The sequence below is a fragment of the Halomonas saccharevitans genome (assembly GCF_900116405.1).
GTDB classification, from domain to species: Bacteria; Pseudomonadota; Gammaproteobacteria; order Pseudomonadales; family Halomonadaceae; genus Halomonas; species Halomonas saccharevitans.
The window spans coordinates 1-105981 of record NZ_FPAQ01000007.1; the positions used below are offsets into that span (position 1 = coordinate 1).

98 protein-coding genes, 9 tRNA genes, 1 pseudogene and 2 riboswitches are annotated in these 105981 nt (G+C 66.3%); of the genes and pseudogenes, 57 read left to right on the forward strand and 51 right to left on the reverse strand.

Annotation, left to right across the window (positions count from 1 at the left end):
- Positions 1-323: 323 nt before the first annotated feature.
- Entirely contained in the window at positions 324-527 is a 204-nt protein-coding gene (locus BM388_RS04815; RefSeq protein WP_089847775.1) for a cold-shock protein, read from the reverse strand.
- A 298-nt stretch (positions 528-825) separates the two neighbouring features.
- On the opposite strand from BM388_RS04815, the gene BM388_RS04820 reads away from it, so the two are divergent.
- From BM388_RS04820 to BM388_RS04830, 3 genes are all read left to right on the forward strand, one after another.
- Complete coding sequence (locus BM388_RS04820) at positions 826-1065, forward strand: hypothetical protein (RefSeq protein ID WP_089847777.1); 240 nt, start codon at positions 826-828, stop codon at positions 1063-1065.
- A 272-nt stretch (positions 1066-1337) separates the two neighbouring features.
- A complete protein-coding gene (locus BM388_RS04825; RefSeq protein ID WP_089847779.1) occupies positions 1338-1661 on the forward strand; it encodes a TraR/DksA family transcriptional regulator in 324 nt (107 codons plus the stop codon).
- Between the two features lie 61 nt (positions 1662-1722).
- A complete protein-coding gene (locus tag BM388_RS04830; RefSeq protein ID WP_089847782.1) occupies positions 1723-2319 on the forward strand; it encodes a hypothetical protein in 597 nt (198 codons plus the stop codon).
- A gap of 94 nt (positions 2320-2413) precedes the next feature.
- Here BM388_RS04830 and BM388_RS04835 read toward each other — a convergent pair whose 3' ends face one another.
- Complete coding sequence (locus BM388_RS04835; protein WP_089847785.1) at positions 2414-3001, reverse strand: helix-turn-helix domain-containing protein; 588 nt, start codon at positions 2999-3001, stop codon at positions 2414-2416.
- Positions 3002-3104: 103 nt separating this feature from the next.
- Positions 3105-3845, reverse strand: coding sequence for an SDR family NAD(P)-dependent oxidoreductase (locus BM388_RS04840; protein ID WP_089847787.1), 741 nt, complete (start codon positions 3843-3845; stop codon positions 3105-3107).
- A gap of 158 nt (positions 3846-4003) precedes the next feature.
- Here BM388_RS04840 and gltX point away from each other — a divergent pair, with 158 nt between their 5' ends.
- The 3 genes from gltX to BM388_RS04855 all read left to right on the forward strand — a co-directional run bounded on the left by gltX (position 4004) and on the right by BM388_RS04855 (position 5729).
- Positions 4004-5485, forward strand: a complete 1482-nt coding sequence (gene gltX / locus BM388_RS04845; RefSeq protein ID WP_089847789.1) for a glutamate--tRNA ligase — start codon at positions 4004-4006, stop codon at positions 5483-5485.
- Positions 5486-5542: 57 nt separating this feature from the next.
- Positions 5543-5618 (forward strand) — tRNA-Ala (locus tag BM388_RS04850).
- Between the two features lie 35 nt (positions 5619-5653).
- Positions 5654-5729 (forward strand) — tRNA-Glu (locus BM388_RS04855).
- Positions 5730-6509: 780 nt separating this feature from the next.
- On the opposite strand, the gene gltA is transcribed toward BM388_RS04855, so the two are convergent.
- Positions 6510-7796, reverse strand: a complete 1287-nt coding sequence (gltA, locus tag BM388_RS04860) for a citrate synthase (RefSeq protein ID WP_089847791.1) — start codon at positions 7794-7796, stop codon at positions 6510-6512.
- A 442-nt stretch (positions 7797-8238) separates the two neighbouring features.
- Here gltA and sdhC point away from each other — a divergent pair, with 442 nt between their 5' ends.
- The 9 genes from sdhC to sucD all read left to right on the forward strand — a co-directional run bounded on the left by sdhC (position 8239) and on the right by sucD (position 19772).
- On the forward strand, positions 8239-8616 hold the full coding sequence (sdhC, locus tag BM388_RS04865; protein ID WP_217641041.1) for a succinate dehydrogenase, cytochrome b556 subunit: 378 nt from the start codon (positions 8239-8241) through the stop codon (positions 8614-8616).
- On the forward strand, positions 8610-8957 hold the full coding sequence (gene sdhD / locus BM388_RS04870) for a succinate dehydrogenase, hydrophobic membrane anchor protein (RefSeq protein WP_089847795.1): 348 nt from the start codon (positions 8610-8612) through the stop codon (positions 8955-8957). The genes sdhC and sdhD overlap by 7 nt, the downstream gene beginning before the upstream one ends.
- A 3-nt stretch (positions 8958-8960) precedes the next feature.
- Positions 8961-10733, forward strand: coding sequence for a succinate dehydrogenase flavoprotein subunit (sdhA, locus tag BM388_RS04875; protein ID WP_089847797.1), 1773 nt, complete (start codon positions 8961-8963; stop codon positions 10731-10733).
- A gap of 12 nt (positions 10734-10745) precedes the next feature.
- Complete coding sequence (locus tag BM388_RS04880; protein WP_089847799.1) at positions 10746-11456, forward strand: succinate dehydrogenase iron-sulfur subunit; 711 nt, start codon at positions 10746-10748, stop codon at positions 11454-11456.
- Between the two features lie 222 nt (positions 11457-11678).
- Entirely contained in the window at positions 11679-14507 is a 2829-nt protein-coding gene (locus BM388_RS04885) for a 2-oxoglutarate dehydrogenase E1 component (RefSeq protein WP_089847800.1), read from the forward strand.
- Positions 14508-14549: 42 nt separating this feature from the next.
- Complete coding sequence (gene odhB / locus BM388_RS04890) at positions 14550-16106, forward strand: 2-oxoglutarate dehydrogenase complex dihydrolipoyllysine-residue succinyltransferase (protein WP_089847801.1); 1557 nt, start codon at positions 14550-14552, stop codon at positions 16104-16106.
- Between the two features lie 49 nt (positions 16107-16155).
- Positions 16156-17595 (forward strand): dihydrolipoyl dehydrogenase, encoded by a 1440-nt coding sequence (gene lpdA / locus BM388_RS04895; protein WP_089847803.1) that lies wholly within the window; start codon positions 16156-16158, stop codon positions 17593-17595.
- 138 nt (positions 17596-17733) lie between these two features.
- Positions 17734-18900, forward strand: coding sequence for an ADP-forming succinate--CoA ligase subunit beta (gene sucC, locus BM388_RS04900; RefSeq protein WP_089847805.1), 1167 nt, complete (start codon positions 17734-17736; stop codon positions 18898-18900).
- The gene (gene sucD, locus BM388_RS04905) at positions 18900-19772 is read left to right on the forward strand and encodes a succinate--CoA ligase subunit alpha (RefSeq protein WP_089847807.1); all 873 of its coding nucleotides are present in this window, start codon (positions 18900-18902) and stop codon (positions 19770-19772) included. The genes sucC and sucD overlap by 1 nt, the downstream gene beginning before the upstream one ends.
- Positions 19773-19976: 204 nt before the next feature.
- On the opposite strand, the gene BM388_RS04910 is transcribed toward sucD, so the two are convergent.
- From BM388_RS04910 to BM388_RS04930, 5 genes are all read right to left on the reverse strand, one after another.
- Complete coding sequence (locus tag BM388_RS04910) at positions 19977-21917, reverse strand: exoribonuclease II (protein ID WP_089847809.1); 1941 nt, start codon at positions 21915-21917, stop codon at positions 19977-19979.
- A gap of 144 nt (positions 21918-22061) precedes the next feature.
- Entirely contained in the window at positions 22062-22502 is a 441-nt protein-coding gene (locus BM388_RS04915) for a universal stress protein (protein WP_089847811.1), read from the reverse strand.
- 82 nt (positions 22503-22584) lie between these two features.
- Positions 22585-23658, reverse strand: a complete 1074-nt coding sequence (locus tag BM388_RS04920) for a TIGR01620 family protein (protein WP_245781459.1) — start codon at positions 23656-23658, stop codon at positions 22585-22587.
- A complete protein-coding gene (locus tag BM388_RS04925) occupies positions 23655-25049 on the reverse strand; it encodes a YcjX family GTP-binding protein (protein ID WP_089847813.1) in 1395 nt (464 codons plus the stop codon). The genes BM388_RS04920 and BM388_RS04925 overlap by 4 nt, the downstream gene beginning before the upstream one ends.
- A 142-nt stretch (positions 25050-25191) precedes the next feature.
- Positions 25192-25410 carry a hypothetical protein gene (locus BM388_RS04930; RefSeq protein WP_089847815.1) on the reverse strand — a complete coding sequence of 73 codons (219 nt, stop codon included), beginning with the start codon at positions 25408-25410 and terminating at the stop codon, positions 25192-25194.
- 82 nt (positions 25411-25492) lie between these two features.
- Here BM388_RS04930 and BM388_RS04935 point away from each other — a divergent pair, with 82 nt between their 5' ends.
- The 3 genes from BM388_RS04935 to BM388_RS04945 all read left to right on the forward strand — a co-directional run bounded on the left by BM388_RS04935 (position 25493) and on the right by BM388_RS04945 (position 27567).
- A complete protein-coding gene (locus tag BM388_RS04935; RefSeq protein WP_089847817.1) occupies positions 25493-26041 on the forward strand; it encodes a DUF924 family protein in 549 nt (182 codons plus the stop codon).
- A 120-nt stretch (positions 26042-26161) separates the two neighbouring features.
- Positions 26162-26404: a GlsB/YeaQ/YmgE family stress response membrane protein gene (locus BM388_RS04940; protein WP_089847820.1), complete on the forward strand. Its 243-nt coding sequence runs from the start codon at positions 26162-26164 to the stop codon at positions 26402-26404.
- A gap of 95 nt (positions 26405-26499) precedes the next feature.
- Positions 26500-27567 carry an ion channel gene (locus tag BM388_RS04945; RefSeq protein WP_175535033.1) on the forward strand — a complete coding sequence of 356 codons (1068 nt, stop codon included), beginning with the start codon at positions 26500-26502 and terminating at the stop codon, positions 27565-27567.
- Between the two features lie 99 nt (positions 27568-27666).
- Here the strand turns inward: BM388_RS04945 and BM388_RS04950 are convergent, their stop codons facing one another.
- Positions 27667-28281, reverse strand: coding sequence for a hypothetical protein (locus BM388_RS04950; RefSeq protein ID WP_089847824.1), 615 nt, complete (start codon positions 28279-28281; stop codon positions 27667-27669).
- Positions 28282-28476: 195 nt separating this feature from the next.
- On the reverse strand, positions 28477-29775 hold the full coding sequence (gene gabT, locus BM388_RS04955) for a 4-aminobutyrate--2-oxoglutarate transaminase (protein WP_089847826.1): 1299 nt from the start codon (positions 29773-29775) through the stop codon (positions 28477-28479).
- Between the two features lie 388 nt (positions 29776-30163).
- Between gabT and BM388_RS04960 the strand changes: the two genes are divergently transcribed.
- The 3 genes from BM388_RS04960 (at position 30164) to BM388_RS04970 (ending at position 34721) form a co-directional block, all read left to right on the forward strand.
- Complete coding sequence (locus tag BM388_RS04960) at positions 30164-32629, forward strand: DUF1266 domain-containing protein (RefSeq protein ID WP_089847828.1); 2466 nt, start codon at positions 30164-30166, stop codon at positions 32627-32629.
- Positions 32630-32870: 241 nt separating this feature from the next.
- Complete coding sequence (locus BM388_RS04965; protein ID WP_089847830.1) at positions 32871-33452, forward strand: C40 family peptidase; 582 nt, start codon at positions 32871-32873, stop codon at positions 33450-33452.
- A gap of 9 nt (positions 33453-33461) precedes the next feature.
- Positions 33462-34721, forward strand: a complete 1260-nt coding sequence (locus BM388_RS04970) for an MFS transporter (RefSeq protein WP_089847832.1) — start codon at positions 33462-33464, stop codon at positions 34719-34721.
- Here the strand turns inward: BM388_RS04970 and msrA are convergent.
- Positions 34643-35275, reverse strand: coding sequence for a peptide-methionine (S)-S-oxide reductase MsrA (gene msrA, locus BM388_RS04975; RefSeq protein WP_089847834.1), 633 nt, complete (start codon positions 35273-35275; stop codon positions 34643-34645). The two genes, BM388_RS04970 and msrA, sit on opposite strands and share 79 nt — an antisense overlap.
- A gap of 202 nt (positions 35276-35477) precedes the next feature.
- On the opposite strand from msrA, the gene BM388_RS04980 reads away from it, so the two are divergent.
- A complete protein-coding gene (locus BM388_RS04980; RefSeq protein WP_089847836.1) occupies positions 35478-37727 on the forward strand; it encodes an FAD-dependent oxidoreductase in 2250 nt (749 codons plus the stop codon).
- Positions 37727-38389 carry a CDP-alcohol phosphatidyltransferase family protein gene (locus BM388_RS04985; RefSeq protein ID WP_089847838.1) on the forward strand — a complete coding sequence of 221 codons (663 nt, stop codon included), beginning with the start codon at positions 37727-37729 and terminating at the stop codon, positions 38387-38389. The genes BM388_RS04980 and BM388_RS04985 overlap by 1 nt, the downstream gene beginning before the upstream one ends.
- A gap of 161 nt (positions 38390-38550) precedes the next feature.
- Here the strand turns inward: BM388_RS04985 and BM388_RS04990 are convergent, their stop codons facing one another.
- Entirely contained in the window at positions 38551-39033 is a 483-nt protein-coding gene (locus BM388_RS04990; protein ID WP_089847839.1) for an FKBP-type peptidyl-prolyl cis-trans isomerase, read from the reverse strand.
- Positions 39034-39273: 240 nt separating this feature from the next.
- Here BM388_RS04990 and BM388_RS04995 point away from each other — a divergent pair, with 240 nt between their 5' ends.
- Entirely contained in the window at positions 39274-39552 is a 279-nt protein-coding gene (locus BM388_RS04995; protein ID WP_089847841.1) for a hypothetical protein, read from the forward strand.
- Positions 39553-39738: 186 nt separating this feature from the next.
- Here the strand turns inward: BM388_RS04995 and BM388_RS05000 are convergent, their stop codons facing one another.
- The 10 genes from BM388_RS05000 to BM388_RS05045 form a co-directional block, all read right to left on the reverse strand.
- Positions 39739-40206: an outer membrane lipoprotein gene (locus BM388_RS05000; RefSeq protein ID WP_089847843.1), complete on the reverse strand. Its 468-nt coding sequence runs from the start codon at positions 40204-40206 to the stop codon at positions 39739-39741.
- Positions 40207-40572: 366 nt separating this feature from the next.
- Entirely contained in the window at positions 40573-42171 is a 1599-nt protein-coding gene (locus tag BM388_RS05005; RefSeq protein WP_089847845.1) for an isocitrate lyase, read from the reverse strand.
- Between the two features lie 397 nt (positions 42172-42568).
- Positions 42569-43003, reverse strand: a complete 435-nt coding sequence (locus BM388_RS05010) for a GNAT family N-acetyltransferase (protein WP_089847847.1) — start codon at positions 43001-43003, stop codon at positions 42569-42571.
- A gap of 63 nt (positions 43004-43066) precedes the next feature.
- Positions 43067-44257: a cupin domain-containing protein gene (locus tag BM388_RS05015; RefSeq protein ID WP_089847849.1), complete on the reverse strand. Its 1191-nt coding sequence runs from the start codon at positions 44255-44257 to the stop codon at positions 43067-43069.
- Positions 44258-44532: 275 nt separating this feature from the next.
- A complete protein-coding gene (purB, locus tag BM388_RS05020; protein WP_089847958.1) occupies positions 44533-45897 on the reverse strand; it encodes an adenylosuccinate lyase in 1365 nt (454 codons plus the stop codon).
- Positions 45898-45961: 64 nt separating this feature from the next.
- Positions 45962-46603 (reverse strand): high frequency lysogenization protein HflD, encoded by a 642-nt coding sequence (gene hflD, locus BM388_RS05025; RefSeq protein ID WP_089847851.1) that lies wholly within the window; start codon positions 46601-46603, stop codon positions 45962-45964.
- Positions 46600-47730, reverse strand: a complete 1131-nt coding sequence (mnmA, locus tag BM388_RS05030; RefSeq protein WP_089847853.1) for a tRNA 2-thiouridine(34) synthase MnmA — start codon at positions 47728-47730, stop codon at positions 46600-46602. Before mnmA ends, hflD begins: the two co-directional genes overlap by 4 nt.
- Before the next feature lie 289 nt (positions 47731-48019).
- Positions 48020-48469 (reverse strand): NUDIX domain-containing protein, encoded by a 450-nt coding sequence (locus BM388_RS05035; RefSeq protein WP_089847855.1) that lies wholly within the window; start codon positions 48467-48469, stop codon positions 48020-48022.
- Positions 48466-49068: a pseudouridine synthase gene (locus BM388_RS05040; protein WP_089847857.1), complete on the reverse strand. Its 603-nt coding sequence runs from the start codon at positions 49066-49068 to the stop codon at positions 48466-48468. Before BM388_RS05040 ends, BM388_RS05035 begins: the two co-directional genes overlap by 4 nt.
- A 139-nt stretch (positions 49069-49207) precedes the next feature.
- A complete protein-coding gene (locus BM388_RS05045) occupies positions 49208-51445 on the reverse strand; it encodes an NADP-dependent isocitrate dehydrogenase (RefSeq protein WP_089847859.1) in 2238 nt (745 codons plus the stop codon).
- Between the two features lie 176 nt (positions 51446-51621).
- Here BM388_RS05045 and icd point away from each other — a divergent pair, with 176 nt between their 5' ends.
- The 3 genes from icd (at position 51622) to clpA (ending at position 55888) form a co-directional block, all read left to right on the forward strand.
- The gene (gene icd, locus BM388_RS05050; RefSeq protein ID WP_089847861.1) at positions 51622-52878 is read left to right on the forward strand and encodes an NADP-dependent isocitrate dehydrogenase; all 1257 of its coding nucleotides are present in this window, start codon (positions 51622-51624) and stop codon (positions 52876-52878) included.
- A 208-nt stretch (positions 52879-53086) separates the two neighbouring features.
- Positions 53087-53473, forward strand: a complete 387-nt coding sequence (gene clpS / locus BM388_RS05055) for an ATP-dependent Clp protease adapter ClpS (protein WP_390882377.1) — start codon at positions 53087-53089, stop codon at positions 53471-53473.
- Between the two features lie 138 nt (positions 53474-53611).
- Positions 53612-55888 (forward strand): ATP-dependent Clp protease ATP-binding subunit ClpA, encoded by a 2277-nt coding sequence (clpA, locus tag BM388_RS05060; RefSeq protein WP_089847865.1) that lies wholly within the window; start codon positions 53612-53614, stop codon positions 55886-55888.
- A 158-nt stretch (positions 55889-56046) separates the two neighbouring features.
- Here clpA and infA read toward each other — a convergent pair whose 3' ends face one another.
- The 3 genes from infA to aat all read right to left on the reverse strand — a co-directional run bounded on the left by infA (position 56047) and on the right by aat (position 57922).
- Complete coding sequence (gene infA, locus BM388_RS05065) at positions 56047-56265, reverse strand: translation initiation factor IF-1 (RefSeq protein WP_089847867.1); 219 nt, start codon at positions 56263-56265, stop codon at positions 56047-56049.
- A 135-nt stretch (positions 56266-56400) separates the two neighbouring features.
- Positions 56401-57141: an arginyltransferase gene (locus BM388_RS05070; protein WP_089847870.1), complete on the reverse strand. Its 741-nt coding sequence runs from the start codon at positions 57139-57141 to the stop codon at positions 56401-56403.
- Positions 57142-57187: 46 nt separating this feature from the next.
- The gene (gene aat / locus BM388_RS05075) at positions 57188-57922 is read right to left on the reverse strand and encodes a leucyl/phenylalanyl-tRNA--protein transferase (protein WP_089847872.1); all 735 of its coding nucleotides are present in this window, start codon (positions 57920-57922) and stop codon (positions 57188-57190) included.
- 153 nt (positions 57923-58075) lie between these two features.
- On the opposite strand from aat, the gene BM388_RS05080 reads away from it, so the two are divergent.
- Complete coding sequence (locus BM388_RS05080; protein ID WP_245781460.1) at positions 58076-61381, forward strand: DNA translocase FtsK; 3306 nt, start codon at positions 58076-58078, stop codon at positions 61379-61381.
- A 115-nt stretch (positions 61382-61496) separates the two neighbouring features.
- Positions 61497-62126 (forward strand): outer membrane lipoprotein periplasmic chaperone LolA, encoded by a 630-nt coding sequence (gene lolA / locus BM388_RS05085; protein ID WP_089847875.1) that lies wholly within the window; start codon positions 61497-61499, stop codon positions 62124-62126.
- A 91-nt stretch (positions 62127-62217) separates the two neighbouring features.
- On the opposite strand, the gene BM388_RS05090 is transcribed toward lolA, so the two are convergent.
- Positions 62218-63558, reverse strand: coding sequence for a replication-associated recombination protein A (locus tag BM388_RS05090; protein WP_089847878.1), 1341 nt, complete (start codon positions 63556-63558; stop codon positions 62218-62220).
- A 250-nt stretch (positions 63559-63808) separates the two neighbouring features.
- Here BM388_RS05090 and BM388_RS05095 point away from each other — a divergent pair, with 250 nt between their 5' ends.
- The 4 genes from BM388_RS05095 to BM388_RS05110 all read left to right on the forward strand — a co-directional run bounded on the left by BM388_RS05095 (position 63809) and on the right by BM388_RS05110 (position 71628).
- Complete coding sequence (locus BM388_RS05095; protein WP_089847880.1) at positions 63809-64360, forward strand: hemerythrin domain-containing protein; 552 nt, start codon at positions 63809-63811, stop codon at positions 64358-64360.
- 250 nt (positions 64361-64610) lie between these two features.
- Positions 64611-65402 carry a glutamate racemase gene (gene murI / locus BM388_RS05100; protein WP_089847881.1) on the forward strand — a complete coding sequence of 264 codons (792 nt, stop codon included), beginning with the start codon at positions 64611-64613 and terminating at the stop codon, positions 65400-65402.
- Positions 65403-65478: 76 nt separating this feature from the next.
- Positions 65479-66600 (forward strand): tRNA (uridine(54)-C5)-methyltransferase TrmA, encoded by a 1122-nt coding sequence (trmA, locus tag BM388_RS05105; protein ID WP_089847883.1) that lies wholly within the window; start codon positions 65479-65481, stop codon positions 66598-66600.
- Positions 66601-66789: 189 nt separating this feature from the next.
- Positions 66790-71628, forward strand: coding sequence for an NAD-glutamate dehydrogenase (locus BM388_RS05110; RefSeq protein ID WP_089847886.1), 4839 nt, complete (start codon positions 66790-66792; stop codon positions 71626-71628).
- 123 nt (positions 71629-71751) lie between these two features.
- Here BM388_RS05110 and mgtE read toward each other — a convergent pair whose 3' ends face one another.
- Positions 71752-73104: a magnesium transporter gene (gene mgtE / locus BM388_RS05115; protein ID WP_089847888.1), complete on the reverse strand. Its 1353-nt coding sequence runs from the start codon at positions 73102-73104 to the stop codon at positions 71752-71754.
- 254 nt (positions 73105-73358) lie between these two features.
- On the opposite strand from mgtE, the gene BM388_RS05120 reads away from it, so the two are divergent.
- Complete coding sequence (locus BM388_RS05120) at positions 73359-74384, forward strand: quinone-dependent dihydroorotate dehydrogenase (protein WP_089847890.1); 1026 nt, start codon at positions 73359-73361, stop codon at positions 74382-74384.
- Between the two features lie 137 nt (positions 74385-74521).
- Here the strand turns inward: BM388_RS05120 and rmf are convergent, their stop codons facing one another.
- On the reverse strand, positions 74522-74728 hold the full coding sequence (gene rmf, locus BM388_RS05125; protein WP_089847892.1) for a ribosome modulation factor: 207 nt from the start codon (positions 74726-74728) through the stop codon (positions 74522-74524).
- Positions 74729-75020: 292 nt separating this feature from the next.
- Here rmf and rlmKL point away from each other — a divergent pair, with 292 nt between their 5' ends.
- Together rlmKL and BM388_RS05135 are read left to right on the forward strand one after the other, a co-directional pair.
- Positions 75021-77249 (forward strand): bifunctional 23S rRNA (guanine(2069)-N(7))-methyltransferase RlmK/23S rRNA (guanine(2445)-N(2))-methyltransferase RlmL, encoded by a 2229-nt coding sequence (gene rlmKL / locus BM388_RS05130; protein ID WP_089847894.1) that lies wholly within the window; start codon positions 75021-75023, stop codon positions 77247-77249.
- Entirely contained in the window at positions 77246-77605 is a 360-nt protein-coding gene (locus BM388_RS05135; protein ID WP_089847896.1) for a glutaredoxin family protein, read from the forward strand. The genes rlmKL and BM388_RS05135 overlap by 4 nt, the downstream gene beginning before the upstream one ends.
- 7 nt (positions 77606-77612) lie before the next feature.
- Here the strand turns inward: BM388_RS05135 and BM388_RS05140 are convergent, their stop codons facing one another.
- On the reverse strand, positions 77613-77894 hold the full coding sequence (locus BM388_RS05140; RefSeq protein ID WP_089847898.1) for a hypothetical protein: 282 nt from the start codon (positions 77892-77894) through the stop codon (positions 77613-77615).
- 116 nt (positions 77895-78010) lie between these two features.
- Between BM388_RS05140 and pdxB the strand changes: the two genes are divergently transcribed.
- Positions 78011-79201, forward strand: coding sequence for a 4-phosphoerythronate dehydrogenase PdxB (gene pdxB / locus BM388_RS05145; RefSeq protein WP_089847900.1), 1191 nt, complete (start codon positions 78011-78013; stop codon positions 79199-79201).
- Positions 79202-79326: 125 nt separating this feature from the next.
- Here the strand turns inward: pdxB and htpX are convergent, their stop codons facing one another.
- The 4 genes from htpX to msrB all read right to left on the reverse strand — a co-directional run bounded on the left by htpX (position 79327) and on the right by msrB (position 83162).
- Positions 79327-80232, reverse strand: a complete 906-nt coding sequence (htpX, locus tag BM388_RS05150) for a protease HtpX (RefSeq protein WP_089847902.1) — start codon at positions 80230-80232, stop codon at positions 79327-79329.
- Between the two features lie 125 nt (positions 80233-80357).
- Positions 80358-81587, reverse strand: coding sequence for a pyridoxal phosphate-dependent aminotransferase (locus tag BM388_RS05155; RefSeq protein ID WP_089847904.1), 1230 nt, complete (start codon positions 81585-81587; stop codon positions 80358-80360).
- 68 nt (positions 81588-81655) lie between these two features.
- A complete protein-coding gene (ylqF, locus tag BM388_RS05160) occupies positions 81656-82669 on the reverse strand; it encodes a ribosome biogenesis GTPase YlqF (RefSeq protein WP_089847906.1) in 1014 nt (337 codons plus the stop codon).
- Positions 82670-82760: 91 nt separating this feature from the next.
- Positions 82761-83162, reverse strand: coding sequence for a peptide-methionine (R)-S-oxide reductase MsrB (gene msrB / locus BM388_RS05165; protein ID WP_089847908.1), 402 nt, complete (start codon positions 83160-83162; stop codon positions 82761-82763).
- Between the two features lie 193 nt (positions 83163-83355).
- Between msrB and BM388_RS05170 the strand changes: the two genes are divergently transcribed.
- From BM388_RS05170 to BM388_RS05205, 8 genes are all read left to right on the forward strand, one after another.
- A tRNA-Glu gene (locus tag BM388_RS05170) sits at positions 83356-83431 on the forward strand.
- 24 nt (positions 83432-83455) lie between these two features.
- A tRNA-Gly gene (locus tag BM388_RS05175) sits at positions 83456-83530 on the forward strand.
- Between the two features lie 40 nt (positions 83531-83570).
- Positions 83571-83646: transfer RNA gene (locus tag BM388_RS05180), tRNA-Glu, on the forward strand.
- Between the two features lie 39 nt (positions 83647-83685).
- Positions 83686-83760: transfer RNA gene (locus tag BM388_RS05185), tRNA-Gly, on the forward strand.
- A gap of 94 nt (positions 83761-83854) precedes the next feature.
- A tRNA-Glu gene (locus BM388_RS05190) sits at positions 83855-83930 on the forward strand.
- A 27-nt stretch (positions 83931-83957) separates the two neighbouring features.
- Positions 83958-84032 (forward strand) — tRNA-Gly (locus tag BM388_RS05195).
- 182 nt (positions 84033-84214) lie between these two features.
- A riboswitch (TPP riboswitch) is annotated at positions 84215-84308 on the forward strand.
- Between the two features lie 33 nt (positions 84309-84341).
- A complete protein-coding gene (locus tag BM388_RS05200) occupies positions 84342-85118 on the forward strand; it encodes a 3-oxoacyl-ACP reductase (RefSeq protein ID WP_089847910.1) in 777 nt (258 codons plus the stop codon).
- Positions 85115-86437 (forward strand): LLM class flavin-dependent oxidoreductase, encoded by a 1323-nt coding sequence (locus BM388_RS05205; RefSeq protein WP_245781461.1) that lies wholly within the window; start codon positions 85115-85117, stop codon positions 86435-86437. The genes BM388_RS05200 and BM388_RS05205 overlap by 4 nt, the downstream gene beginning before the upstream one ends.
- A 64-nt stretch (positions 86438-86501) precedes the next feature.
- Here BM388_RS05205 and BM388_RS05210 read toward each other — a convergent pair whose 3' ends face one another.
- The gene (locus tag BM388_RS05210) at positions 86502-87944 is read right to left on the reverse strand and encodes a sodium:solute symporter family transporter (RefSeq protein WP_089847912.1); all 1443 of its coding nucleotides are present in this window, start codon (positions 87942-87944) and stop codon (positions 86502-86504) included.
- Positions 87945-88027: 83 nt separating this feature from the next.
- Positions 88028-88147, reverse strand: a riboswitch (TPP riboswitch).
- 454 nt (positions 88148-88601) lie between these two features.
- Between BM388_RS05210 and BM388_RS05215 the strand changes: the two genes are divergently transcribed.
- The 6 genes from BM388_RS05215 (at position 88602) to BM388_RS05240 (ending at position 92734) form a co-directional block, all read left to right on the forward strand.
- A complete protein-coding gene (locus tag BM388_RS05215; RefSeq protein ID WP_089847914.1) occupies positions 88602-89543 on the forward strand; it encodes an ABC transporter ATP-binding protein in 942 nt (313 codons plus the stop codon).
- The gene (locus BM388_RS05220) at positions 89540-90313 is read left to right on the forward strand and encodes an ABC transporter permease (RefSeq protein WP_089847916.1); all 774 of its coding nucleotides are present in this window, start codon (positions 89540-89542) and stop codon (positions 90311-90313) included. The genes BM388_RS05215 and BM388_RS05220 overlap by 4 nt, the downstream gene beginning before the upstream one ends.
- Before the next feature lie 5 nt (positions 90314-90318).
- Positions 90319-91155 carry an NADPH-dependent 7-cyano-7-deazaguanine reductase QueF gene (gene queF / locus BM388_RS05225; RefSeq protein WP_089847918.1) on the forward strand — a complete coding sequence of 279 codons (837 nt, stop codon included), beginning with the start codon at positions 90319-90321 and terminating at the stop codon, positions 91153-91155.
- Positions 91156-91455: 300 nt separating this feature from the next.
- Positions 91456-92016, forward strand: a complete 561-nt coding sequence (locus BM388_RS05230; RefSeq protein ID WP_089847920.1) for a nitroreductase family protein — start codon at positions 91456-91458, stop codon at positions 92014-92016.
- 4 nt (positions 92017-92020) lie between these two features.
- Entirely contained in the window at positions 92021-92524 is a 504-nt protein-coding gene (locus BM388_RS05235; protein WP_089847922.1) for a YiiD C-terminal domain-containing protein, read from the forward strand.
- A 122-nt stretch (positions 92525-92646) separates the two neighbouring features.
- Positions 92647-92734, forward strand: a tRNA-Ser gene (locus tag BM388_RS05240).
- A gap of 92 nt (positions 92735-92826) precedes the next feature.
- On the opposite strand, the gene BM388_RS05245 is transcribed toward BM388_RS05240, so the two are convergent.
- The 13 genes from BM388_RS05245 to BM388_RS05295 all read right to left on the reverse strand — a co-directional run bounded on the left by BM388_RS05245 (position 92827) and on the right by BM388_RS05295 (position 100341).
- Positions 92827-93993, reverse strand: a complete 1167-nt coding sequence (locus BM388_RS05245) for an Arm DNA-binding domain-containing protein (protein ID WP_089847924.1) — start codon at positions 93991-93993, stop codon at positions 92827-92829.
- Between the two features lie 138 nt (positions 93994-94131).
- The gene (locus BM388_RS17525) at positions 94132-94548 is read right to left on the reverse strand and encodes a hypothetical protein (RefSeq protein ID WP_139233893.1); all 417 of its coding nucleotides are present in this window, start codon (positions 94546-94548) and stop codon (positions 94132-94134) included.
- A gap of 91 nt (positions 94549-94639) precedes the next feature.
- Positions 94640-94951, reverse strand: coding sequence for a hypothetical protein (locus BM388_RS17530; protein WP_139233894.1), 312 nt, complete (start codon positions 94949-94951; stop codon positions 94640-94642).
- 75 nt (positions 94952-95026) lie between these two features.
- Positions 95027-95335, reverse strand: coding sequence for a hypothetical protein (locus tag BM388_RS05250; RefSeq protein ID WP_089847926.1), 309 nt, complete (start codon positions 95333-95335; stop codon positions 95027-95029).
- On the reverse strand, positions 95325-95540 hold the full coding sequence (locus BM388_RS05255; protein ID WP_089847928.1) for a TraR/DksA C4-type zinc finger protein: 216 nt from the start codon (positions 95538-95540) through the stop codon (positions 95325-95327). The genes BM388_RS05250 and BM388_RS05255 overlap by 11 nt, the downstream gene beginning before the upstream one ends.
- 3 nt (positions 95541-95543) lie before the next feature.
- A complete protein-coding gene (locus BM388_RS05260; RefSeq protein ID WP_089847930.1) occupies positions 95544-95933 on the reverse strand; it encodes a DUF7673 family protein in 390 nt (129 codons plus the stop codon).
- The gene (locus tag BM388_RS05265; RefSeq protein WP_089847932.1) at positions 95930-96271 is read right to left on the reverse strand and encodes a hypothetical protein; all 342 of its coding nucleotides are present in this window, start codon (positions 96269-96271) and stop codon (positions 95930-95932) included. Before BM388_RS05265 ends, BM388_RS05260 begins: the two co-directional genes overlap by 4 nt.
- A 17-nt stretch (positions 96272-96288) precedes the next feature.
- Positions 96289-98955: a toprim domain-containing protein gene (locus tag BM388_RS05270; RefSeq protein WP_089847934.1), complete on the reverse strand. Its 2667-nt coding sequence runs from the start codon at positions 98953-98955 to the stop codon at positions 96289-96291.
- 57 nt (positions 98956-99012) lie between these two features.
- The gene (locus BM388_RS05275) at positions 99013-99393 is read right to left on the reverse strand and encodes a hypothetical protein (RefSeq protein WP_089847936.1); all 381 of its coding nucleotides are present in this window, start codon (positions 99391-99393) and stop codon (positions 99013-99015) included.
- Positions 99394-99414: 21 nt separating this feature from the next.
- Positions 99415-99660, reverse strand: coding sequence for an ogr/Delta-like zinc finger family protein (locus BM388_RS05280; RefSeq protein WP_175535034.1), 246 nt, complete (start codon positions 99658-99660; stop codon positions 99415-99417).
- Positions 99657-99845: a hypothetical protein gene (locus tag BM388_RS05285; RefSeq protein ID WP_089847940.1), complete on the reverse strand. Its 189-nt coding sequence runs from the start codon at positions 99843-99845 to the stop codon at positions 99657-99659. The genes BM388_RS05280 and BM388_RS05285 overlap by 4 nt, the downstream gene beginning before the upstream one ends.
- A 37-nt stretch (positions 99846-99882) precedes the next feature.
- Positions 99883-100086, reverse strand: a complete 204-nt coding sequence (locus BM388_RS05290; protein WP_089847943.1) for a hypothetical protein — start codon at positions 100084-100086, stop codon at positions 99883-99885.
- Between the two features lie 39 nt (positions 100087-100125).
- Positions 100126-100341 carry a hypothetical protein gene (locus BM388_RS05295; RefSeq protein ID WP_089847945.1) on the reverse strand — a complete coding sequence of 72 codons (216 nt, stop codon included), beginning with the start codon at positions 100339-100341 and terminating at the stop codon, positions 100126-100128.
- Between the two features lie 338 nt (positions 100342-100679).
- On the opposite strand from BM388_RS05295, the gene BM388_RS17795 reads away from it, so the two are divergent.
- From BM388_RS17795 to BM388_RS17540, 5 genes are all read left to right on the forward strand, one after another.
- Complete coding sequence (locus BM388_RS17795) at positions 100680-101120, forward strand: S24 family peptidase (protein WP_175535035.1); 441 nt, start codon at positions 100680-100682, stop codon at positions 101118-101120.
- 27 nt (positions 101121-101147) lie between these two features.
- Positions 101148-101351 carry a hypothetical protein gene (locus tag BM388_RS05305; RefSeq protein WP_089847949.1) on the forward strand — a complete coding sequence of 68 codons (204 nt, stop codon included), beginning with the start codon at positions 101148-101150 and terminating at the stop codon, positions 101349-101351.
- Between the two features lie 74 nt (positions 101352-101425).
- Positions 101426-101773, forward strand: coding sequence for a hypothetical protein (locus tag BM388_RS05310; RefSeq protein ID WP_089847951.1), 348 nt, complete (start codon positions 101426-101428; stop codon positions 101771-101773).
- A 90-nt stretch (positions 101774-101863) separates the two neighbouring features.
- Entirely contained in the window at positions 101864-102616 is a 753-nt protein-coding gene (locus tag BM388_RS17535) for a hypothetical protein (RefSeq protein ID WP_139233895.1), read from the forward strand.
- Between the two features lie 2 nt (positions 102617-102618).
- Positions 102619-103482, forward strand: coding sequence for a hypothetical protein (locus BM388_RS17540; RefSeq protein ID WP_139233896.1), 864 nt, complete (start codon positions 102619-102621; stop codon positions 103480-103482).
- Positions 103483-103624: 142 nt separating this feature from the next.
- Here the strand turns inward: BM388_RS17540 and BM388_RS05315 are convergent, their stop codons facing one another.
- From BM388_RS05315 to BM388_RS05325, 3 genes and pseudogenes are all read right to left on the reverse strand, one after another.
- Positions 103625-104902, reverse strand: coding sequence for a Y-family DNA polymerase (locus tag BM388_RS05315; RefSeq protein ID WP_089847952.1), 1278 nt, complete (start codon positions 104900-104902; stop codon positions 103625-103627).
- Positions 104899-105339 carry a LexA family protein gene (locus BM388_RS05320; RefSeq protein ID WP_089847954.1) on the reverse strand — a complete coding sequence of 147 codons (441 nt, stop codon included), beginning with the start codon at positions 105337-105339 and terminating at the stop codon, positions 104899-104901. Before BM388_RS05320 ends, BM388_RS05315 begins: the two co-directional genes overlap by 4 nt.
- Before the next feature lie 35 nt (positions 105340-105374).
- Positions 105375-105641 (reverse strand): annotated as a pseudogene (locus BM388_RS05325) (IS1595 family transposase); the annotation flags it as partial.
- 68 nt (positions 105642-105709) lie between these two features.
- Between BM388_RS05325 and BM388_RS05330 the strand changes: the two are divergent.
- A partial coding sequence (locus tag BM388_RS05330; protein ID WP_175535036.1) for a transposase occupies positions 105710-105981 on the forward strand: 272 nt, incomplete at its 3' end.

A 105981-nucleotide genomic window follows, 5' to 3' on the forward strand; every position in this document is an offset into this window, starting at 1 on the left:
AGGTTCGCGAGGAGAAAAGGAAAAGTTGCTGGTAGAAATTTGGTACGTGATGGCAATGAATGCCGGAATGGCGGGGCTTAGTTCCTATCCATCATGGGGGCCACGGAGAAGGTGCGGTCGAGCGGTTGCATCGGCATCACGGGGTGTCGGTCGGAAGGGTGCATATTCTACCAGCCCCGGTCACTTTCTGCTCAATTCCCCGGGCGGTTCTGTCTCGTGCGAAGGGTGCGTCAGGAAACCGGACGCGCAGAAACACCAAGGCCCGCATCAGCGGGCCTTGGTGCTCGTAGCCTTACGGCTCGATAGGTCTGTCTGATCGGCGATCAGATGGCTTCGATGTTAGAAGCCTGCAGGCCTTTCTTGCCCTGAACCACGTCGAAAGAGACCTGCTGGCCGTCCTGGAGGGACTTGAAGCCTTCAGCCTTGATTTCGGAGAAGTGGGCAAAGAGGTCATCGCCACCGTCGGTCGGGGTGATGAAGCCAAAGCCTTTTGCGTCGTTGAACCACTTAACAGTGCCAGTAGCCATGTCATGACTCCTTTCTTTGGCGCAGTGCGCCGGATACGAAATTACCGGGTGTAGCCCCGAATGCTAGTGGGTAAAACAAGGGGATATAACCAGACAACCGAAAGGATTCGACTACTACTGACAATATGCGTCTTGCTAACCAACTGGACACACGGTGTCATGGTTGGCGTCCGGCGTCAACTCCTGTGATGAGTCGCGGCGCTTAGGGCAGGCCCCTGGCGCCACCTTGGCCCAGCGCCGCGCCCGTCGTCCATACTGGTGGTATGAGCATTCGACCAATGCAATGCAGGAGAAGCCGATGAGCATCGACCTCACCGAATACCAGAGAGAGCTGTTGGCCCGTGTGCTGCAGCACGGCGGTGTGCTGGCTGCGCCCTTCGGTCACCCCGGCGACGACACGCTTGAGGAGGCGCTGATGGAGGATGTCGACGCCCTGGAGGCCGAGGGGCTGATCATGGTCGAGCGCAGCCGGGGACACGAGGCGCCCGAGCGGCTCTCGCTGACTGAGGCGGGCTACGACGCCCTGGGCATGAGCTAGGGATCATTCGTTCGATGCGCGACGCGTCAGGGCGCGATCGTCGTAGCGTCCTGGCGAGAGGTGCCTGCTATAAAGAAAGACCATTGAGAACGGCCATTGAGAACGACTGCCCAGAAGGGCGATCAATAAGACAGATAAGGACGAACCATCCCGCCGCTGCGTATCGAGGGTAAAGCGTGATAATGGTCGAGGGTGGACCTTGAGGATAGAAGCCTGGCGGTGCCGAGCGAGAGGGTCGGGGCGCCCACGATGCGATGATAAGGAGAGCGACCATGGCGGATCGCAAGCAGGAACTGGAGAGGTTGCGTGAGGAGCTGATCGCGCGGTTCGATCGCTACCAGGCCCATAAGGAGCAGAAGGGCGGTCCGCTGGACAAGGACGCGGAGGATCAGTCGGCCGAGTTTGCCAATGACGAGGTCATCGAGGCCCTGAAGCAGGAAGCGGAAGACGAACTTCGCCAGGTGTTGCATGCGCTGAAGCGTATCGAGGCGGGGGAAGGTGATGCCTGTGAACGCTGCGGTGGGCCCATCGGCGACGGTCGCCTGCGGGCGCTGCCCTACACGACGCGCTGCCTCGACTGTGCGGAGCGCCAATGAGCATCCCCGCCGAGACCGAGGATGATAGTCTGGTGATATATCGACAAGGCGGGAGGCGTGCATGCAAGCGAGGTTTCGAGCGATTGGGATAGGCGTGGTGCTGATGTGGCTGGCGGGCTGCGGTGGCAGCGAGGAGGAGATGGCCAACGGGCCCGACGACCCGGCCCCGGTGGCCGAGATGGCGGAGGAGACGCCCGATCCCGCGCCGGAGCCGACCCCCGAGGTGGCCCCCTTCGATGAGCCGGTCACGATCGATCTGGCGTCGCGCCTGGGCAGCGACCGGCGCCTGACCGTCGAGGGCGAGACCAACTTGCCCGCCGACACACGCCTGCAGGTGCTGGTGGAGCGGGAGCTCAGCGGGGTGCGCTGGCGTGAGCGCGTGTCAGTGGCCGAGGGCGGCTTCGTTGCCGGGCCTTTCGGCCCCGGTAGCGGTCTGCCCGACGGCGACTATCTGGTGGTGGTCGAGGTGCAGGAGGGCAGTGTCCAGCCGGCCGAGGTGCGAGCCAGGCTGGGCGATGGCAACCAGCACCTGCAGGGGCCGCTGGTCGCGCAGTCGCGCCATGGCCTGGGTCAGGTAGCCCGCTACACCAAACGCTTCCTGATCGGCGACGAAACGCGCCGCACCCAGGATCGCGTCGATGTGATGGAGATCGAGTAGCTCCTGATCGAGTAGCTCCTGATCGGGTAGCGCCTGATCGGGTAGTGCTTGATCGGGTAGTGCTTGATCGGGTAGTGCTTGATCGGGTAGTGCCTTAGAGGGGCTGGGCACGCCAATGAGCCACCAGTTTGCCGACTAGCCGGCAACTGGGGGCGTAGGGGATGAGCTCGTCGCTGTCCTGGCGCTGGAATATCAGCTCCCCGGTGGGTCCCTGCGTGACCCGCCGGATAGCCAGCTCACCATCGTCTTCGATGAGGTAGAGGCCCGGCTGGCGGAAGATGTCGCTGGTGGCGATGGCCACCAGATCGCCCTCCATGAGGAAGTCGAACGCTTCGTCCGGCGCCGGCGTCACCAGGTGGCAGTCGCCGTCCCAGCGCTGCCCGGGCACCATGTCGATCGGCAGTTCGATGACGCGCTGCTTGCCATCCTGCCAGGGTAGCGGCAGTCGGCGGCGCAGGTAGAGAGGCGAGGCGTGAGATCCTTCGTCTTCCAGCAGCCGTGACAACGGGCAGTTGAGCGCCTGGGCCAGGGCGACCAGGCGTTCGTGACCAATCTGCTTGATGGCGCCCGATTCCCAGTAGGAGATCGTGACGTCTGACACCCCGACCCTGCGTGCCAGGGCCGCCTTGTTGAGCTTGGCCTCCAGCCGAAGTTTCTTGATGCGAGGGCCGAGTGTTTCCATTACGTCATCCTATTGTCACAAAGCGTCATATGAGTCTTCCAGGCTCGCTATTGCCCAGGCAACGGCGAGTATCAACGCTAATTCTGCCTTAAACCTCGGCGCGTCACCATGCCACCCGCTCTCCGGCCCAGTCCAGGAAGATGCCGCTCTGGTCGGGCGTGCAGGTCTCCAGCACGTTCAGCAGTGACTCGGCCACGAAGGAGGGGGTGAACAGCTTGCCTTCGGGCACACGGGATTGGAACGGCGCCGAGAGCGGCGTATCCGTGGTACCGGGGTGCAGACAGGCGATGGCCGCCTGGGGGTTGAGTCGGCGAAGTTCCACGGCGGCGGTCTTCATCAACATGTTATGGGCGGCCTTGCTGGCCCGGTAGGCGTACCAGCCGCCGAGTCGATTGTCGCCGATCGAGCCGACACGCGCCGAGAGGCTGGCGAACAGCGTCGGGTGGCGCCCCTTGAGGCTAGGCTGCAGCGCCTTGAGCAGCAGCGCCGGGATGATGGCATTGACGTGATAGAGCCGAGCCATGGCCTCGGCGTCCAGCTCATCGAGCTTCTTCTCCGGACCGATGCCACGGGCGTCGTCGTGGAGCATGCCGATGGCGTTGAACACCAGGTGCACGGGGGCGCCGTTCAGCGCCTGGGCGAGGGCTTCGTTGCCGTCCTCGGTGCCCAGGTCCAGGGCGAGGGATTCGACGCGGGGGTCCGGATGCGTTTGGTAGTGGCGGCTGACGGCGATCACCCGGGCGGGGCGGTCACTGGCGAGCAGGGCTTCGACCACGGCGCAGCCGATGCCGCCGGAGGCGCCGGTCACCACGGCGGTGAAGTCGTCGGGGAGTCGCGTGAGCATGGCATTCCTTATTTGCCGATGACGGGTTCAGCGTGGACCGCGCCGCCGGGGAATGATTCCCGACCACGGCTGCCCCGGCGCTGGCCAGGTGCGTATAATGCGGGCATTCGCCCGCTATGTCAGGGCGGCCTTCCTCCATCGACAGGACCAAGGACGACATGACCGTACGCACTCGTATCGCGCCGTCACCCACCGGCGATCCCCACGTGGGCACCGCCTATATCGCCCTGTTCAACCTCTGCTTCGCTCGCCAGCACGGCGGCCAGTTCATCCTGCGCATCGAGGACACCGACCGGGTGCGCTCGACCCCCGAGTCCGAGCAGATGATCCTCGACTCCCTGAGCTGGCTGGGGCTCGAGTGGGACGAAGGCCCCGACGTCGGCGGCCCCCACGGTCCCTATCGCCAGAGCGAGCGCGGCGACATCTACGGCGAGTACGCCCGGCAGCTGATCGAGTCCGGCCATGCCTTCAAGTGCTACCGCACCAGCGAGGAGCTCGACGAGCTGCGCGAGGCACGCAAGGCGGCCGGCATGCACCTGGCCTTGAAGCCCGCCGACCTGGCGCTGCCCGCCGAGGAACAGGCGCGTCGCGAGCAGGAGGGTTGGCCCTACGTGGTGCGCATGAGTGTGCCGGCCACCGGCACCTGCGTGGTCGAGGACATGCTGCGCGGCGTCATCGAGGTCGAGTGGGCCCAGGTGGACGCCCAGATTCTGCTCAAGTCGGACGGCATGCCCACCTATCATCTGGCCAACGTGGTCGACGATCACCTGATGGGCATCACCCACGTGCTGCGCGGCGAGGAGTGGATCAACTCGGCGCCCAAGCATCAGCTGCTGTATGAGTACTTCGGCTGGCAGATGCCGATGCTCTGCCACATGCCGCTTTTGCGCAACCCGGACAAGTCGAAGCTCTCCAAGCGCAAGAACCCGACCTCCATCAACTACTATCGGCGCATGGGCTTTTTGCCCCAGGCGGTGACCAACTACCTGGGACGCATGGGCTGGTCGATGCCCGACGAGCGCGAGAAGTTCAGCCTCGACGAGATGATGGCCCACTTCGATATCCAGCGGGTCTCGCTGGGTGGGCCGGTGTTCGACCTCGATAAGCTGACCTGGCTCAACGGGGTCTACATCCGCGAGGATCTGGACGATGCGGCGCTGCTCAAGGCGCTGATGGAGTGGGCCTTCAACGAGGAGTATGTCGGCCAGATCCTGCCCCAGGTCCGCCCGCGTGTGGAGACGCTCTCCCAGGTGGCGCCGTTGGCCGGGCACTTCTTCTCGGGCCTGCCGGTCATCGAGGAGGCCGATTTCGATGCGGTGAAGCTCTCCCGCGAGGAGCTGCTGAAGCTGCTGCAATTCCTGGTGTGGCGCTTCGAGCTGGTGCCGGCCTGGCACAAGGAGGCGCTGCTCGGTGAGGTCAAGGCGCTGGCGGGGCACTTCGACCTGAAGATGAAGGCCTTCCTGGCGCCGGTGTTCATCGCCGTCACCGGCTCGTCGTCGAGCACCTCGGTGATGGATGCCATGGCGATCCTCGGATCCGACGTGACCCGGGCGCGCCTGCGTCACGCCATCGAGGTGCTGGGCGGGGTCTCCAAGAAGCAGGCCAAGCGCTTCGAGAAGGAATTTCGCGACCTCGCGTGATTTCCTGTTGACGAAGGCGGGGCTTATCAGTAACATACGCCCCGTCTTCGAGAGATCGGGGCCTTAGCTCAGCTGGGAGAGCGCGACACTGGCAGTGTCGAGGTCAGCGGTTCGATCCCGCTAGGCTCCACCATCGCTTCAGATGGTAGCCATCTTTCAAGATATTGCGTCCCATTCGTCTAGTGGTCCAGGACACCGCCCTTTCACGGCGGTAACAGGGGTTCGAACCCCCTATGGGACGCCACCTCTTGCTTCACCTTCCCCGATATTTCCTCGTCAGCTGGCTATCTTGTCGGTCTGGCCGTATTGCTGTCTCCGTCTATCTCGGCTCTTCGTCCGGCGATGAATCGCGACGATTTCAGTGCAAAATACCCTTGACTTGTCCACTTTGCCTCCTTGGGGCCTCGCGACTGTGCATAGACGCCGCGGTGAGGCGCTTGGTTGCCGCCTTTCTTATATAAGTCTTTTATTTCAATGACTTACGATAGGTCAAAAAATGATCAATCTAAGGCGGTGCCGCTATTCATGGCGTTCCAGCGACCTTTTCGAGAGGTTGTGAACAGGGTTATCCACAGAATGTGTGGAAAACGGGCGACACCCACGGGAAGGCGCATGTCAGTAGGTAAGTCAACCGGAAGTGATGAGGATTCTAGTTCTCTGGTAGCAGGGGAATAGAGCGCTGCGCTGCGCGCACAAGGCCGGCCGGGCGGTGTGATGGATACCCACGGCCTGCTGAGGCGGGAGTGGCCCCTGGCGTCTCCAGGGGTATCTGGGTGTGCTCTTGAGGCAAGGGTGAGGCGAGGCGCCATCTCCCCGATGAGCGTCGGCAGGCATAAGCGCGCCGCGGACTTGGCGCCCGTTGGCTCGGCTGGGGCGGGGGCGTCGGCGGGCGAGGCTGGTGGCGTGCCTGAGCGGAGTGGGGCGTTGCCAGTAAGCCGGTATCCGGGGAGGCGGGGTGTCGGGATCGGCAAATGCAAAAAAGGCCGCCCGAGGGGCGGCCTTTTGGTATTGGCGCGAGTGCAGTTCAGCTCGCCGGATAGTCGCGCTTGTCGTGGCCCGTGTAGAGCTGGCGCGGTCGGCCGATCTTGTAGCTGTCGCTGAGCATCTCGTTCCAGTGGGAGATCCAGCCGATGGTGCGGGAAACGGCGAAGATCACGGTGAACATGTTCTTCGGGATACCCATGGCCTTGAGGATGATGCCGGAGTAGAAGTCGACGTTCGGGTAGAGCTTGCGCTCGATGAAGTACTCGTCTTCCAGGGCGATCTGCTCCAGGCGCTTGGCGATCTTCAGCTGCGGGTCGTCGGCCAGGCCCAGCTCGGCCAGCACCTCGTCGCAGGTCTCCTTCATCACCTTGGCGCGCGGATCGAAGTTGCGATAGACCCGGTGGCCGAAGCCCATCAGCTTGAAGGGGTCATCCTTATCCTTCGCCTTGTCGATGAAGCGCTGGATGTTCTCCTCGGAGTCGTCGCCGATCTCGTCGAGCATGTTCAGCACGGCCTCGTTGGCGCCGCCGTGTGCCGGGCCCCAGAGCGCGGCGATGCCGGCGCTGATGCAGGCGAAGGGGTTTGCCCCGGTGGAGCCTGCCAGACGCACCGTGGAGGTGGAGGCGTTCTGCTCGTGGTCGGCATGGAGCATGAAGATGCGGTCCATGGCCTTGGCGTAGACCGGGTTGATCCGGTACTCCTCGCACGGGTTGCTGAACATCATGTAGAGGAAGTTCTCTGCATAGGTCAGGTCGTTGCGGGGATAGTTGAACGGCTGGCCGACGTTGTATTTGTAGGACATCGCCGCAATGGTCGGCATCTTGGCGATCAGGCGGATCGCGCTGATCTCACGATCCTCCTGTTTGGAGGTGTCCAGGTGGTCGTGGTAGAAGGCGGCCAGGCCACCGACCACGCCGCACAGGATCGACATCGGGTGGGCGTCGCGGCGGAAGCCCTTGAAGAAGTTGATGATCTGGTCGTGGACCATGGTGTGGTTGGTCACGCGCGCCTTGAAGTCTTCGTATTGCGCGTCGTCGGGCAGCTCGCCGAACAGTAATAGATAGCAGGTCTCGACGAAGTCGGAGTGCTTGGCCAGCTGGTCGATCGGGTAGCCGCGGTGCAGCAGCACGCCGTTGCCGCCATCGATGTAGGTGATCGCCGACTGGCAGGAAGAGGTGGCCATGAAGCCGGGGTCGTAGGTGAAGAGGCCTTGGGCGCCGAGGCCGCGGACGTCGATGACCTCGGGGCCCAGGGAACCGGAATAGATCGGCAGGTCAATCGGGTCGTCCAGGCCGTCTACCGTCAATGTCGCTTTCCTGTCAGCCATGGCTGGCCTCCTCTCGAATTCATGGGGGCGATGTTGGGTGATTTCGCTGCAGTTGCCGGCGAAAAGGTTCGCCCACTATAGAAGCGTCCTCGAGATTGTCAATTCCACTATTGTGCGCCCATGGCTGTACAGTTGGTGATATTGTAGATAGTGTTTGTACAATAAATGGTGCCTTGCACCATTTCCAGGCGCGAGCGTTCCCGTCAATGCCTCGGATCCCGTGAAAGACCGCGCCAAGGCCGATAACTCGGCCTTCCACCATGGTCGACTGGGGCGCGTGTCCATTTGTCATGGAGGGGTGATGACCCTATAATCTCAGCGCGCGACTGGCAGGAGTCGGTGGTCGTGTCCAACTCGGCCATGACCGTGTCCCTTCCCGTAACCACCGCCCGCTCGGGCCTTGTCGGACGATGAAGAGCGGGCCAAGAGAGTGTGTAGAGCCGTGAATAGCAAACGACCCGTAAATCTGGATCTGTCCACGATACAGTTCCCCCTCCCCGCCCTGACGTCGATCGCTCACCGCATCACCGGCGTCATCCTCTTCATCGGCCTGATCTTCGCCTTCTGGGCGCTGGACGTGTCACTGTCCTCGCCGGCCGGCTTCGCCGCCGTGAGCGATGTCCTGGCCCACAACTTCCTGGCCAAGTTTGTTGCCTGGGGACTGCTCTCCGCGTTGGCCTTCCATTTCGTGGCCGGTATCAAGCACCTGCTGATGGACATGGATATCGGCGTGACCCTCGAGGGTGGCGTCAAGAAGGCACAGATCACCGTGGTGGTGAGTGCGGTCCTGATCATTCTGGCTGGAGTCTGGGTATGGTAACCAACATCACGAATTTCGGACGCAGTGGTCTCTCCGACTGGCTGCTGCAGCGCGTCTCTGCCGTCATCCTGGCGCTCCACTCTCTCTTTATCGTCGGTTTCCTGCTGTTCAGCTCGGGCCTCGATTACGCGGCCTGGAGCGGGCTGTTCGCCCAGACCTGGATGCGCATCTTCTCGCTGCTGGCCTTCATCTCGCTGTCCGCCCACGCCTGGGTCGGGCTGTGGACCGTGACCACCGACTATCTCAAGCCGACCGGTATTCGCATCGGTACGCAGCTCATCATCATCCTGGCCATCTTCGTGTTCCTGGTCTGGGGCATCACCGTTCTGTGGGGAGCCTGATTCATGTCCAACATGCGTAGCCTGTCTTTCGACGCCATCATCATCGGTGGCGGCGGCGCCGGCCTGAGGGCCGCCCTGGAGCTGGCCAAGTCCGGCAAGAAGACCGCCGTGCTGTCCAAGGTCTTCCCGACCCGCTCGCACACCGTCTCCGCCCAGGGCGGCATCACCTGTGCCATCGCCTCCGCCGATCCGAACGACGACTGGCGCTGGCACATGTACGACACCGTCAAGGGCGGCGACTACATCGCCGACCAGGACGCCTCCGAGTACATGTGCTCCGAGGGCCCCAAGGCTGTGTTCGAGCTCGAGCACATGGGCCTGCCGTTCTCCCGCTTCGATAACGGCCGCATCTACCAGCGTCCGTTCGGCGGTCAGTCCAAGGACTTCGGCAAGGGCGGCCAGGCGGCCCGCACCTGCGCCGCGGCCGACCGTACCGGTCACGCCCTGCTGCATACGCTTTATCAGAACAACCTGAAGAACAACACCACCTTCCTCAATGAGTGGTACGCCGTCGATCTGGTCAAGAACGCCAACGGCGACGTGGTGGGTTGCATCGCCATGGACATCGAGACCGGCGAAGTGGTGCACGTGAAGTCCAAGGCCACCGTCATGGCCACCGGCGGGGCGGGGCGCATCTTCGCCTCCACCACCAACGCCCTGATCAACACCGGTGACGGCATCGGCATGGCGCTGCGCGCCGGCTTCCCGATGCAGGACATGGAGATGTGGCAGTTCCACCCGACCGGCATCTACGGCGCGGGTACCCTGGTGACCGAGGGCTGCCGCGGCGAGGGTGGCTACCTGGTCAACAAGGATGGCGAGCGTTTCATGGAGCGCTACGCGCCCAACGCCAAGGACCTGGCCGGCCGCGACGTGGTCGCGCGCTCCATGGTCATGGAGATCCTCGAGGGCCGCGGCTGCGGCGAGAAGGGCGACCACGTCTTCTTGAAGCTGGATCACCTGGGCGAGGAAGTGCTCGGCAAGCGCCTGCCCGGCATCGTCGAACTGTCCAAGACCTTCGCTCACGCGGATCCGGCCAAGGAGCCGATCCCGGTGGTGCCGACCTGTCACTACATGATGGGCGGAATCCCGACCAACGTGCACGGTCAGGCGATCATGCAGGACGCCGAGGGTAACGACCAGATCGTCAACGGCCTGTTCGCCTGCGGCGAAGCGGCCTGCGTGTCGGTCCACGGCGCCAACCGCCTGGGCGGCAACTCGCTGCTCGACCTGGTGGTCTTCGGCCGCGCGGCCGGCATGTTCATCGAGGGGGCGCTCAACGAGGGCATCGAGTACCTCGATGCCTCCGAGTCCGACGTCGAGTCGGCGATGAAGCGCATCACCCGCTGGAATGAGTCCGAGGACGGCGAAACCGTGCCCGACCTCAAGCGCGAGCTGCAGGACATCATGCAGACCTCCTTCGGCGTGTTCCGCGAGGAGAAGAACATGGTCGAGGGCGTCAAGCGTCTGGAAGAGCTGCGCAGCCGCATCGACAATGCCTATCTGCCGGACAAGTCCAGCACCTTCAACACCGCGCGCGTCGAGGCGCTGGAGCTGGATAATCTGATGGAAGTGGCCGAAGCCACCGCCATCGCGGCCCTGGAGCGCAAGGAGAGCCGTGGCGCCCATTCCCGCTACGACTACCCGGACCGTGACGACGTCAACTGGCTGAAGCACTCGCTCTATTTCCCGGCCGAGAAGCGTCTGGGCAAGCGCGACGTGAACTTCGCGCCCAAGACCGTCGAGATGTTCGAGCCGAAAGTCCGTACCTACTAAGGGGGAGTCACGATGTCCACGCTTCAGGTATCCCTGTACCGCTATAACCCGGAAACCGACTCCGCGCCCTTCATGCAGGAGTTCCAGGTCGACACCCAGGGTCGCGACCTCATGGTGCTCGACGTCCTGCACCTGGCCAAGGAGCAGGATAACGGCCTGGCCTATCGCCGCAGCTGCCGCGAGGGCGTGTGTGGGTCCGACGGTATGAACATGAATGGCAAGAACGGCCTGGCCTGCATTACGCCGCTCTCCGAGGTGGTCAAGGGCAACAAGCTGACGCTGCGCCCGCTGCCGGGTCTGCCGGTCATCCGTGACCTGGTGGTCGACATGGGGCTGTTCTACAAGCAGTACGAGCGTATCCAGCCGTACCTGCAGAATGACGAGCCAGCCCCGGCCATCGAGCGCCTGCAGTCGCCGGAAGAGCGCGACAAGCTCGACGGCCTCTACGAGTGCATCCTGTGCGCCTGCTGTTCGACCTCCTGCCCGTCGTTCTGGTGGAACCCGGACAAGTTCGTCGGCCCGGCCGGCCTGCTGCAGGCCTACCGCTTCCTCGCCGATTCGCGTGATGGCGCGACCCGTGAGCGCTTGGCCGAGCTGGAGGATCCGTTCTCCGTGTTCCGCTGCCGCGGGATCATGAACTGCGTCGCGGTCTGCCCGAAGGGACTGAACCCGACGCGGGCGATCGGCAAGATTCGCGAGATGCTGCTGGCCGATGCCACTTAAATCGTGGCGTCCAGCTTGTTATCATGTTCTCCGCTCTCGGGCTGCGGCAAGGCGCCGCAGCCGAGTCCGGTGCGGAGCGTGATGTAAAGAGCCGGTGCCTTGGGCACCGGCTCTTGACCATGGAATTCATGATGCTCTTTCTCCGGCAGAGCATCAGCGATGTCGATGCGGTCGAGTCGTGTCGGCGCCGATACCACCCCATCAGTGCAGGGTGACCAAGAGATGCAACAAGGCATAATGGAGTTGATGTGGCGCTCCTCCCATGTGAGCGGCGGCAATGCCCACTATGTGGAAGCGCTCTACGAGCAGTACCTCGATGATCCCTCCGCCGTTCCCGACGAATGGCGCCAGTACTTCGATCAGCTGCCGCGGCCCGAGGGCGGGGCTAGCCAGGATGTTCCTCTCACCCCGATTCGCGACCAGTTCTATCAGCTGGGTCAGCAGCGTCGTACCGCGCACGTGGCGGCCGAGAGCGGGGAGAGCAAGAAGCAGGTCAAGGTACTCCAGCTGATCAACGCCTACCGCTTCCGCGGGCACCAGAAGGCCGACATCGATCCCCTCGGTCTGCGCAGCCCGACCCCGGTTCCCGATCTCGATCTCTCCTTCCATCAGCTCTCCAAGGCGGATCTGGACACCGAGTTCCAGACCGGTTCCTTCTTCATGGGGCTGGACAAGGCGCCGCTGAAGCAGATCGTCGAGGCGCTGGAGCAGACCTACTGTCGCTCCATCGGCTGCGAGGTCATGCACATCGTCGACACCGAAGAGAAGCGCTGGCTCCAGCAGCGCTTCGAGTCGGTGCGTAGCGCGCCGAACTTCAGTCCCGACGTGCGCAAGCACGTCCTCGAGCGTCTCACGGCCGCCGAGGGCCTGGAGAGCTACCTGGCCTCCAAGTACCCGGGCACCAAGCGTTTCGGTCTCGAGGGTGGCGAGTGCTTCATTCCGATGATGGACGAGCTGATCCAGCGCGCCGGCAGCTACGGCACCAAGGAAGTGGTGATCGGCATGGCCCACCGTGGGCGCCTCAACATGCTGGTCAACATCCTCGGCAAGAACCCCTCCGAGCTGATCGACGAGTTCGACGGCAAGAAGGTGGTGGAGCGGGGCTCGGGTGACGTGAAGTACCACCAGGGCTTCAGCTCGAACGTCATGACCCCGGGCGGCGAGGTCCACCTGGCGCTGTCGTTCAACCCCTCCCACCTGGAGATCGTCGCGCCAGTGGTCGAGGGCTCGGTGCGGGCCCGTCAGGATCGCCGCAACGACCCGGTCGGCGACAAGGTGCTGCCGATCAACGTCCATGGCGATGCGGCCTTCGCCGGCCAGGGTGTGGTCATGGAGACCTTCCAGATGTCGCAGACGCGTGCCTACCGCACCGGCGGCACCCTGCACATCGTGATCAACAACCAGGTCGGCTTCACCACCTCGCACCCGCTGGACTCACGCTCCACCGAGTACTGCACCGACATCGCCAAGATGGTTCAGGCGCCGATCTTCCACGTCAACGGCGACGATCCCGATGCCGTGCTGCACGCCACCCAGGTGGCGCTTGACTACCGTCAGCAGTTCAAGCGTGACGTGGTCATCGACCTGGTCTGCTACCGTCGCCGCGGCCACAACGAGGCCGACGAGCCGTCCGGCACCCAGCCGATGATGTACAGCAAGATCAAGGACCATCCGTCCTCGCGGACCCACTACGTCGAACGCCTGGTCAAGGAGGGGCTGCTCTCCGACGACGACGCCAAGGCCATGATGGAGAAATACCGCGACGATCTGCTGGCCGGCAATCACGTGGCCAACGCCCTGGTGCAGAAGCCTAATAAGTCGCTGTTCGTCGACTGGACTCCCTATCTGGGCCATGAGTGGACCGGCCATGCCGACACCCGGGTCGAGATGAAGCGCCTGCAGCGTCTCGCCGGCAAGATGTGCGAGGTGCCCGACGGCGTGACCGTGCAGCGTCAGGTGGCCAAGATCTACGATGATCGCCGCAAGATGCAGGCCGGTGGCATGGCCATCAACTGGGGCTTCGCCGAGACCCTGGCCTACGCCACGCTGCTCGATCAGGGCCACCCGATACGCCTCACCGGTCAGGACGTCGGCCGCGGCACCTTCTCCCACCGCCATGCGGTGGTGCACAACCAGCAGGACGGCAGTGCCTACGTGCCGCTGCAGCACATGGCCGACGGCCAGCCGCGCTTCACCATCCACGACTCCTTCCTCTCCGAGGAGGCGGTGCTGGCGTTCGAGTATGGCTACTCGACCACCGCGCCCAACGACCTGGTGATCTGGGAAGCCCAGTTCGGCGACTTCTTCAACGGCGCCCAGGTGGTGGTGGACCAGTTCATCTCCTCCGGCGAGACCAAGTGGGAGCGTCTCTGCGGCCTGACCATGCTGCTGCCTCACGGCTACGAGGGGCAGGGGCCCGAGCACTCCTCGGCGCGCCTGGAGCGCTTCCTGCAGATGTGCGCCGAGCACAACATGCAGGTCTGTGTGCCGACCACCCCGGCGCAGATCTTCCATCTGCTGCGTCGCCAGGTGATCCGTCCGCTGAGAAAGCCCTTGGTGGTGATGACGCCCAAGAGCCTGCTGCGCCACAAGTCGGCGACCTCGAGCCTCGACGAGCTGGCCGAGGGCAACTTCCAGATGGTGCTGCCCGACCAGGGCAACCTCGAGGCGCAGAAGGTCGAGCGCATCGTGCTGTGTGCCGGCAAGGTCTACTACGACCTGGCCAACTGGCGCGACGAGAATGCCCGCGACGACGTGGCCATCCTGCGCATCGAGCAGCTCTACCCCTTCCCCAAGGAGGAGCTGCTGGAGGCCATCAAGGACTACACCAACGTCGAAGATGTGGTCTGGTGTCAGGAAGAGCCGCTCAACCAGGGCGCCTGGTACTCGAGCCAGCACCACATGCGGGCGGTGGCCGACCTGCTGCGCGACGGCCTGGGCGGCAAGCTCAAGTTCGCCGGTCGCCCGGCATCGGCGGCACCCGCGGCGGGCTACATGTCCGTGCATACCGAACAGCAGCGCCAGCTGGTGGAAGACGCCTTCAATCTGTAAGGCGTCCCACCGGGACGAGAAAGAACATACAAGGGATACGACATGGCTACCGATATCAAGGCACCCACCTTTCCGGAATCCGTTGCCGAAGGCAGCGTCGCCGCCTGGCACAAGAAGCCCGGCGATAGCGTCGAGCGTGACGAGCTGATCGTCGAGATCGAGACCGACAAGGTGGTGCTCGAGGTCGTGGCTCCCGAGGCCGGCACTCTGTCCGAGGTGCTGGTGGAAGAGGGTGACACCGTGGAGTCCGAGCAGCTGCTGGGTCGCCTCGGCGCGGGCGAGGCCAAGGGCGAGGCGCCGGCCGACAAGCAGCAAGAGAAGCAGGACGAGCCGAAGGGCGAGGCCAAGGCCGAAGCGCCGGCCGGCGGTGGCCAGGCCCATGAGGTCAAGGCCCCGACCTTCCCCGAGTCCATCCAGGAAGGCACCGTAGCGAGCTGGGCCAAGCAGGTCGGCGACGCCGTCAAGCGTGACGAGGTGCTGGCCGAGATCGAGACCGACAAGGTGGTCCTCGAGGTCGTCGCTCCGGCCGACGGTGCGCTGACCGAGATCAAGGCCGAGGAGGGCAGCCAGGTGACCTCCGAGCAGGTGCTGGCCGTCTTCACCGAAGGTGCCGGCGGCGCCTCCACGCCGGCTACCAGCGGCGAAGAGAAGCCGGCGGCCTCCGCCGATGACGGTGCCAGCGACGAGAAGGTCGGCGACAAGATCCTCGCCCCGGCCGCGCGCAAGCTGGTCGCCGAGCACGACCTCGACGTCGCGAAGATCGAGGGCACCGGCAAGGGTGGCCGGGTCCTCAAGGAGGACGTGCAGCGCGCCGTGAACGACGGCAGCGCCAAGAAGTCTGCCAAGCCGGCCGGCGGCGCCCAGTCCGCCGCCGCGGCGGCTCCGGTGGTCGAAGGCGAGCGCCCTGAGAAGCGCGTGCCGATGAGCCGCCTGCGCCAGACCATCGCCAAGCGCCTGGTCCAGGCCCAGCAGACCGCCGCCATGCTCACCACCTACAACGAGGTGGACATGAGCGCGGTGATGGAGCTGCGCGGCCAGTACAAGGAGACCTTCCTCAAGGCTCACGACGTCAAGCTCGGCTTCATGGGCTTCTTCGTCAAGGCGGCCTCCGAGGCCCTCAAGCGCTTCCCGGACGTCAACGCTTCCATCGACGGCACCGACATCGTCTATCACGGCTATCAGGACATCGGCGTGGCGGTCTCCACCGACCGCGGTCTGGTCGTCCCGGTGCTGCGCGACACCGACAGCATGAAGATCGCCGACGTCGAGAAGGGCATCGTCGACTTCGGCAAGCGGGCCCGTGACGGCAAGCTCGGCATCGACGAGATGCAGGGCGGCACCTTTACCATCACCAACGGCGGCACCTTCGGTTCGCTGATGTCCACGCCGATCCTCAACCCGCCGCAGACTGCCATCCTGGGCATGCACAAGATTCAGGAGCGTCCCATGGCGGTGAACGGCAAGGTCGAGATCCGCCCGATGATGTACCTGGCGGTCTCCTATGACCACCGCATGATCGACGGCAAGGACGCGGTCCGCTTCCTGGTGACCATCAAGGAACTGCTCGAAGACCCGGCGCGTCTGCTGCTGGACATCTGATTCGCGAAGCCGGCAACGTCTTCCAGCAACAAGCCACAAAGGAGCCAACATGGCTGACAAGTTTGATGTGATCGTGATCGGCGCGGGCCCCGGCGGCTACGTGGCCGCCATTCGTGCCGCCCAGATGGGCCTGAAGACCGCCTGCGTCGAGAAGTGGATCGGCAAGGAAGGCAAGGTCGTGCACGGCGGCACCTGCCTCAACGTGGGCTGCATCCCGTCCAAGGCGCTGCTCGAGGCTTCCCACAAGTTCGTCGAGGCCAAGCACGACTTCGACGACCTGGGCATCCAGGCCGGTGACGTCAGCATGGACGTCAAGAAGATGATGGCCCGCAAGGACAAGATCGTGAAGAACCTGACCGGTGGCATCTCAGGGCTTTTCAAGGCCAATGGCGTCACCGCCATCGAGGGCACCGGTAAGGTGGCCTCCGCCAAGCAGGTCGAGGTCACCGACCAGGACGGCAAGGCGACCACCTATGAGGCCGACAGCATCGTCGTCGCCGCCGGCTCCGTGCCGGTGGAGATTCCGCCGACCCCGCTGCAGGAAGGCCTGGTGGTCGACTCCACCGGCGCCCTGGAATTCCAGGAGACCCCGAAGCGTCTGGGCGTGATCGGCGCCGGCATCATCGGCCTGGAGCTCGGCAGCGTGTGGAACCGCCTGGGCTCCGAGGTGACCGTGCTCGAGGCCATGGACAACTTCCTGCCGATGGTCGATGGGGCCGTCGCCAAGGAGACCCAGAAGCTGCTCAAGAAGCAGGGCCTGGACATCAAGCTCAATGCGCGCGTGACCGGCTCCGAGGTCAAGGGTGAGGAAGTCGTCGTCAAGTACGCCGATGCCGACGGCGACCAGGAGATGACCTTCGACAAGCTGATCGTCTGCGTCGGCCGCAAGCCCTACACCAAGGGCGTGATCGCCGACGGTGTGGGCGTCGACACCGACGAGCGCGGCTTCATCCACGTCGACGACCAGTGCCGCACCAGCGTGCCGGGCGTCTACGCCATCGGCGACTGCGTGCGCGGCCCGATGCTGGCGCACAAGGCCTCCGAAGAGGGCATCATGGTCGCCGACATCATCGCCGGCCATAAGGCCGAGATGAACTACGACGCCATTCCCAACGTCATCTACACCTTCCCGGAGGTGGCCTGGGTCGGCATGACCGAGCAGGACGCCAAGGCGGCCGGCATCGAGGTCAAGGTCGGCGCCTTCCCGTTCGCCGCCAGCGGCCGTGCCATGGCCAACAATGCGACCGAGGGCATGGCGCGCATCATCGCCGATGCCGAGACGGATCGCGTGCTGGGCGTGCACATCGTCGGTCAGCATGCCGGCGAGATGATCGCCCAGGGCGTCATCGCGCTCGAGTTCGGCTCCAGCGCCGAAGATCTGGCGCTGACCTGCTATGCGCACCCGACCATGTCGGAAGCGGTGCACGAGGCGGCGCTGGCCGTCGAGGGCCATGCCATCCACATGGCCAACCGCAAGAAGAAGAAGTAAGGACAACAAGCGCCACCGTCAGGTGGCGCATCGCTTCCGGCCATGTATCGGAAGCGAACGGTGGTGACACGACACCCGCCGCCCCGAGGCGGCGGCCGTGTCACCGTTCGAGTCACATGCAACCAATGGCATGAATCGATGAACCTTCACGAGTATCAGAGCAAGCAGCTGTTTGCCGATTACGGCCTGCCGGTATCCAAGGGCTTCGCCGTCGACACCCCCGAGGAGGCCGCGGAGGCCTGCAAGAAGATCGGTGGCGACATGTGGGTGGTCAAGGCCCAGGTCCACGCCGGCGGCCGCGGCAAGGCCGGTGGCGTCAAGCTGATCAAGGATCCGGAGGAGGCCAAGACCTTCGCCGAGTCCTGGCTGGGCAAGAATCTGGTGACCTTCCAGACCGACGAGAAGGGTCAGCCGGTCACCAAGATCCTGGTCGAGACCTGCACCGACATCGCCAACGAGCTCTACCTGGGCGCCGTGGTCGATCGCGGTACCCAGCGCGTGGTCTTCATGGCGTCCACCGAGGGTGGCGTGGAGATCGAGAAGGTCGCGGAAGAGACCCCCGAGAAGATCCTCAAGGCCGAGATCGATCCGCTGGTCGGCGCTCAGCCCTACCAGGCGCGTGAGCTGGCCTTCGCCCTGGGCCTCGAAGGCGCTCAGGTGAAGCAGTTCACCAAGATCTTCCTGGGCCTGTCCAAGCTGTTCCACGACAAGGACCTGGCGCTGCTCGAGATCAACCCGCTGGTGGTGACCGACGAGGGTAACCTCCACTGCCTCGACGCCAAGATCGGTCTGGACGGCAACGCCCTCTATCGCCATCCGGACCTGCAGGCGATGCGCGACCCGTCTCAGGAAGACGCGCGCGAAGCCGAGGCAGCGGCATGGGACCTCAACTACGTGGCCCTGGACGGCAACATCGGCTGCATGGTCAACGGCGCTGGCCTCGCCATGGGCACCATGGACATCGTCAACCTGAATGGCGGCAGCCCGGCCAACTTCCTCGACGTCGGCGGCGGTGCCACCAAGGAGCGCGTGGCGGAAGCGTTCAAGATCATCCTGTCCGACGACAACGTCAAGGCCGTGCTGGTCAACATCTTCGGCGGCATCGTGCGCTGCGACATGATCGCCGAGGGCATCATCGGTGCCGTCGAGCAGGTCGGTGTCAATGTGCCGGTCGTGGTGCGTCTGGAAGGTAACAACGCCGAGCTGGGTGCCGAGAAACTGGCCTCCAGCGGTCTGAACATCATCGCTGCTACCAGCCTGACCGATGCGGCTCAGCAGGTCGTCAAGGCAGCGGAGGGCAAGTAATGAGCATCCTGATCGACAAGAACACCAAGGTCATCTGCCAGGGCTTCACCGGCGGACAGGGGACCTTCCATTCCGAGCAGGCGATCGCCTACGGCACCCAGATGGTCGGCGGCGTGACCCCGGGCAAGGGCGGCCAGGAGCACCTGGGCCTGCCGGTGTTCAACACCGTCAAGGAAGCCGTCGAGCAGACCGGCGCCGAGGCCAGCGTGATCTACGTGCCGGCCCCCTTCTGCAAGGATTCCATCCTGGAAGCCGCCAACGCCGGCATCAAGCTGATCGTCTGCATCACCGAGGGCATTCCGACCCTCGACATGCTCGACGTCAAGGTGAAGTGCAACGAGCTGGGCGTGCGCCTGATCGGCCCGAACTGCCCCGGTGTCATCACTCCGGGCGAGTGCAAGATCGGCATCATGCCGGGCCACATCCACAAGCCCGGCAAGGTCGGTATCGTGTCGCGCTCTGGCACCCTGACCTATGAAGCCGTCAAGCAGACCACCGACCATGGCTTCGGCCAGTCCACCTGTGTGGGCATCGGCGGCGACCCGATCCCGGGCTCCAACTTCATCGACATCCTGGAGATGTTCGAGAAGGACCCGGCGACCGAGGCGATCGTGATGATCGGCGAGATCGGCGGCACCGCCGAGGAAGAGGCCGCGGCCTACATCAAGGAGCACGTCTCCAAGCCGGTCGTCTCCTACATCGCCGGCGTCACCGCCCCCCCGGGTAAGCGCATGGGCCATGCCGGTGCGATCATCGCTGGCGGCAAGGGCACTGCGGACGAGAAGTTCGGCGCTCTCGAGGCGGCGGGCGTCAAGACCGTGCGCTCCCTGGCCGAGATCGGCGATGCCCTGAAGGTCGCTACCGGCTGGTAAGCCGCGCGACGTCAAGCATCGACAAAGGGCACCCTCGGGTGCCCTTTCTTGTGCTCGGCTGTCGGCGAATAACCAACGACTGCCGGCGTCAACGACCGGGCGCCGGTGTCGAAACAGCAGTAACGTTGGCACGGCAGTAACGGCCCCCAACGCAAGACGGCGACCCGAGGGTCGCCGTCCTGTGCCGCGTGCCGCTGGTGGGGGTCAGACCGCGGGGCGGCCGACCAGCGAGCGGGTCTCTTCGCGTGCCTCGGTCAGCGTCACGCGGATGACGTCGCCGAGCTTGAAGCGCTCCTCGCCCTCGATCTGGATGCGCCCGTCCTTGTCGTCGATCGCCACCTTCTTGCGGTCGCTGTGCATCAGCGGGGCCGGGATGAAGGCGGTGGCGCCGTTGGCGGTCAGGCGTACCCGCATGCCGCCGCGGTTGACCGCGATGACCTCGGCCTCGAAGGTCTCACCGGCCTCGGCCGAGGGCGTCAGGTAGCGCACGTAGAGCCAGTCCTTGACGTCGCGCTCGGCCATGCGATTCAGCCGGCGACGCTCGGTGAGCTGCTCGGTGAGCGCCTGGCTGGCCTCGGCCGGGGCCTGCTCGCCCTTGAGCACGCGCTTGATCAAGCGGTGATTGACCATGTCGCCGTACTTGCGGATCGGCGAGGTCCAGGTGGCATAGGCGGCGAGGCCCAGGCCGAAGTGCGGACCGGGCTGCGCCGACATGCTGGTGAAGCCCTGGAAGCGGCGCAGGCGCGCGTCGAGCCAGGCGTCGTCGCGGCCCTCGAGCTCGCGCTTGAGCTCGGTGTAGCGGGAGAGCTCGGTGAGCTGCTCGTGCTCCACCTGGATGTCCTGCTCGGCCAGGAACTCCTGGGCGGCCTCGGCCTTCTCGGGCTCGAAGGCGCGGTGGACGTTGAAGATGCCGTGGCCGACGTGCTCGGCGAGCAGGTGCGCGCAGCAGGCGTTGGCGGCGATCATCGACTCTTCGATCATGCGGTTGGCGATGCGCCGATGCTCGGTGCGGATGTCCAGCACGTTGCCGGCGTCGTCTAGGTCGAAGACGAAGTCGGGGCGGTCCTTGAACACCAGGGCGTGAGCCGCGCGCCAGGCGCTGCGCGCCTCGGTCATGGCCGCCAGGGCCTTGAGCTGCTCACCGATCGCATCAACCGGCGCCCAGTCGCCCTGGCCCTCGAGCCAGTCGGAGACCCGATCGTAGGCGAGCTTGGCATGTGAGCGGGCGGTGGCGGCGAAGAAGCGGTAGTCGCCGAGGCTGCCGTCGGCGCCGATCTCCAGGGTGCAGGCCAGCACCGGGCGATCCTTGTTCTCCCACAGCGAGCATAGGTCGTCGGCCAGCTGCTCGGGCAGCATGGTGACGTTCTGGCCCGGCAGGTAGACGGTGAAGGCGCGGGTGCGTGCCTCCAGGTCGGCGGCGTGACCCTCTTCCACGTAGGCGGTGGGGTCGGCGATGGCCACCGTCAGCGACCAGCCGCCGTCTTCGCGGGTCTGGATGCGCAGGGCGTCATCCATATCGCGGGTCTTCTCGCCGTCGATGGTGAAGAACGGCTCGGCGGTCAGGTCCTCGCGCGTAAGGCCCTCGTCGCGCAGCGGCCAGTCGTCGCCGGCGTCCGGGCACTCCTGCTCGAGCGCGTGGCGCGCCAGGGTGACGCGCCACGGCACGGCGGGGTCGTCGGTCTTGGCCACCAGCTCGTCGATCTGGGTGAAGAAGGCGCGATCGTCGGGCTTGAGCGGGTGGCGTACCAGGCGGGCCACCACCCAGTCGCCGTCATTGATGCTCGCCTCGTCGAGGCTGCGCTTGATGCGCGCCTTCAGCGGGGTGTTCATGGTCGGGTGATCGGGAATCACCGCCAGGCGACCGTCGCGCTTCTGCACGCGGGCGATGAAGCGTGCCATGCCGGTCTCTATCAGGGTGTCGGGCTCCACCGACTTCTTGTCGCCCTCCTCATGGAGGACGGCCCCGACACGATCGCCATGCAGCACCTGCTTCATGGCGGGGGGCGGCACGAAATAGGAGTCACCGTCGTCGGTCTCGAGGAAACCGAAGCCCCGGTCGGTGGCCTTGATCACGCCCTCTACGCGAGGGGTGTTGTCGCGGATCTGTTGCTTGAGCTGAGCAAGCGCCGAATTGTTCTGCAGCATGGTCACGATCGGTTGGCGAGTAGGGGGGCCACTATACGGATTCGCGACCTCGCCGCCAAACGCCGTGGATGGCCCCTATGGGGAATCAATCGCTTGCAGTGACGACGCCGTTGCCTCGGCGCCGCCCGCTTCGCCAGGCGCCGCTCAGCGGACGGTGATTACGCTGCAGTCGGCGGCGTGGCCCACCTTGTGGGAGACGCTGCCGATCACCAGCCCCTTCAGATCGCCAAGGCCCCGGCTGCCCATCACGATGGCATCGACGTCGCGTCGCCGCGCCTCGTCGAGGATGGTGCGGGTCGGATCGCCCTGGGTGATCATCGTCTCGACATGGGAGACGCCGGCGTCGCGGGCGGCCTGCTCGGCGCGGTCCATGACCTTTCGGCCGGCCGCCTCGAGTTCCTCCTCGGAGGCCTTGAGGTCGACGGCGCCGATGCCCCACACCAGCAGCGTCTCATGGGCGAGCTTTTCGGGAATGTGCAAGAGGATCAGCGCCGTCTCTTTCTGCAGGGCCAGCTGGCAGGCCACGGACAGGGCCTTCTTGGCGTGTTCGGAACCGTCGATAGGTACCAGGATGGAATGGAACATGACGCGGTCCTCCTTGCGAAGACGAGAGGTGGCTTCCTACCGATGAGCCTAGTCATCTCACGGGGCGCTGTCATGATCCGGATCAAGGATGGCGGGTCTTCTCCCGCGTGCGCTGCTCGCTGGCCTCCAGGCGCCTGAGCTGGCGCCACAGGTCACGTCGCAGGTCGGCCAGGCGGGGTGACTCCTCGGCGGTGAAGGCCAGCGGCCGCGCCAGGCGCTGGGTGCGCAGCCCCAGGCGGGCACCCAGCAGCCCGATGCCGAGTCCCTGGGCGGCCCGGGTCGAGAGCTTGCCGGCCAGGTTCATCGTCAGCATCTCCATGCTGGCTTCGCTGGCGATCTCGCTGGCGCCGGCGAAGGCCATCTGATAGAGCACGCCGCGAAGCAGCCGCAGGCGCGCCGCGTATCCGAGCTCCAGGCCATAGAGCCGGCACAGCCGATCGACCATCGCCAGGTGTCGCCAGGCCACCAGCGCCATGTCCACCAGGGTCAGCGGGCTGACCGCCACCATGATCGCCGTCTCGCCGGACATCCGCGAGATCAGACGGCTCGCCTCGCGATCCCGCGGCGCGAGCAGGTGGTGGTCGAGCAGGGCGCGAACGTCGCGCCCGTCGTGGTGGGGTTCCCGGGCCGCCAGGAAGGCCTGCCAGTGGGGGTGGTCGTCATCCAGGGCCAGGTCGCGGCGGAGCGCCTCGGAAAGCGTGCGCGCCTGGGCCGGGGTGGCCTCGGGCAGCGCGGCCAGGCGCTCGCGCAGTCGCGCGTGGCGGCTCAGGCGGCGCAGGCGCCAGAGTTCGCGCAGCACCGCCGAACCGCCGAGGCCGAGGGCCAGCAGCAGCAGCAGGCTCCAGGCGCCGGCCAGCCAGTCACCGCCGAGGCTTACGGCATAGAGGGTGTGGCCGGCCTCCAGCGCGCCCAGGCCGAGGCTGCCGCCAAGCAGCACGGCGAGCCCCCAGCGACGCTTGCGCGGGCGCATCAGGCCCGCGTCCAGCGCCTCTGCCTCCCACTGCGCCTGGCGCTCTGTCTCGGCCGGAGGCCGGCTCGGCGCCTCATGATCGAACTGCCGGCCGGGTTGCGGGTCCTGCGGGGCGACGTCGTCGTGACTCTCGTCGAGGGGGAAGTGCTCCCCCGGGCGCGGGTCGGGCTCGCGAGGGGGCATCATGACAGCTTGTCTCCGATCAGCCAGTCCAGGGCGGCGTCCATGCGGATGTGCGGCAGCGGCGTGCCGGGCTCGCGGGGCAGGGGGCGAAAGGCGGTGAAGGCGAAGCCCTGGCGGGTCCAGAAGTCGGCCCGGGGCAGGCGGTCCGGTACCTCGCCGGGAAACAGCAGCCGCGATTCGCCGTCGAGCGTCGTGCCGCGCAGGGCCGGCGAGCGACGCCCCTGCTGATTCACCTCGCGGCCCTCGGTGGCGCGAATCGCCGCCAGCGACAGGGCCTGGACCGGCACGTCGGCGAAGCGCAGGTCCTTGAGCGGCTCGGCCAGCAGCGCTTCGAGCAGGGCGACCAGGCGGCCATGCTGCTCGGGCGTGACGTGATCGGCCTTGGTGGCGGCGATGGCCAGGCGATCGATACGCGGCGCGAAGAGTCGCGTCAGCAGGCTGCGCTTGCCGTAGTCAAAGCTCTGCATCAGACGCGACAGCGCTCGGGAGAGATCCTCGAAGCGCTCGGGCCCGGCGTTGAGGGCGCCGAGAACGTCGACCAGCACGATCTGGCGATCGAAGCGTCGGAAGTGCTCGCGGTAGAAGGGCCGCACGATGTGCTGCTGGTAGTGGCGAAAGCGCCGCGCCAGGGTGGCGTAGAGGCTCTCGGCCGGCAGCGCGGCGAGAGACTCACGGTCGGCCTCGGCGATGCCCGGCAGCGGGAAGAACTGCAGCACCGGGGCACCCTCGAGTTCACCGGGCAGCAGGAAGCGTCCCGGCTGCAGGTCGGCGAAGCCGGCCTCCCGGGCGGCCCGAAGCCCGCTCGCGTAGTGCTCGGCGATCTCGGCCAGGCGCGCCTCGTCGACCTCCTCGGCGGGGTCGAGCTGGGCCACCGCCGCCCGCCAGTCGGCGAACAGGGCGGCACGCTCGCTGCCGCCGTCGTGGCGCTGGGTCTCGCTCCAGCTCAGGTAGTCGTGGCCCAGCAGCGGCAGGTCGAGCAGCCACTCGCCGGGATAGTCGAACAGGTCCAGGGTCAGCTGGCGTGTCTCACCGCCAAACAGGCCGCTGCGCGAGGGCCGATAGCGAAGCGTCAGGCGCAGCTCGCTGATCCCGCGGGTCGGGTCTGGCCAGCGCGGTGGCTCTGCGTCCAGTGCCGCCATGGCCTGGTCGTAGGGGAAGCGCGGCACGCCCAGGTCCTGCTGCTGGACCCGGCGGGCGCCGAGCAGGCGTCCCTCGCGGGCGGCGGGCAACAGGTCGAGACGCGTCTCCAGGCCGGCATGGCGCAGCTGGTTGACCAGCGAGGTGAGGAAGGCCGTCTTGCCCGCGCGCGACAGGCCGGTGACCGCGAGGCGCAGCTGGCGGTCGCGGCCGCGCTCGAGCAGGTCATGGAGTTCACGGGGCAGGGAAGGGCGCATCGGGTATCCTGGCAGGCGGTTTTTCGTCGCCCTAATGTGCGGGTCGCGTCGGCGCCTGACAAGAGACGCTATGACGCAACGCGCCGCCCCGCGCGGGGCTAAAGGGCGTAAAGCAGGGCGGAGGCATCGGCTGGCGGTGCACCTAGCTCGGCGGCATGGCCCCCGCCGGGATCGGCTGGACCACTCCGAACAGCTGCAGCAGCATGGGCGTGGCGGCGATGGCGAAGCCCAGAATCGCCAGGGTTCGGCCGAGCACTCGCCGCTCGGGACGCCGCGCCAGGGTCAGCCCCCCGATGCAGATCAGCAGGCCGAGGATATTGAAGACGTAACCGAGCATCTGCAGCAGTTCGAAGGTGGTCATGAGGCTCCCTTGTGGTGGGTGAGGAGGGGGACGGCTACCCTCTGATGGTATCAGCTTCATCCCGGTGCATGAGGAGGATCATATGGAGGAGCATCGTCCCGAGACGGTGATCGACTTCTGGTTCGGGGAGCTCAAGCCCGCCCAGTGGTTTCGCAAGGACGCGCGCCTGGACGCCGAGATCGCGCGGCGCTTCGAGGCGCTGCTGACGGCGGCCGGCCGCGGCGAGCTGTGGCAGTGGCGAGCCTCGGCCCGCGGGTGCCTGGCCGAGGTGATCGTGCTCGACCAGTTCCCGCGCCATATCCATCGCGGCTCGCCCCTGGCCTTCGCCTGGGACCCGCTGGCCCTGGTGCTGGCCCAGGAGGCCGTCGCCCACCAGGCGGACCGCCTGCTCGATGTGGCCTGGCGCGCTTTTCTGTTCATGCCCTACATGCACAGCGAGTCGCTGGTCATCCACGACGAGGCGCTGCGCCTGTTTGCCCAGCCGGGGCTCGAGGAGAACCTGCGCCACGAGCAGCGCCACCGCGACGTGCTGGTCCGCTTCGGCCGCTACCCCCACCGCAATGCCGCCCTCGGACGCGACTCGACCCCTGTGGAGCGCGCCTTCCTCGACCGTCCCGGGTCGACCTTCTAGCGCGTTTCGCCCGCGAGAGATCGCCGCCTGAGCGCGTCGGGCTTTTCTCTCGTTCGCCGCCGAGGCACCATCGAGTCTTCGTGACCGATCGGGTCACCCCGCAAAAAAGGAGCGTGTTCCATGGGTATTATCGCCTGGCTGATCATCGGTGGCCTGGCCGGCTGGATCGCCGGCCATATCATGCGCGGCGGCGGCTTCGGCCTGCTCGGCAATATCGGCGTCGGCGTGGTCGGCGCTGTGGTCGGCGGCGGCCTGTTCAATCTGCTGGGGCTGCATGCCGGTGGCTTCGTCGGCTCGCTGGTCACCGCCATCGTCGGCGCCGTGGCGCTGCTGTGGGTCATCGCCAAGGTCAAGAAGGCCTGACGCGTCCTCCGCCGGGCCGGGTCTGTTCGAGGGACACGGCTGGCGGGGTTATCTCCATGGCCCCGCCCTTGGCGGGGCCATCTCTAGGGACCCGCATGTACGTACTGAAACGACTCGGCGCCGTGCTGATCCGCGGCGTCGCCGATATGGGGTGGGGGGTGCTTGGCCTGCTGCTGCTTGGCTATCTGCTGCTCGCCTGGATCGGACTATCACTGGTCGGTGAAACGGCACTGGTTGCCTCGCCGACCGCCTTCCTCTATTACATGATCGTCACCACCTCCACCGTCGGTTACGGGGACGCCTCTCCGGTCACGCGAGGCGGTCAGCTGATGGTCGTGTTCTTCATCATTCCGGTGGGGATCGGGCTCTTCGCCACCCTGCTGGGCAAGGCCTCCGCCCTGGTGATCGCACAGTTCACCCGGCGCCTCAACGGGGAGCAATCGATCGTGCAGAAGGATCATATCGTCATCGTCGGCTACAACGCCTACACCGCGTCGCTGGTCGACCAGGTCCGCGAGGAGTCGCGGCCCGGGCAGGTGGTGGCGCTCTGCGTCGGCGCCGGCGCTCCGTCCCGCAATCCCTTCCTCGAGCAGGGCGTGGAGTACTTCCGCGCCGCCTCCCTGTCGGACGAATCGCTCTACGAGCGGGCCGCGGTCAAGAATGCCTCCCTGGTGGTGGTCGACGTCGAGGACGACAGCGAGACGAATCTCGTCTGCATGCACCTCTCCGCGCTGGTCGACGCGCGCTGCCGGATCACCGCCTACGTGAAGAACCAGATGGTGGGGCGGCTGCTCGAGACCCACTGCCCCACGGTGAACGTGATTCCCTCGCTGCACCAGAAGATGCTGGTCAAGGCCGCCGTCGATCCCGGCAGCGAGGAGGTCATGCGCCTGCTCGTCGATGCCGACCAGGCGCAAACGCAGTTCTCGACTCGCCTGGCGGGCCTCTCGGAGCAGGTGTCGGTCGAGCGGGTGACGACTCGCCTGCGAGCCCGCTGCCGAGCCTCGCTGATTGCGATCCGTCGGGGCGAGCAGCCATACCCGGTGCTCAACCCCGACGACGATGTCCTGCTGGCGGCGGGGGACGAGGTCTTCTATATCGCCGGGCGCCGGATCTCCCCCGAGGAAATGGCCGAGCATCTGGTGGCAGAGGTGGTGGACTGAGGGATGAGTGGGCGCGTGACCCGCGCAGATGACTGGCGCACGCGGATCGAACGGATGGAGAGGAGACGCGTGTCGAGGCGCGGCGTCGCGATAAGCGCCTCAGCCGGCCGGCTTGGGCAGGATGCGCCGGTAGCGATCCAGGCAGCGATCCAGCCAGTCGCCGTTCAGCGCGACGTCGCTGGCCGCGGCGGGTAGCCGTATCTCGAGCAGGAAGAGGCCGTGGCGCTCACTGTCGCGCGTGGTCAGGTGGCGGCCGAGTTGCCTGGCGAGATCCGGCGCCAGGGACTCGAGGCGCCGCCAGGTGAGCCGCAGGGCCTCTCGTTCGATCAGGTACTGGAAGCGTGCCGCGTCCTTCAGTATGGCCATGCCGCCCTGCGCCAGCCCCTGGGAGAGGCTCTCCAGGGTGCGATAGCCCGGGGCGCCGGCGGCCCGACAGGCGTGGGTACCTTCCACGAAGCAGTCCTCCCGCTCGGCGGGGTCCTCCGGCCAGCGGCCGCCGCGACGCCGTTCGGGGGTGGCTACGAACGGCAATACCACCGAGACGGCCGGCGTGCCGTCGTTGAGTCGGGCCTCGCGGGCGCCGATCATGCCGTGGGCCAGCTGTCCCTTTAGCCAGCGATAGTCGCAGGCCTGCTGGATACGAGCCCGGGCATCCTGGGCCGTGTGATGGGCCCCCTGCAGAGAGCGCAGCAGGGAGAGGGTGCGAAAGATCATGGCGCCATACCGATAGACAAGCGAGAAGACGAAGGCGCGAGCCGCGCTGTGGCGACCATAGCAGGGAATCGGTCCGATGGCCTCCCGGACCGGGCCCCGATGCAGGCCTGACGCAAGCCCTGACGCAAACCGCCCGGCTGGAGACAGCCGGGCGGTGGGTCGTGCGCCGGGGGGATATCCCGTCAGGGGCCCGCGTCAGGCGGTGGCGGCGCTCTTGCTGCCGACCAGCTCCTTGAGAGACTCCTCGACGATGGCCAGGCCCTCCTCGAGAACCTCGTCCTCGATGGTGACCGGCATCAAGAAGCGGATGGTGTTGCCGTAGAGGCCGCAGGAGAGCAGGACCAGCCCCTTCTCGCGCGCCTTCTTGCACAGCGCGGCGGCCAGGTCGGCATCCGGGGTGTGGTTGGCCCGATCAGAGACCAGGTCCATGGCCGCCATGGCGCCCAGGTTGCGGCCGAAGTCGACGCAGTCGAAGTCCTGCTGCCACTGGGCGAAGCGCTTGGCCAGCTTGTCACCGAGCGCCTGGCTCTTGCCGAGGATGTCCTCTTCCTCGAACACCTCGAGGACCGCCAGGGTCGCCGCACAGGAGACCGGGCTGCCGGTGTAGGTGCCGCCCAGGGAGTTGGGGCCGGAGGCGTCCATGACCTTGTCGGTGCCGACCACGGCAGAGATCGGCATGCCGTCGGCCATGCTCTTGGCCATGGTGATGATGTCCGGCTCGACGCCGCTGTGCTCGATGGCGAACAGCTTGCCGGTACGACCGAAGCCGGACTGCACCTCGTCGATGATCATCAGGATGCCGTGCTCATCGCAGATCTCACGGATCGCCTCGAGGAAGCTGGTCGGCGCCGGGTAGAACCCCCCCTCGCCGAGCACCGGCTCCAGTACGATGGCGGCGGTGTCCTTGGGGTTGGCATCGGTCTTCAGCGCCATCTTCAGGCCGCGCAGGGCCTCGTCCTCGCTGACGCCGTGGTAGGGCACCGGGTAGGGGGCACGGAAGACGTTGCCCGGCATGGTGCCGAAGTCGGTGGCGTAGGGGGCGACCTTGCCGTTCATGGCCATGGTCATGAAGGTACGGCCGTGGTAGCCGCCGTCGAAGCAGATGACGTTGTTCTTGCCGGTGGCCGCGCGGGCGACCTTGACGGCGTTCTCCAGGGCCTCGGCGCCGGAGTTGGCGAGCATCACCTTGGCATGACCGCGTACCGGGGTGACCTGGCTGAGCTTCTCGGCAACCCTCACGTAGCCCTCGTAGGGCATCACGGTCTGGCAGGTGTGCATGACACGGTCGAGCTGGTCCTTGACCGCCTGCACCACCTTGGGATGGCGATGGCCGATGTTGAGCACGCCGATGCCGCCGGCGAAGTCGATGATGCGGTTGCCGTCGGCGTCCCAGATCAGGGCGTTCTCGGCGCGGTCGGCGAACTGGGTGGCCGGGCTCGCGGCTCCGCTGGCCACGTAGCGCTGCTTGAGGTCGTTGAGCTGTGCGTTGTTCATGGGTCCTGACTCCTGTTAGACGCTGCGGGCGATGACGGGTCGCCGACGCAGACCTATTTTAGTCCAGTGTGCTCATACGGGCCGTGGCGCGACCCTTCGCGTCCCGGGCCCGATTCCTTTACGCCGCAGAGGGGCAAGCTCGGTCAAGAGCATGCCCTCGCTACCGGTCACCATGCCATATTCGAGCCCCTCCATCACATGCCAGATGCGACGCCAGTCGCGGACGATGGAAGGGCGCGCTGCCGCCAGGCCTGCGCCCCGGGCGTTTTTCTCGTGCAACGCCTTTACGGCCATCGGCGCTGGCACGGCTTTCCGGTACACTATGTCGCCGACTTGCTGCGCTTTGCAGCACCGCACGTTCCTGTTCCGCATGATGGCGAGGTGAGCCTTGGTCGATCCCCTTAATGCCTGGTGGGCCCAGCAGCTGGTGCTGTGTGACTGGGCCTTCGCTCCCGATCCCCTGACGGTGGATGCCGAGACGGCGGTTGCGCGACTCTCGGCGCTGGGGGTTGTCGACCGTGGCGAGCTGGGCTGGTGCCTGCTGGAGAGTCTCGGCACGGGCGGTCAGGTCGCTCCGGCCCGCCTTTTGGCAGGCCTCGAGCTCATCGCCCTGGCCGGTAGTGCCGGCTGGCTGTCCGAGGCACGCGCCCGAGGCTGGGCCCAGCAGCTGGCCGAAGAGATCGCCACGCACCACTCGAGCCTCGACGCCTGGCTGTCGGCGCTGCTGCGTGCCCGCAGTGCCGATGGCTGGGTGCGCGGCGACGACGGCTTCTATGAGGCCTGTGAGGCGCTGGCGGTGCTCGAACACGACGGCGCCGGCGTGACCTGGGAGATGCTGCAGGAGTGGCTCGCCCATCATCCCCGTCAGGCGCCACTCTGGCCGGCGGCTCCCGAGCACCAGGTCTGGCGGCTGCGCGCCGCCTTCTCGCCGGTGCTCGAGTTGCCGGCCGGCGCGCACGACTGGCAGCGTCTCGAGGCCTGGCTTGTCGAGGCCTGGCAGATCCATGATCGCGATGAGCTGCTGCGCAGCCTGCTGTGGCTGGCTGCTCAGGGCGATCGTCAGGGCTGGGATCTGGACGCCGCGCGTCTGCTCGAGGCCGATGGCGCGGCGCGCCGGCAGTGGCAGGATGCACTGGACGGGGTCGAGCGCGACTACGGTCGGGTGCTGCTCGGCTTCCTCGATCGCGGCGAGCCGCTGGAGTGGGCCGCCTGGGACTGGCTGCGCCTGGTCGACCTGGCCTGGGCCGGCGCCTGTCTGGGATGGCTCGATGAGCAGGAGGCTCAGGACTTCGCCCACCACGGCGCGGACCTGCTGCTGCGTCGCTACAGCGACTGGACGGCTCTGGTGCGGGGCTATCAGCGCGGCCGCAGCCTCTTCGAGGGGCGCAACATGCTGCCCGCGCTCGAGGCCGACTGGTCGCTGCTGCTGCACTCGCCGGTCAGCCCCTGGAAGACGTCACTGCAGGGGCTGGTCCCCGACGAGCTCATCGAGGCGTCGCGGGACGCCCTGCGCGCTTGGCGGCGCGATCCGCGCCACTGGGTGCTGGCGCTGGCGGCGGTGCGCGAGCCCGAGTTCACCGCTCGGCAGGGCACGACGCCGCCCGTGCTGCCGGCGACGCGGCGTGAAGAGGCGCGACACTACCTCGCCGAGACCCTCGATCTTCACGCCGACGAGGGCGTCGACGCACTCTCTCGCTACTGGCTGCCGGCCCAGGCCCATCACCTCAACCAGCTGGCCGCGGACGCCGCTCACGGGGCGCTGCCGGCGGCCGAGACGCCCTTCGGCCATGCGATCCCCAAGGAGCTGGCCGGTCGCGACGGCCTGAAGCAGGCCAGCCGCCACGCCGCGACGATCCACATGGCCGAGAAGTTCGCCTTCCACCTGCAGATGGCCATGGACAGCGGCGATTTCGATGCCACCCGCCTGGCCGCGCTGGCGCGATCCCTGCAGGGCTCGCTGTGCCGTTTCTATCCCGATGCCCGGCGCCTGCTGCAGGCCTGGGCCCAGTGGGAGAGCCTGCTTCCCGAGCCCGAACAGCCCCCGATGCTCGCCGAGATCCGCTGGCATCTGGAGGATCCCGGCAGCCTCTTCCACTGGCTCGACTGGCGGGTCGGAGAGTGGTGCGAGCCGGGCCCGCGGCCGACACTTTGGCACTTTACGGCCATGGCCCTCGTCGGTCCGCTCAACAGCCCGGCCTGGAGCCTGCCTCAGCCGGAAAGCCAGCGCGAGTGCGCGGCCATCCGCGAATGGGTCGACGGCCACTATGCCCTGCACGGTGCGGCCGAGCTCACCGAGTTCCTCGACTACCTGATCGAGGCGGGCGATCGCCAGGAGTACCAGATCAACTACGCCCCCTACACCCTCAACCGGGGACGGTTGGCCTCGGAGATCGCGATCCTGGAGAGCGACGAGTGCAGCGAGGAGGAGGGCGCCCATCTGCTGCGCCTGAAGCGGGTCAGGGACGACGAGGATGGCTGCAACGACATCGATCTGGCGGCCTGGGACATCGCCCAGGCGGTAGACCTGGCCATCGCCGGCCGTCAGCTCGGCTGGCTCGAGGAGCCGGCTTTCCTGCGCCTGCTCGAGCGGGCGCACGGCCTGGTCAGCGAGCACTATGCGGGCTGGGAAGAGTACGCCCGGGGCCTGCACGCCGGCTTCTCCTTCTTCATGGGCGAGACGCCCGAGCGCGAGAGCTTCCTGGCCGGTTTCCGCCAGGCGCTGGTGGCCTGGCTCTCCGGGGCGCCCCCCCTGGCCGGCGCCTGGGCCAGCCTCGACTTCCCCGGGGCGCGACCGCGACACTGGGCGCCGCTGCATATCGATACGCTGCCGGGCGATCATCGTACCCTCCACTGAGGGCTCGCCCCGCGACGCGGCTTTGGTTTATAGTCGGCTCGGCGCAGCGTCGCTGTCGGGCCATCGACCCGCGGCGTGCCGCCGAGAGGCCACTGTGGCAGTGCCCCCGGAACGTCAGGGAACACTGCCACAGCGACCATCCGCAGGAGCCGAGGGACGCGTCGCATCGATGGAGCGGATGCGGCCCCGAGAACGAGGACGTCGCAGGATGCTGGATGCGCGCGCGTGTCGTGTTGGAGTCATGGGAGTCGCCCTGCTGCTGGCGGGCTGTGCCTCATCCGGGGGTAATGAAGCCCCGGCGGTGGGTGACTACTTCGCCCGAGACCTGCCGGGCTTGCCCGGCGACCCTCGCATGTCGCCGGTGGATAACCCCATCCTCGAGGCCCGTGGCCTGCGCCATCCGCCCCCGCGGCTGATTCGTCGCGCCCTGCTGGCACAGCACGAGCGCTGGGTCGGCACCCCCTACCGGCTGGGCGGGGAGAGTCCCCGGGGCATCGACTGCTCCGCGCTGGTCCAGAATATCTTCAGCGATACCTTCCGCTTCGACCTGCCGCGCACCACCGGCGGGCAGCTGCGTGAGGGGCGTGAGGTTGAGCGTGATGCCCTGCGCCCCGGCGACCTGGTGTTCTTCCGCCCTCCCGGTGCCTATCGCCACGTCGGCATCTACGTCGGTGAGGGCCGCTTCCTGCACGCCTCCACCTCCCGGGGCGTGATGATCTCCGACCTCGACAACCGCTACTGGCAGCGCTACTACTGGCAGGCGCGCCGCACCCTGGAGCCGGTCCTGCTGGCCCGGCGTCTCGACGCCCTGGGTGAGGGCTGAGCGGGCGGCATGATCGCGGCGCGCACGCCCGCCTGGTGGCGCACCACCCTGGCGCTCTGCCTGGGCTCCTTCCTGGTCTTCATCAACCTCTACGCCCCTCAGCCGCTGCTGCCGGCGCTGCGCGAGGCCTTTGGGGTCTCGACGCTGGCCATCAGCCTGGTGATGTCCGTCGCCACGCTGTCGCTTGCCGCCTCGCTGCTGGTCTTTGGCCCGCTGTCGGACGCCATCGGCCGGGGCGCCATCATGCGCCTGACCCTGTTGGCATCCGGGCTGCTCTCGCTGGCCCTTTCGCTGGCGCCGACCTTCGAGGCCCTGCTGGTGCTGCGTGCGCTGCAGGGATTCGTGCTCGGCGGGTTGCCGGCGGTGGCCATCGCCTGGATGGGCGATGAGTTCGAACGCCCGGCGCTGCTCTCGGCGGTGGGGCTCTATATCGGCGCCAACTCGCTGGGCGGCATCGGCGGGCGGGTGGTCGGTGGCGCGGTGGCCGAGATCGGCGGCGCGTCGGCGAGTTTCCTGGCGGTGGGAGCCATGACGCTGGTCGGGCTGGCGCTGTTCTGGAAGCTGTTGCCGCCGGCGCGGGCCTTCACACCGCGACGCTTCGCGCTGGGTGGGGCCCTGGCCGATCTCGGCGCGCACCTGGTGACCCCGAAGTTGCTGGGGGCCTACCTGCTCGGCGGGCTCAACTTCATGATCTTCATCAACCAGTACAGCTATCTGACCTTCCGCCTGGCGGAGGCGCCCTTCGGGCTGGGCGCGCGGCTGTTGGGCCTGATCTTCCTGACCTACCTGGGCGGGACGCTCGGCTCGTCGCTCTCGGGGCGCCTGGCCGCGCGCTGGTCGCAGCCGGCGTGCATGATGTTGGGGATCCTAATTCTTGCGGGCGGCACGGCGATGACCCTGGCCGGTTCGCTTGGCTGGATCATCATCGGACTCTCGCTCAACGCCTTCGGCTTCTTCCTGGCCCACTCCATGGCCTCGAGTTGGGTGGGGCGTCACGCCCGTTGTGCCCGGGGCAGCGCCTCGGCGCTCTACCTGGTGTTCTACTATGGCGGGGCCAGCCTCGGCGGACTATGGCTCGAGCCGTTCTGGCGGGCCGCCGGCTGGCTCGGGGTGGCGCTGGCGTCGTGGCTGGTGCTGGGGGCCACCCTGGCGCTCGCCGCCTGGCTCTGGTGCGGCGAGCGCCGCGAGGCTCAGGGTGCCGCGCTTGCACTGGCTTCCTCGCCCCAGACCTCCTCTAGCCGGTCGACGCGGCCGCAGGCCGACTTGTAGAAGTTGTAGCGCACCCGATTCTCGGCGTAGTAGTTCTGATGGTAGTCCTCGGCCGGGTAGAAGGCGTCGAAGTCGCTGATCTCGGTGGCGATCTCCTGGTCGAAGCGCTCGGCGACTTCCTCGCGGCTGGCCTCGGCCAGGGCATGCTGCTCGTCGTCCATGGGGAAGATGGCGCTGCGATAGGAGGCGCCCTTGTCGCAGAACTGACGATCCACGGCGAAGGGATCGATGTTGCGCCAGAACACGTGCAGCAGCGTCTCGTAGTCGACCCGGTCGGGATCGTAGTCGACCTTGACCGCCTCGGCGTGACCCGTGCCGCCGGCCACGACCTGCTGGTAGGTCGGGTCTTTCGTGTTGCCACCGGTATAGCCCGAAGTGGTGGCGGTCACGCCATCGACCTTGTCGTAGGCCTCTTCCATGCACCAGAAACAGCCGCCGGCGAAGACCGCGCTGTCCGACTCCGCGCTGGCCTGAGAGGGGCTCCCCAGCAGAATGGCTGCCGGCAGGGCCAGCAGCGATAAGTGTCGCAGGGTCGGGGAGGAGGACAGATTCATGGATGGCTCCGTTGGTGAGAGGTGTTAGATTAGAGGCTATCGATTGCCTAGAGTTCCGTACAAGCCCTGTTCAACAATATACGCAGTGTAAGGGACCTCGCCCCAAGGCGACAGAGGAGCGTTCTCATGCCGGGCCGCCGCTGATGCCATGCGGTCCCTGCGCTTTTCGATACCTTCTCATCTTCACGACCAGGAGCCTCTCTTGACTCGACGACGCCTGATACTCGCGGCCTTGATCGCACTGCTGGTGGCGGCCTATTTCCTCACCGGCGCCCACGAGGTCCTGACCCTCGAGAACCTGCAGGCCGAGCAGCAGCGCTTCCAGGCCTGGCTGGCCGCCGACCCCCTGACCGTCGCCGGCGGCTTCTTCCTGATCTATGTCGTTATCACGGCGGTCTCGCTGCCCGGTGCAACGCTGCTGACGCTGCTCGGCGGGGCGCTGTTCGGCCTCGGCTGGGGGCTTCTGCTCATCTCCTTCGCCAGCAGCCTGGGGGCGACGCTCGCCGCGCTGATCGCCCGCACCCTGGCGCGCGAGCCGCTGGAGCGGCGTTTCGCCTCCCAGCTTGCGCGCATCAACGCCGGCATCGAGCGCGAGGGGGCCTTCTATCTCTTCACCCTGCGGCTGATCCCGCTCTTTCCCTTCTTCGTGATCAACCTGGTGATGGGCCTGACCCGCATGCGGCTCACGACCTTCTACTGGGTCAGCCAGCTGGGCATGCTGCCCGGCACCGCGGTCTACGTGAACGCCGGCCGTGAGCTTGGCAACCTGGAGTCGCTGGGCGGCATCCTCTCGCCGGGCCTGATCGGCTCCTTCGTGCTGATCGGCCTCTTCCCCTGGCTGGCGCGTGGCCTGGTGGCCATCGGCAAGCGCCGGCAGCTGGCCCGTCGCTTCGAGCGTCCGGCGCGGTTCGATCAGGACATCGTGGTGATCGGCGGCGGCTCGGCGGGGCTAGTGGCGAGCTACATCGCCTCGGCGGTCAAGGCGCGAGTCGCGCTGGTCGAGCGCGACCGGCTGGGCGGCGATTGCCTCAATACCGGCTGCGTGCCCTCCAAGGCCCTCATTCGCACCGCACGCATCGTCAGCGAGATCCGTGAGGCGCCCCGCTTCGGCGTCACCGCTGGTGAGCCCGAGGTGGATTTCACCGCGGTGATGGGCCATGTGCACCGGGCCATTCGCGAGGTGGAGCCCCATGACAGCCGCGAACGCTATGAGGGGCTAGGCGTGGAGGTGATCGCAGGCGATGCCGTTCTCGAGGATCCCTGGCGGGTGCGGATCCGCGAAGGCGACGCGGAACGGGTGATCACCACTCGCCACGTGATCATCGCCAGCGGGGCGCGCCCGCGGGTGCCGCCGCTGCCGGGCCTGGAGGCCATCGAGGTGCTCACCTCGGATAACCTCTGGCAGCTCGAGACTCTGCCCGAGCGGCTGGTGGTGCTGGGCGCCGGTCCGATCGGCTGCGAGCTGGGCCAGAGCTTCGCCCGGCTGGGCAGCCAGGTGTCGCTGGTGGAGATGGGCGAGCAGCTGCTGCCCCGGGAAGATCGCGACGTGGCCGGCGAGCTCGAGGCGCGGCTGGACGAGGAGGGCGTGTCGGTGCGCCTCGCCACCCGGGCGCGGCGCGTGTTGTCCGACGATCACGGCGGCCACGTGCTGGAGGTCGAACACAGCGACGAGCACGGCGAGGCGCACCTCGAGCGCTTGCCCTTCAGCCACCTGCTGGTGGCGGTGGGGCGTCAGGCCAACGTCGCGGGGATGGGCCTCGAGGCGCTGGGTGTCGAGACCCGCAGTGATGGCACCCTCGCCGTGGACGAGACCCTGCAGAGCGTGCTGCCCAACGTCTGGGCCTGTGGCGACGTGGCCGGTCCCTATCAGCTCACCCATGCCAGCGCCCATCAGGCCTGGCACGCCACGGTGAATGCGCTGTTCGGCGAGCTAAAGCGCTTTCGCGTGAGCTATCGGGCCCTGCCGGCGGTCACCTTCACCGACCCCGAGGTGGCCCGCGTCGGCCTCAACGAACGCGAGGCCCAGAAGCAGGGCGTGGAGGTCGAGGTGACCCGCTACGCCCTGAGCGAACTGGATCGTGCCATCGCCGAGGGCAGCACCGAGGGCTTCGTCAAGGTGTTGACCGTGCCCGGGCGTGACCGCCTGCTCGGTGCGACCATCGTGGGCCCGGGTGCTGGCGAGATGCTGGCCGAGTTCACCCTGGCGATGACCCAGGGCATCGGGCTCAATAAGCTGCTCGGGACCATCCACCCCTATCCGACCCACAGCGAGGCGGTCAAGGCGACGGCGGGGGTGTGGAAGAACGCCCACAAGCCCGAGCGCGTGCTGGGCTGGCTGTCGCGCTACTTCGCCTGGCGGCGCGGTAAGGGGGATGAGACAGCCGCTGGGAAAGCCGCCGAGACAGCGGTCGAGCAATCGACCGAGCAAACGACCGAGAAGGGGGGGCAGTAATGCTCGATCGTTGGACCATGCCCCTCACCCAGGCGCCGCTGACGCGCCTGGCGCGGTGCCTAGCAAGATGGCGGGTGCGTCCCGACCAGGTGACGGTGGCGGCCTTCCTGATCGGCATGCTGGCGCTGCCGTTGCTAGCCCTGGAGGCGTACCTGCCGGCGCTGGCCGCGATCCTGCTCAATCGGCTAGGCGACGGGCTTGACGGTGCCCTGGCCCGGCTCTCGGGCCAGGACAGCGACGCCGGTGGCTTCCTCGACATCGGCCTGGACTTCGTCTTTTACGGGGCGGTGGTGCTCGGCTTCGCCCTGGCCGATCCGGCCGCCAATGCCCTGGCGGCGGCCTTCCTGCTGTTCGCCTTCATCGGCACGGGCACTTCCTTTCTGGCCTTCGCCATCATGGCCACGCGTCACGGCCTGGAACGTCCGCGCTTCCAGCAGAAGGCGTTCTACTACCTGCACGGGCTGACCGAGGGTACCGAGACCGTGCTGGCCTTCGTGGTGTTCTGCCTGTTTCCCGACCACTTCGTGCTGCTCGCCACGCTGTTCGCCGCGGCCTGCCTGCTGACCACCGCCACCCGGCTAGGGGGCGGCTATCGCACCCTGCGGGCCTTCGAGACGAAGGATGAGGTGGTGGCGCGGGCCCGGCAGGAGTCCGTTCGCTGAGGTGGGGCCTGGAGGCGGTCGACCCGCATCCGGGCGACCCGCATCCGGGCGACCCGCATCCGGGCGACCCGAAACGACGAAGGGGCAGCCAGTGGCTGCCCCTTCGCGTCGTGTCATGCCGTATCCGCCGTCGCTCGGCGGGCATGCTCACGGCAAGACGATCAGTGCTCGTGACCGCCTTCACCGTGCACGTGGCCGTGCTCGACCTCTTCCTCGCTGGCCTCGCGGACTTCGGCGATTTCCACGTCGAAGTTCAGGGACTGGCCGGCAAGCGGGTGGTTGCCGTCGACGGTGACGGTGTCGCCATCGATCTGGGTCACGGTGACCATCAGCGGGCCGCCCTGAGTCTGAGCCTGGAACTGCATGCCGGGCTCGACGCTCTCGACGCCCTGGAAGGCATCGCGCGGCACTTCCTGCACCAGCTGGGGCTGAATCTCGCCATAGCCTTCTTCCGGGGCAACCTGTGCCTGGAGCTTGTCGCCAGCCGCGCGACCTTCCAGTTGCTTCTCGAGGCCCGGGATGATGTTGCCAGCGCCGTGGAGGTAGGTCAGCGGCTCGCGGCCTTCCGAGCTGTCCAGCACTTCACCTGCGTCGTTGGTCAGGGTGTAGTGGAACGCGACAACGGAATTCTGCGCAATCTGCATTGAAGAACCTTTCGGTGAGTGCATTTGGCCAGCCATGGTAACGCGCCGGTCAAGCGGCTGTCAGGGGCATTGAGGAAATTCAGGATGCGCCGGGCGAGCCTGAGCGGCATTCACCCTGGCGCGCCGGCCGGTTCGCCAGTGAGGGACCTTCGGACTGTTGCGTGGTCTATCGGGCAGGGATACCCTGGCAGATCAAGATTTCTGCCCCCTTTTTCGTCCGCCTTTTTCCTGGAGAATGCCATGACCCCGATCCTGATCTGGCTGATTGCCTTCGCCGTCGTCCTGACGCTCTTGCTCAAACGCTGGGATGCCTCGATCAACCGCGGGCTCGATGGGCTGCTGCCCGCCGTGCTGCGCAGCGAGGATGACCGCTGGGTCTGGTGTCCGGCGCTGGCGGTGTTGGTCGCCACCGCCGTGGTACAGCCGGTCGATCTGCTGCTCACGCTGATCGTCATCGGCGTGCTGGCGCTGGTCGGCACCAAGCTGGCCGGCTGGGCCATGAACAAGGTGCAGCACTGAGACCAGACGGAGTCTGCTGCGAGGGCGAAGCGCCCCCGCCGATGCGCTCGTCAGACCTCCAGCACTGACGCATTGAAAAAGGCCCGCGGATTACTCCGCGGGCCTTTTTTTGCCGGCCAGGTTTATGTCGGCCAAGTTATGCCGGTCAGATTCAGGCCGGCCCGGTCGCCGGCATCATCACCGCCCTCAGTAGGGCGCGACGCTGGCGTTGGATCCGCTGCCGATGATGCGCACGCGCTGGCCCACCTGGAAGTTCTGCTCGGCCTTCTGGACGATGACCACGCTCTGGCCGTTGTCCTGGCGGATCTCGATCTCCCAGGCCGGGATCAGGTTGCTGGACTCCTCGATCCGCGAGCCGGCCAGGCTGCCCGCGATCACCCCGGCCGCCGTAGCGAGGGTGCGGCCCGAGCCGCCGCCGACCTGGTTGCCCAGCAGGCCACCGATCACCGCGCCGCCGCCGGTGCCGATCAGCCCGCCGGCACGGCTGTCGGCCTGGATCTGCACCTGGCGCAGGGCGGTGATGGTGCCGAAGGTGACGGACTGGGCCGCCTTGGCCTGGTTGCCGCTGTAGACGTTGCCGGAGTAGGGCGAGGTGTTGGCGCAGCCGGCCAGCGTCAGGACGCTAAGGGCGAGAACGGGAAGAAGGCGCTTCATGAGGAGATCTCCTTGATGTCCTTGAGGAACACTCGGTCATGCAGGGACGGCCAAAGGTTAATGGACAGTGTTCGCTAATGAGCCTAACCATCGCGAGGGGGCTTGGCCAGCGTTCTGACCATGATGATGGACAGTCTAGCGCCGGGGCGAGGCGAGGAGTATGAAAACAATCAGCAGAAAACTGTCAGCAGAAAGCTGTTCGCAGAAAACTGTCAGCAGAAAGCTGTTCGCAGAAAACTGTCAGCAGAAAACAGTAAGCATGAAAAAGGGAGGCCATGAAGGCCTCCCCGGGTTCTGCGATGAGGGGCAGCGATCGCCCAGGCGGATTATCTCAGGCGAACTGCCCCGGGCGATCGGGCCGCGTCCTCAGCCGAACTGGTTCATGGTGTTGTCCTTGCCGCCGGCCTTCAGTGCCGCCTCGCCGTGGAAGAACTCCTTGTGGTCGTCGCCGATGTTGGAGCCGGCCATGTCCTGGTGCCTGACGGTGGCGATGCCCTCGCGGATCTCCTTGCGCTGCACGCCTGCCACGTAGGCCAGCATGCCCTCGTCGCCGAAGTAGCCCTTGGCCAGGTTGTCGGTGGACAGGGCCGCGGTGTGGTAGGTCGGCAGGGTGATCAAGTGGTGGAAGATCCCCGCCTCGCGGGCGCTGTCGCGCTGGAAGTTGCGGGTCCACTCGTCGGCAAGCCTGCCAAGCTCGGTCTCGTCGTACTTGGCGTTCATCAGGTCGGCGCGCTCGTAGGCGGCGACGTCCTTGCCTTCCTGCTCCCAGGCGTCGAAGACCTGCTGGCGGAAGTTCAGGGTCCAGTTGAAGGACGGTGAGTTGTTGTAGACCAGCTTGGCGTCCGGGCAGACCTCGCGGATGCGGTTGACCATGCCGGCGATCTGGCCGACGTGGGGCTTCTCGGTCTCGATCCACAAGAGGTCGGCACCGTTCTGCAGGCTGGTGATGCAGTCGAGCACCACGCGGTCCTCGCCGGTGCCCGGCTTGAACTGGTAGAGGCCGGAGGCCAGGCGCTTGACCTTGACCAGCTTGCCGTCCTGCTTGATCACCACGTCGCCGTTGTCGATGTCGGAGGCGCTAGCGATCTCGTCGCCGTCCAGGTAGCTGTTGTACTGGTCGCCCAGGTCGCCCGGCTCGTCGGTCACGGCGATCTTCTGGGTCAGGCCGGCGCCCAGGGAATCGGTGCGGGCGACGATTACGCCGTCCTCGACGCCGAGCTCCAGGAAGGCGTAGCGCACGGCGTTGATCTTGGCGATGAAGTCTTCGTGGGGCACGGTGACCTTGCCGTCCTGGTGGCCGCACTGCTTCTCGTCGGAGACCTGGTTTTCGAGCTGGATGCAGCAGGCACCCGCCTCGATCATCTTCTTGGCCAGCAGGTAAGTGGCCTCGGCGTTGCCGAAACCGGCATCGATGTCGGCGATGATCGGCACGATGTGGGTCTCGTGGCCGTCGATCTTGGCGATCAGCTCATCGGCCTTCTTCTCGTCGCCGGCCTTCTTCGCCTCTTCCAGGTCGCGGAACAGGTGGTTCAGCTCCCAGGTGTCGGCCTGGCGCAGGAAGGTGTAGAGCTCCTCGATCAGCGACGGCACGCTGGTCTTCTCGTGCATGGACTGATCGGGCAGCGGGCCGAACTCGGAGCGCAGCGCGGCGACCATCCAGCCGGAGAGGTAGAGGTAGGAGCGCTTGGTGGTGTTGAAGTGCTTCTTGATGGAGATCAGCTTCTGCTGGCCGATGAAGCCGTGCCAGCAGCCCAGCGACTGGGTGTACTGGGAGCTGTCGGCGTCGTAGGCGGCCATGTCCTCGCGCATGATCTTCGCGGTGTAGCGGGCGATGTCCAGGCCGGTCTGAAAGCGGTTCTGTACCCGCATGCGGGCGGCGTGCTCAGGATTGACGTTGTCCCACTTGCCTTGCTGGGCTTCGCGCAGTTGAGCCAGTGCCTTGAGTTCGTCTTTGAATGTCGTCATGGGGCCATCCTTCAGGTCAGGAGTGGAATCTCGCGATCGCAGCCATCCGTCGCTACGCCTCGCCAAAGTCGCCAGCTGCATCACTCGGCCAAGCCTATGAATTCGGAAAGCCTTATGCTGCACCTGCGAAGTGTGTTCAGGTTCCATCACTGCCGAGAGGTTGTCTCTACGGCCTTGGTCGAACCCTGGCGAAGAGTGGAGGGGCGGTGTTCAGCGCCGGTAAGGCCGGGTGAGCGACGACCCTTCTTCCCTCGCCATGGATTCCACTATGGCCCTGCATGGCGGGCGCGAACAATTGACCCTTGGCCGCAGAGGGCGTTGTAACTCGACTACAGGAAGGCGGCGGGCGCCGCCTTTTGTGTAGTCGAATGCCGAGGATGGCGTGGCGGGACTCGGCTCAATCCTGAAGCGGAAGTTGCATGTTGCGGTGCGCAATGCCGGCGTCCATGAACTCGCCGCCGACGGCTTCGAAGCCCAGCCGCTCGTAGAAGGCCAGGGCATGAGTCTGGGCGGCGAGCTCCACCCGCGGGTGGCCGTCGCGACGGGCGGCCTCGATGGCGGCCTGCATCAGGGCCACCCCGATGCCGCAGCCGCGCGCCTCATTGAGCACCGCCACCCGGCCGATGTGGGCGTCCCGCAGCAGCCGCGCGGTGCCCACGGGGATGCCGTCCTGCAGGGCCAGGAAGTGGCGACAGGCGCTGTCGCGCCCGTCCCACTCCTCCTCGACGGGAACGCACTGCTCCTCGATGAAGACGACGCGACGGATCGCGGTGGCTTCGGGGCCAAGGGCCTCCCAGCTTCCTTCACGAATTTCCACGCTTTTCTTATGCACGATGGGCCCCTCCCGGCCGGATCATGGTTCCCTTGCTCCTTGCTCCTTGCTCCTTGCTCCTGGTCACTCCTCGAACTCGTCGGGCCAGGCGAGGCTGCCGGCGTCGCGCAGGGCGCCGAGCAGCGCGGGCGCCTCGTCGTAGGCCAGCAGGGCCGCGTCCAGAGGGGTGTCGGAGGCCAGCAGGCGGGCCAGCGGCAGGGCGCACACGACGCCGTCGCCATCGGCGAATAGCGTCGCCCGGGACTCGTCGAGAGCCCGCCAGGCGAAGCGCGACCCGGGGCTTCTCACCAGCTGCTCGCCCTCCTGTAGTGCGGCGACAAGCGCCTCGGGCTCGGTCGGCGTCTCGGTGGGGACCAGCTGGTCGGCGTACTTGGGCTGAGTCATCACTCGGCCGAACCACTGGGCCAGCTGGGCCGGATCATCGAGGGTATCGAGGATCAGCCGGCGCATGCGGGCCACGGCGGCATCGTCGAGCTCGGCGGGATCCGCCGGTGGCGCCATGCCGGCGTCGCCGTAGCGCTTCGAGGACGGCAGCTGCTCGCCGAGATAGTCGGCGTAGGAGGTGATGGCCTCGTCCGCCGAGGGCGCGCGGAAGCCCACCGAGAGTGTCAGGCAGTCGTCGGACTGGCTGACGCCGTGATGGGCCCAGGCGGGGGGCAGGTAGAGCATGTCGCCCGGTTCCAGGACCCAGTCCTGGTCGGCCTCGACCTCGAAGCGCTCGAGGATGCGCAGGTCGATGCCGTCGAGGATCGGCGCCTCGTCGGGAACCTGGCCGCCGAGCTGCCAGCGCCGGGTGCCCTGGCCCTGCAGCAGGAAGACGTCGTACTGGTCGACGTGGGGGCCGACGCTGCCGCCGGGCGGCGCGTAGCTGACCATGACGTCATCGAGGCGCCAGCGCGGCAGGAAGGTGAAGTGCTCGAGCAGCGCGGCGACCTCGGGCACGTAGTGATCCACGGCCTGTACCAGCAGGGTCCAGTCGCGCTCGGGGAGCTGGGCGAAGGTGGCCTCATCGAAGGGGCCGTGGCTGACCTGCCAGGGGCGCTCATTCCCCTCTGCATCGCGGCCGCGCTCCTCGACCAGGCGGGCCTCGATGCCCTCCTCGCAGGCCAGGCCGGCGAGCTCATCGGGGGCGAGGGGACACTCGAAGTCGGGGAAGGCGCCGCGGATCAGCAGAGGCTTGCGCTGCCAGTGGTCGCGCAGGAAGTCGGTGGCAGAGAGGCCGCCGAGCAGGGTGAGGGGTTCGTCTGGTGACATGGTCTCGCGCTCGCGAAGGGGTGAAACGGCGACAGGCGCCGTCGGGCGCCTGTCGGGATACTAGCATGTGTGCCGAGGGCCAGCCGTGACAGCGAGCGTCGGCAGCGAGTCATGCGCTCCGTGGGCAGGGCGCCGCGAGGGCGCTGTGAACCCTTCCCTGGGCGCTACCTTTGCCATCCATGGCAAAGGACCCTCGCTCTGACCCGCCCCCGGCCGCTGATCATGCTTTCGGCTTTCGGCTTTCGGCTTTCGGCTTTCGGCTTTCGGCTTTCGGCTTAGAGGTTGCGCGCCTGGGCCTCGGCGTTGCCGATGTAGCTGGCCGGGCTGAGCGCCTTGAGCTCGCTCTTCACCTCGGCGGGGAGCTCGAGGGTGTCGATGAAGGCGGCGAAACCGGTCTGGTCGATGCGCTTGCCGCGGGTCAGCTCCTTGAGCTTCTCGTAGGGCTTCTCGATGCCGTAGCGGCGCATCACTGTCTGGATCGGCTCGGCGAGCACCTCCCAGCTGTTGTCGAGATCCTCGGCCAGGCGCGCCGGGTTGGCCTCGAGCTTGGAGATGCCCTTGAGCGAGGCCTGGTAGGCGATCATGCCGTAGGCCAGGCCCACGCCGAGGTTCCTGAGCACCGTGGAGTCGGTGAGGTCGCGCTGCCAGCGGGAGATCGGCAGCTTCTGGGCGAGGTGGCCGAGTATCGCGTTGGCAAGCCCCAGGTTGCCCTCGGAGTTCTCGAAGTCGATCGGGTTGACCTTGTGCGGCATGGTCGAGGAGCCGATCTCCCCGGCCACGGTGCGCTGCTTGAAGTAGCCAAGCGAGATGTAGCCCCAGACGTCGCGGTCGAAGTCGATGAGGATGGTATTGAAGCGGCAGACCGCGTCGAACAGCTCGGCAATGTAGTCGTGGGGCTCGATCTGGGTGGTGTAGGGGTTGAAGGTCAGGCCCAGCCCCTCGACGAAGCTCTGGGCATTGGCTTCCCAGTCCACCTCGGGGTAGGTCGTGAGGTGCGCGTTGTAGTTGCCCACCGCACCGTTGATCTTGCCGAAGATCTCGACCGCCTCGATCTGCTTGAGCTGGCGACGCAGGCGATAGGCGACGTTGGCCATCTCCTTGCCAAGCGTGGTGGGGCTCGCGGTCTGGCCGTGGGTGCGCGAGAGCATCGGCTGGGCGGCGTGCTCCTCGGCCAGGCGGGCGACCTCGTCGGCGACCTGGTGCATCATCGACAGCAGCGCCTTCAGGCCGTCGGTCAGCATCACGCCGTGGGAGAGGTTGTTGATGTCCTCGCTGGTGCAGGCGAAGTGCACGAACTCGGTGACCGCATGCAGCTCAGGTTGATCGGCGATCTTCTCCTTGATGAAGTACTCCACCGCCTTGACGTCGTGGTTGGTGGTGCGCTCGATCTCCTTGATGCGCTCGGCGTCCGTCAGGGAGAAATCGCGCAGCAGCGCCTCGAGGTGCGCGGTGGCCTCGGCGGAGAGCCTCGGCACCTCGGTGATCTGCGGGTGCTCGGCGAGACACTCGAGCCAGCGGATCTCGACGATGACCCGGGCGCGGATCAGGCCGAATTCGCTGAAGTGCTCGCGCAGGGCGGCGGCCTTGGACTCGTAGCGGCCATCGACGGGAGACAGGGCGGTGAGGGCGGAGAGGGGCAGAGGAGCGGCTTGCATGGGTTGGATTCCGGTCAAGGGGTGGTCACGGGGGTAATGAAAAGGCGGATCAGCCCAGCTGGTCCAGGGCCTTCTTCAGGGCGCCGCGCTGGAAGACCAGCTTCCAGCGCCGGCCCCCCTGCTGGTGCCAGAGCAGGGCGAAGCGGATGCCGGCGAGCAGGATGGCGCGCACGCGCTCCGGCATCATGCGGCTCTGCAGCAGCGAGGGGTCGCCCTGGACGACGATGCGCGTCTTGAGCGTCGAGAGCGTCTCCTGGTAGGCCTCGCCGAGGCTCGAGATGACGTTCTCGTGGGTGGCGCCGAAGTGTTCTGCCTGACCCTGGATGCGCGTCAGACGCGTCCCCAGGTCGTCCATCATGGCGTCGTTGGAGCGCAGCTGGTTCATCAGCATCAGCAGCGAGAAGCCGTAGCGCAGCACTACCGGATTGACCTGTTGGCGGCCGACCACGCCCTCGAGTACCTCGAGTCCCTGGCGCAGGTTGTTGGGGTGGCCGCCGTAGATCGCCTCGAAACTCTCCGGATTGGTGTCCAGGGTAGCGCGGATCAGGGTCTCCCAGGCGCGCTGGTCGGTCTGTCCGGTGCGGGCGAGCGCGTCGACCTGGCTGGCGGCCTGGAAGACCCCGGCCAGCGCCAGGGCCTGGCGGGCCGCGGGCGTGTCCGGGGCGCGGTGGATTGGGGGCGAGGCGGTCATTGGCCAAGCTCCTTGGCGTTCCAGGTGGCGCGGGTCACGCCGCCGCCCAGGCAGATATCGCCGTCGTAGAGCACCAGCGACTGCCCGGGCGTCACGGCGCGCTGGGGATCGTCGAAGCGCACCTCGACGCCGCCGTCCTCCCGCGTGTGGAACGTGCAGGGCACGTCGGCCTGGCGGTAGCGAGTCTTGGCGGTGAGGCGAGCTTCGGCGGCCGGTGCCTCGCCGGCCACCCAGTCCATGGCCTCGGTGGCCAGGCTATCGGTGTAGAGCAGCGGGTGGTGCTTGCCCTGCACGGCGACGAGCACGTTGCGCGTGAGGTCCTTGGCGGCCACGTACCAGGGGGCGTCGGGATGGTGGGCGAGCCCACCGATGCCGAGCCCCTGGCGCTGGCCCAGGGTGTAGTACATCAGGCCCATGTGCTCGCCGATCACCTCGCCCTCGGGCGTCTCGATCACGCCGGGTTGGGCGGGCAGATACTGCTTGAGGAAATCGCTGAAGCGGCGCTCGCCGATGAAGCAGATGCCGGTCGAGTCCTTCTTGCGCGCGGTGACCAGTTCGTGGCGCTCGGCGATGGCACGCACCTCGGGCTTCTCGAGCTCGCCCACCGGGAACAGGGTGCGGGCGATGGCGGCCTGGGGCACGGCGTGCAGGAAGTAGCTCTGATCCTTGTTGGGATCGAGCCCCTTGAGCAGCCTCGGGCGTTCGTCGCCATCGAGACGGCCGCGCACTTGCCCTTCACGAACATAGTGGCCGGTGGCGATCTTCTCGGCGCCGAGCATCTCGGCGTACTCGAGGAACACCTTGAACTTGATCTCGCGGTTGCAGAGGATGTCCGGATTCGGGGTGCGGCCCGCCTGGTACTCGGCCAGGAAGTGCTCGAAGACGTTGTCCCAGTACTCGGCGGCGAAGTTGGCGGTATGCAGCGGGATGCCGAGCTTCTGGCAGACGGCCTCGGCATCCGCCAGGTCCTCCTTGGCGGTGCAGTACTCCGTGCCGTCGTCTTCGTCCCAGTTCTTCATGAACAGGCCTTCGACCTCGTACCCCTGCTCTAGCAGCAGCAGGGCGGATACGGAGGAGTCGACGCCGCCGGACATGCCGACGATCACCTTGCCTGTGGTGGCGGTCATGGGCGCTCTCGGATTGAGTGTCACAAATGGGGTGGGATTATACATGATGTCAGCGTCTGGCGCCGAGCCGGTGGTCGGCTCGATGCTTGTCTTTCGCGGCATTCCCGACGACAGCGCCCAGCGTGCCGGACCATCGCGGGGGCGCAGTGAATACCTCCCTGACCGCTACCTTTTCCTTCCCTGGAAAAGGACCCCCGCTTCGCGCTGCCCTCGGCGCCGCTTACTGGGTGTCATCATCCGCTTGGCCGCTTGGCCGCTTGGCCGCTTGGCCGCTTGGCCGCTTGGCCGCTCAGCGCTCGTGAATCACGTCCATGGGGTAGAAGCGGCTCGCCAGCGCATCGCGGATGCGTCGCATCACCAGGGGGCTTCTCAGGCGGCCTTCGCGCTCCAGCGCCTCGAGCTCTTCGAGGGTCAGCCAGTGGACGGCGAAGATGGCAGGGTCCAGCTCGCTGCCGAGATGCGCCAGCGCCATGCCGAAGAAGCCATGGCTGTGAAAGGTCAGGCCGTCAGGGGAGCGGTAGACATACATGCCCAGGTAGTCGGTGATGCCGACCTGCCAGGCGGTCTCCTCGCGCAGCTCACGCAGGGCGGCGTCGCGGATGCGTTCACCAGGCTCCAGGTGGCCGGCGGGCTGGTTGAACAGCGTCTCGGGCCCGCCGCGGTCCTCCTCGACGATGAGGAAGCGACCGGCGCGTTCCACCACGGTGGCCACGGTGACGAAGGGATGCCAGCGGCTCATGGGCGTCTCCTTGGTGGGCGGCGGCGCTGGGCCGTCGGCTTGGGGGCATGCAGGGTCTCGCGGCGCCACTCGCCGGGGGCCAGGCCGTCGAGCCGCCAGGGGCCGATGGCCACGCGCACCAGGCGCAGGGTCGGATGGCCGACATGAGCGGTCATGCGCCTTACCTGGCGGTTGCGGCCCTCGCTGATGGTCAGCTCCAGCCAGGTGGTGACGGGATGGCGCCTGGGGTCCAGGGGCGGGGTGCGCTCGGCAAGTTCGCTCGAGACGAGCCGACGGACCTTCGCCGGCCGGGTCGGGCCATCCTTGAGAGTGACGCCGTCGCGCAGCGCCTGCAAGGCGGCATCGTCGGGGGTGCCCTCGACCTGCACGCGGTAGGTCTTGGGCTGCTTGTGCCGGGGGTGGCTGATGCGGTGGATCAGGGCGCCGTCGTCGCTGAGCAGCAGCAGTCCCTCGGAATCGTAGTCCAGTCGACCGGCGGCGTAGATGCCCGGCACCGAGATGACATCGGCCAGGGTGGCGCGATGCTCCGCTCCATCGGCGCGGCGGTCGGTGAACTGGGAGAGCATGCGGTAGGGCTTGTTCAACAGGTAAAGGTTCATCGTCTCTTTCCACTATGCCGAGCGCCTGACGCCGCGTAATGCCTGATGCTACAACGCGACGGCTCCCCTCCGCCAAGGGGCGGACGGGAGCCGGGAGAGCCGCCCGCAAGGGGCGGCGGGACGCTTCGGGACGCTACCTTCAGCCCTGGGCGACCAGCGCCAGGGCGTCGTTCAGGGTCTTGCTCGGACGCATGACGTCACGCGCCAGCTCGGCGTCGGCATGGTAGTAGCCCTTGATGTCCACGGGCTGTCCCTGCACGCCGTTGAGCTCCTCGAGGATGGTCGCCTCGTTGGCAATCAACGTCTCGGCCAGGCGAGCGAAGAGTGCCTTGAGGTCCGCGTCCTCGTCCTGAGCTGCCAGGGCCTGGGCCCAGTAGAGGGCCAGGTAGAAGTGGCTGCCGCGGTTGTCCAGCTCGCCGGCCTTGCGGGAGGGCGACTTGTTGTGCTCGAGGAACTCGCCGGTGGCCTTGTCCAGCGCCTCGGCCATCAGGGCGGCCCGGGCGTTGTCGAAGGTCTTGGCGAGATGCTCCAGGGAGGCCCCCATGGCGAGGAACTCGCCGAGGCTGTCCCAGCGCAGGTGATTTTCCTCGAGGAGCTGCTGGACGTGCTTGGGCGCCGAGCCGCCGGCGCCGGTCTCGAACATGCCGCCACCGGCCATCAGCGGCACGATGGAGAGCATCTTGGCGCTGGTCCCGAGCTCCAGAATCGGAAACAGGTCGGTGAGGTAGTCGCGCAGGATGTTGCCGGTCACCGAGATGGTATCGAGGCCGCGAACGACGCGCTCGAGGGTGTAGCGCATGGCCCGGACCTGGGACATGATCTGGATGTCCAGACCCTCGGTATCGTGCTCCGCGAGGTAGGCCCTGACCTTCTTGATCAGCTCATTCTCGTGCGGGCGGTAGGGATCGAGCCAGAACACGGCCGGCATGCCGGAGTCGCGGCAGCGCTCTACCGCCAGTTTCACCCAGTCGCGGATCGGCGCGTCCTTGACCTGGCACATCCGCCAGATGTCGCCCTCTTCGACGGTCTGGGAGAGCAGCACCTCGCCGGTCTCCAGGTCGGTGATGTTGGCGACACCGTCCGCCGGGGCCTCGAAGGTCTTGTCGTGGGAGCCATACTCCTCGGCTTTCTGGGCCATCAGGCCGACGTTGGGCACGGTGCCCATAGTGGCGGGGTCGAAGGCGCCGTTCCACTTACAGAAGTTGATCATCTCCTGGTAGATGCGCGCGAAGGTCGACTCCGGCATCACCGCCTTGACGTCCTTGAGGCGGCCGTCGGCGCCATACATCTTGCCGCCGGCACGAATCATGGCCGGCATCGAGGCGTCCACGATCACGTCGCTGGGCGAGTGGAAGTTGGTGATGCCGCGCGCCGAGTCGACCATCGCCAGTTCCGGCCGCTGATCATGGCAGGCGTGCAGGTCGCGGATGATCTCCTCGCGCTGGGTCTCGGGCAGGGTGTCGACCTTCTCGTAGAGGTTCGCCATGCCGTTGTTGACGTCGACGCCCAGCTCGTCGAACAGCTCGCCGTGCTTCTCGAAGGCGTCCTTGTAGAAGATCTTCACGCAGTGGCCGAACACGATGGGGTGCGAGACCTTCATCATCGTCGCCTTGACGTGGAGGGAGAACATCACGCCGGTCTGGCGGGCATCTTCGATTTCCCGCTCGTAGAACTCGAGCAGCGCCTTCTTGCTCATGAACATGCTGTCGATGACCTCGCCTGACTGCAGCGAGACCTCGGGCTTGAGCACGTGCGCCTCGCCGCTCTCGGTGATCAGCTCCATCTTGACCTTGCGGGCGCGATCCAGGGTCATCGACTTCTCGCCGTGGTAGAAGTCGCCGCCGTGCATGTGCGAGACGTGGCTGCGCGAGGCCTGGCTCCACTCGCCCATGTGATGGGGGTACTTGCGGGCGTATGCCTTGACGGCCTTCGGTGCACGACGATCGGAGTTGCCCTCACGCAGCACCGGGTTGACGGCGCTGCCCTTGACCTTGTCGTAGCGCGCCTGGATGTCACGCTCTTCGTCGTTCTTTGGCTCGTAGGGATATTCCGGCAGGGGGTAGCCCTGTCCCTGCAGCTCCTTGATGGCTTCGTGAAGCTGCGGCATGGAGGCGCTGATGTTGGGCAGCTTGATGATGTTGGCTTCCGGCGTCTTGGCCAGGGCGCCCAGTTCGGCCAGGTGATCCTCGACGCGCTGCTCCTCGGTCAGGTAGTCGGGAAACAGCGAGAGGATGCGGGCCGCCAGGGAGATGTCGCGAGTTTCCACCTCGATACCGGCAGCATCGGTGAAGGCGTCGATGATCGGTAGCAGCGAGTGGGTCGCCAGCGCAGGCGCTTCGTCGGTGAACGTGTAGATAATCTTGGGCGTCTGGGACATGGGACGTTGATCTCTCTGGTCACTTCGATGGCGTGGAGCGGGCGCGCGCGAAGCGCCCCGACGAGCGGGGAGAGAGTGTAGCAAGATTGTCGACAAAAGTACCGTAGCGTAATCCGAGGTGAGGGCCGATGATAGTCGGAGTCCTTTACCGAACAGACCAGACAGGGGAGATCTCCATGGGGTTTCAGAAAATCGTCGTACCCGACGGTGGCCACAAGATCACGGTCAACGCCGACAACACCCTGAACGTGCCGAACGATCCGATCATTCCGTTCATCGAGGGTGACGGCATCGGTGTCGACGTGACGCCGGCCATGAAGATCGCCATCGATGCCGCCGTGCAGCATGCCTATGACGGCGAGCGCAAGATCCACTGGATGGAGGTTTATGCCGGCGAGAAGGCTACCCACGTCTACGACGCCGACACCTGGATGCCGGAAGAGACCCTGGAGGCGGTCAAGGAGTACGTCGTCTCCATCAAGGGACCGCTGACCACGCCGGTGGGCGGGGGTATCCGTTCCCTGAACGTCGCCCTGCGTCAGAAGCTCGACCTCTACGTCTGCCAGCGCCCGGTGCGGTGGTTCGAGGGCGTGCCGAGCCCGGTCAAGAAACCGGCCGACGTCGACATGGTGATCTTCCGCGAGAACTCCGAGGACATCTACGCCGGTATCGAGTGGAAGGCCGGCACCCCGGAAGCCGACAAGGTCATCAAGTTCCTGCGCGAGGAGATGGGTGTCCAGAACATCCGTTTCCCCGAGAACTGCGGCATCGGCGTCAAGCCGGTTTCCGTCGAGGGCACCAAGCGCCTGGTCCGTCAGGCCCTGCAGTACACCATCGATAATGACCGTGAGTCGCTGACCCTGGTGCACAAGGGCAATATCATGAAATTCACCGAGGGGTCCTTCAAGGACTGGGGCTACGAGCTCGCCAAGGAGGAGTTCGGTGCCGAGCTTCTCGACGGCGGCCCCTGGATGACCATGAAGAACCCGAAGACCGGCAAGGAGATCGTCATCAAGGACGTCATCGCCGATGCGATGCTGCAGCAGATCCTGCTGCGTCCGGCCGAGTATGACGTTATCGCCACCCTGAACCTGAACGGCGACTACCTCTCCGACGCCCTGGCGGCGGAAGTGGGCGGCATCGGCATCGCGCCGGGCGCCAACCTGTCCGACGCCGTGGCCATGTTCGAGGCTACCCATGGCACAGCGCCGAAGTATGCCGGCCAGGACAAGGTCAACCCGGGCTCGCTGATCCTCTCCGCCGAGATGATGCTGCGCCACATGGGGTGGACCGAGGCGGCCGACCTGGTGCTCAAAGGCATGGAGAAGGCCATCTCCAAGGGCGAGGTCACCTATGACTTCCATCGCCAGATGGACGATGCCAAGCTGCTCAAGTGTTCCGAGTTCGGCCAGGCCGTCGCCGATAACATGTAAGATGTAGGACGCGATGCCGGACCCGGGCCCTCGTCCGCCTCCAGGCGGACGAGGGCCCTTTGCGTTCGTGTAGCCCGTAAACCAGCGTTGGTGATGAACCCTGCCGGCGCGGTGGCGTCCAATCACGGTTGAGATGATCGCCGCGCGCGGCTTGTCGAGATGGATAGTGGCTCTTATGTTCAGTAGAGATGATGAGGTGACAGCGCGAATGTGGCAGGCCTTCCCGTCAGGAGGCATGACGCGACCGCCGGGCCCGGATTCCCCCGGCCTGCAAGATACCGGGCGACCCGAGGAAGAGGACGGCGATCTGGCGGTGCAGCCTGCCGACCCGGAGGTGGCACGTCCTCCCATGTACAAGGTAGTGCTGCACAATGACGACTTCACGCCCATGGAGTTCGTGGTCGAGGTGCTGCAGACCTTCTTCCATATGGACAGCGAGGCGGCGGTGCAGATCATGCTGACCGTCCATACACGAGGCAAGGCGACCTGCGGTGTCTTTACTCACGACATCGCGGAAACCAAAAGCCATCAGGTCAATCAATATGCAAGAGAGTGTCAGCATCCGCTGCTGTGCGACATCGAGGCGGCGGACTGAGCGGCATGGTCGAGGAGGAAGTGCGGCGGTCAAGCGTTGAGGCCGAACTTGCAACGCTACCGTTTGTACCCGAATGTTGATGATGCCGGACCATGAACGATCCGACGCGAAGCCCTGAGCGGCGAGAAGGGGACTGCCATGCTGAGTAAAGAACTTGAACTGACCCTGAACACGGCCTTCACCGTGGCTCGCTCCAAGCGCCACGAGTTCATGACCGTGGAGCACCTGCTGCTGGCACTGCTCGACAATGCCTCGGCGGCGGATGTGCTGCGCGCCTGCGGGGCCAACCTCGACAAGCTGCGGTCCGACCTGCAGGATTTCATCAATTCCACCACGCCGCTGATTCCCGAGGATCAGTCTGACCGTGAGACGCAGCCGACCCTGGGGTTCCAGCGCGTGCTGCAGCGCGCGGTCTTCCATGTCCAGTCGTCCGGCAAGAGCGAGGTCACCGGCGCCAACGTGCTGGTGGCGATCTTCTCCGAGCAGGAGAGCCAGGCGGTCTACTTCCTCAAGCAACAGAACGTGGCGCGGGTCGATGCCGTCAACTACATCGCCCACGGCATCTCCAAGGTGGCCGGCCATGGTCAGAGCCCGTCTTCGCCCTCGCCCGAGGCCGAGGAGGCCGAGGAGGGGGGCGCCGAAACGGGCTCCAACCCCTTGACCAGCTACGCCACCAACCTCAACGAGCAGGCGAGGATGGGCAAGATCGATCCGCTGATCGGTCGCGACCATGAACTCGAGCGCGTGGTGCAGATCCTGGCGCGGCGCCGCAAGAACAACCCGCTGCTGGTGGGCGAGGCCGGGGTCGGCAAGACCGCCATCGCCGAGGGGCTGGCCAAGCGCGTCGTCGAGGAGGACGTGCCCGAGGTGATCAGCGACGCCGTGGTCTATTCGCTGGACATGGGCGCGCTGCTGGCCGGCACCAAGTACCGCGGCGACTTCGAGAAACGCCTGAAGAACCTGCTGGCCGAGCTGCGCAAGCAGCCCAATGCCATCCTGTTCATCGACGAGATCCACACGGTGATCGGCGCGGGCGCCGCCTCCGGCGGCGTGATGGACGCCTCCAACCTGCTCAAGCCGCTGCTCTCCTCGGGCGAGCTGCGCTGCATTGGCTCCACCACCTTCCAGGAGTATCGCGGCATCTTCGAGAAGGATCGCGCCCTGGCTCGGCGCTTCCAGAAGGTCGACGTGATGGCGCCCTCGGTAGAGGACACCACTCGGATCCTCAAGGGCCTGCGCTCGCGCTTCGAGGAGCACCACCAGCTGAAGTACACCGATGCGGCCCTGGAGAGCGCGTCACGGCTGTCTGATCGCTATATCAACGACCGTCACCTGCCCGACAAGGCCATCGACGTGATCGACGAGGCCGGCGCCCATCAGCGGCTGCTGCCGCCGGAGGTGCGCGTCGATACCATCGACGTGGATCAGGTCGAGGCCGTGGTGGCCTCCATCGCGCGGATTCCGCCGAAGAGCGTCTCGAGCTCCGATCGCAAGCTGCTGGCCAACATCGATCGCGATCTCAAGATGCTGGTGTTCGGCCAGGACGAGGCCATCGACAGCCTTGCCGCGGCGATCAAGCTGTCGCGGGCCGGCCTCAAGTCGCCGGACAAGCCGGTGGGCAGCTTCCTGTTCGCCGGCCCCACCGGGGTCGGCAAGACCGAGGTGGCCCGCCAGCTCTCGCACATCATGGGCATCGAGCTGGTGCGCTTCGACATGTCCGAGTACATGGAGCGCCACACCGTGTCGCGGCTGATTGGTGCGCCTCCCGGCTACGTCGGCTACGACCAGGGCGGGCTGCTCACCGAGGCGATCACCAAGCAGCCCCACTGCGTGCTGCTGCTCGACGAGATCGAGAAGGCGCACCCCGAGGTCTTCAACCTGCTGCTGCAGGTCATGGATCACGGCCGCCTGACCGACAACAACGGCCGCGAGGCGGATTTCCGTCACGTGATCCTGATCATGACCTCCAATGCCGGGGTCGAGCAGGCCACGCGGCGCTCCATCGGCTTCCAGAGCCAGGACCACTCCACCGATGCCATGGAGGTGATCCGCAAGACCTTCTCGCCGGAGTTCCGCAACCGCCTGGACGGCATCATCCAGTTCCACGCCCTGCCCACCTCGGTGGTACGCAACGTGGTCGACAAGTTCCTGGTGGAGCTGCAGGCGCAACTCGACGAGAAGCGTGTCCAGCTGGACGTGGACGATGCGGCGCGGGAGTGGCTGGCCGAGAAGGGCTACGATCCCGACATGGGGGCACGCCCGATGGCTCGCCTGATTCAGGAGAAGCTCAAGAAGCCGCTGGCCGAGCTGATCCTGTTCGGCGAGCTCGCCGAGCACGGTGGCGTGGTGCACGTCAGCGTGGAAGCCGGCGATCTGCACCTGGCCACGGAGTCGGAGCTGGCCGACGCGCCCTGAGGAAAGCCAGGTCGGCTAAACCATCAGTCGGCCAAACCATCACAGCGCCCTGTCTTCGGACGGGGCGTTGTTCGTTCGGGCGTGATGCGGGAGGAGGTGGCGGACGCGAAGGCGGCCGACACTCGAGCGGCGCCCGGGCCTGGTGGCCCGATCGGCGCTCAGCGGGCGCGGTAGACGATGCGGCCCTTGGACAGGTCGTAGGGAGTCAGTTCGACCTTGACCTTGTCGCCGGTGAGGATGCGAATGTAGTGCTTGCGCATCTTGCCGGAGATATGGGCGGTCACCACGTGGCCGTTCTCGAGTTCGACGCGGAACGTAGTGTTGGGAAGGGTATCGACGACGACGCCTTCCATTTCGATATGGTCTTCACGTGCCATATAGGCGGTTCCTCGCTGATGATGACAAAAAACGGGCGGCGCGGTGTCGCGGCAGGGCCACCCGTGCCGACAGGATAGCGCGATATTGTGCCGCATGCCGCTCGTCATGGCAAAGGAACCCTGGTTCGATTGCGCCTATTGCGTGGTGATCAGGCGCCGCCAGTGGCGACCGTCGAGCATCTCCAGCGGCTGGAAGCTCTGCTTGTAGGCCATCTTGCGACACTCGCGGATCCAGTAGCCGAGATAGACATGCGGCAGCCCCAGCTCGTGGGCGCGCAGGACCAGTGATAAGACGGCCAGGGTGCCCAGGGAGCGCCGCTCCAGTTCGGGCGCGGGATCGAAGAACGTGTAGATGGCCGAGAGGCCGTGCTCGAGCTGATCGAAGGCCGAAACGGCCACCAGTCGCCCGTCGAGGCGAAACTCCAGCAGTCGGGCATAGGGCTGGTCGAGGGTCAGGAAGGTGCGGTACTGCTCGTGGCTCGGCGGGTACATGTCGCCATCGGCATGGCGGGTCCTGACGTAGTGCGCATAGAGGGCATAGTGCTCGGGATCGAAGAGGGCGGGGCGCACGTGCAGGCTGAGGTCGGCGTTGCGGTTCATCAGCTTGCGCTGGGTACGACTCGGTGAGAACGCCTCCACCGGGATGCGCACCGAGATGCAGGCGTTGCAGGTATCGCAGTGGGGTCGGTAGAGATGGCGGCCGCTGCGACGAAAGCCGAGTAGCGCCAGGGCGTCGTAAACGCCTCGGCTCGGCGCCTCCTGGGGGTCGAGGAATAGCGTGGTTGCCTCACGGCCCGCCAGGTAGCTGCAGGCGTGAGGTACGGTCAGAAAGAAACGCAGGTCCCTGACCGGCTGTCGGGGGGCGTTGCTGCTCAAAGCTGCCGTCTCCTCTGCGTCTTGCTCGCGCGAATCCCCGGCCCGGTCATCCTACGGTGCCGATCGTCTCGAAGGACCAATTGGGGGCCGGCGCGATCGCCTCCGCTTGCCGACGGTCATGCGCGGGTTCACCCAGCCACTGATCAAGATAGTCGATGAACTCGCGGCGGGCGATGTCTCGTGCGCCCAGGCTCGCCAGGTGATCGGTGTGCATCTGGCAGTCGATCAGTCGACCGTCGCCGGCGGCCATGACTCGGGCCAGCTGTACCAGGGCGACCTTGGAGGCGTCGGGCTCTCGGGAGAACATCGACTCGCCGAAGAACACCGGCCCCAGCGCGATGCCGTAGAGACCGCCGACCAGAGCATCGTCGCGCCATACCTCCACGGAGTGGGCCGCCCCGAGCGCGTGCAGCTGCCCGTAGGCCGTGCGCATCTCGTCGGTGATCCAGGTGCCCGGCTGGTCGTCACGCGGGGCCGCGCAGGCCACCATCACCGCCTCGAAGGCGCGGTCGGCGGTTATCGTGAATCCGGCGTTGCGCAGCCGCTTGGCGAGGCTTCGCCGCACGCGGATCTCGCCAGGCACCAGCACCATGCGCGGGTCCGGGCTCCACCAGAGGATCGGTTGATCATCGCCGAACCAGGGGAAGATACCGTGGCGATAGGCGGCCAGCAGCCAGGCCGGGGTCAGGGCGCCGCCCGCGGCCAGCAGGCCGTCGGGATCGCGCAGCGCTGACTCGACGGGAGGGAACTGTACGGCGTGCGCGGGTAGCCAGGGCAGCATGGGGCCTCTTCCTCATTGACGGCTCGTTCAGTCTGCCGCGCCGCGGAGCAGGTCTCAAGGCATGCCGGCCCCTGTGATGGTGAGCGCTTGCTCGGTATGATTGATGCCCATGACATCCGCAATACGCCATGTGGGCGCAAGGGAGGTGGCCGCTTGAGTGTCAAGAAAAGGTCCTCGTCGCGTCGTGAGGCGGCGGCGAATGCCAGGGAGAAGGCCAGGCGCGTCGGCCTGCGGCTGCAGGGGGCGACTCGCGAGGGCGTGGTGATCATCCTGCTGGCCGCCTGCGTGTTCCTGTTGCTGGCGCTCTACAGCTTCCGCAGGGGCGACCCCGGCTGGTCGAGCAGCGGCCCGGAGACCGAGGTCGCCAACTGGATGGGCGCCTTCGGCGCCTGGCTCGCCGATGTGCTCTACTCGCTGTTCGGTGTCAGCGCCTTATGGTGGCCGGGCATGCTGGGGTTCGCCGCCTGGTGGCTGATCCGTTCGCGTCAGGTGCGCTTCGAGTGGGATCCCACCGCCCTGGCGGTGCGCTGCGGTGGGTTGGTGCTGCTGTTGCTGGGCACCACCACCCTGGGGGCGCTGCACTTCTACCGCCCCGATGGCCCCTTGCCCTACTCGACGGGCGGCATCCTCGGGGAGGGCCTGGTCGGTGCGCTGCTGCCCCTGGTGGGCGCGGGCGGCACCGGCCTGCTCTCCGTGGCGGCCATGCTCTGTGGTTTTCCCCTGTTCACCGGTCTCTCCTGGTTGACGGTGATGGACGAGCTGGGCCGTCGCGGCCTGCTGGGGTGGCGCTGGGTGGTCGACCGGTTCGGGCTGTCGCGGGAGCGCCGCGCCGAGCGGCGTGACCTCGACCAGCAGACCCGCGAGACAAGGGATGCCGAGGCGCCGTCCGCAAGCCCCGAAGAGACCGACGAGCGGCCTCCCTGGTGGCGGCGGCTGGGCCGCCGCCGCGATGACGCGCCGACGCTGGCGACCGATCCCGGCTTCGGCGACGACGGTGAGACCGATATCCCCTGGGAGGTGCCCGAGCGCACGCCGTCGGCCAAGCGCCCCGAGGCCGCCTACTCGGCGCGCATGGCGCAGGAGCCGCGGGTCGATATTACGCCCCTCGAGGCGCCACGCCCCGAGACGTCTCGCCGCGACTCGCCGCCCGCACGTGCCTCCGCCGAGGTCGATGCGCCCGAGCGTTCCCGTGCGCCGCGAGTCGAGCTCACTGCCGAGGCGATGCGTTCGTCCGCCGAGCCCCGGGAGCCCGATGAGCGCCCCGATACAGGTGGCCATGACGCCGAGGCGCCGGGCGCGCGGCGCCGGCCGGAGACGATTCCCGAGCCGGTGCTGCCCGACGATGACGAGGTGACGCCGGCCTGGCAGGGGCCGGCCCTGCGGGCGTGCCGCGACGACGAGCGTCTGGACGGCGTACTCGATACGTCCGTCGACGCCCATGACGCCTCTCGAAGCGATACCCGGCACGACGCCGAAGACGTCGACGAGCCGCCCGTGGCGCGCGCCTCCTCCGGGGCTTCGCCGCACTCGCCCGCGCGCGATTCCCGTCGACAGGAGCCACGTCTCGCCGATTGGCAGAGTGGTGACGCCGAGTTCGACGAGGAGGCCTCGGAGCCGTTCCTCACCTCTCATACGGTTCGTGAAGCCCCCGAGGCGATTCGGGAAGCCCCCGAGGCGACACGCGACGCCTCTCGAGCGGATCGCGAGGAGCCGCGCGATGCCGCCGAGACGCCGCCCCGGCGCGATCCCGGCGTGGCGCCCCCCGAGCCCGCCGAGCAGGAGGACGAGCCAAGGGTGGACGACGCCGCGCCTGCCCGGGAAGACGATGCGCCCCGGGTAGCGAGCGCCGAGCAGGCGCGCGAGGCCGCCGACGAGCTCGAGGGCCCGGCGCTGTGGACCGTGGAGCACCTGCAGAACCAGCGGCCGATGTTTGACGATCTGCAGGAGCCCGATGGCGAGCTGCCGAACCTGCGCCTGCTGACGCCGCCGGAGCCCCAGCAGCGCAACTACTCCAAGCAGCAGCTCGCCGAGATGGCCGAGCTGCTCGAGACGCGGCTGCGCGAATACGGCGTCCGCGCCGAGGTGGTCGACACCTGGCCGGGGCCGGTGATCACGCGTTTCGAGATCAAGCCGGCGGCGGGCGTGAAGGTTTCCAAGATCAGCAACCTGGCCAAAGACCTGGCGCGCTCCCTGATGGTCAAGAGCGTACGGGTGGTCGAGGTGATTCCTGGCCGGCCCACCGTGGGCATCGAGATCCCCAATCCGCACCGGGCGATGATCCGCCTGCGCGAGGTCATCGATTCCGACAGTTACCAGCATGAGGCCTCGGCGCTGACCCTGGCGCTGGGTCAGGACATCGGCGGTGGCCCGGTGGTGGCTAACCTTGGCAAGATGCCCCATCTGCTGGTCGCCGGCACCACCGGCTCGGGCAAGTCGGTGGGCGTCAACGCCATGCTGATCTCGATGTTGCTCAAGGCGACGCCCGACGAGGTGCGCATGATCATGGTCGACCCCAAGATGCTGGAGCTGTCGGTCTACGACGGCATCCCTCATCTATTGGCGCCGGTGGTCACCGACATGAAGGAGGCGGCCAACGCCCTGCGCTGGTGCGTCGCCGAGATGGAGCGGCGCTACAAGCTGATGGCCGCCATGGGCGTGCGCAACATCGCCGGCTTCAACGCCAAGCTCGACGAGGCCGAGCGGGCCGGCGCCCAGGTGGCCGACCCGCTGTGGGAACCGCAGCCCTGGGAGATGCACCAGGCCCCGCCGGTGCTCGAGAAGCTGCCCTACATCGTGGTGGTGATCGACGAGTTTGCCGACATGTTCATGATCGTCGGCAAGAAGGTCGAGGAGCTGATCGCGCGCCTGGCGCAGAAGGCCCGTGCCGCCGGCATCCACCTGATTCTCGCCACCCAGCGCCCCTCGGTGGACGTGGTGACCGGCCTGATCAAGGCCAACATCCCCACCCGCATGGCCTTCCAGGTCTCCTCGCGGGTCGATTCGCGCACCATCCTCGATCAGGGCGGTGCCGAGAACCTGCTGGGCCACGGCGACATGCTCTACCTGCCCGCAGGCTCCGGCATGCCGACCCGCGTGCACGGCGCCTTTGTCGATGACGACGAGGTACATCGGGTGGTCGAGGACTGGAAGCGCCGCGGCGAGCCGGAGTACATCGACGAGATCCTCTCCGGCGGCGTCTCCGCCGAGGCCCTGGCCGGGCTCGAGGCCGAGGGGAGCGGCGGCGACGGCGATGCCGAGCAGGACGCGCTCTACGACGAGGCGGTGCAGTTCGTGACGGAGTCGCGGCGAGCCTCCATTTCGGCCGTTCAGCGGCGTTTCAAGATCGGCTACAACCGGGCGGCGCGCCTGGTCGAGTCGATGGAGATGGCCGGCGTGGTCTCCACCATGGGCACCAACGGCGCCCGCGAGGTGCTGGCGCCGCCCCCGGTGGGCGACTGATGCACCGCAATCATGCAGCAACGATGAAAGCCTGCGACGGGCGTGCAACCCGTCGGGGCTTGTCCGGTCCGAGTGTCAGGATGCCATGATGGACCCGTCCAGGGAGACAGAGACGATGAGCATGAAGAAGACCCTCGCCGCGCTGACCGTGACGCTTTGCGTGCCGATATCGGCCCTGGCCAGTGACGGCGCCGATCGTCTGGCGGCGATCCTCGAGCCGCTTGAGACCTATGCGGCCGACTTCGAGCAGCAGATCCTCGATGGCAGCGGCCAGCGCCTGCAGGAGGCGCGCGGTCGCATGTGGCTGTCGCGTCCCGGCAAGTTCCGCTGGGAGGTGGAGGCGCCCTATGAACAGCTGGTGGTCTCCGGTGGTGAGGAGGTGATCCTCTATGACCCCGACCTCGAGCAGGCCACGGTGCAGCCGCTCGATCAGCGCGTGACCCATACCCCGGCCCTGCTGCTCTCCGGCAGCGCCGACGAGCTGACCGACAGCTACGAGGTTACCCGTCAGCAGCAGGGGGCCAGCGAGACCTTTATCCTGGCGCCGAAGGATCCCGACACCCTGTTCGAGGAGCTGAAGATGACCTTCCGCGGCGAGGCGCTGGACATGCTGCAGATGACCGACAGCACCGGTCAGCGCACCGCCATCGGCTTCGATAACGTGCGCATGAACGAGGGGGTGGACGAAAGCCGCTTCGCTTTCGATATCCCCGCGGGCACCGATGTGATCCGCTCGACGCAGTAACGCGCAAGCCCGATAGCGCTACCGAAGACCCCCGCCGGCACTCACCTCCGGCGGGGGTCTTCATTTGCGCGGCGCCCGATCGCCGCCGGCGTTACCCGCCGGCGTCGTCCGCCTCGGCGTCCCGCTGCGCCCGCCAGGCCATGATCTGGGCGTAGCGCTTCTCCTGGCCGTGGCTGGTGGGGTGATAGAGCGGGCGGTGGGGCACCTCGTCGGGCCAGCAGTCGTGGGCGCTGCCGGCCGGATAGCCGTCGGGCTCGCTGTGCGCGTAGCGATAACCCTCGCCGTGGCCCAGCGACTCCATCAGCTTGGTCGGGGCGTTGCGCAGGTAGGTGGGTACCTCGAGCCGCGGCTGCGAGGCCGCCAGATCCTTGGCCTGCTTCCAGGCGCGATCGATGGCGTTGCTCTTCGGGGCCACCGCCAGATGGATGGCGGCGTGGGCAATGGCGCGCTGGCCCTCGTAGTCGCCCAGGCGCAGGTAGGCATCCCAGGCCGACATGACCAGCGGCAGGGCGCGCGGGTCGGCGTTGCCGACGTCCTCCGAGGCGATGGCCGTCAGGCGACGGATCACGTCCAGCGGGTCGCCGCCACCCTGCATGAAGCGGGCGATGTAGAGCAGGGCGGCGTCGGGGCGCGAGGAGCGGATCGACTTGTGGATCGCCGAGAGCAGGTCATAGTAGTGATCGCCCTGCTTGTCGAAGGCGCTGGCGGTGTGGCCGATCACGTCCTCCAGCGCCTCGCGGGGCAAGCGCTCGCCGCTCCCCTCGGCCAGCGTGAAGTCGCAGGCGGTCTCCAGCAGGCCCAGCGCCCGTCGGGCATCGCCGGCGGCGGCGCGGGCCAGTATCGCCAGCACCTCATCGTTCACCTGGATCCGTCGGGCGCCCAGGCCGCGCGTCTCATCATTCAGCGCTCGCTGCATGACCTCCACGAGCTCGGCCTCGGTGAGCGACTTGAGGACGTGGACCCGGGCCCGCGAGAGCAGCGCCGAGTTGACCTCGAAAGAGGGATTCTCGGTGGTGGCACCGATCAGCGTCAGCAGCCCCGATTCCACATGGGGCAGCAGGGCGTCCTGCTGGCTCTTGTTGAGACGGTGGATCTCGTCGAGAAACAGCAGGGTGGGGCGCTCCCGGGCCTGGAAGTCGCGGGCGCGATCGACCGCGGCGCGAATCTCCTTGACCCCGGCCATCACCGCCGAGAGGTGCTCCAGGTGAGCACCGGAGACCTCGGCGAGGATCTCGGCCAGGGTGGTCTTGCCGGTGCCGGGAGGCCCCCAGAGGATCATCGAGCGCACCACCCCGCTCTCGGCCATGCGCGCCAATGGCTTGCCAGGACCCACCAGCGCCTGCTGGCCCACGTAGTCCTCGAGGCGGCGCGGACGCATGCGAAAGGCCAGGGGGGCCGCATCGTCCGGGGCGTGGCGCTGGAAGAGATCCATGTCTGACTCCTTGGCGCATGGCTGATAGAGTGGATGTGTCATCGCAGGCAATACGACCCTGGATGAGAGGCAAGATTCGCCCCGGGGGACTAGCCTGAGGCAGGTCGTTTTATTGGTGCACGTTACGCCCGGTGAACCTGACGTGCCGGGGCGAATCCAACGCTGAAGAACATCCTAGGCATCATTGTCAGCACCATCGCTCTCTGATCCACCGCTCGTATCCCATATCGCCATGGAGGAGACCGCCGACATGCCCAAGCTGAACCAGTTGCGTCAGGATCATGCCAACATGGCGCGCATGTTGCACGTTCTGCAGCTCAAGCAGAAGACCCTGGCCCAGGGCGCGCGCCCCAACTTCCAGCTGGTCAGAGAGGTCGTGGACTACATCCTCGATTACCAGGAGGGTTTTACCCGGCCCCTCGAGAAGGTCTGCAGCGAGCGGCTCAAGGAGCTGGATCCGTCGAGTGCCGAGGTCACCGAGCAGCTCGCCAAGGATTATCGCTCGTTGAAGGCCCGGCTGAACCGCCTCTCCAACGATCTCGACATGATTCTCATGGATTCGGTCGTGCCCATGGACAAGTTCGCCGAGGACCTCAAGTCTTACCTGGAGAGCCACCGCGCTTATCTCAGGGAAGAGCGTGAACAGCTCTTCCCGCTGATCCGCGAGAACTTCAACGACGAGGACTTCAAGGCCCTGGCAGAGGCCCTGCCGGAAGGCGCCCAGGACCATGTCGCGCGCCTGGAAGAGGCCTATCCCGAGCTCTATCACGAGCTGCGCGACGCCCCCGTCCCTCAGACCTGAGTCCGACCATTCACGCGGGGCCTCCATGGACGGAGCCCCGTCATCGTGCGTCCACCCGGCTACGAACGAAAGCGTTTGGGCGCTCGTGAATCACGCCAGGGAGCCTCGCCCCTTCGGCTCGGCCGCGACTCTGGGGTAGAATGCCCGGCATCGCCCGCGGTCACTCCCCGATCATGCCCCCTTGTCTCGCGCACGTCCCATCGCTGTTCCTCCCGTCGCCGACGTCCCCCCTGGCAGGGACGCTCGGTCGATGGTAGCTCCGATCCTGGTCTTCGATTCCGGCGTGGGCGGCCTGTCGGTGGTGCAGGCGCTGCGCCACCGGCTGCCCGGCGTCGCCCTGGCCTACGCCTGTGATAATGCCATGCTGCCCTACGGGCGACGCGAGGATGCCTGGCTGGTGCAGCGGATTCGGTCCGTCTGCCAGGCGGCGGTGGCGGCCAGCGGCTGTCGGGCGCTGGTGGTGGCCTGCAACACGGCCAGTACCCTGGCGCTGGATGCGCTGCGCGAGTGCCTGACCATTCCCGTGATCGGGACCGTGCCGGCCATCAAGCCGGCCGCCTCGGTGAGCCGGACACGCCACATCGGCCTGCTGGCGACCACCGCCACCGTGTCACGCCCCTATACCCTGCGGCTGATCCAGGATTTCGCGGCCGACTGCCGCGTCACCCGGCTCGCGGCCGATGCCCTGGTGGGCGAGGCGGAGCGCCTGGTGGTCGGGGAAGTCCCGGACCGCGTGGCGATCGGGCGAGCCCTCGCGCCGCTTTGGGAGGCGTCGGCCGCCGAAGTGCCGCCCCTGGACACCGTGGTGCTGGGCTGCACCCACTTCCCGCTGCTGCGCCGCTGGCTTGCCGAGGCAGCCCCCCGTGAGGTGGCCTGGGTCGACTCCGGGGAGGCTATCGCGCGCCGCGTGGCCCAGGTGGTGACGGCCCCCGATCGCTGCCAGGCCGCCGGACCGAGCTACGCCACGGCCCTCGACGAGCGCCTGGGCAAGGGGCTTGCCGCCTTCGGCTTCGCCCCGCCAAGGTGGCTGCAGCCGGGCTGAATCACCCGCGTTCGCTGTAGGCTCACCGCCCCCTATTCATCACTTATCATCACTGACCCTTACTACAGGAGCCGCCGTGGCCATTCCCGTCGTCGACCCCGCCCGCTATGACCAGCAGCTCGAGGCCAAGCGCGAGCGCATCATCCGCGACTTCGCACGCTTCGCACCGCCCTCGCTGGAAGTTTTCCCCTCTCCGCCGAGCCACTATCGCCAGCGCTGCGAATTTCGCCTCTGGCACGAGGGAGACGATCTCTTCTACGCGATGTTTGAAATGCAAGGGTCCGAGGTGGATCCCGAGGACCCGAAGAAGAAGACGGTCGTGCGCCTCGATGACTATCCGGTGGCCAGCCGGCAGATCAACGACCTCATGCCGCGCCTGCTCGACGCGATCCGCGACAACGACCTGCTGCGCCGCCGCCTGTTTCAGGTCGAGTTCCTCACCACTCTCACCGGCGAGGCGCTGGTGACGCTGATCTACCATCGCCGTCTCGATGAGGCCTGGGAGGCCGAGGCCCGTGCACTGCAGGAGGCGCTCGGCATCATGATCATCGGCCGCGCCCGCAAGCAGCGCCTAGTGCTGGAACGCGACCACGTCTGGGAGCGCCTGACGGTGGACGACGAGTCGCTGGTCTACCAGCAGGTGGAGAACAGCTTCACCCAGCCTAACGCCGAGATCTGCCGCTCGATGCTCTCCTGGGCGCGGGACGTCACCCAGGGCAGCCAGGACGGCGACCTGGTGGAGCTCTACTGCGGCAACGGCAACTTCACCGTGGCGCTCGCCGGCAACTTCCGGCGGGTGCTGGCCACCGAGATCTCGCGCACCTCGGTGGCCAGTGCACGGATTAACCTCGAGGCCAACGGCATCGACAACGCCGAGGTGGGGCGCATGTCCGCCGAGGAGTTCTCCCAGGCCCTGAAAGGCGAGAAGGGCGGTCGCCGGGTCAGCGAGATGGCCCTCGACGACTACGCCTTCTCCACCGTGCTGGTGGACCCGCCGCGGGCCGGCCTCGATGACGAGAGCTGTCAACAGCTCAGCGACTATGACCGTATCGTCTATATTTCATGCAACCCCGAGACCCTGGCCGAGAATCTCGAGACGCTGACTCGCACCCACGAGATTCGGCGCTTCGCGCTCTTCGACCAGTTTCCCTGGACCCACCATTGCGAATGCGGGGTCCTGCTGGTGCGTCGCGACTGATTCGACCTTGGTCGAAGCGGTGGGCGCGTTGTCAAGCCACGATGCGTAACCGACATGCTCCATGAGTGAAGAGGCATGTGGTTGGGGGCGGCTCGGGAAGTGACGTAAGCTGGACGGCGATGCGGCCAGGAGGCCGCCCGTCAAGTTCTTCCGGCCGCTTCCGGCGGCCGCTGGCAGCCGAGGTGATGGATGCAACATGTCGCACACGAGGAGACCCGCGAGGATCTGCTCAAGCAACTCGAGGAGCGGCTGCAAGGCCGTCTGGACGAGGACAAGGCCGCCCAGGTCCATGCCTTCGCCCGCCACTTCTATGCCACGATCCCGCTCGACGACCTGGCCGATCGCCGTCTCGACGACATCTACGGTGCCACGCTCTCCGTCTGGCACTTCCTGCAGCAGTTCGATCCCGCCGACCCCAAGGTGCGGGTCTTCAACCCCGACTTCGAGCAGCACGGCTGGCAGTCCACGCATACCTTCATCGCCGTGCTGCACGAGGACATGCCCTTCCTGGTCGACTCCGTGCGCATCGAGCTCAACCGCCGCGGCATGACCGTGCACGCCATTCATAACGCCGTGCTGGCCTCCCAGCGCGATAGCGAGCATCGCCTCGAGCGGGTCTCGCCGACCCAGCAGGCCGATGCCCCGGAGAACCGCGAGTCGCTGATCGCCATCGAGGTGGATCGCCACTCCGACCCGGCGGTGCTCGAGGATATCGAGGCCAGCCTGCAGGAAGTGCTGCGCGACGTGCGCACCGCGGTGGCCGACTTCGAACCGATGCGCGACCAGGCCCGGGCGGCCCTGGCCGAGCTCAAGGCCTCGCGGCCCGAGCAGGTCAAGGTCGAGGACCATGAGGAGGCCACGGCCTTCGTCGAGTGGCTGCTCCACGACAACTTCACCTTCCTCGGCTACGACGAATACGCCGTCCACGAGGAGCAGGGGCGTCAGCGCCTGGATCGTGTCGAGCAGAGCGAGCTGGGGGTCTTCCGCCTCGATCAGCCCCGCTATCAGGAGCGCATCCGCACCGATCAGGGCGTCGAGGGCGACCGCTTCGTGCTGGTGCCCCAGCTGCTGTCGTTCGCCAAGAGCGCCCACCACGCGCGGATCCACCGACCTACCTATCCCGACTACATCTCCATCGATCGCTACGACGATCAGGGGCGGGTGATCGGCGAACGGCGCTTTTTGGGCCTGTTCACCGCCACGGTCTACAACGAGTCGCCGCGCAACGTGCCGATCCTGCGCCGCAAGCTCGACACGGTGATGGACAACTCCGGCTTCAATCCCAAGGGCCACAACGGCAAGCACCTGCTGCACATCCTCGAGGTCTATCCCCGCGACGACCTGTTCCAGATCGATACCGACGAGCTGACGCAGACGTCGCTGGGCATCCTCGACATGCGCGAGCGGCGCCGCGTGCGGCTGTTCATCCGCGAGGATCGCTCCGGACGCTTCTACTCCTGCCTGGCCTTCGTGCCGCGGGACGTCTTCTCCACCGAGCTGCGCCAGCGCATCCAGCAGCTGCTGTGCGAGGAGCTCGACGCCACCTTCGGCGATTTCAACACTTACCTCTCCGAATCGGTGCTGGCGCGCATTCAGTTCATCCTGCGCTTCAAGGGCGACCGGCCCACGGAGTACGACCTGCGCCGTCTGGAAGCCAAGCTGGCGACGCTGGCGCGCAACTGGCGCGACGATCTCCAGGGTGCCGCTATCGAGGGCTTCGGCGAGGAGCAGGCCAACCTGCTGATGGATCGCTTCCGCGACGCCTTCCCGGCGAGCTACCGCGACGACTTCTCGGCACGCACCGCGGTCTACGACCTGCAGCACATCAGCGAGCTGGATGACGGCGCCCCGCTGGCCCTTTCCCTCTACCGCCTGGTGGAAGAGGAGGGCAGCGGCGTCAACCTCAAGCTGTTCCACCGCGACCGGCCGATTCCGCTCTCCGACGTGCTACCGATGATGGAGAACCTGGGGCTGCGCGTGCTCGGCGAGCGCCCCTACGAGGTGCAGGCCAAGGATCACAGCTACTGGATCCACGACTTCGATCTCGAGCACCACACCAGTAACGAGGTCAACCTTCAGGAGATGCGCAAGCCCTTCATCGAGGCCTTCCAGCGCATCTGGATCGGCGAGGCGGACAACGATCCGTTCAACCGGCTGATCATCGGCGCCAACCTGGACTGGCGCGAAGTCGCCATGCTCAGGGGCTACGCCCGCTACCTGAAGCAGATCCGCTTTGGCGTCTCCCAGGATTACATGGCCACCACCCTGGTCAATCATCCGGAGATCACCCGCGAGCTGGTGACCCTGTTCGAGCTGCGCTTCGATCCCAACGAGCGCCCGCCCGAGGGCGAGGTCGAGGCCTGCAGCGCGCGCATCCTGGCGCTGCTCGACGACGTCGCCAGCCTCAACGACGACCAGCTGCTGCGCCGCTACATGGAGATGATCCAGGCGACACAGCGCACCAACTACTACCAGAAGGGCGCCGACGGCCGTCAGAAGGACTACATGGCCTTCAAGATGGAGCCTTCTCGGATCACCGGCATGCCCAAGCCGCGGCCGGCCCACGAGATCTTCGTCTGCTCGCCGCGGGTCGAGGGCGTGCACCTGCGCGGCGGCAAGGTCGCCCGCGGCGGGCTGCGCTGGTCCGACCGCTTCGAGGATTTCCGGACCGAGGTGCTGGGGCTGGTCAAGGCGCAGCAGGTCAAGAACGCGGTGATCGTGCCGGTGGGCGCCAAGGGCGGCTTCGTCTGCAAGCGGATGCCCGAAGGCGCGGATCGCGATGCCATCCAGCAGGAAGGCATCGCCTGCTACAAGATCTTCATCCGTGCCCTGCTCGACGTCACCGACAACCGGGTGGGCGGCGAGATCGTGCCGCCTGAGGACGTGGTGCGCCACGACGACGACGATGCCTACCTGGTGGTGGCCGCCGACAAGGGCACCGCGACCTTCTCGGACATCGCCAACGAGATCTCCGCCGAGTACGGCCACTGGCTGGGCGACGCCTTCGCCTCCGGCGGGGCCAACGGCTACGACCACAAGAAGATGGGCATCACCGCCAAGGGCGCCTGGGAGTCGGTCCAGCGCCACTTCCGCGGCCTGGGGCTGAACACCCAGCAGGACGAGTTCTCGGTGGTCGGCATCGGCGACATAGCGGACGACGTCTTCGGCAACGGCATGCTGCTCTCCGACAAGATTCGCCTGGTGGGTGCCTTCAACCACCTGCACATCTTCGTCGATCCGACCCCCGACGTGGCGGCGAGCTTCGCCGAGCGCCAGCGCCTGTTCGCTTTGCCGCGCTCCAGCTGGCAGGACTACGACGCCGCGCTGATCTCCGAGGGAGGCGGTATCTTCAGCCGCGCCGCCAAGACCGTGCCCATCTCGCGGCAGATGAAGGCGCTGTTCGGCATCAAGGAGGACAAGCTCTCCCCCAACGAGCTGATCCGCGCAATGCTCAAGTCGCGGGTCGACCTGCTGTGGAACGGCGGCATCGGCACCTACGTGAAGTGCAGCGAAGAGACCGATGCCCAGGTCGGCGACAAGGCCAACGACGGCCTGCGCGTCGACGGCCGCGAGCTCAACTGCCGGGTAGTCGGCGAGGGCGGCAACCTCGGCCTCACTCAGCGGGGCCGCATGGAGGCCGCCGCCAAGGGCGTGCGGGTCAACACCGACTTCATCGACAACGCCGGCGGGGTCAACTGCTCCGACCACGAGGTCAACATCAAGATCCTCATCGACGAGGTGGTCAAGCGCGGTGACATGACCGAGAAGCAGCGCAATAAGCTGCTCGCCGACATGACCGCCGAAGTCTCGGACCTGGTGCTCAAGGACAACTATCGCCAGACCCAGGCGCTGGATCTCGCCGAGCGTCTCTCGAAGCAGGGCATCGGCCCCTTCCGGCGCTTCATCAGCGAACTGGAAGCGACCGGCCAGATCGATCGCGAGCTGGAGTTCCTGCCCGACGACGAGCTGCTCCAGGAGCGCGCCGCCAACGAGCAGGGCATGCTGCTGCCGGAGCTCTCGGTGCTGATCTCCTACGCCAAGAGCGTGCTCAAGGGCGACCTGATCGCCTCGGATGTCCCGGACGACCCGACCATCGTCAAGTTCGTCGAGCGGATCTTCCCGAGCGTGCTCGTCGAGCGCTATCGCGACGAGGTGTATGAGCACCGGCTGACTCGCGAGATCGTCGCGACCCAGGTGGCCAACGACCTGGTCGATCACATGGGCGTCGTCTTCGTGCGCCGCCTGATCGACTCCACCGGCGCCGACCGCGCCGCGATCGCCCGGGCCTACGTGATCGCCCGCGACAGCTTCCAGCTGCCGCGCCTGTGGGAGCAGATCGAGGCGCTGGACAACCAGGTGGCGAGCGCCGTGCAGTACGACATGATGCTCGACCTGATGCGCATGCTGCGCCGTGCCACCCGCTGGTTCCTGCGCAACCGCACCGGCATGAGCACCCAGGAGGCGATCGACTTCTTCGCGCCGCGTCTGGCGCAGCTGCAGGAGAACATCGGCAAGCGCCTGCGCGGCGAGGAGCACGAAGCCTGGGAGGCCCGTCGCAAGGCGCTGGTCGAGGCCGGCGTGCCCGAGGCCCTGGCCGCCACCGTGGCCGCCGCCAACAGCCTCTATGCGGCGCTCGGCATCATCCAGACGGCGCGCCAGACTCAGGAGAAGCCCCAGCGCGTGGCCGAGGTCTTCTACGAGATCGGCGATCGCCTCGAGCTGCCGTGGATGATCCAGCGGATCACTGAGCTCAAGGTGCGCGACAGCTGGCAGGCTCAGGCCCGCGAGACCTTCCGCGACGACATCGATCGCCAGCAGCTGGCGCTGACCACCAGCGTGCTGGGCATGGAGAACGGCGCCAAGGACTCCAGCGAGCGAGTCACTCAGTGGCTCTCGCTGCACCAGGGCATGCACCAGCGCTGGTGTCGCCTGCTCGAGGAGGTGAGCAGCGGCGCCCACGGCGGCTTCCCGCTCTTCGCCGTGGCGGTGCGCGAGCTGGTCGACCTGGCCGAGAGCAATCGCGCCTGATCGCCCCCGTCGCGCCCGATCCGTCGAGGCCCTGAAGACACGAAACCCCGCCACTGGCGGGGTTTCGTGCATCTGGGGGCGGCGTATCGGTGCCAGATGCCTAGCGTAGGCCTGGCACAGGCGCTAGAGCAGGAACACGGTGGCGAGGCCCAGGAAGGACATGAAGCCCACCACGTCGGTCACCGTGGTCAGGATCACCGAGCCCGACAGGGCCGGGTCGATACCCGCCCGCTTGAGCATCAGCGGGATCACGATGCCGGCGACCCCGGCCGCCAGCATGTTGATCACCAGCGCGGCGGCGATGATCACGCCGATGGCGATGCTGTTGAACCACAGCACCGCGAGCACGGCCACCACCAGCGACCACAGCACGCCGTTGAGGGCGGCGATGCCGATCTCCTTGCGCAGCAGCCAGTGGCTGTTGGTGCGGCTGATCTGCCCCAGGGCCAGGCCGCGGATCGCGAGTGTCAGGGTTTGGCTGCCGGCGATGCCGCCCATGCTGGCGACGATCGGCATCAGCACCGCCAGGGCGACGATCTGGTCCAGGGCCGCCTCGAAGCGTCCGATCACCCAGGCGGCCAGGAAGGCCGTCAGCAGGTTGATGCCGAGCCACACGGCGCGGCGCTTGGCGCTGGGCATCACCGGGGCGAAGAGGTCTTCCTCTTCGTCCAGGCCCGCCATGTTCATCAGCGCCTGCTCGGAGTTCTCGCGGATCACGTCGACGATGTCGTCGATGATGATGCGCCCGAGCAGCAGGCCTGATTCGTCGACCACCGGGGCGGAGGTCAGGTCGTGGGTCTGGAAGAGCGTGGCCACGTCGGTCGACTTCATGGTCACCTGGATGCTGTCCACGTCGCTGTCCATCAGGTCGGCCACGGCCATCTCGGGATCGTTGGCGATCAGTCGTGCCAGCGGCAGCACGCCGACGAAGCGGCCGTTGCGGTCCACCACCATCAGCATGTGGGTGTTGTCGGGGACCGCCTCCTTCCAGCGCAGGAAGCGTCTCACCGTCTCCAGGCTGACGTCGGCGCGCACGGCGATGGTGTCGGTGCGCATCAGGCGACCGGCACTATCCTCCTCGAAGGAGAGGGTCTCCTGCAGGCGCGAGCGCTGCAGCGCGTCCATGGAGCGCAGCATGTCGGCGGCGACCTGCTGGGGCAGATCCTCGAAGATCTCCGCCAGGTCGGTGGTGTCCAGGCCGGTCGTGGCGGCGACGATCTCGGCGTGATCCATGTCGTCGATCAGGGTGCCGCGCACCTCGTCGTGCACGTGCAGCAGCACCTCGCCGTCGATCTCCCCCGGCACGCGTTCCCACAGGCTGATGCGCGCCGCCGGCGGCAGCGACTCCAGCAGCAGGGCCACTTCCGAGGGTTCGAGGTCGGAGAGCACGTCATCGACCCGCTCCAGTTGCTCTTTCTCCAGCGCCAGGTGGATCCGCGACAGGCGGTGCTCGAGTGTCTCGGTGGTATCGGTCATAGGCGCTTCCTGGCAATGGTGCATCGAGGCGGGCTGGCCGCCTCGCGGTGTCCTGAGTGAGGAACTCGTCGAAGGCCCAGTAGAGCATAAATGGCGCGAATGATGGAGCCGGGGCGTGCCGGACCAGCCGGTTGGGCCCGGCCCGGGCGCGTCGTCTCTAGGTGGCGAGGCTGGTATACTCTCGCCCCGCTTGCCACCGCGCCGACGGTGGTCCCGCGCCAGCCCCCATCGCCCGCCACTGTCCTGGAGCCGCCATGTACTCGCTTGCCCGATCGCTGCTGTTTCGTTTCGATGCCGAGACCGCCCACGGCATGGCGCTCTCCGCCCTGGACCTGGCCGGCCGCCTGGGTCTGGCCTCGCGGCTGGGCGGCGGCCGGATCGACGATCCGATCGAAGTGATGGGGCTGCGCTTTCCCAATCGGGTGGGGCTCGCCGCCGGGCTCGACAAGAACGCCGACCACCTCGATGCCTTGGGGGCGCTGGGGTTCGGCTTCGTCGAGGTGGGCACCGTGACGCCCAGGCCCCAGGACGGTAACCCGAAGCCGCGGATGTTCCGGCTGCCGGAAGCCGGCGCCATCATCAATCGCATGGGCTTCAACAATGCCGGGGTCGACCATCTGGTGGCCAGGGTGCAGGCGAGTCGTTACGACGGCGTGATCGGCATCAACATCGGCAAAAACCTGACCACCCCGGTGGAGCAGGCGGTGGACGACTACCTGACCTGCCTTCGCAAGGTGCACGCGCACGCGCACTACATCGCGGTGAACATCTCCTCGCCCAACACCCCGGGGCTTCGCAACCTGCAGTTTGGCGAGCATCTCGATGCGCTGCTCGGGGCCCTGCGCGAGGAGGGACGCCGGCTCGATCGCCAGACCGGACGGCGCGTGCCCCTGGCGGTGAAGATCGCCCCGGACATGAGCGTCGATGAGGTCGGCCTGGTGGCCGGCGCGCTCGAGGCCAACGCCATCGACGCGGTGATCGCCACCAATACCACGGTCTCCCGCGAGGCGGTGGCGGGGCTTGCCCACGGCGACGAGCAGGGCGGTCTCTCCGGGCGACCGGTCCTCGAGCCCTCCAACGCGGTGATCCGTGAGCTGCGTCGCCGCCTGCCCAACATGCCGATCATCGGCGTGGGCGGCATCGACAGCGAAGAGGCGGCGCTTGGCAAGGTGGCCGCCGGCGCCGACCTGGTGCAGCTCTATTCGGGCTTCATCTATCGCGGGCCCGAGCTGGTAGGCGAGTGTGCCCGGGCGCTGCGCGATCGGGCAAGCAAGGCGTGAGGCGCGGTAGGTTGTCCGGCGCGCCCGCTCGTTACCATGCTCGTGACAACGGTACGTAAAAAGCCCATGGCAGGGCCATGGGCTTGAGAGGTTTGTCGTCGTTATCGACGAGGGCTGTTGACCCGGGGGAGTCGGGGTCACACCACCATGGGGTTCTTGTGAATACCGGAGACACCCGTCATGCCGGACCATTGATCCCCACGACCTTCACGCCAACCGCTCATCCAGTACTCGCGTAGATTGATATCCTGGCTGGGACACTCATCGCGGGAACGACCCGAGAGACCCGCCTTGTACCCATGGACATAGGCACGCTGGAAGCGATCACGTTTCTGTCGTTTCATTGGACTACCTCTTGATGAAGGTACCGACGAAGACCCGATCTCGAGATCGGATTCGTGTTGCTCGGAAGGCGCCAAACGTCATGTGATCTTCTGATCCTTGAAGATCCCCGCTGTGCGGACACAGCTGCATAAAGACACCTAACCCGATGACAGGAACGCATGCGTCATTCAGTAGCTACTCAGTCATTGATAGCCCAAGATGATGACGATTGTCGATCGATGATTTGTAACAACGCGTTCACCTGACCGTCACGCCACTATGCCGGCCAGGCGCCGCGCCGATGGATATTCCATGACCGAACAGCAATCCCCAGACTCTCTTCATTTCCTGGCGACCTGCCCCAAGGGCATCGAGCTGCTGCTGGCCGACGAGCTGGCCGCGCTGGGCGCCACCCCCGGCAAGACCACGGTGGCCGGGGTATTCTTCCAGGCCAGCCTCGAGAACGCCTACCGCGCCTGCCTGTGGTCGCGCCTGGCCAACCGGGTGGTGCTCTGCCTGGCCCGGGAGGAGGGTATCGAGACCCCCGAGGCGCTGCGCGCCGCCGCCGCGGCCATCGACTGGCGCGACCACCTCGCCCCCGGCAAGACCCTGGCCGTGGACTTCCACGGCCGCTCCGACGCGATCCGGCATACCCGCTTCGGCGCCCAGACCGTCAAGGATGGGGTGGTGGATCGCCTGTACGCCGAGGCGCGGCCGCGGCCCGATATCGACACCCGACAGCCCGACCTGCGCCTGTACGCCCACCTGCACCGGGGTCGGCTGACGCTGGGCGTGGACCTCTCGGGCGACAGCCTGCACCGCCGCGGCTACCGCCGCGACGTCGGCCATGCCCCGCTCAAGGAGAATCTGGCCGCCGCCCTGCTGGTGCGTGCCGGCTGGCCGGCACTGGCCCGCGATGGGGCGCCGCTGGTCGATCCGCTGTGCGGCGCCGGCACGCTGCTGATCGAGGCCGCCCTGATGGCCGCCGACATCGCCCCGGGGCTCAGTCGTGAGCGCTTCGGCTTCCACGGCTGGGCCGGCCACGACGAGCCCTGCTGGCGCGAGCTCAAGCGCGAGGCCGAGGCGCGGGCGAGCATCGGGCGCAAGCGCTGCCGCTCGAGGCTCTACGGCTTTGACGAGAGCCCCCCCGCGCTGGCGGCGGCCAAGGCCAACGCCATGCGCGCCGGCGTGCCGGCGCTGATCGAGCTCAAGGGCGCGGCCCTGACCGGGCTTTCGCGCCCCGAGGGCCTGCCTGACTCGCCCGCGGGGCTGGTGATGACCAACCCGCCCTACGGCGAGCGTCTCGGCGAGCTGCCGGAACTGGTGCAGCTCTATGCCCAGCTCGGCGAACGGGCCAAGGCGGCCTTTCCGGGCTGGCGGCTGGCCGTGTTCACCGCCAACCCGGATCTGGGGCACCGCATTGGCCTGCGCGCCCACAAGCACTACTCGCTGAAGAACGGGCCCCTGGATGCGCGCCTGCTGCTGATGGCGATTCCCGAGCGGGACGAGGCCGCATCAGCGGAAGCCCCCGGCGCCGCTGCCGCCGAGGCGCCGCCGGCGCGCTCCGAGGGCGCGCAGATGTTCGCTAATCGCCTGGAGAAGAACCGCAAGCGGCTCAAGAAGTGGCTCAAGCGCTCCGGCGAGCCGTGCTACCGGCTCTACGATGCCGACATGCCCGAATATGCCCTGGCCATCGATATCTACGGCGATCGCGTGCACGTGCAGGAGTATGCGCCGCCCAAGTCCGTCGATGCCGGCCAGGCCCAGAAGCGTCTGTTTGAAGCGCTGGGCGTGATTCCCGAGGTGCTCGGCATCGATCCGAGCCGCGTGGTGATCAAGCGTCGCGAGCGCCAGAGCGGCAAGGATCAGTACCGCAAGCAGGCGGCCAGCGGCGAGCGCTTCGAGGTGCGCGAGGGGCGGGCTCGGCTGTGGGTCAACCTGCGCGACTACCTGGACACGGGCCTGTTCCTCGACCATCGCCCGGTGCGGCGAATGCTCGGCGAGATGGCCGCCGGCAAGCGCTTCCTGAATCTCTTCTGCTACACCGCCACCGCCACCGTGCAGGCGGCGCTGGGCTCGCAGAAGGAGGGCGCCGAGCAGGGCGAAGGCGCCAGCGACAGCGTCAGCGTCGATCTCTCCAACACCTACCTGGAATGGGCGCGGGACAACTTCGCCCTCAACCGGCTCGACCCCAGCCGCCACCGGGTGGTGCGCGACGATTGCCTGCGCTGGCTCGAGACCGCCGGCGGCGAGTTCGACCTGATCTTCATGGACCCGCCGACCTTCTCCAACTCGAAGAAGATGACCGATACCCTCGACGTGCAGCGCGATCACGGCCGTCTGGTGCGCCTGGCCATGGCGCGCCTGGCGCCGGGGGGCACCCTGGTGTTCTCCAACAACCAGCGGCGCTTCCAGCTGGATGCGGACCTGGCCGAGCAGTATCGGGTCGAGGATATCTCGGCGAAGACGTTCGATCCGGATTTCACTCGTCGCCCGGACCTGCACCACTGCTTCCTGATTCGCCATTGGGAGGACGCATGATCCGCCTCAGGCTCTACACCACCCTGGGCTGTCATCTCTGCGAGCAGCTCGAGGCGCTGCTCGCGACCCTCTGCGACGCGCCGCATCGGCTCGAGCGGGTCGAGATCAGCGACGATGACGCCCTGGTCGAGCGCTACGGGGTGCGCATTCCCGTGCTGGTGGACGAGGCGGGGCAGGAGCTGGATCGCGGCATGCAACCCGAGCGTCTGGCCGCCTGGCTGGCGGAGCGGGGCTGGCTGAACGAGATGGCTTGGCAGGCGCTGCAGCGTCAGCTGAGCGGCGAAACGGTATCCGAGACGGCGCGGGGAGAGGCGAAGGGCGCGGTCCTGCGCGGCGGGCGTCGCTACCTGGGGTAGGCGTTCCCTAGAGCGAATCCAGCAGCGAGAGCTGGCTGACGGCGTCGCGCCCCTCGGCGCTCTCGGCCTCCACCTCCAGCACCTTGCGAAAGCCGCGGGAGGTCAGGATGGTGGACTCGTCGGCCAGCCACATCATCGCCTGGGCATGGTCGTCGGCCAGGCGATGCTTCAGGCCGCCGAACTGGGTGCCGATCTGGCCCCAGGCGCGGCTGAAGATCCAGTCGCCGAACATGTCCTGATGGACATGCACCAGCACATAGTCATGGTCGGTTTCCCAGCGGACGATCACGGCAGCTCCAGAGGTTTAGGGCGGCGCCGGCGGCGCACCCTGTGTGCGTATGGCGGTATTGTAAGGGCTTGGGCACACTGAACAAGTCGCAGCGTTATGGAAGTCGGGAGTCAGCCATGAAAATCGTCGTCGATGCCAATGTTCCCGCCGCCGAGGCCTGCTTCGGCGCGCTGGGCGAGGTAGTCCGCGTGCCGGGGCGAGAGATCGTCCCGGCCACGCTCGCCTCGGCCGATGCGCTGGTGGTGCGCTCCATCACCCGGGTCGATGCGGCCCTGATCGCCGAGGCGAAGTCGATGGGCTCGCCGCTGCGCTTCGTCGGCACCTGCACCATCGGCACCGACCACGTGGACCAGCACGCCTTGGCCGACCACGACATCGCCTTTTCAAGCGCCCCGGGCTGCAACGCCGAGGCGGTGGTGGACTACGTGCTGGCAAGTCTCTCGACCCTGGCCGAGCGCCACGACTTCCGACTCGTCGAGCGCCGCGTGGGCATCGTCGGCGTGGGCAACGTCGGTGGGCGGCTGCTCAAGCGGCTCACCGCCATGGGCATCGACTGCCTGGCCTGCGACCCGCCCAGGGTGGAAGCCGAGGGCCTCGAGGCGGGGCGGCAGGGCGCACGGAGCCTGGCCGGCTTTCACGACCTGGATACCCTGATCGACGAGTGCGACGTGCTCTGCCTGCACACGCCGCTGGTCAGCGAAGGCACCCATGCCACCCACCACCTGCTCGATGCCCAGCGCATCGCGGCCCTGGCGCCGGGCACGCTGCTGCTCAATGCCGGGCGCGGTGACTGCGTGGATGGTCGGGCGCTGCGCCAGCGGCTGGCGGGGCAGGGCGACATCACGGCGGTGCTCGACGTCTGGGAACACGAGCCCGCCATCGATGCCGCCCTGGCCGACCTCGCCGCGATCGCCACGCCGCACATCGCCGGCTATAGCCTGGACGGCAAGCTGCGCGGCACCCATCACATCTACCGCGCCCTGGCCCACCATGTCGGCCTGCCGGCGCGGCTGACGATGGATGGCCTGGCGCCCGCGCCGCCCGTAGCGCGCCTGGTGCTCGAGGCCGGCCTGTCGCCCGAGGAGGCGCTGCGCCTGTGCATGCGCGCCGTCTATGACCCGCGGCGCGACCACGATAGCCTGCATCGCGAGGCGCGTCGCCAGGGCATGGCCAAGGGCTTCGATGGCTGCCGGGCCCGCTATCCGCTGCGCCGCGAGGTCGCCTCCCTCGAGATCGAACTGGGGAAGGGCGCGCGTGAGCTGCGGCCGCTGCTGGCGGGGGCGGGGTTCCGGATCGCCGCCGACTGAGGAGTGCGACGCGACGGTCTCTTTGCTACGGCCCAAAACGACAGCAGGCCCGCCAATCGGCGGGCCTGCTGCGTTTACGGGGACTCGTTTTCAGGGCTCGGCCCCGGAACTGTCAGAATACCTGGCTACTGCCGGTAGGCGGCCTCCTTAAGGGCGCGGATGCGATCGTCCAGGGGCGGATGGCTGGCGAACAGCCGCTCCATCAGCGAGCGCGTCTGGCCCTTGGTGATGGCCATGGCCCGTAGCGTATCCGGCATCTGGTCGGGCATCTCGGTCTCGGCCTTGAGCCGCGCCAGGGCGTTGATCATGGCGCCGCTGCCGGCGAGCTGGGCGCCCGCGGTGTCGGCCCGGTACTCCCGGAAGCGCGAGAACCAGGCGACGATGGCCGAGGCGATCAGGCCGAAGGCGATCTCGGCGACGATCACCACCGCGAAGTAGCCCATGAACCCGAGGCCCCCCTCGCCGTCGCTGCGGCTCTTCAGGAAGCCGTCGATCAGGTGGGCGACCACCCGGGCGAAGAACATCACGAAGGTGTTGAGCACCCCCTGCACCAGCGCCAGGGTCACCATGTCGCCGTTGGCCACGTGGCCGATCTCGTGGGCCAGCACCGCCCGCACCTCCTCGGGGCGCATGCGGTTGAGCAGGCCGGCGGAGACCGCCACCAGCGCATCGTCCTTGTTCCAGCCAGTGGCGAAGGCGTTGGACTGCTGGGCTGGAAAGATGCCCACCTCCGGCATCTTGATGCCGGCATCGCGCGCCAGTTCACCCACGGTGTCGAGCAGCCACTGCTCGGTGGAGTTGCTCGGCGATTCGATCACCACGGTGCCGGTCGAGCGCTTGGCCATCCACTTGGAGATGAACAGCGAGATCATCGAGCCGGCCATGCCGAAGACGAAGCAGAAGATCAGCAGGGCATTGAAGTTCATGCCCTGGGCGTTCAGGTAGCTTTCGACCCCCAGCAGGCGCAGGGTGATGCTGGCCACCAGGATCACCGCCAGGTTGGTGCCCAGGAACAGCAGGATTCTCATCATTGCCGGAACTCTCCAGTCATCGTTACGAGGCGCCGCGGCAGCGGCGTAGACAAGCTGTTGCTTAGCTATTGCTTAGATATGCGCTGGCCCGCCGGGTTTCAAGCGACGGGCAAGCATAGCCCCGGCTACTGACGATAGCGCGACAGGAAGCGCGCGAAGCGGTCCAGGGCATCCTCCAGCTGGTCGGCCCAGGGCAGGGTGACGATGCGCACATGATCGGGCTCGGGCCAGTTGAAGGCCGTGCCTTGGACCAGCAGGATCTTCTCCTGCAGCAGCAGGTCGAGCACCAGCTGCTGGTCGTCCTGGATGTTGAAGACCTTGGGGTCGAGCCGCGGAAAGGCGTAGAGCGCCCCCTTGGGCCGGGTGCAGCTGACGCCGGGAATGGCGTTGAGCTTCTCGACGGTGATGTCGCGCTGGGCGAGCAGGCGTCCGCCCGGCAGGATCAGGTCGTTGATCGACTGGTAGCCGCCCAGCGCCGTCTGGATGGCGTGCTGGGCCGGCACGTTGGCGCACAGGCGCATCGAGGCCAGCATGGTCAGCCCCTGGATGAAGTCGGCGGCGCGCTGCTTGGCGAGGTTCCCCGAGAGGATCATCCAGCCGCTGCGAAAGCCGGCGCAGCGATAGCTCTTGGAGAGCCCGTTCATGGTTACCACCAGCTGGTCTTCACCGGCCAGCGCCCCGGTGGAGACGTGCTCGACCCCGTCGTAGAGGATCTTGTCGTAGATCTCGTCGGAGAACACCACCAGGTCGTGCTCCCGGGCGATCTCCAGAAGCTCGCGCACCACCGCCGGCGGGTAGACGGCGCCGGTGGGGTTGTTCGGGTTGATGATCACGATAGCGCGGGTGTGGGCGGTCACCTTGGCGCGGATGTCATCCATGTCCGGCGCCCAGTCGGCCTGCTCGTCGCACCGGTAGTGCACGGCGTGGCCGCCCGAGAGGTGAGCGGCGGCGGTCCACAGCGGGTAGTCGGGGGCCGGGATCAGCACCTCGTCGCCGTCGTTGAGCAGCGCCTGAAACGCCATCACGATCAGCTCCGAGACGCCGTTGCCGATGTAGATGTCCTCGATGCCGACGCCGGGAATCTCCTTGCGCTGGCACTCCTGCATGATCGCCTTGCGCGCCGAGTAGAGCCCCTTGGAATCGCAATACCCCTGGGCGGTGGAGAGGTTGCGCATCACGTCCTGGAGGATCTCCTCCGGTGCCTCGAAGCCGAACGGCGCGGGGTTGCCGATATTCAGCTTGAGGATGCGCTGGCCTTCTTCCTCCAGCCGCTTGGCGTGCTCGAGCACCGGGCCGCGGATGTCGTAGCAGACGTTCTCGAGCTTGTGCGATTTCCTGATCGGGGGAGTATCCATGGGCGCTGAATCCAGTGATGTCCGTGTGCCGCCTTGGGCGGCGGTCGTTGTTCGTCGGCGTCGTGTGATTATGCGGGTTCGGCGTCGTCGCCACCATCCTTGGAGGGCTGCTCGTCCAGGGTCCGTTCGTCCGGGGCCCGTTCTTCAGCAGCGAGCTCGTCGGGTTCCGGCGCGACCGGGATGTCCGCCGGCGTTTCCAGGGTCAGGCGACCGAGCTTGCCGTCGCGCAGCTCGTGGAGCAGCACCTCCGCGCCGCGGTGCAGGTCGATCTCGCCGCCAGCGCGCAGGCCGCCGCGCTTGGCGGCGATCTCGCTGAGGATGGCATGGCCGTCGTAGCCGCTCAGGGCCAGCAGATCGACCCGCACGGGGCCGTCGGCATCCACCTGGTCGGCATCGGGATGCGCCGTGTAGGCCGGCAGCGCCTTGAGTTTGTAGCGCGCGGTGAGCGCCTCGGGATAGCGCCGGGCCAGCTCGGCGGCGGCGACCACTGCCACGTCGACATAGTCGATGGCGGTGTCGCGAATGGCCCCGCTGGCGGCCAGGCGGAGGGCGCTGGCCTGATCCTCGATCTTCGGCCACAGCACGCCGGGGGTGTCGATCAGCGCCACGCGGCCGCCGATGCGCACCTTCTGCTGGCGCTTGGTGACGGCGGGCTCGTTGCCGGTCTTGGCGATGGTGCGCCCGGCCAGGCCGTTGATCAGGGTCGACTTGCCGACGTTGGGGATGCCCATGACCATCACCCGCACGTCGCGGTCGGCGCGCACCTGGCCGGCCAGTTCGTGGCACAGCTTGGGAATGCGCTTGAGCTCGCGGGCCTGGGTGGTGGTCACCGCGAGTGCCCGGGTATCGGCCTGGGCGTCGAAGAAGGCCGTCCACTCGCGGGTGCGCTCGGGGTCGGCCAGATCGGCCCGCGAGAGGATCTTGAGCACCGGCTTGTGGCGCGTCAGCTCGGCGAGCATGGGGTTGGCGCTGGAGTAGGGCAGCCGGGCGTCGAGCACCTCGATCACCACGTCGATCTCCGGCAGCGCCTCGAGGATCTGCCGGCGCGCCTTGTTCATGTGTCCCGGAAACCAGCCGAGCATCGAGCCTCTCCTGCGTGAGCGTGAATAAAAACGGCCGTCATCATAGCAGATGGACGGCCGTCTCCGGGCAGGGCAGTCGCGGGTCTCGCGGCTACTCGCCGGCGTGGAACTCGATCGCTACCGAGTTGATGCAGTAGCGAAGCCCGGTGGTCTCCGGCGGACCGTCGGGGAACACGTGGCCGAGGTGGGCGTCGCAGCGGGCGCAGGTCACCTCGGTGCGCTGCATGCCGTGGCTGGTGTCGGTCTGCTCCTCGACGCATTTGTCGGTGAAGGGGCGATCGAAGCTCGGCCAGCCGCAGCCGGCCTCGAACTTGTGCTCGTTCTCGAACAGCGGGGCGTTGCAGCACACGCAGTGATAGATGCCGTGCTCATCGCTCACGTGGTATTTCCCGCTGAAGGGGGCCTCCGTGCCCTTCTCGCGGGTGACGCGGTATTGCTCGGGCGTCAGCTGCTCACGCCACTCGGCGTCGCTCTTCTCGATCTTGCTGCGCATGGGCTATCTCCTCTTTGCGTCGTGGCGCCGGCGGCGGGCTCGGCGTCCTGCTGCCATTCTGACATCTAGCAGGGTGGGGGTTTCCAGTGGCGGGCCGTGACAGGTCACGCGATATCAACGAGCGACGAGAGGTGCTTGACAGCTTTCGGGGTCGTCGGTAATATTCGCCGCACCTCGACGAGCGAGCCAATGCGTCCCATTCGTCTAGTGGTCCAGGACACCGCCCTTTCACGGCGGTAACAGGGGTTCGAACCCCCTATGGGACGCCACTCGATTCGTTAAGGTACCGGAGTGCGGGAATAGCTCAGCGGTAGAGCATCGCCTTGCCAAGGCGAGGGTCGGGAGTTCGAATCTCCTTTCCCGCTCCAACTTCCTTCGGGAAGTCAGTAGTTTGAAGGTACAATTTGCGTCCCATTCGTCTAGTGGTCCAAGACACCGCCCTTTCACGGCGGTAACAGGGGTTCGAACCCCCTATGGGACGCCACCTTCGACTTCCGGTGGTAACACAGTGCGAGAAGGCCAAGCGGGAATAGCTCAGTGGTAGAGCATCGCCTTGCCAAGGCGAGGGTCGGGAGTTCGAATCTCCTTTCCCGCTCCAAGAGTGTGGTAAACGAGCCAAGGCTCGGGTCAGGATCTGGAACGCCAGTCCGATGGATCGCCAGCCCGGTCGAATCTCCTTTCCCGCTCCATGCGTCCCATTCGTCTAGTGGCCTAGGACACCGCCCTTTCACGGCGGTAACAGGGGTTCGAACCCCCTATGGGACGCCACTTCGCACAAGCACGACCTATAGATTAGCGGGAATAGCTCAGCGGTAGAGCATCGCCTTGCCAAGGCGAGGGTCGGGAGTTCGAATCTCCTTTCCCGCTCCAATCTATGTATCACCCCCTCCTGAAGTTGATCATGAGCTAGGGCATCAGCCTGGTTGATGACACTTCGTCGCGTCTCGTTTTTGCTCCAACCGATCCCTGTATCTCCCCGGTCAGGCCAAGACTCATATCTCGAGTCGGAACGCCAGCCCGGCTGTTTCTGCTTTCCCGAATGCGCTAAGGTGGCCCGAGACACGGGGTGCGGCCGCGGCCGCTGAGATAATACCCGTCGAACCTGATCCAGTTCACACTGGCGAAGGGATGTCGGCCGGCTCCAGCGCGGCGTCCTTTGCCGCGTATCAAGGAGTCCTCATGGCTGTTTCCTCTCTCCCCATCGACCAGCAGGTGGTGCTCATCACCGGCGGCGCTCGCGGTCTTGGCGCCCACCTGACCCGTGCCTTCCTCGACCAGGGCGCCCGCGTGGTGGTCAACTACTACCAGAGCCGCGAGGCCGCCGAGGCGCTGGTGAAGGAGGCGCCGCAGCGGGCGCTGGCCGTCCAGGCCGACGTGCGCGACGCCGACGCGATCAGGGCGCTGTTCGAGCAGGCGCGCGGCCATTTCGGCGCCCCGATCTCCACCGTGGTCAATAACGCCCTGCCGGAGTTCACCTTCAACGGCGACGCGCGTCCCAATGCCGATTCGCTCGACTGGGCACGCCTCCACCAGCAGCTTGAGGGCGTCAACCGGGGCGCGCTGAACACCATCCAGGCGGCGCTTTCCGGCATGCGCGAGCAGGGTGGGGGCCGCATCATCAACATCGGCACCAACCTCTTCCAGAACCCCGTCGTGCCCTATCACGACTACACCGCCGGCAAGGCCGCGCTGCTCTCGCTGACCCGCACCCTCGCCAACGACCTGGGGCCCGACAACATCACCGTGAACATGATCTCCGGCGGGCTGCTGCGCACCACCGATGCGTCCAGCGCGACCCCGGAGGCGGTCTTCGACCTGATCGCCCAGAACACCCCGCTGCGCCGGGTGACCACGCCGGAGGAGTTCGCCGACGCGGCGCTGTTCTTCGCCTCGCCCTGGGCGAGGGCGGTCACCGGCCAGAACCTGATCGTCGACGGCGGACTGGTGAAGGGATGATGAGGCCGCGCAACCCCGACGAGAGACTGCACCTCAACCTGTTCGTGATGGGCGCCGGCCACCATCGCGCGGCGTGGCGTCACCCGGACTCCAGCGCCGAGCGGCTCGGCGACATCGCCTACTACGAGGCCCTGGCCCGCACCGCCGAGCGCGGCAAGCTCGACGCGGTGTTCTTCGCCGACGGCATGAGCGCCGGCAGCGTGGAGGACGGCTTCAACTGGCACCTCGAGCCGCTGACCGCGCTCTCCGCCATGAGCCGCGCCACCCGGCATATCGGGTTGATCAGCACGCTCTCGAGCACCTTCTATACCCCCTTCCACGCGGCCCGGCTGGTGGGTTCGCTGGATCACATCTCCGGCGGGCGCGTGGGTTGGAACGTGGTGACCTCGATGTTCGACAGCGAGGCGCGCAATCACGGCTACCAAGCCATGCCGGCCCATGCCGAGCGCTATGCGCGCGCCGAGGAGTTCGTGCAGACGGTGCTGGCGCTGTGGGACAGCTGGTCCGACGACGCCATCGAGCGCGACCGCCAGGGCCGCTACGCCGATCCGGACAAGGTGCGCCGGATCGACCACCACGGCGAGCACTTCCTGGTCGACGGGCCCCTGAACCTGCCGCGCCCGCCCCAGGGCCATCCGGTGCTGGTGCAGGCGGGCGCCTCGTCCCAGGGACGCGACCTGGCGGCGCGCTACGCCGAGGCGATCTACGCGGTCGCCTACGACCTGGAAACCGCTCAGGGCTACTACCGGGACATCAAGGATCGGGTGGCGGCGGCCGGGCGCAGCGCGCCGGTGCCGATCCTGCCGGGGCTCGTCACCTATGTGGGCTCCACCATGGAGGAGGCCCGGGCCAAGCAGCGGGCGCTGGATGAGTGCCTGCCGGTGGCGGCCTCGCTGCGCCAGCTGGGGCTCTTCATCGAGCAGGACTGCAGCGACTGGGCGCTCGATGCGCCGGTGCCGTCGCTGCCGCCGCTGGCCGAGTTCCGCGGCCCCCAGGGGCGCTACGCCACCATCCTGCGTATCATCGAGACCGAGCGGCCGACCCTGCGCCAGCTGCTCGGGCGCCTCGCCGCCGGCGGCGGCCACTGCACCATGATCGGCACCCCGGAGAGCATCGCCGACGAGATGGAACGCTGGTTCCGCGGCCGCGGCGCGGACGGCTTCAACCTGATGCCGCCGTCGCTGCCCGGCGGGATCGATGACTTCGTCGACCAGGTAGTGCCGGAACTGCAGCGCCGCGGGCTGTTCCGCGAGGAGTACACCACCACCACGCTGCGCGGCCACTTCGGCCTCGAACGCCCGGCGGGGCGACACTCCTAGCGCTATCAGTAGCGAGCCCCAGAACGCGAAACGCCCCTTTCGAGGGGCGTTTGCGTGTTACCCGTTACCCCTCGAAGCGTCGCGCGCCGGCGCTCAGTACCGCAAAGTCGAAGCGCTGCTTCGCCGGCAGCAGCGCCAGCAGTGCCAGCCCCGTCACGACTGGCATGAAGGTGGCGAGCAGGAAGGACTCCATCAGGGTGGTCAGGGCGTCGCCCGGCGCCGGGAAGAGGGTGAGGCCGGCGACCAGGCCGCTGAGGGTGGCCAGCACCGCGGCGCGCCCGTCGAAGCGGCGGTTGAACAGCCCGAAGAACACCGGGAAGGCCGCCGCGCAGCACAGCAGGTCGGCCAGCAGGAAGAGATACAGCACGCTGTAGCCCTGGGCGGCCACGAAGGTCACCGGCAGTGCCAGCAGCAGGATCAGCCAGCGCGACAGGCGCATCAGCCGCGGGCCGCTGGCGCCGGGCAGCAGGCGCCCGCCGTCCACGGCGATCATGCTCGAGGCGGCGCTGATAGTGGTGTCGGCGCTGCTCATCACCAGCGCCAGGCCCAGGAAGATCAGCCCCACCGCGAACCAGCCCGGGATGTCGGCGAGCAGCACGCTGAACAGCGCCACCGAACCGTCGCCGGGCAGCCCCAGCCCCACGAATGCCAGGCCGAACAGGCCCATCACGAAGATCATCGGCGCGCTCAGAAGGCCGCCGAGCAAAAAGCCCAGGCCCACGGCGCGGTTGCTCTGGGCGGCATAGACGCGCTGCCAGTTGCCCTGATAGAAGAGCCCGGTCAGCATCACGGCCAGAAAGAAGGTGAGGCCGGCCTTGAGGCCGCCCAGGTCGGTGACGTCCAGCAGCTGCGGCGCCGTCGCCTCGAGCCCGGCGAGGGTGGGTTCGAGGCCGCCGGCGGCCTGCCAGCCGACGATCAGCAGAACGGCGAGCAGCGGCAGGATCACGATCATCTGCACCTTGTCGGTGAAGATCGAGGCGCGCAGGCCACCGTAGAGGGTGTAGAGCAGGGTGGCGGCCATCACCACCGAGCTGGTTACCCACAGCGGGACCGGCGCCAGCAGCCCGACCATCTTGGCGATGGCGGTGATCCCCGCGGCCAGCGAGATAAAGAGATAAAACAGCATGATGACCAGGGTGAAGGCGTACATGGGGCGCCCGTAGCGGCTCATCACGAATTCGGTGAGCGAGTGCCCGCCCGGCGAGAGCTCGCGCAGGCGCCGCCCCAGCGGAATCATCACCAGCCGGGGCGCCAGCGAACCGAGCGCATAGCCGGCGATGGCGCCCAGGCCCCCCCAGGTGGCCGCCTGGGCGGGGCCGAACAGGATCCAGGTGCCCAGCGTCGAGGCCATCAGGGTCAGCACCGTGGCGGTGGCGCTCTGGCTGTTGCGGGCGATGATGAAGTCTTCGAGGCTCTCGTGGTGGCGGCGGGCATAGAGCAGGCCCGGCACGGCAAAGAGCGCCGCGAAGGCGATGAGCCACCAGAAGGCGTGGGCGGTCGACAGCATGACGTTCTCCCTAGCATGGAATGGCCCGGCGTGATGCCGAGCGTCGCTACGAGAGGACGCAGTTGCGTTGGGTGAGAAGCGTGGCCGAACGGCACTTCCTTCCCTTCGCCGGCATGATCCGGATCAGGTTCGAAGGGTTACCGGGCGTGCCGCGAGGCACGCTGCCGGAATCTCAGTCCGCGAGGACTCCCCCAGGAATGCGCTCCAGCCTAGGGCCCCGGCGTCACGGGGTCAACACGCGGTGCGCGGGAGCGATGAGCCTGCGAACCGTCATGCCAGTGGCGTAAGATGGTAGGCCGCGACGGGCGCGCAGGCATCGGTCGCTGCCTGATGTCCGGCTCGAGCGGCGGAAGGCAGGTTGGATCTGGCGAGGGGCGCCGAGGACAGGTCGAAGAGAGGGGGCCTACGCCAGGGATGGCGTCGGTAGCGCCCAGGGAGGGGGTCACAGCGCCCCCTCGTTGGTCCGACACTTCGGGACCTGTCGACGGATCAGCCCCGAGCGATAGCGCCAACTGCAATAGCCCTGCGGCGGAGGGGCGGCGGCTTGAATTGCGCCGTGGCGCCCCCATCTCAGCGCCCCGTGTGCCGGGACGCGAGCGGGTTTTTTCCGGCGCGTGTCGCCGCGGCACCCCATTCATCTTCTGTACGGGATCTTTCATGGCCGAACCGGCTCTGTCCATCCGTGGCCTGACCAAGGTCTACGGCAATGGCTTCGAGGCCCTCAAGGGCATCGACCTCGACGTCGCCCAGGGCGACTTCTACGCCCTGCTGGGCCCCAACGGCGCCGGCAAGTCGACCACCCTGGGCGTGGTCTGCTCGCTGGTGCAGAAGACCGCGGGGAAGATCACGATCTTCGGCATCGACGTCGACACCGACTTCGCCCGGGCCAAGTACCACCTCGGCGTGGTGCCCCAGGAGTTCAACTTCAGCCAGTTCGAGAAGGTCATCGACATCGTGCTGGCCCAGGCGGGCTACTACGGCATGTCGCGGCGCGAGGCGCTGCCCCGCGCCGAACAGCTGCTGCGCGACCTGAGCCTGTGGGACAAGCGCAACGGCCCCGCGCGGATGCTCTCCGGCGGCATGAAGCGCCGGCTGATGATCGCCCGGGCGCTGATGCATCGCCCCAAGCTCTTGATCCTCGATGAGCCCACCGCCGGCGTCGACATCGAGCTGCGCCGCAGCATGTGGGAGTACATGCGCCGCATCAACCGGGAGGAGGGTGTCACCATCATCCTCACCACCCACTATCTCGAGGAGGCCGAGAGCCTCTGCCGCCGCGTGGGCATCATCAACCACGGCGAGATCGTGCGCGACACCAGCGTGCGCGAGCTGCTCGCCGAGCTCGATACCGAGACCTTCCTGCTCGATCTTGCCCATCCGGTGGCGGCGGCCCCCGAGGTCGAGGGCTTCGAGATCAGCCGGGTGGACGACGCCCAGCTGGCGGTGGTGGTGCATCGCGGCCAGCGGCTCAACGACGTCTTCGCAGCGCTCAGCGAGCAGGGCATGCAGGTGATGTCGATGCGCAACCGCGCCAATCGCCTGGAGGAGATGTTCGTCTCCATGGTGGAAGACGACCAGCAGAAGGAGGCGCGCCCATGAATCCCCAGCAGATCGCCATCGCCCTCTGGACCCTGGTGCACAAGGAGATCAAGCGCTTCACGCGAATCTGGCCGCAGACCCTGCTCCCGCCGTCGATCACCATGACGATGTACTTCATCATCTTCGGCAACCTGATCGGCTCGCGGATCGGCGAGATGGACGGCTACAGCTACATGGACTTCATCGTCCCCGGGCTGATCATGATGGCGGTGATCACCAACAGCTACTCCAACGTGGCGTCATCCTTCTTCTCCAACAAGTTCCAGCGCTCCATCGAGGAGATGATGGTCTCGCCGATGCCCAACTGGGTGATCCTCTCCGGGTTCGTGCTCGGCGGCATGGCCCGGGGCCTGGGCGTGGGGCTGATCGTCACCGGGGTGTCGCTGTTCTTCACCCGCATCGAGGTGGCCCACCCGCTGCTCACGGTCTTCGTGGTGGTGCTGACCGCGGCGCTGTTCGCCATCGGCGGCTTCATCAACGCCCTGCTGGGCAAGAAGTTCGACGACATCTCCATCGTGCCGACCTTCGTGCTGACGCCGCTGACCTACCTGGGCGGCGTCTTCTACTCGATTTCGCTGCTGCCGGACTTCTGGCAGGGCGTCTCGATGCTCAATCCCATCCTCTACATGGTCAACGTCTTCCGCTACGGCTTCCTCGGGGTCTCCGACATCCCGGTGGGCTGGGCGCTGGCGGCCGTGCTGGCCTTCATCAGCGTGCTCTACGGCGTCGCGCTGTGGATGCTGAAGCATGGCAAGGGCATCAGGAGCTGACAGACATGACCCAACATCGACCCGACACCCTCACCCACGCCCCGCTGGGGCGTGAGTCCGCCTATCCCGAGCACTACGATGCCGGGCTGCTCTATCCCATTCCCCGGGCCGCCAACCGCGCGCCGCTGGGCATCGAGGAGGGCGCCTTGCCCTTCGTCGGCGAGGACGAGTGGCATGCCTTCGAGGTCTCCTGGCTCAACGCCCGGGGCAAGCCGCTGGTCGCCGTGGCGCGCTTTCGCCTGCCGGCCGAGTCGCCCTACCTGATCGAGTCCAAGTCCTGGAAGCTCTACCTCAACGGCTTCAACCAGACCCGTTTCGAGAGCCGCCAGGCGGTGATCGATACCCTGCTGCGCGACCTGGCTCAGGCGGCCGGTGCGCCGGTCGCGGTTGAGCTGCTCGACCTGGACGACGCGGCGCTGGCGGTGAAGCGCCTGCCCGGCGAGTGCCTGGACGACCTGGACATCGAGGTCACCGACTACACCCCGAGCGCCGCGCACCTCACGGCGGGGGAGGAGATCGTCGAGGAGACGCTCACCTCGCACCTGCTCAAGTCCAACTGCCCGGTCACCGGCCAGCCCGACTGGGGCAGCGTGCTGATCCGCTACCGGGGCCCCAGGCTCGACCGCGAGGGGCTGCTGCGCTATCTGATCGGCTATCGCCAGCACCAGGACTTCCACGAGCACTGCGTGGAGCACATCTTCACCGACCTGATGGCCCGCGCCCACCCGGAGCGGCTGCTGGTGCTGGCGCGCTACGTGCGCCGCGGCGGGCTCGACATCAGCCCCTGGCGCGCCACCCCCGGCGAGCGGCCCCCCGAGCCGCTGCGGCTCTCTCGGCAATAAGGACGCGCAGCAGAGAGGCACGAGGCGGGCAGGGCTATCGCAGTTACGAAAGCCGAGGGGCGCTGGGGGCAAGCTGACGAGGAGATCCTACGCCAGGGATGGCGTCGGTAGCGCCCAAGGAAGGGTTCACAGCGCCTCCGGAAGGCCGGCCCCGCTCGCAGGCTTGCCCCCAGATCAGCCCCGAGCGATGTATCTATCTGCGATAGCCCTAACGAGGAGGGCGCCGGCACGACAGTCGCCCGGGCAGCTGATAGAGTGACGAGAAAGATTCTCGTCTGAAAAACCCAAGGGAGAGACTCAATGGACGCGCTGACGCTGCTGCACGAACGCAGTTCCATGGGCAAGCTGATGGGCCCGCCGCCGAACCCCGAACAGCTCGAGGCGATCTACCGGGCGGCCCTGCGCGCGCCGGACCACAAGGAGCTGCGCCCCTGGCGCTTCATCGAGTTCTCCGGCGAGGGCCTCTCGCGCCTCGGCGAGCTGTTCGCCGAGGCCGAGTTCCGCGAGGATCCCCACGCCTCTGATGCCACCCTCAACGCGGCCCGCAAGAAGCCGCTGCGCGCGCCGATGATCATCGCGGTGATCGCCAAGGTCACGCCTGACGAGCCCAAGGTGCCGAAGATCGAGCAGGTGATCTCAGCCGGCTGCGCCGCCCACGGCATCCTGCTCGCCGCCCACGCCCAGAGGCTCGGCGCCATGTGGCGCAGCGGCAAGTACGCCTTCGATCCCACCGTGCGCAAGGGGCTGGGGCTCGCCGAGGACGACGAGGTGGTGGCCTTCCTCTACCTGGGCACCCTGGGCGGGCGCCACAAGCCGCTGCCCGAGCACGACATCGACGCCTTCGTCGAGCGCTGGGACTGAGCCCATGCGCGAGATCGGCGTTCCCCACCCGCGCCTGCCGCTGCCCGCTGTCGGGGGCGAGGACGACATGGCCGCCTTCCTCGCCTGGCTGGGCGAGGCGATCCCCATGGTAGGGGCGCTCGGCATCCGCGAGATGACCCGCGACGACGAGCGCCTTACCTGGCAGCTCGCGCTCACGCCCAGCCTCAACGACAAGGGCACCGGCTTCGGCGGCGCGCTCGCCGCCCAGACGACCCTGCTCGGCTGGTGCTGGACCACGCTCTGGCTGCGCCGCCGCGGCCTCGCCCGGGACGTGGTGGTCGCCGAGTCCACCCAGCGCTTCCTGGCGCCCGTGACCGGCGACTACCGGCTGGTCTGCGAGCCCGAGGCGGACGACGGCCCCGCCAGCCTCGCCGAGCGCCTGGAGCGGCGCGGCAAGGGGCGCATCGCCCTGGTCCAGCGTCTCTGGTGCGGAGACACTCTCTGCCTGGAAGCGCGGGGCGACTACGCGGTGCTGCCCGAGGCCTGAGCCGGGCGGCATGGGGTCGCATGAAAACCGCGAAACTGGCTTGCATTCGCGGACTTAAGTCGTTAGTATATGCGCCGTTCTTGAGCAAAAGGCCACGCGCCAGAGCTAAAGGATAACAATGCGGAGGGGTGTCCGAGTGGTCGAAGGAGCGCGCCTGGAAAGCGCGTAAGTCGAAAGGCTTCGAGGGTTCGAATCCCTCCCCCTCCGCCACCGAATTTTAAAGGGGAATCAACATCTTATGTTGATTTCCCTTTTTCGTTTCTGGCCGTTGGGAAGGGTTTTGGGAACAATCCTGGGAATGGTCAGAGCTCGAGCAGTTTCTCGATCATGCTGGGCACGTCCTGGCCGTCGGACTTGATCCATTTGCCGTAGCGGCGCTGGATCATGTTGATGGTGGAGTGGCCGACATGGTTCGAGATCCAGTGCAGCGGCACCACGCCCAGCGATAGCATCTGGCTGATGAAGGTGTGCCGGCACTGGTTCGGGCTGCGATATCTCACCCCGGCCTTCTCCAGGTGGGTCTTCCAGAAGCGTTGCCGGATCGCGTTCTCGTAGAACGGTTTGCCGCTCTGGGAATTCAGGAACACCAGCCGAAGCTTCTCCTTGCGCACGGTGCGGTTGTCACGATCGACGATCTCGTAGGGCTGCGCCGGAAGTTTGCCGGTCAGCGCGTACTGCTCCTGGAGCGCTTCCCGCGCCGGTTTCAGCAGGTGGTGGACTCGCGTCGATCGCTTGGTCTTCGTCACCTTGAATCGTCCGCGCACCACTGCGCGCCGGTACCGAATGATGCCTTTCTCGACATCAAGCACGTCTTCCCATGCCAGGGCCTGGGCTTCGGAGATCCTGGGGCCGTCGTAGAGCGCGAACTGGATCAGGTTGAGCTCCTGAACGCGCTTCGTCGGCGTGGTGAGTATCTTGTCGATCTCGCTCCGGCTGAACGGGTCAGGATCCTCGTCGTCCGGCAGGCGGATGGTGATGCCCAGCGTCGGATCGAAGGCCTTCTTGTTGCGTGTGGCGTAGAGCCGGAAGGTCTGCCGCATGATGCTGACGATCTCCTTGATCGTCTTGTTCGACAGGTGCTTCGCCAGGTCTTTCTGGATCCAGTCCTGGAGCTCGATGTGGTCGATCGCATCGGCTTGTTCGCCGCCCCAGCGCGGGCGCACGTGCGTCTCGGCCTTCGACTTGATACCTCGAAAGCTGGAGTAGGCGAGCTCGTTCTCCTTGATGGCCAGCCACAGGTCCAGGTAGTAGCCGAACCGGCTCTCGTGAAGGCGCTTCGATTCCGGGAAGTGGCGGGCATAGTCGAAGGTGCCTGCCTCGATCTCGTAGTTGATGATGGTCGCCAGCCGTCGGGCGTGCTCGATGTTGCGCTCCGTCGCCGAGCCCGGGAGCGGCTCGCGGCAGAGATCTCCCTGCCACCGGAAGTAGACGCGCACGGTGTTGCCGCGTACCTCGACGCCGTCTGCCATGATGTGCCTCCTTGGTACTGTACTCTTATACAGTCTAAGGCAATCTTAGAGAGCTTGGCAGGGGTGGAAGCACGGTGGATTTCTTTCTTATACCGTTATTTATGGAGGCGAGTTGAGCCGCCCAGAGGGGCGGTGTGGCTAGTTCTTGTCTTGGTGCCTGGATTGCCAGCGAGAGAAGCGGTTATAGATCTTCAGAAAGGTTTCGGCGGCTTGTGGGTTGGTGTCCAGCTCTGACCAGGTGCGCACGCCACATGCCTGACAGAGCCAATCGCGTGCCTGCAGGCCGTCATGGGTTCCATCCTGGCATTCCCTTTCAGACTTGCCGAATTTCTGTCGCTGACGTTGATCCAGGTAAAGAGGGAAGGCGTACCCTCGACACATCTCGGCAGCTAGGGCGGCGACACTATCTTCTGGCCGGACATTCGTGGACGAGACGGATTTCATCTCGCTTTCTTCTTCCTGGATGGGTGCCCCGAGAAGCCGCTCGAAAACAGGTCGCACTGATGGGTGAGCGAGCGCGCTGTCCGGGGAAACCTTGTATGGATCGCGGTGCATGCTGCCCTCCATGGCTATCATGATCCACTATGGTGTGAGGTTGCTTCTATCATCAGCCTGATTATTACAGTGGGCTGAGAAATATTTCTAGTTATGCTTGTAATTGGTTGAGGTTCCTCTCCAGCTCGGCTTTGGCTTCAAGAGCTGATACTGCCTTCCACTTCCAGTAACCACCGCGATCTAGCGCTTCCACCTGCTGGTTATCGAGGCAGTGAAAGAAATAGCCAATATCATTTATCAGAGAGAGCATTTCTGACTCAGGAACCAGGTGAAACTCATTGTTTATCCGGGCAACAACGTACGGAATATCAACGTTTCCTGATTCTTCGCGCAATGCTAGGCAATAGTCTGCAATGTACATCTTGGCTAGGCGTAAGCGCTGACCTTCGATTTTTCCCCACATGTCTGCTCACCTCATTCCAGATTGCTTTTCCCCTGCTGCTCGGTAGCTGACAGGGCACGGCACTATCCCTTCTGCCTAGCGCCGAGATTTCAGAGTGGCAACGTTTCTCTGAACTCGCCAGCGGCCATAGCGCCGGCGGATGCTCTGGAAGGTGTTGGCAGCCTGTCGATCGTGATCCAGCTCTGCTCGACTCTCAATCCCGCAAGCGGCGCAGAGCCAGTCCCGGGCATCCTGCTCATCGTGAGTGCCGTCGGGCAGCTGGCTCTCGGTGAGGGCGAACTTGTGGCGCCGGCGGCGATCCAGGTAGAGGCGGAAACGTTCATCTCTGCACAGCATGGCGGCTTGGCGGGCCAGCGGCCCGCCTTTGGTTGGCTTATCGGACATGGCGGCCCCTCCGTTCCCTCAGCCCCTGGCACTCGATGCAGGTGGTCGCCCAGGGCGCGGCCTTTCGGCGAGCGGCAGGGATTTCGTAGCCGCAGTCGTCGCATTCCTCGGCGTCGGCGACCGCATGCAGGGCGGGGCGGTTGGCCAGGGCCGCTTCCTGGCGGCGTTCCATTATCTCGGCGGCTACGTCGGCACTATCAGCCATCGTTCAGTCCTCTTCCTTGTGGGTTTCGAGCAGCCAGAAGCGCTGCATCAGGCGGTCGCCGTCGTCCAGGTACTCGTGAAGCTCGCGGCCGGAGTAGGTGGCCCACTCGATGACGACCAGGGCAGCGTCCTGCAGGTCGCGGTCAATCACGCGTAGGCGCGTGAGCTCGAGCGGCCACTCGGGGCCGTTGTAGACGGCCAGCAACAGGCGCCGGCAGTGGTGGCTCTGGCCGCTGTCGCCCTGGGCGACCTGGGCCAGTCGGTTCAGCGCCGTGGGGCCTAGCTTCTCGATCCGGGCCAGGCGCCGCTCGGCGTCGGCCTCGGCGGCGTGCATGGCTTCAAGGGCCTGGCGATTGCGCTCGCTCAGGCGCTGGCTGAGGTTGGGCATAGTCATGAGGCGCTCCTTGCGTGGTGGGGTTGTGTCACTGCCCGGCGGGCGTGGTGCGCGGGCAGGTGGTCGATGGTGATGCCGAGTCTGTCGGCCACGTGGTCGAGGCCGGCATCGGTGAGTTCGGTGCGGCCGTAGTGGGTCCAGCCGCAGATGGGGTGCCAGTAGACGCCGGTGGCCACCAGCACCAGGCGGGTGTTGCCGCGTCTGTTGCGTCGATATGGCCCGGCGGGCAGGTTGTCGTTGCCCAGCACACCGGCCTCGCGCAGCCGGCGGGCGAGGGTGTTTCGGTCGAGGTTGAGCAGGCTGGCGGCCTGGTCGAGGGTGTAGGTGCGGTGGCGCATGGCGATCTCCTCCCTGGTCAGGCCTGGAACACCCAGCACTTCACGCTGGCGTTACCCAGGCGGATCTGGCTGCGGACGGTGCGGTTGGCGTCGACGAACTTCCGGGTCTTGCTGGACTTGAGGTAGCGCTTGAGCTCGCGTACCTCGGGGATGCGCAGCTTGTAGTCGGCGCAGCGGCGCTCGAAGTCTTTGAGGTTGATGGCCACCAGGTCGCTGTTCTTGCCGTAGTGGTTGAGCAGCGGCTCCTCGGAGAGCCCCTCGAGGTACTCGACGGCCTCCCAGAACTCGGCGACCAGCGGGTGATCGGCATTGATGGACTGCTGACGCTCCCGTCCCATCTCCCGAACGTGGCCGCAGGCCATGTCGATCGTCTGGGCGTCGAACAAGCCCAGCCCCTCGGGGCCGAGGCACTCCACCAGGGCCATCAGCTGGCCGTGGCACTTGGCGATGCGCAGCACCTTGATATCGGGGTCTTCGGCGAGGCGCTCGGCGTATTCCCGGGCGCGCCGGGTGATCAGTTCGAGCAGCTCGGCCTCGCGCTTGGCCACGTCCAGGGCGAACTGGCTGACATGCTCGAGCTCGGCCTTCTCCAGGGCCTCGGCCAGTTCCTTGGTCTGGCGGGTCTGGCCTTCGCGGGTGAAGTGCAGATGGCAGATGCGGGTCTGGATCGCCTCGCCGGCCTGGACGGCGGCGTTCTGGCTGATCACGATGCTGCCGCGGAAGGGCGGCTCGTAGGTGTCGTTGCCGCCGTTCTTCACGCCGCGGGCGCGGATCGAGCGGCCGTTGAAGGCGGTCTTGAGCTCGTCCCAGTCGAACTGCTTCTGCTTGGCGCCTCCTTCCTGCTCGCGATCGGACTCGATCAGCACCACCGGCAGGTTGGCCACCTGGGCGAAATTGCGAGCGCGGGCCGGCATGGTCGCCTTGCTGGGGTCGAAGCCCTCGTAGTCGCGGCGGCCGACCAGCTTCCAGAGGAATTCGATCAGCGTGGACTTGCCGGCGCCGGCCTCGCCGACGATCTCCAGAAACGGGAAGCTGCCCATGGCACCGCGGATCTGCTCGGCGAGCAGGCTGCCCAGCCAGTAGGCGGTGGCCACCACGCCCTTGGCGCCGAAGGCGCCGAGCAGCTGGCGGGTCCAGTCGGTGCGGTAGGCCTCGCGGTCGGGGTTCAGGTGCAGGGCGACCGACTGGCTCAGGGTCTTGAGGTGCTTGCTCGGTGAGAGCGGGAAGTAGTCCTCGGCGTTGATCGGCACGACCTTGCCACCGGCCACGGCGAGATCGCCGAACACATAGGCCCCGTGCTCCTTGCTGTAGCCGATGTAGTCGATCGTCTCGACCGTCTTGATGTTGCCGATCTGGTCCTGGAGCAGGGTGTCGAGCTGCTGGCTGGTTCCTGTCCACACCGCGCCCGGGGCCACGCCCAGCAGGCGCTTCTTGTACTCGGAGGCCGAGGCCAGCTGCCCGCCGCTGAAGGTGTTCTTCACCGCCGGCCGGCCGTCCGGGAACTCGATGCGGTAGTAGTACCAGCTCTCGTCGGTGACGGCGTTGGCCTGGTAGTAGAGCGCCGTGGGGAAGCAGGTGCAGATGCGCTTCACGCTGCCGGCCTGCTCCAGGGCGGCGTCGCGCTGGGCCGGATCCAGGCTCTGCTGATCGTCGCCGTCGGCACCCTCGGCGCGTACCGCCCGGTCGAAGGCATCCACGTCCAGCTTCCACCACCAGATCTGGCGCTTGAACTCGAACCAGCACTCCCGGCGCTCGGTGCGCTTGTAGAGGATCAGCGCCTTGGCCATGGCCGTGGGGGCTAGCAGCAGGTCGCCGTGGTAGCGGTAGGTGGCGTAGTGCTCGTCGGTCAGCTCGCCGCGCTGGTGGGCGTCGTTCCAGTCGTGCTTGCCGCTGCCGGGGATCTGCGCGGCTCGGCACTCCCAGCCCTCGGCGCGGGCGCGTTTCACGTGCTTGAGGGTGGCGTTCTGGCCGGCGCGGTTGCTGTCTAGCGCCCACACCAGGGTAGGGCGGGCGACGCCTTCGGCGTGGGCGGCATCGGCCAGTGCCTTGAGCGCATGCTCGGGGTAGTTGGCGCAGCTCATCGCCGAGACGGCGGCCTTGCCGTGGTGGTAGTGGGCGATGGCGTCGAAGATGCCCTCGACGATCCACACCTCGTCACCGGTGGCCAGGTCGGCGGTGGTCAGCGCCTTCGGCTGCCACCAGTAGCCCTTGTAGCCACCGACGAAGTTCGCCTTCTGCTTGCCGAAACGCTCGGGCCTGTCGAGCAGCCGCTCCCAGTAGGCGCCGCCGGGCAGGGCGAAGCGCACCGTGGCGGTGCCGCCGATGCCGGGTTTCCAGTAGCTCTCCTGGGTGTACCAGCCGCGGATACGCTCCAGGTCGAAGCCGCGGCCGTCGCGCAGATAGCCATCGGCCACCGGCGTGGCGCTCTCGGCGCGCTGCTCGGGCACGTCGTAGCGTTCCGTCCAGCTGGAGAACAGCTCCGGGAACAGCGACTTCACGTGCACCTGGCTGCCGCAGTTGTTCTCCCGCCCGCACTTGAGCATCCACGGCGCTTCGGCGGCGATGTAGGCCTCGCGCTTGCCGCAGTCCGGGCACAGCACCTTCTGCAGGTACTGGCCGCGTTCCTCGGCGCGGTAGTCGCGCTGCAAGCGCGCAAGAATGTCCTGGCGCAGCGATGGATTCACGCTGGGCCTCCTTTTACTCGTGAACGGGGAGGGTGTTGCGGGGCGACGGGCGCCGGGTCAGTGCTCGAGGACGACGGGGCGGCGCCGATCGCGATCGACGACCACGGCGCGATCGTCCTGGCGGGCCTGTTCGAGCACGCGCATCAGATCGGTGACGGTGAACACCACCGGGCGGCCGCCCTCGGTGCGCAGCACCACCACGTGCGAGGTGCAGGCATCGACATCGATGCGGGCGGTCTGGTTGGTGGCTTCCAGATCGGCGTAGGCCTGAATGGCCACCAACTCGGCGTTTTCCTCGGTCATCTCGTGGTCGACGACCAGGTGCTCGATGCAGTTGGCCAGGGCGTTGACCCGATTCTCCCAGCGGTCGCGGAACAGCCGCGCGGCGGCGATGTTGTGCGGGTCCTGGTGCTGGGCGATGGATGTCACGTTGTTCATGGCGATCTCCTTATCGTGGAATCAGTAGCTGCCGGCCAGCAGCTGCTCGCGCAGCAGGCGGCGAAGTTCCGGGTCGGCCGGAATCTGCACGTCCGGCTGCGGGTTCTGGCTGGGGGCCCGGGTGGTGACGAACTCGATCTGGATTTTTCCGCCCCAGCCGCATTCGGGATTCACACACTGGGCGTAGGCCCAGTAGAGAGCCGCGTTGGGACGGACGCTGGAGCGCGTGGCGACGCTCTCTCGGCAATGCGGGCAGGTGATCCTCACCGGTTTTCTCCTTTCACTTCGTAGAGCGCTCGACCGCGGCCGGTGAGCCCCTGGGCGCCTCGGCGGATGCGCCGGCGCAGCAGCCACTCGGCGGCCTGCTGTCGGGTTTCCAGGCCCTGCTGCTCGCGGGTGGCGTCGAGCACGGCCGTCATCTGCGGGTCGAGCTCCATGGGTTGTTCCGGCATGGGGAACCTCGAATGCACGGTGGATGTGGTGCTGGTCTCAGCCCGCGCTAGCGGCGACAGTGTCGGTGAGCGTGGCGAGGTCGATGCCCAGTACCTCCTGGGCCTCCTTCATCATCATCTGGCGCATCACCTCGGCCTTCGGGACGCCCAGGTAGTTGGCCAGCGCAGTGATCACGTCCTGCTCGTACTGGTCGAGGTAGACGGTGGCCTTGGAGCGAATGCGCTTTGGGTCCTGGTACATGGCGGAATTCCTTATGCGGCAGAACAGGACGGGAATGGGTCAGGAACGAGACGCCTGTTCGGTTTCGGCGTCGTACTGCTCGATGCCCTTGATCAGCAGCATCCGAGTCGTGCTGGACAGCGAGCGCATCTCCAGCTCGGCGATGTCCTCCAGCTTCTGGCGTTCCTGCGGGGTGATCTGGGTCATCACGTGGGCGGTGCAGCCGCGGGGAGAGCGGGACACCACGGGGCGAGGGCTGTTGTCGTCAGTGCTCATCGGGTAGGCTTCCCTAAGGTTGTCTAAGACTACGTTTTCAAGATTGGTGGAATATATACACCGTGTCAAGCGCAATGGTGGAAGAAATCCCCTCACGCCTGAGGGAAGAGCTGAATCGGCTTAACCTGTCGATGGCGGCTGCAGCCCGCAATGCCGGGGAGTCAAGCTCTCAGAGACTGAAGGATGTGCTGTCCGGAAGGCAGAAATGCCCAGTGGATTTACTCGCCCGTCTGGAATCTCTGGGGGTGGATATATTCTACGTTTTGACCGGGCGACTCCACGCGGAAACTGAGCCGGAGGCATCTGCTTTCCGTGTGGAAGATGGTTCGCCGGTTGGTTTGGGCAGCCAGACGCCGAGCGCCGACGCGGTGCCGGTGGCGATGTACGACATCGAGGCCGCCGCCGGGGCCGGCCGCAGCCTCGAGGCCGAGCCGATCAAGACCACGCTGTACTTCCCGCCGGAGCAGCTCTCGGCGCTGGGGCTTTCCCCGGGCCGGGTAGCCGGCGTGCAGGTACGCGGTGATTCGATGGAAGGCACCCTGGAGGATGGTGACTGGACGCTGGTCGACCTGGGCAACACCGACCCGCGTCAGGAAGGAGTGTTTCTGCTGCTGATCAGCGGCGAGCGGCGCATCAAGCGCGTGCAGCGCCTAGCCGGCGGTGCGCTCTACTTGATCAGCGATAACGAGCATTACCAGCCCGAGATGATCCCGCCCGAGCGTATGCGCGAGGTGGAGATCCTGGGGCGCTGCGAGGTGCGCATCGGGCGGATCTCATGAAGTAAAACCGAGCAGGGAGAATGCTGAATGAAGGTTAGTATCAATAAATTAAGCGTTGACATGGAAGTTAAGCAGCGCGGTGTTGAGTTTCGTGTTTACGATAATCAAGACAGTTTTCGTGGTGATATGTACGTGGTGAATACTGGTCTTATTTGGTGCAAAGGTAGAACAAAGAAGGAAAACGGCATCAAGGTGACCTGGGAAGAATTTATTGAGTTGATGGAGGAGTAACTGCTCCTAAATTAAGGCGGCAGAAGACCGTCACCAAAGCGCCCGGTAGGGCGCTATACGCAAGGAGAACAAGGATGAAAGCGATCAAGGTGGCGGCTAACGCGGCGGTACTCGGTACATGTTTGGTATCGATATCGGTCGGTGCTCAGCAGGTTCCCCGCTTCAACGTCGAGGCCCATTGCGAGCAGGTGGCCAGCATCAGCGGCGACTCCAGCAACATGCTGTACAACAGCTGCATCGACATAGAACAGACGGCCTACAGCGGGCTCAAGGGCCAGTGGTCGAGCCTGCCGGCCAATATCCAGAACCATTGTCGCGACGTGGCAAGCGTTACCGGACCGGGCAGCTACAGCCTGCTAGAAAGCTGTGTGGACATGGAAGTGTCCGCCGGCAACAACCGCAGCGAATTCAGCTTCGATTGAGGGCTTAGTTAGGTCATGAATAACTCATCTATTGAGCTCTTAGAGCCTGAGTCCGTAAGAAGCCTCCGTGGCAGAACTCCCGATGGTCGAATGGCTGAAACGTATGCCTGTGACATTTCATGGGAGAACGGCGTTCAGGGGCGAGGGTTTCTCAAGTGTTTTCCAGCTTCACGCAGCTTGGGTGTAGTCAATGAGCTGACTGGGTATCTCATTGCAAAGGCCTGCGATTTACCCGTGCCACAGCGGGCGGGTATTGTGCAATTGAATCAAGCCTTGGTTGATTCAATGGAGATTAAAAACTGTCCGGAGGGTGTGTATCGCTACGCGTTTGCAGTTAGCGAGTCCCCCGGGCGGTCTCCCAACTCTATTTACGCAGGTCTTCCCGAAGCATTGGCGGCTACCGCGACACGTGAGATTCTTCAGGGATGGCGTGGTCTTTCCCCTTTGATGGCATTCGACGATTGGGCGGCAAACCAAGACAGAAACCTGGGGAATTTCTTGATCGATGAAAAAGGTGAAATATTCGTCATTGATCACAGCAATATGCCGGTCGACATCTGCTGGACTGCTGATGCGCTCGCGCCAGAGGGTCGTTTTCGGAATATCTTGATTGAGATTATGACGTTAGGCGGCAATGTTCCCATTGAAGAAGGATTTGTAGTCAGAGCTGCAGAGCGCCACCCAGACGTCTATAATTCCATAAAGGATGAGCTGAGGGATTGGTGGCAAGCATTCCTTGGAAATGACCCATCGCGTAGGGCAGCGATTGAATCGTTCTTCCACAACCGGGCCGAAAACGGTTCTGATCGGCTAAGCCAAAAACTTTCGACTATGCCGGTGTGACTATGCTTAATATTGACGACATTTTCCGGGAGAAACAAAGTGCTGCCCCGTGCTTAGTCAAAGGGAAGTGGTACCGTGTTCAATGGACACCAGATCTTTCGGCTGGAGAAAGGCTGAATTTGGGTGTTGCTTTTCTGCCGCAACAAGGTACGCCGTACATTCAGACAATTGACGATTTTGGTCGTCTTCGCTGTCTTTATGATGACAGGGCAGAGTTTCATGCGAAGCTCGCTTGTCGGGTGGCAGAGATGATGATCGAGTCTGAGCCGAACCCAGAAAACTGGACCTCCCCACAACTTAGTGTTGTTGAAGGGGGATTTGCCCAAGGTGAAAGTGCTGAGGAGATCGTCGAGCGAATGATGGGGGACCTTGTTCCTCTCAGCGCTCCACGTGGCTATCGTTCTACCAGGCACTCTCCGATTACAAAAAAACGTGCGTACAGAAGGATAAACGACTCATTGGCTTTCAGGTTAGGTAATGAGTATCGTCGACATGTCCCTGAAGACCCTAAGGTCAAAACAGAGTTAGGTATCAATCTATTTTTGCCTTTTCGAAGGGAGCGCGATGGGCATGAAGCTGCCACAATTGTCTCAGCAGACTTCACTAAGCCTGAAAAAATTCAGGGTGAGCTTTACCTAGGTCATAGAGATGTGTCCGTGGCTACTACTGAAAAAGCCTTTCGGAATGGGACGATTTTCATTCTTCGTCCTGGTGGAAATATGAAAGATGCAGATTTGAGAGCAGCTGAAGAAGAGGTGAAGGATTTCTCTCTTTACTTAAAGAGTCTTCGTGTCCCTCATTTCCTAGGAAAAGATACGGATGAGTTGACCGATGCTATCAAAGAATGGTGCCTAGAAGTGGCTTAATAAGCCCGACAGTTGAGTCCCGCAGATGTGGGGCTTTTCTTATTCTAGGCATAGTGATCACTCTTTCTTTCAGGCTATGAGGGTAGGGTGAGTGGTGTAGAACATTCGTCACATCTGACGTCATACACCTGTGACGATGTTATCAGGTCCGCACTTTCGGCAGCTCGATCCACTGCGTCGTCCATCGCGGCGTGCGGTGTGCGCAGCGTAGGTGCCAGGCGGCGTTCTGGCGCGGCACGCCCAGGCGCACCGTTCCCTTGCCCATCTTCCCGTTGAGTTCGTCCAGGGCGGCCATCAGCTTGTGGTCGCGCTCGCGCTGTGCTTCTCGCTCGGGCGTGTCGAGCAGCGAGAGCTGCTCGCGGTTGGCGTCTACCAGGTCGAGCAGCATCACGCCGCCTTTCATGAAGCGATACCCACGGCGATAGATCGCCTGGAGCCCCTGCTGGGCGGCGGCCAGGATCAGGCGGCTGTCGTCGGTGGGCTTGGGCAGTTCGACGACGACGCTGGGTGAGTACTGGGGCAGGTCAGACCGGTGGCGGTTGGTCTTGAGGAAGACGAGCACTGCGCGGGCGTGGCTGTCCTGCTGGCGGAGCTTCTCGGCGCTGCGCTGGGCGTGCTGGCGGATGGCGTCCTGCAGGTCGCCCAGTTCGCCGGTCAGCCGGCCGAAGGAGCGCGAGGTCATGATGCGCTGGCGGGGCTCGCTGGCGTCGTTGAGCTCGATGCAGGGCGTGCCCTGGAGCTCGCGCACGGTGCGCTCGAGGGTGACAGAGAAGCGCCGGCGGATGGCCTTGGGGTCGGCCTGGCGGAGATCCCAGGCGGTCTCGATGCCCTGTATGGCCAGCCGCTCGACCAGCCGGCGGCCGACGCCCCAGACGTCGCCTAGGGTGGTGCGCTCGAGCCGGCGGCGGGTGTCGTCGCCGTCGGCGTTCATCACGCATACGCCCTGGAATTCGGGCAGCTTCTTGGCGGCTCGGTTGGCCAGCTTGGCCAGGGTGCGGGTGGGCGCGACGCCCACGCAGACGGGGATGCCGGTGAACTGGCGCACGTTGCGGTAGAGCGTGCGCGCGAGTGCCTGGGTGGCGGCGGCGTCGAAGCCTTCGAAGCTCACGAACATCTCGTCGATGGAGTAGGGCTCGACGCCCGCGGAGAACTCTTCGAGGACCTCGCGCACCCGGGCGCTCATGTCGCCGTAGAGCTCGTAGTTGGATGAGAGCAGGTGGATGCGGCCCTGGTTGACCCACTGCTGCAGCTCGAAGGCCGGGGTGCCCATCTCGACGCCCAGGGCCTTGAGTTCGTTGGAGCGAGCGATCACGCAGCCGTCGTTGTTGGACATCACGCCCACCGGCACGCCCTCGAGTCGCGGCTGGAAGACCCGTTCGCAGCTGACGTAGAAGTTGTTGCAGTCCACCAGCCCGATCATACGGGGTACTCGTGGATGACCGAGCGCACTACGCCCCACACCTGGCAGTCGAGGTTGGCGACCGGGATCGGCGCGTACTGGCTGTTGCCGGAGCACAGGTAGGGCCGCTTCCCGATCATCTCGTAGCGCTTCACGATCACCTCGCCGTCGACCAGGGCGACGACGATGTGCCCGGGGCGGGCGTCGATCGAGCGGTCCACCACCAGGGTGTCGCCGTCATGGATGCCGAAATCGACCATGCTGTCGCCGGTGACGGTCATGAAGAAGGTGGCGGCGGGGCGCTTCACCAGCCGCTCGTTGAGGTCGAGCGTGCGGCCGACGTAGTCCTCCGCAGGCGAGGGGAAGCCAGAGATGCCGGCGCGGATGGTGGCCAGCGGATGGGGCAGGGCGCGGTACGGCGGTGCCGGGTGCGGATGATGGATCTCGGGATCGCGCATGGCGGTGCCTCTTGTCAAAGACTGTTTGTTTATGGCTATGTTGGTATCTGTTGTTGGTCTGCGCCTATCGCCTTGCGAAACCACGCTTCCTCTGCTGGCTTCGCGATTTCAAACAACCGTCGCCATGCCAGGTAATTGGGTAAATACTCGGTCCCCACCCCATGAAAGCGCGTCATCCAGCCCTTCAATCGGCTCATATAGCTGTTTACGTTCTGAATGTGGTATTCCTTGCCAAGCACTCGCTGATTGTCGAGTGTGATCAGTCGATGATGAGCAATGCCATGGTCGGCAGAGAAGGTTTTATCCCGGCTTATTCATGAGGGCGTCCTGAAAACGAAGATGGCGAGTGGTTTTCTCTTGTAGAATCAAGATGTTCCTGCCAGAACACGATTCAAGAGGACCACTCGCCATGGGTGAAACCCTAACGACCTGGTCGCCCTCGTGCAACGGCTCTGTCCGTGTCGAGCTGAGCGGCCACCGCACCACCAGCGACAGCGGCGCTCTCCTGCTGCGTGAAACCCTCGACAACAGTGGCGTGATCGAGGCGCTCGAAGACAATCTGGTCGATCGACGCCACCCGCTGCGTATCCGCCACTCGTTGGCCAGTCAGCTGCGCACCTTGGTCATGCAGCGGGCGATGGG

Coding starts and splice junctions, on each gene's coding strand:
- BM388_RS04815 (WP_089847775.1), bottom strand. CDS start 527: ATGGCTACTGGCACTGTTAAGTGGTTCAACGACGCAAAAGGCTTTGGC.
- BM388_RS04820 (WP_089847777.1), top strand. CDS start 826: ATGAGCATCGACCTCACCGAATACCAGAGAGAGCTGTTGGCCCGTGTG.
- BM388_RS04825 (WP_089847779.1), top strand. CDS start 1,338: ATGGCGGATCGCAAGCAGGAACTGGAGAGGTTGCGTGAGGAGCTGATC.
- BM388_RS04830 (WP_089847782.1), top strand. CDS start 1,723: ATGCAAGCGAGGTTTCGAGCGATTGGGATAGGCGTGGTGCTGATGTGG.
- BM388_RS04835 (WP_089847785.1), bottom strand. CDS start 3,001: ATGGAAACACTCGGCCCTCGCATCAAGAAACTTCGGCTGGAGGCCAAG.
- BM388_RS04840 (WP_089847787.1), bottom strand. CDS start 3,845: ATGCTCACGCGACTCCCCGACGACTTCACCGCCGTGGTGACCGGCGCC.
- gltX (WP_089847789.1), top strand. CDS start 4,004: ATGACCGTACGCACTCGTATCGCGCCGTCACCCACCGGCGATCCCCAC.
- gltA (WP_089847791.1), bottom strand. CDS start 7,796: ATGGCTGACAGGAAAGCGACATTGACGGTAGACGGCCTGGACGACCCG.
- sdhD (WP_089847795.1), top strand. CDS start 8,610: ATGGTAACCAACATCACGAATTTCGGACGCAGTGGTCTCTCCGACTGG.
- sdhA (WP_089847797.1), top strand. CDS start 8,961: ATGTCCAACATGCGTAGCCTGTCTTTCGACGCCATCATCATCGGTGGC.
- BM388_RS04880 (WP_089847799.1), top strand. CDS start 10,746: ATGTCCACGCTTCAGGTATCCCTGTACCGCTATAACCCGGAAACCGAC.
- BM388_RS04885 (WP_089847800.1), top strand. CDS start 11,679: ATGCAACAAGGCATAATGGAGTTGATGTGGCGCTCCTCCCATGTGAGC.
- odhB (WP_089847801.1), top strand. CDS start 14,550: ATGGCTACCGATATCAAGGCACCCACCTTTCCGGAATCCGTTGCCGAA.
- lpdA (WP_089847803.1), top strand. CDS start 16,156: ATGGCTGACAAGTTTGATGTGATCGTGATCGGCGCGGGCCCCGGCGGC.
- sucC (WP_089847805.1), top strand. CDS start 17,734: ATGAACCTTCACGAGTATCAGAGCAAGCAGCTGTTTGCCGATTACGGC.
- sucD (WP_089847807.1), top strand. CDS start 18,900: ATGAGCATCCTGATCGACAAGAACACCAAGGTCATCTGCCAGGGCTTC.
- BM388_RS04910 (WP_089847809.1), bottom strand. CDS start 21,917: ATGCTGCAGAACAATTCGGCGCTTGCTCAGCTCAAGCAACAGATCCGC.
- BM388_RS04915 (WP_089847811.1), bottom strand. CDS start 22,502: ATGTTCCATTCCATCCTGGTACCTATCGACGGTTCCGAACACGCCAAG.
- BM388_RS04920 (WP_245781459.1), bottom strand. CDS start 23,658: ATGATGCCCCCTCGCGAGCCCGACCCGCGCCCGGGGGAGCACTTCCCC.
- BM388_RS04925 (WP_089847813.1), bottom strand. CDS start 25,049: ATGCGCCCTTCCCTGCCCCGTGAACTCCATGACCTGCTCGAGCGCGGC.
- BM388_RS04930 (WP_089847815.1), bottom strand. CDS start 25,410: ATGACCACCTTCGAACTGCTGCAGATGCTCGGTTACGTCTTCAATATC.
- BM388_RS04935 (WP_089847817.1), top strand. CDS start 25,493: ATGGAGGAGCATCGTCCCGAGACGGTGATCGACTTCTGGTTCGGGGAG.
- BM388_RS04940 (WP_089847820.1), top strand. CDS start 26,162: ATGGGTATTATCGCCTGGCTGATCATCGGTGGCCTGGCCGGCTGGATC.
- BM388_RS04945 (WP_175535033.1), top strand. CDS start 26,500: ATGTACGTACTGAAACGACTCGGCGCCGTGCTGATCCGCGGCGTCGCC.
- BM388_RS04950 (WP_089847824.1), bottom strand. CDS start 28,281: ATGATCTTTCGCACCCTCTCCCTGCTGCGCTCTCTGCAGGGGGCCCAT.
- gabT (WP_089847826.1), bottom strand. CDS start 29,775: ATGAACAACGCACAGCTCAACGACCTCAAGCAGCGCTACGTGGCCAGC.
- BM388_RS04965 (WP_089847830.1), top strand. CDS start 32,871: ATGGGAGTCGCCCTGCTGCTGGCGGGCTGTGCCTCATCCGGGGGTAAT.
- BM388_RS04970 (WP_089847832.1), top strand. CDS start 33,462: ATGATCGCGGCGCGCACGCCCGCCTGGTGGCGCACCACCCTGGCGCTC.
- msrA (WP_089847834.1), bottom strand. CDS start 35,275: ATGAATCTGTCCTCCTCCCCGACCCTGCGACACTTATCGCTGCTGGCC.
- BM388_RS04985 (WP_089847838.1), top strand. CDS start 37,727: ATGCTCGATCGTTGGACCATGCCCCTCACCCAGGCGCCGCTGACGCGC.
- BM388_RS04990 (WP_089847839.1), bottom strand. CDS start 39,033: ATGCAGATTGCGCAGAATTCCGTTGTCGCGTTCCACTACACCCTGACC.
- BM388_RS04995 (WP_089847841.1), top strand. CDS start 39,274: ATGACCCCGATCCTGATCTGGCTGATTGCCTTCGCCGTCGTCCTGACG.
- BM388_RS05000 (WP_089847843.1), bottom strand. CDS start 40,206: ATGAAGCGCCTTCTTCCCGTTCTCGCCCTTAGCGTCCTGACGCTGGCC.
- BM388_RS05005 (WP_089847845.1), bottom strand. CDS start 42,171: ATGACGACATTCAAAGACGAACTCAAGGCACTGGCTCAACTGCGCGAA.
- BM388_RS05015 (WP_089847849.1), bottom strand. CDS start 44,257: ATGTCACCAGACGAACCCCTCACCCTGCTCGGCGGCCTCTCTGCCACC.
- hflD (WP_089847851.1), bottom strand. CDS start 46,603: ATGACCGCCTCGCCCCCAATCCACCGCGCCCCGGACACGCCCGCGGCC.
- mnmA (WP_089847853.1), bottom strand. CDS start 47,730: ATGACCGCCACCACAGGCAAGGTGATCGTCGGCATGTCCGGCGGCGTC.
- BM388_RS05035 (WP_089847855.1), bottom strand. CDS start 48,469: ATGAGCCGCTGGCATCCCTTCGTCACCGTGGCCACCGTGGTGGAACGC.
- BM388_RS05040 (WP_089847857.1), bottom strand. CDS start 49,068: ATGAACCTTTACCTGTTGAACAAGCCCTACCGCATGCTCTCCCAGTTC.
- BM388_RS05045 (WP_089847859.1), bottom strand. CDS start 51,445: ATGTCCCAGACGCCCAAGATTATCTACACGTTCACCGACGAAGCGCCT.
- icd (WP_089847861.1), top strand. CDS start 51,622: ATGGGGTTTCAGAAAATCGTCGTACCCGACGGTGGCCACAAGATCACG.
- clpS (WP_390882377.1), top strand. CDS start 53,087: ATGTGGCAGGCCTTCCCGTCAGGAGGCATGACGCGACCGCCGGGCCCG.
- clpA (WP_089847865.1), top strand. CDS start 53,612: ATGCTGAGTAAAGAACTTGAACTGACCCTGAACACGGCCTTCACCGTG.
- infA (WP_089847867.1), bottom strand. CDS start 56,265: ATGGCACGTGAAGACCATATCGAAATGGAAGGCGTCGTCGTCGATACC.
- aat (WP_089847872.1), bottom strand. CDS start 57,922: ATGCTGCCCTGGCTACCCGCGCACGCCGTACAGTTCCCTCCCGTCGAG.
- lolA (WP_089847875.1), top strand. CDS start 61,497: ATGAGCATGAAGAAGACCCTCGCCGCGCTGACCGTGACGCTTTGCGTG.
- BM388_RS05090 (WP_089847878.1), bottom strand. CDS start 63,558: ATGGATCTCTTCCAGCGCCACGCCCCGGACGATGCGGCCCCCCTGGCC.
- BM388_RS05095 (WP_089847880.1), top strand. CDS start 63,809: ATGCCCAAGCTGAACCAGTTGCGTCAGGATCATGCCAACATGGCGCGC.
- murI (WP_089847881.1), top strand. CDS start 64,611: ATGGTAGCTCCGATCCTGGTCTTCGATTCCGGCGTGGGCGGCCTGTCG.
- BM388_RS05110 (WP_089847886.1), top strand. CDS start 66,790: ATGCAACATGTCGCACACGAGGAGACCCGCGAGGATCTGCTCAAGCAA.
- mgtE (WP_089847888.1), bottom strand. CDS start 73,104: ATGACCGATACCACCGAGACACTCGAGCACCGCCTGTCGCGGATCCAC.
- BM388_RS05120 (WP_089847890.1), top strand. CDS start 73,359: ATGTACTCGCTTGCCCGATCGCTGCTGTTTCGTTTCGATGCCGAGACC.
- rmf (WP_089847892.1), bottom strand. CDS start 74,728: ATGAAACGACAGAAACGTGATCGCTTCCAGCGTGCCTATGTCCATGGG.
- rlmKL (WP_089847894.1), top strand. CDS start 75,021: ATGACCGAACAGCAATCCCCAGACTCTCTTCATTTCCTGGCGACCTGC.
- BM388_RS05135 (WP_089847896.1), top strand. CDS start 77,246: ATGATCCGCCTCAGGCTCTACACCACCCTGGGCTGTCATCTCTGCGAG.
- pdxB (WP_089847900.1), top strand. CDS start 78,011: ATGAAAATCGTCGTCGATGCCAATGTTCCCGCCGCCGAGGCCTGCTTC.
- htpX (WP_089847902.1), bottom strand. CDS start 80,232: ATGATGAGAATCCTGCTGTTCCTGGGCACCAACCTGGCGGTGATCCTG.
- BM388_RS05155 (WP_089847904.1), bottom strand. CDS start 81,587: ATGGATACTCCCCCGATCAGGAAATCGCACAAGCTCGAGAACGTCTGC.
- ylqF (WP_089847906.1), bottom strand. CDS start 82,669: ATGCTCGGCTGGTTTCCGGGACACATGAACAAGGCGCGCCGGCAGATC.
- msrB (WP_089847908.1), bottom strand. CDS start 83,162: ATGCGCAGCAAGATCGAGAAGAGCGACGCCGAGTGGCGTGAGCAGCTG.
- BM388_RS05200 (WP_089847910.1), top strand. CDS start 84,342: ATGGCTGTTTCCTCTCTCCCCATCGACCAGCAGGTGGTGCTCATCACC.
- BM388_RS05205 (WP_245781461.1), top strand. CDS start 85,115: ATGATGAGGCCGCGCAACCCCGACGAGAGACTGCACCTCAACCTGTTC.
- BM388_RS05210 (WP_089847912.1), bottom strand. CDS start 87,944: ATGCTGTCGACCGCCCACGCCTTCTGGTGGCTCATCGCCTTCGCGGCG.
- BM388_RS05215 (WP_089847914.1), top strand. CDS start 88,602: ATGGCCGAACCGGCTCTGTCCATCCGTGGCCTGACCAAGGTCTACGGC.
- BM388_RS05220 (WP_089847916.1), top strand. CDS start 89,540: ATGAATCCCCAGCAGATCGCCATCGCCCTCTGGACCCTGGTGCACAAG.
- queF (WP_089847918.1), top strand. CDS start 90,319: ATGACCCAACATCGACCCGACACCCTCACCCACGCCCCGCTGGGGCGT.
- BM388_RS05230 (WP_089847920.1), top strand. CDS start 91,456: ATGGACGCGCTGACGCTGCTGCACGAACGCAGTTCCATGGGCAAGCTG.
- BM388_RS05235 (WP_089847922.1), top strand. CDS start 92,021: ATGCGCGAGATCGGCGTTCCCCACCCGCGCCTGCCGCTGCCCGCTGTC.
- BM388_RS05245 (WP_089847924.1), bottom strand. CDS start 93,993: ATGGCAGACGGCGTCGAGGTACGCGGCAACACCGTGCGCGTCTACTTC.
- BM388_RS17525 (WP_139233893.1), bottom strand. CDS start 94,548: ATGCACCGCGATCCATACAAGGTTTCCCCGGACAGCGCGCTCGCTCAC.
- BM388_RS17530 (WP_139233894.1), bottom strand. CDS start 94,951: ATGTGGGGAAAAATCGAAGGTCAGCGCTTACGCCTAGCCAAGATGTAC.
- BM388_RS05250 (WP_089847926.1), bottom strand. CDS start 95,335: ATGTCCGATAAGCCAACCAAAGGCGGGCCGCTGGCCCGCCAAGCCGCC.
- BM388_RS05255 (WP_089847928.1), bottom strand. CDS start 95,540: ATGGCTGATAGTGCCGACGTAGCCGCCGAGATAATGGAACGCCGCCAG.
- BM388_RS05260 (WP_089847930.1), bottom strand. CDS start 95,933: ATGACTATGCCCAACCTCAGCCAGCGCCTGAGCGAGCGCAATCGCCAG.
- BM388_RS05265 (WP_089847932.1), bottom strand. CDS start 96,271: ATGCGCCACCGCACCTACACCCTCGACCAGGCCGCCAGCCTGCTCAAC.
- BM388_RS05275 (WP_089847936.1), bottom strand. CDS start 99,393: ATGAACAACGTGACATCCATCGCCCAGCACCAGGACCCGCACAACATC.
- BM388_RS05285 (WP_089847940.1), bottom strand. CDS start 99,845: ATGCCGGAACAACCCATGGAGCTCGACCCGCAGATGACGGCCGTGCTC.
- BM388_RS05290 (WP_089847943.1), bottom strand. CDS start 100,086: ATGTACCAGGACCCAAAGCGCATTCGCTCCAAGGCCACCGTCTACCTC.
- BM388_RS05295 (WP_089847945.1), bottom strand. CDS start 100,341: ATGAGCACTGACGACAACAGCCCTCGCCCCGTGGTGTCCCGCTCTCCC.
- BM388_RS05305 (WP_089847949.1), top strand. CDS start 101,148: ATGAAGGTTAGTATCAATAAATTAAGCGTTGACATGGAAGTTAAGCAG.
- BM388_RS05310 (WP_089847951.1), top strand. CDS start 101,426: ATGAAAGCGATCAAGGTGGCGGCTAACGCGGCGGTACTCGGTACATGT.
- BM388_RS17535 (WP_139233895.1), top strand. CDS start 101,864: ATGGCTGAAACGTATGCCTGTGACATTTCATGGGAGAACGGCGTTCAG.
- BM388_RS17540 (WP_139233896.1), top strand. CDS start 102,619: ATGCTTAATATTGACGACATTTTCCGGGAGAAACAAAGTGCTGCCCCG.
- BM388_RS05315 (WP_089847952.1), bottom strand. CDS start 104,902: ATGATCGGGCTGGTGGACTGCAACAACTTCTACGTCAGCTGCGAACGG.
- BM388_RS05320 (WP_089847954.1), bottom strand. CDS start 105,339: ATGCGCGATCCCGAGATCCATCATCCGCACCCGGCACCGCCGTACCGC.